Annotated in this window: 110 protein-coding genes, 2 tRNA genes and 2 pseudogenes (1 of these 114 running past the window's edge); 37 read left to right on the forward strand and 77 right to left on the reverse strand. The window is 67.8% G+C overall.

Going from position 1 to position 109553, the window contains the following annotated elements; all coding sequences use genetic code 11:
• The first annotated feature begins 153 nt into the window (after positions 1-153).
• The 3 genes from AC1RSI_RS08820 to AC1RSI_RS08830 are packed head-to-tail and all read left to right on the forward strand — an operon-like array spanning position 154 to position 2073.
• Positions 154-639: a hypothetical protein gene (locus tag AC1RSI_RS08820; RefSeq protein ID WP_035310830.1), complete on the forward strand. Its 486-nt coding sequence runs from the start codon at positions 154-156 to the stop codon at positions 637-639.
• Positions 636-1748 (forward strand): tRNA guanosine(34) transglycosylase Tgt, encoded by a 1113-nt coding sequence (gene tgt / locus AC1RSI_RS08825; protein WP_154725951.1) that lies wholly within the window; start codon positions 636-638, stop codon positions 1746-1748. Before AC1RSI_RS08820 ends, tgt begins: the two co-directional genes overlap by 4 nt.
• Before the next feature lie 16 nt (positions 1749-1764).
• Complete coding sequence (locus AC1RSI_RS08830) at positions 1765-2073, forward strand: hypothetical protein (RefSeq protein ID WP_035310825.1); 309 nt, start codon at positions 1765-1767, stop codon at positions 2071-2073.
• Positions 2074-2109: 36 nt separating this feature from the next.
• Here AC1RSI_RS08830 and AC1RSI_RS08835 read toward each other — a convergent pair whose 3' ends face one another.
• The 3 genes from AC1RSI_RS08835 to AC1RSI_RS08845 all read right to left on the reverse strand — a co-directional run bounded on the left by AC1RSI_RS08835 (position 2110) and on the right by AC1RSI_RS08845 (position 3692).
• Positions 2110-2652 carry a hypothetical protein gene (locus AC1RSI_RS08835; RefSeq protein WP_154725950.1) on the reverse strand — a complete coding sequence of 181 codons (543 nt, stop codon included), beginning with the start codon at positions 2650-2652 and terminating at the stop codon, positions 2110-2112.
• A 69-nt stretch (positions 2653-2721) separates the two neighbouring features.
• Complete coding sequence (locus AC1RSI_RS08840; protein ID WP_008262501.1) at positions 2722-3588, reverse strand: ROK family protein; 867 nt, start codon at positions 3586-3588, stop codon at positions 2722-2724.
• A gap of 27 nt (positions 3589-3615) precedes the next feature.
• A tRNA-Lys gene (locus AC1RSI_RS08845) sits at positions 3616-3692 on the reverse strand.
• Between the two features lie 89 nt (positions 3693-3781).
• On the opposite strand from AC1RSI_RS08845, the gene AC1RSI_RS08850 reads away from it, so the two are divergent.
• The 7 genes from AC1RSI_RS08850 (at position 3782) to astD (ending at position 15095) form a co-directional block, all read left to right on the forward strand.
• Positions 3782-4873 (forward strand): CaiB/BaiF CoA transferase family protein, encoded by a 1092-nt coding sequence (locus AC1RSI_RS08850; RefSeq protein WP_154725926.1) that lies wholly within the window; start codon positions 3782-3784, stop codon positions 4871-4873.
• A gap of 72 nt (positions 4874-4945) precedes the next feature.
• Positions 4946-5215: a hypothetical protein gene (locus AC1RSI_RS08855; protein WP_008258639.1), complete on the forward strand. Its 270-nt coding sequence runs from the start codon at positions 4946-4948 to the stop codon at positions 5213-5215.
• A gap of 85 nt (positions 5216-5300) precedes the next feature.
• Complete coding sequence (locus tag AC1RSI_RS08860) at positions 5301-7097, forward strand: autotransporter assembly complex protein TamA (RefSeq protein WP_154725925.1); 1797 nt, start codon at positions 5301-5303, stop codon at positions 7095-7097.
• Positions 7094-11326, forward strand: a complete 4233-nt coding sequence (locus tag AC1RSI_RS08865) for a translocation/assembly module TamB domain-containing protein (RefSeq protein ID WP_008259775.1) — start codon at positions 7094-7096, stop codon at positions 11324-11326. Before AC1RSI_RS08860 ends, AC1RSI_RS08865 begins: the two co-directional genes overlap by 4 nt.
• 67 nt (positions 11327-11393) lie before the next feature.
• Positions 11394-12647, forward strand: a complete 1254-nt coding sequence (locus AC1RSI_RS08870) for a hydrolase (RefSeq protein ID WP_008263390.1) — start codon at positions 11394-11396, stop codon at positions 12645-12647.
• Entirely contained in the window at positions 12648-13655 is a 1008-nt protein-coding gene (locus tag AC1RSI_RS08875; protein WP_154725924.1) for an arginine N-succinyltransferase, read from the forward strand. It abuts the gene before it with no gap.
• A 21-nt stretch (positions 13656-13676) separates the two neighbouring features.
• On the forward strand, positions 13677-15095 hold the full coding sequence (gene astD, locus AC1RSI_RS08880) for a succinylglutamate-semialdehyde dehydrogenase (RefSeq protein WP_154725923.1): 1419 nt from the start codon (positions 13677-13679) through the stop codon (positions 15093-15095).
• On the opposite strand, the pseudogene AC1RSI_RS08885 reads toward astD, so the two are convergent.
• Positions 15091-15180 (reverse strand): annotated as a pseudogene (locus AC1RSI_RS08885) (hypothetical protein); the annotation flags it as partial. The gene astD and the pseudogene AC1RSI_RS08885 overlap by 5 nt on opposite strands.
• A 72-nt stretch (positions 15181-15252) precedes the next feature.
• Between AC1RSI_RS08885 and astB the strand changes: the two are divergent.
• Entirely contained in the window at positions 15253-16590 is a 1338-nt protein-coding gene (gene astB / locus AC1RSI_RS08890) for an N-succinylarginine dihydrolase (protein ID WP_154725922.1), read from the forward strand.
• Here astB and phhA read toward each other — a convergent pair.
• Complete coding sequence (gene phhA, locus AC1RSI_RS08895) at positions 16587-17462, reverse strand: phenylalanine 4-monooxygenase (protein WP_154725921.1); 876 nt, start codon at positions 17460-17462, stop codon at positions 16587-16589. The two genes, astB and phhA, sit on opposite strands and share 4 nt — an antisense overlap.
• 56 nt (positions 17463-17518) lie before the next feature.
• Entirely contained in the window at positions 17519-17827 is a 309-nt protein-coding gene (gene hspQ, locus AC1RSI_RS08900) for a heat shock protein HspQ (RefSeq protein ID WP_008263584.1), read from the reverse strand.
• 147 nt (positions 17828-17974) lie between these two features.
• On the opposite strand from hspQ, the gene AC1RSI_RS08905 reads away from it, so the two are divergent.
• Complete coding sequence (locus tag AC1RSI_RS08905) at positions 17975-19075, forward strand: Ppx/GppA phosphatase family protein (RefSeq protein WP_154725920.1); 1101 nt, start codon at positions 17975-17977, stop codon at positions 19073-19075.
• 3 nt (positions 19076-19078) lie between these two features.
• On the opposite strand, the gene AC1RSI_RS08910 is transcribed toward AC1RSI_RS08905, so the two are convergent.
• The 5 genes from AC1RSI_RS08910 to gyrA form a co-directional block, all read right to left on the reverse strand.
• A complete protein-coding gene (locus AC1RSI_RS08910) occupies positions 19079-19945 on the reverse strand; it encodes a peptidylprolyl isomerase (protein ID WP_154725919.1) in 867 nt (288 codons plus the stop codon).
• Between the two features lie 28 nt (positions 19946-19973).
• Positions 19974-20855, reverse strand: a complete 882-nt coding sequence (locus tag AC1RSI_RS08915) for a peptidylprolyl isomerase (RefSeq protein ID WP_154725918.1) — start codon at positions 20853-20855, stop codon at positions 19974-19976.
• 8 nt (positions 20856-20863) lie between these two features.
• Positions 20864-21352, reverse strand: coding sequence for a pantetheine-phosphate adenylyltransferase (gene coaD, locus AC1RSI_RS08920; protein ID WP_008263176.1), 489 nt, complete (start codon positions 21350-21352; stop codon positions 20864-20866).
• 264 nt (positions 21353-21616) lie between these two features.
• A complete protein-coding gene (locus tag AC1RSI_RS08925) occupies positions 21617-22429 on the reverse strand; it encodes an aminotransferase class IV (protein ID WP_154725917.1) in 813 nt (270 codons plus the stop codon).
• Positions 22430-22632: 203 nt separating this feature from the next.
• The gene (gene gyrA, locus AC1RSI_RS08930) at positions 22633-25410 is read right to left on the reverse strand and encodes a DNA gyrase subunit A (protein WP_154725916.1); all 2778 of its coding nucleotides are present in this window, start codon (positions 25408-25410) and stop codon (positions 22633-22635) included.
• Between the two features lie 122 nt (positions 25411-25532).
• On the opposite strand from gyrA, the gene AC1RSI_RS08935 reads away from it, so the two are divergent.
• A complete protein-coding gene (locus tag AC1RSI_RS08935; RefSeq protein WP_035309653.1) occupies positions 25533-26108 on the forward strand; it encodes a superoxide dismutase family protein in 576 nt (191 codons plus the stop codon).
• Positions 26109-26112: 4 nt separating this feature from the next.
• Here the strand turns inward: AC1RSI_RS08935 and AC1RSI_RS08940 are convergent, their stop codons facing one another.
• The 22 genes and pseudogenes from AC1RSI_RS08940 to AC1RSI_RS09045 form a co-directional block, all read right to left on the reverse strand.
• Positions 26113-26643: a DUF1003 domain-containing protein gene (locus AC1RSI_RS08940; protein WP_035309651.1), complete on the reverse strand. Its 531-nt coding sequence runs from the start codon at positions 26641-26643 to the stop codon at positions 26113-26115.
• Positions 26644-26673: 30 nt separating this feature from the next.
• A complete protein-coding gene (locus AC1RSI_RS08945) occupies positions 26674-27594 on the reverse strand; it encodes a DMT family transporter (protein ID WP_287928548.1) in 921 nt (306 codons plus the stop codon).
• Between the two features lie 64 nt (positions 27595-27658).
• Positions 27659-28129 carry a DUF2269 family protein gene (locus tag AC1RSI_RS08950; RefSeq protein ID WP_154726900.1) on the reverse strand — a complete coding sequence of 157 codons (471 nt, stop codon included), beginning with the start codon at positions 28127-28129 and terminating at the stop codon, positions 27659-27661.
• Positions 28126-29427 (reverse strand): SDR family oxidoreductase, encoded by a 1302-nt coding sequence (locus AC1RSI_RS08955; protein ID WP_154726901.1) that lies wholly within the window; start codon positions 29425-29427, stop codon positions 28126-28128. Before AC1RSI_RS08955 ends, AC1RSI_RS08950 begins: the two co-directional genes overlap by 4 nt.
• The gene (locus tag AC1RSI_RS08960; protein WP_230307734.1) at positions 29424-29840 is read right to left on the reverse strand and encodes a thiol-disulfide oxidoreductase DCC family protein; all 417 of its coding nucleotides are present in this window, start codon (positions 29838-29840) and stop codon (positions 29424-29426) included. Before AC1RSI_RS08960 ends, AC1RSI_RS08955 begins: the two co-directional genes overlap by 4 nt.
• A 48-nt stretch (positions 29841-29888) precedes the next feature.
• Positions 29889-30389 (reverse strand): single-stranded DNA-binding protein, encoded by a 501-nt coding sequence (gene ssb / locus AC1RSI_RS08965; protein ID WP_154726903.1) that lies wholly within the window; start codon positions 30387-30389, stop codon positions 29889-29891.
• 183 nt (positions 30390-30572) lie between these two features.
• Positions 30573-30998: a PDC sensor domain-containing protein gene (locus AC1RSI_RS08970; RefSeq protein WP_154726904.1), complete on the reverse strand. Its 426-nt coding sequence runs from the start codon at positions 30996-30998 to the stop codon at positions 30573-30575.
• Positions 30998-31678, reverse strand: a complete 681-nt coding sequence (locus AC1RSI_RS08975) for a hypothetical protein (RefSeq protein ID WP_154726905.1) — start codon at positions 31676-31678, stop codon at positions 30998-31000. The genes AC1RSI_RS08970 and AC1RSI_RS08975 overlap by 1 nt, the downstream gene beginning before the upstream one ends.
• A gap of 79 nt (positions 31679-31757) precedes the next feature.
• Positions 31758-34463, reverse strand: a complete 2706-nt coding sequence (locus AC1RSI_RS08980) for an NHL repeat-containing protein (protein ID WP_035309491.1) — start codon at positions 34461-34463, stop codon at positions 31758-31760.
• A gap of 62 nt (positions 34464-34525) precedes the next feature.
• Complete coding sequence (locus AC1RSI_RS08985) at positions 34526-35443, reverse strand: flagellin (protein ID WP_008263660.1); 918 nt, start codon at positions 35441-35443, stop codon at positions 34526-34528.
• A gap of 134 nt (positions 35444-35577) precedes the next feature.
• Positions 35578-35874: a hypothetical protein gene (locus AC1RSI_RS08990; protein WP_008260919.1), complete on the reverse strand. Its 297-nt coding sequence runs from the start codon at positions 35872-35874 to the stop codon at positions 35578-35580.
• 87 nt (positions 35875-35961) lie between these two features.
• The gene (locus tag AC1RSI_RS08995) at positions 35962-36759 is read right to left on the reverse strand and encodes a flagellin (protein ID WP_008260604.1); all 798 of its coding nucleotides are present in this window, start codon (positions 36757-36759) and stop codon (positions 35962-35964) included.
• A gap of 113 nt (positions 36760-36872) precedes the next feature.
• Complete coding sequence (locus AC1RSI_RS09000; protein ID WP_154726906.1) at positions 36873-37610, reverse strand: flagellin; 738 nt, start codon at positions 37608-37610, stop codon at positions 36873-36875.
• Between the two features lie 113 nt (positions 37611-37723).
• Positions 37724-38467, reverse strand: coding sequence for a flagellin (locus AC1RSI_RS09005; protein WP_154726908.1), 744 nt, complete (start codon positions 38465-38467; stop codon positions 37724-37726).
• A gap of 277 nt (positions 38468-38744) precedes the next feature.
• Positions 38745-39557 carry a flagellin gene (locus AC1RSI_RS09010; protein ID WP_154726909.1) on the reverse strand — a complete coding sequence of 271 codons (813 nt, stop codon included), beginning with the start codon at positions 39555-39557 and terminating at the stop codon, positions 38745-38747.
• Positions 39558-39779: 222 nt separating this feature from the next.
• Positions 39780-39944 (reverse strand): hypothetical protein, encoded by a 165-nt coding sequence (locus AC1RSI_RS09015; RefSeq protein ID WP_008259209.1) that lies wholly within the window; start codon positions 39942-39944, stop codon positions 39780-39782.
• A complete protein-coding gene (locus AC1RSI_RS09020) occupies positions 39934-40413 on the reverse strand; it encodes a hypothetical protein (RefSeq protein WP_035309481.1) in 480 nt (159 codons plus the stop codon). The genes AC1RSI_RS09015 and AC1RSI_RS09020 overlap by 11 nt, the downstream gene beginning before the upstream one ends.
• Positions 40410-40793 carry a M15 family metallopeptidase gene (locus tag AC1RSI_RS09025; RefSeq protein ID WP_035309479.1) on the reverse strand — a complete coding sequence of 128 codons (384 nt, stop codon included), beginning with the start codon at positions 40791-40793 and terminating at the stop codon, positions 40410-40412. The genes AC1RSI_RS09020 and AC1RSI_RS09025 overlap by 4 nt, the downstream gene beginning before the upstream one ends.
• Positions 40790-41077: a hypothetical protein gene (locus AC1RSI_RS09030; protein ID WP_008258731.1), complete on the reverse strand. Its 288-nt coding sequence runs from the start codon at positions 41075-41077 to the stop codon at positions 40790-40792. Before AC1RSI_RS09030 ends, AC1RSI_RS09025 begins: the two co-directional genes overlap by 4 nt.
• Positions 41074-41229 carry a hypothetical protein gene (locus AC1RSI_RS09035; RefSeq protein ID WP_154726910.1) on the reverse strand — a complete coding sequence of 52 codons (156 nt, stop codon included), beginning with the start codon at positions 41227-41229 and terminating at the stop codon, positions 41074-41076. Before AC1RSI_RS09035 ends, AC1RSI_RS09030 begins: the two co-directional genes overlap by 4 nt.
• Before the next feature lie 1154 nt (positions 41230-42383).
• Positions 42384-42707, reverse strand: a pseudogene (locus tag AC1RSI_RS09040) (DUF2793 domain-containing protein); the annotation flags it as partial.
• 144 nt (positions 42708-42851) lie between these two features.
• A complete protein-coding gene (locus tag AC1RSI_RS09045; RefSeq protein WP_008260778.1) occupies positions 42852-43313 on the reverse strand; it encodes a DUF4112 domain-containing protein in 462 nt (153 codons plus the stop codon).
• 69 nt (positions 43314-43382) lie between these two features.
• On the opposite strand from AC1RSI_RS09045, the gene AC1RSI_RS09050 reads away from it, so the two are divergent.
• A complete protein-coding gene (locus tag AC1RSI_RS09050) occupies positions 43383-44336 on the forward strand; it encodes an endonuclease/exonuclease/phosphatase family protein (protein ID WP_154726543.1) in 954 nt (317 codons plus the stop codon).
• On the opposite strand, the gene AC1RSI_RS09055 is transcribed toward AC1RSI_RS09050, so the two are convergent.
• From AC1RSI_RS09055 to AC1RSI_RS09080, 6 genes are all read right to left on the reverse strand, one after another.
• Positions 44317-45522, reverse strand: coding sequence for a CCA tRNA nucleotidyltransferase (locus tag AC1RSI_RS09055; protein WP_035308805.1), 1206 nt, complete (start codon positions 45520-45522; stop codon positions 44317-44319). The genes AC1RSI_RS09050 and AC1RSI_RS09055 overlap by 20 nt on opposite strands.
• Positions 45519-46181: a CoA pyrophosphatase gene (locus AC1RSI_RS09060; protein WP_035308807.1), complete on the reverse strand. Its 663-nt coding sequence runs from the start codon at positions 46179-46181 to the stop codon at positions 45519-45521. Before AC1RSI_RS09060 ends, AC1RSI_RS09055 begins: the two co-directional genes overlap by 4 nt.
• Complete coding sequence (locus tag AC1RSI_RS09065; RefSeq protein WP_035308810.1) at positions 46178-46723, reverse strand: DUF1285 domain-containing protein; 546 nt, start codon at positions 46721-46723, stop codon at positions 46178-46180. The genes AC1RSI_RS09060 and AC1RSI_RS09065 overlap by 4 nt, the downstream gene beginning before the upstream one ends.
• Before the next feature lie 50 nt (positions 46724-46773).
• Positions 46774-47271, reverse strand: a complete 498-nt coding sequence (locus AC1RSI_RS09070) for a GNAT family N-acetyltransferase (protein WP_035308812.1) — start codon at positions 47269-47271, stop codon at positions 46774-46776.
• Between the two features lie 76 nt (positions 47272-47347).
• On the reverse strand, positions 47348-48121 hold the full coding sequence (locus tag AC1RSI_RS09075; protein WP_035308814.1) for an enoyl-CoA hydratase: 774 nt from the start codon (positions 48119-48121) through the stop codon (positions 47348-47350).
• Complete coding sequence (locus AC1RSI_RS09080; RefSeq protein ID WP_081836193.1) at positions 48118-49203, reverse strand: MBL fold metallo-hydrolase; 1086 nt, start codon at positions 49201-49203, stop codon at positions 48118-48120. The genes AC1RSI_RS09075 and AC1RSI_RS09080 overlap by 4 nt, the downstream gene beginning before the upstream one ends.
• Positions 49204-49326: 123 nt before the next feature.
• Between AC1RSI_RS09080 and AC1RSI_RS09085 the strand changes: the two genes are divergently transcribed.
• From AC1RSI_RS09085 to AC1RSI_RS09100, 4 genes are all read left to right on the forward strand, one after another.
• A complete protein-coding gene (locus AC1RSI_RS09085) occupies positions 49327-50259 on the forward strand; it encodes a hypothetical protein (RefSeq protein WP_035308817.1) in 933 nt (310 codons plus the stop codon).
• Positions 50260-50363: 104 nt separating this feature from the next.
• Positions 50364-51161, forward strand: coding sequence for an exodeoxyribonuclease III (gene xth / locus AC1RSI_RS09090; protein WP_154726549.1), 798 nt, complete (start codon positions 50364-50366; stop codon positions 51159-51161).
• Positions 51162-51164: 3 nt separating this feature from the next.
• On the forward strand, positions 51165-51680 hold the full coding sequence (locus tag AC1RSI_RS09095) for a hypothetical protein (RefSeq protein WP_154726545.1): 516 nt from the start codon (positions 51165-51167) through the stop codon (positions 51678-51680).
• Positions 51681-51761: 81 nt separating this feature from the next.
• On the forward strand, positions 51762-52667 hold the full coding sequence (locus tag AC1RSI_RS09100) for a cobalamin biosynthesis protein CbiG (RefSeq protein ID WP_154726546.1): 906 nt from the start codon (positions 51762-51764) through the stop codon (positions 52665-52667).
• Positions 52668-52718: 51 nt separating this feature from the next.
• Here the strand turns inward: AC1RSI_RS09100 and AC1RSI_RS09105 are convergent, their stop codons facing one another.
• From AC1RSI_RS09105 to AC1RSI_RS09125, 5 genes are all read right to left on the reverse strand, one after another.
• On the reverse strand, positions 52719-53897 hold the full coding sequence (locus tag AC1RSI_RS09105; RefSeq protein WP_230307683.1) for a carboxynorspermidine decarboxylase: 1179 nt from the start codon (positions 53895-53897) through the stop codon (positions 52719-52721).
• A gap of 10 nt (positions 53898-53907) precedes the next feature.
• Positions 53908-55113: a saccharopine dehydrogenase family protein gene (locus AC1RSI_RS09110; RefSeq protein ID WP_008259685.1), complete on the reverse strand. Its 1206-nt coding sequence runs from the start codon at positions 55111-55113 to the stop codon at positions 53908-53910.
• A gap of 258 nt (positions 55114-55371) precedes the next feature.
• Complete coding sequence (locus tag AC1RSI_RS09115; RefSeq protein WP_035308827.1) at positions 55372-55560, reverse strand: hypothetical protein; 189 nt, start codon at positions 55558-55560, stop codon at positions 55372-55374.
• A gap of 67 nt (positions 55561-55627) precedes the next feature.
• Positions 55628-56482 carry a hypothetical protein gene (locus AC1RSI_RS09120; RefSeq protein ID WP_050771597.1) on the reverse strand — a complete coding sequence of 285 codons (855 nt, stop codon included), beginning with the start codon at positions 56480-56482 and terminating at the stop codon, positions 55628-55630.
• An 11-nt stretch (positions 56483-56493) separates the two neighbouring features.
• Entirely contained in the window at positions 56494-57276 is a 783-nt protein-coding gene (locus tag AC1RSI_RS09125) for a hypothetical protein (protein WP_040349303.1), read from the reverse strand.
• 33 nt (positions 57277-57309) lie between these two features.
• Between AC1RSI_RS09125 and AC1RSI_RS09130 the strand changes: the two genes are divergently transcribed.
• Positions 57310-58224 carry a hypothetical protein gene (locus AC1RSI_RS09130; RefSeq protein ID WP_008258721.1) on the forward strand — a complete coding sequence of 305 codons (915 nt, stop codon included), beginning with the start codon at positions 57310-57312 and terminating at the stop codon, positions 58222-58224.
• Positions 58225-58270: 46 nt separating this feature from the next.
• Here AC1RSI_RS09130 and recN read toward each other — a convergent pair whose 3' ends face one another.
• From recN to AC1RSI_RS09150, 4 genes are read right to left on the reverse strand one after another with little or no spacing between them, the layout of a single operon-like run.
• Positions 58271-59968: a DNA repair protein RecN gene (recN, locus tag AC1RSI_RS09135; protein ID WP_008262611.1), complete on the reverse strand. Its 1698-nt coding sequence runs from the start codon at positions 59966-59968 to the stop codon at positions 58271-58273.
• A gap of 55 nt (positions 59969-60023) precedes the next feature.
• Entirely contained in the window at positions 60024-60314 is a 291-nt protein-coding gene (locus AC1RSI_RS09140; RefSeq protein ID WP_008262269.1) for a BrnA antitoxin family protein, read from the reverse strand.
• On the reverse strand, positions 60277-60561 hold the full coding sequence (locus tag AC1RSI_RS09145; RefSeq protein ID WP_008262224.1) for a BrnT family toxin: 285 nt from the start codon (positions 60559-60561) through the stop codon (positions 60277-60279). The genes AC1RSI_RS09140 and AC1RSI_RS09145 overlap by 38 nt, the downstream gene beginning before the upstream one ends.
• Positions 60562-60598: 37 nt before the next feature.
• Positions 60599-61453, reverse strand: coding sequence for an outer membrane protein assembly factor BamD (locus AC1RSI_RS09150; RefSeq protein ID WP_154726548.1), 855 nt, complete (start codon positions 61451-61453; stop codon positions 60599-60601).
• A gap of 191 nt (positions 61454-61644) precedes the next feature.
• Between AC1RSI_RS09150 and AC1RSI_RS09155 the strand changes: the two genes are divergently transcribed.
• Both AC1RSI_RS09155 and AC1RSI_RS09160 read left to right on the forward strand, forming a co-directional pair.
• Positions 61645-62580: a ribose-phosphate pyrophosphokinase gene (locus AC1RSI_RS09155; protein ID WP_008261436.1), complete on the forward strand. Its 936-nt coding sequence runs from the start codon at positions 61645-61647 to the stop codon at positions 62578-62580.
• Between the two features lie 84 nt (positions 62581-62664).
• Positions 62665-63765: a hypothetical protein gene (locus tag AC1RSI_RS09160; protein ID WP_291751480.1), complete on the forward strand. Its 1101-nt coding sequence runs from the start codon at positions 62665-62667 to the stop codon at positions 63763-63765.
• A gap of 67 nt (positions 63766-63832) precedes the next feature.
• Here the strand turns inward: AC1RSI_RS09160 and AC1RSI_RS09165 are convergent, their stop codons facing one another.
• Positions 63833-64042, reverse strand: a complete 210-nt coding sequence (locus AC1RSI_RS09165; protein WP_008262023.1) for a hypothetical protein — start codon at positions 64040-64042, stop codon at positions 63833-63835.
• Positions 64043-64072: 30 nt separating this feature from the next.
• Positions 64073-65353: an isocitrate lyase gene (aceA, locus tag AC1RSI_RS09170; RefSeq protein ID WP_008264350.1), complete on the reverse strand. Its 1281-nt coding sequence runs from the start codon at positions 65351-65353 to the stop codon at positions 64073-64075.
• 155 nt (positions 65354-65508) lie between these two features.
• Here aceA and AC1RSI_RS09175 point away from each other — a divergent pair, with 155 nt between their 5' ends.
• From AC1RSI_RS09175 to AC1RSI_RS09185, 3 genes are read left to right on the forward strand one after another with little or no spacing between them, the layout of a single operon-like run.
• A complete protein-coding gene (locus AC1RSI_RS09175; RefSeq protein ID WP_008264176.1) occupies positions 65509-66939 on the forward strand; it encodes a helix-turn-helix domain-containing protein in 1431 nt (476 codons plus the stop codon).
• 36 nt (positions 66940-66975) lie between these two features.
• Positions 66976-67323: a hypothetical protein gene (locus AC1RSI_RS09180; RefSeq protein WP_035307132.1), complete on the forward strand. Its 348-nt coding sequence runs from the start codon at positions 66976-66978 to the stop codon at positions 67321-67323.
• The gene (locus tag AC1RSI_RS09185) at positions 67320-67592 is read left to right on the forward strand and encodes a type II toxin-antitoxin system RelE/ParE family toxin (protein ID WP_035307130.1); all 273 of its coding nucleotides are present in this window, start codon (positions 67320-67322) and stop codon (positions 67590-67592) included. The genes AC1RSI_RS09180 and AC1RSI_RS09185 overlap by 4 nt, the downstream gene beginning before the upstream one ends.
• 4 nt (positions 67593-67596) lie before the next feature.
• On the opposite strand, the gene AC1RSI_RS09190 is transcribed toward AC1RSI_RS09185, so the two are convergent.
• From AC1RSI_RS09190 to AC1RSI_RS09200, 3 genes are all read right to left on the reverse strand, one after another.
• Positions 67597-68427: a universal stress protein gene (locus tag AC1RSI_RS09190; protein ID WP_008261966.1), complete on the reverse strand. Its 831-nt coding sequence runs from the start codon at positions 68425-68427 to the stop codon at positions 67597-67599.
• 71 nt (positions 68428-68498) lie between these two features.
• Positions 68499-69947, reverse strand: a complete 1449-nt coding sequence (locus AC1RSI_RS09195) for a YgdI/YgdR family lipoprotein (RefSeq protein WP_230307686.1) — start codon at positions 69945-69947, stop codon at positions 68499-68501.
• Between the two features lie 64 nt (positions 69948-70011).
• The gene (locus tag AC1RSI_RS09200; RefSeq protein ID WP_230307685.1) at positions 70012-71001 is read right to left on the reverse strand and encodes a helix-turn-helix transcriptional regulator; all 990 of its coding nucleotides are present in this window, start codon (positions 70999-71001) and stop codon (positions 70012-70014) included.
• A 92-nt stretch (positions 71002-71093) separates the two neighbouring features.
• Here AC1RSI_RS09200 and AC1RSI_RS09205 point away from each other — a divergent pair, with 92 nt between their 5' ends.
• The gene (locus AC1RSI_RS09205; protein ID WP_035307121.1) at positions 71094-71318 is read left to right on the forward strand and encodes a hypothetical protein; all 225 of its coding nucleotides are present in this window, start codon (positions 71094-71096) and stop codon (positions 71316-71318) included.
• A gap of 2 nt (positions 71319-71320) precedes the next feature.
• Here the strand turns inward: AC1RSI_RS09205 and AC1RSI_RS09210 are convergent, their stop codons facing one another.
• The 8 genes from AC1RSI_RS09210 to AC1RSI_RS09245 all read right to left on the reverse strand — a co-directional run bounded on the left by AC1RSI_RS09210 (position 71321) and on the right by AC1RSI_RS09245 (position 78239).
• A complete protein-coding gene (locus AC1RSI_RS09210; RefSeq protein WP_154726556.1) occupies positions 71321-72430 on the reverse strand; it encodes an acyltransferase family protein in 1110 nt (369 codons plus the stop codon).
• 172 nt (positions 72431-72602) lie between these two features.
• The gene (locus tag AC1RSI_RS09215; RefSeq protein ID WP_035307114.1) at positions 72603-74024 is read right to left on the reverse strand and encodes an NAD(P)(+) transhydrogenase (Re/Si-specific) subunit beta; all 1422 of its coding nucleotides are present in this window, start codon (positions 74022-74024) and stop codon (positions 72603-72605) included.
• A gap of 13 nt (positions 74025-74037) precedes the next feature.
• A complete protein-coding gene (locus AC1RSI_RS09220) occupies positions 74038-74304 on the reverse strand; it encodes a hypothetical protein (protein WP_035307111.1) in 267 nt (88 codons plus the stop codon).
• Positions 74301-74636, reverse strand: a complete 336-nt coding sequence (locus AC1RSI_RS09225; RefSeq protein ID WP_154726555.1) for an NAD(P) transhydrogenase subunit alpha part 2 — start codon at positions 74634-74636, stop codon at positions 74301-74303. The genes AC1RSI_RS09220 and AC1RSI_RS09225 overlap by 4 nt, the downstream gene beginning before the upstream one ends.
• A 3-nt stretch (positions 74637-74639) precedes the next feature.
• Complete coding sequence (locus AC1RSI_RS09230; RefSeq protein WP_154726554.1) at positions 74640-74870, reverse strand: hypothetical protein; 231 nt, start codon at positions 74868-74870, stop codon at positions 74640-74642.
• Positions 74867-76000 carry a Re/Si-specific NAD(P)(+) transhydrogenase subunit alpha gene (locus AC1RSI_RS09235; protein WP_154726553.1) on the reverse strand — a complete coding sequence of 378 codons (1134 nt, stop codon included), beginning with the start codon at positions 75998-76000 and terminating at the stop codon, positions 74867-74869. Before AC1RSI_RS09235 ends, AC1RSI_RS09230 begins: the two co-directional genes overlap by 4 nt.
• Positions 76001-76094: 94 nt before the next feature.
• Positions 76095-76367 carry an aa3-type cytochrome c oxidase subunit IV gene (locus AC1RSI_RS09240; RefSeq protein ID WP_035307105.1) on the reverse strand — a complete coding sequence of 91 codons (273 nt, stop codon included), beginning with the start codon at positions 76365-76367 and terminating at the stop codon, positions 76095-76097.
• A gap of 63 nt (positions 76368-76430) precedes the next feature.
• Complete coding sequence (locus tag AC1RSI_RS09245) at positions 76431-78239, reverse strand: M3 family oligoendopeptidase (protein WP_154726552.1); 1809 nt, start codon at positions 78237-78239, stop codon at positions 76431-76433.
• 103 nt (positions 78240-78342) lie between these two features.
• Between AC1RSI_RS09245 and AC1RSI_RS09250 the strand changes: the two genes are divergently transcribed.
• The 3 genes from AC1RSI_RS09250 (at position 78343) to AC1RSI_RS09260 (ending at position 82264) form a co-directional block, all read left to right on the forward strand.
• Complete coding sequence (locus AC1RSI_RS09250) at positions 78343-78828, forward strand: DUF1203 domain-containing protein (protein ID WP_196066399.1); 486 nt, start codon at positions 78343-78345, stop codon at positions 78826-78828.
• Positions 78829-79184: 356 nt separating this feature from the next.
• Complete coding sequence (locus AC1RSI_RS09255) at positions 79185-80702, forward strand: DUF4153 domain-containing protein (RefSeq protein ID WP_230307684.1); 1518 nt, start codon at positions 79185-79187, stop codon at positions 80700-80702.
• A 113-nt stretch (positions 80703-80815) separates the two neighbouring features.
• The gene (locus AC1RSI_RS09260) at positions 80816-82264 is read left to right on the forward strand and encodes a sigma-54-dependent transcriptional regulator (RefSeq protein WP_035307095.1); all 1449 of its coding nucleotides are present in this window, start codon (positions 80816-80818) and stop codon (positions 82262-82264) included.
• 89 nt (positions 82265-82353) lie between these two features.
• Here the strand turns inward: AC1RSI_RS09260 and AC1RSI_RS09265 are convergent, their stop codons facing one another.
• The 4 genes from AC1RSI_RS09265 to AC1RSI_RS09280 form a co-directional block, all read right to left on the reverse strand.
• Positions 82354-82653, reverse strand: coding sequence for a hypothetical protein (locus AC1RSI_RS09265; RefSeq protein WP_035307139.1), 300 nt, complete (start codon positions 82651-82653; stop codon positions 82354-82356).
• A 171-nt stretch (positions 82654-82824) separates the two neighbouring features.
• A complete protein-coding gene (gapR, locus tag AC1RSI_RS09270; protein WP_008263716.1) occupies positions 82825-83100 on the reverse strand; it encodes a nucleoid-associated protein GapR in 276 nt (91 codons plus the stop codon).
• A gap of 196 nt (positions 83101-83296) precedes the next feature.
• Complete coding sequence (gene ykgO, locus AC1RSI_RS09275; RefSeq protein WP_008263184.1) at positions 83297-83422, reverse strand: type B 50S ribosomal protein L36; 126 nt, start codon at positions 83420-83422, stop codon at positions 83297-83299.
• A gap of 239 nt (positions 83423-83661) precedes the next feature.
• Positions 83662-83738: transfer RNA gene (locus AC1RSI_RS09280), tRNA-Ala, on the reverse strand.
• Between the two features lie 182 nt (positions 83739-83920).
• On the opposite strand from AC1RSI_RS09280, the gene AC1RSI_RS09285 reads away from it, so the two are divergent.
• Positions 83921-85198: a lytic murein transglycosylase gene (locus AC1RSI_RS09285; protein ID WP_035307091.1), complete on the forward strand. Its 1278-nt coding sequence runs from the start codon at positions 83921-83923 to the stop codon at positions 85196-85198.
• A gap of 190 nt (positions 85199-85388) precedes the next feature.
• Here AC1RSI_RS09285 and tdh read toward each other — a convergent pair whose 3' ends face one another.
• The 7 genes from tdh to AC1RSI_RS09320 all read right to left on the reverse strand — a co-directional run bounded on the left by tdh (position 85389) and on the right by AC1RSI_RS09320 (position 94915).
• Positions 85389-86441: an L-threonine 3-dehydrogenase gene (gene tdh, locus AC1RSI_RS09290; protein ID WP_008258650.1), complete on the reverse strand. Its 1053-nt coding sequence runs from the start codon at positions 86439-86441 to the stop codon at positions 85389-85391.
• A gap of 104 nt (positions 86442-86545) precedes the next feature.
• Positions 86546-87736, reverse strand: a complete 1191-nt coding sequence (locus tag AC1RSI_RS09295) for a glycine C-acetyltransferase (RefSeq protein WP_035307088.1) — start codon at positions 87734-87736, stop codon at positions 86546-86548.
• A 42-nt stretch (positions 87737-87778) separates the two neighbouring features.
• Positions 87779-88693, reverse strand: a complete 915-nt coding sequence (locus AC1RSI_RS09300) for a DUF4232 domain-containing protein (protein ID WP_154726645.1) — start codon at positions 88691-88693, stop codon at positions 87779-87781.
• A 55-nt stretch (positions 88694-88748) separates the two neighbouring features.
• Positions 88749-89171, reverse strand: a complete 423-nt coding sequence (gene mce, locus AC1RSI_RS09305) for a methylmalonyl-CoA epimerase (RefSeq protein ID WP_154726646.1) — start codon at positions 89169-89171, stop codon at positions 88749-88751.
• Positions 89168-91327 (reverse strand): methylmalonyl-CoA mutase, encoded by a 2160-nt coding sequence (gene scpA, locus AC1RSI_RS09310; protein WP_154726647.1) that lies wholly within the window; start codon positions 91325-91327, stop codon positions 89168-89170. Before scpA ends, mce begins: the two co-directional genes overlap by 4 nt.
• Entirely contained in the window at positions 91324-92703 is a 1380-nt protein-coding gene (locus tag AC1RSI_RS09315; protein WP_154726648.1) for a methylmalonyl-CoA mutase family protein, read from the reverse strand. The genes scpA and AC1RSI_RS09315 overlap by 4 nt, the downstream gene beginning before the upstream one ends.
• 232 nt (positions 92704-92935) lie before the next feature.
• Positions 92936-94915 (reverse strand): acetyl-CoA carboxylase biotin carboxylase subunit, encoded by a 1980-nt coding sequence (locus AC1RSI_RS09320; RefSeq protein WP_154726649.1) that lies wholly within the window; start codon positions 94913-94915, stop codon positions 92936-92938.
• Positions 94916-95029: 114 nt separating this feature from the next.
• On the opposite strand from AC1RSI_RS09320, the gene AC1RSI_RS09325 reads away from it, so the two are divergent.
• Positions 95030-95530, forward strand: coding sequence for a DUF2199 domain-containing protein (locus AC1RSI_RS09325; protein ID WP_040349283.1), 501 nt, complete (start codon positions 95030-95032; stop codon positions 95528-95530).
• A 21-nt stretch (positions 95531-95551) separates the two neighbouring features.
• On the opposite strand, the gene AC1RSI_RS09330 is transcribed toward AC1RSI_RS09325, so the two are convergent.
• Entirely contained in the window at positions 95552-97087 is a 1536-nt protein-coding gene (locus tag AC1RSI_RS09330) for an acyl-CoA carboxylase subunit beta (RefSeq protein WP_154726650.1), read from the reverse strand.
• On the opposite strand from AC1RSI_RS09330, the gene AC1RSI_RS09335 reads away from it, so the two are divergent.
• The 6 genes from AC1RSI_RS09335 (at position 97086) to AC1RSI_RS09360 (ending at position 102901) form a co-directional block, all read left to right on the forward strand.
• Positions 97086-97226, forward strand: a complete 141-nt coding sequence (locus tag AC1RSI_RS09335) for a hypothetical protein (protein WP_154726651.1) — start codon at positions 97086-97088, stop codon at positions 97224-97226. The two genes, AC1RSI_RS09330 and AC1RSI_RS09335, sit on opposite strands and share 2 nt — an antisense overlap.
• Complete coding sequence (locus AC1RSI_RS09340; RefSeq protein WP_154726652.1) at positions 97219-98655, forward strand: helix-turn-helix domain-containing protein; 1437 nt, start codon at positions 97219-97221, stop codon at positions 98653-98655. Before AC1RSI_RS09335 ends, AC1RSI_RS09340 begins: the two co-directional genes overlap by 8 nt.
• Positions 98656-98662: 7 nt before the next feature.
• Complete coding sequence (locus AC1RSI_RS09345; protein ID WP_196066411.1) at positions 98663-99700, forward strand: oxidoreductase; 1038 nt, start codon at positions 98663-98665, stop codon at positions 99698-99700.
• A gap of 288 nt (positions 99701-99988) precedes the next feature.
• Positions 99989-100363, forward strand: a complete 375-nt coding sequence (locus AC1RSI_RS09350) for a BlaI/MecI/CopY family transcriptional regulator (RefSeq protein WP_154726654.1) — start codon at positions 99989-99991, stop codon at positions 100361-100363.
• Entirely contained in the window at positions 100360-101976 is a 1617-nt protein-coding gene (locus AC1RSI_RS09355) for a M56 family metallopeptidase (protein ID WP_447941581.1), read from the forward strand. Before AC1RSI_RS09350 ends, AC1RSI_RS09355 begins: the two co-directional genes overlap by 4 nt.
• A 94-nt stretch (positions 101977-102070) precedes the next feature.
• The gene (locus AC1RSI_RS09360) at positions 102071-102901 is read left to right on the forward strand and encodes a hypothetical protein (RefSeq protein WP_008260646.1); all 831 of its coding nucleotides are present in this window, start codon (positions 102071-102073) and stop codon (positions 102899-102901) included.
• Between the two features lie 63 nt (positions 102902-102964).
• Here AC1RSI_RS09360 and AC1RSI_RS09365 read toward each other — a convergent pair whose 3' ends face one another.
• The 4 genes from AC1RSI_RS09365 to AC1RSI_RS09380 form a co-directional block, all read right to left on the reverse strand.
• The gene (locus tag AC1RSI_RS09365; protein WP_196066364.1) at positions 102965-103081 is read right to left on the reverse strand and encodes a phospholipase domain-containing protein; all 117 of its coding nucleotides are present in this window, start codon (positions 103079-103081) and stop codon (positions 102965-102967) included.
• A 32-nt stretch (positions 103082-103113) separates the two neighbouring features.
• Entirely contained in the window at positions 103114-105978 is a 2865-nt protein-coding gene (locus AC1RSI_RS09370; RefSeq protein WP_230307618.1) for a TonB-dependent receptor, read from the reverse strand.
• 254 nt (positions 105979-106232) lie between these two features.
• On the reverse strand, positions 106233-106808 hold the full coding sequence (locus AC1RSI_RS09375; RefSeq protein ID WP_154726112.1) for an HD domain-containing protein: 576 nt from the start codon (positions 106806-106808) through the stop codon (positions 106233-106235).
• A 53-nt stretch (positions 106809-106861) separates the two neighbouring features.
• Positions 106862-109000 carry a phosphocholine-specific phospholipase C gene (locus AC1RSI_RS09380; protein WP_052005123.1) on the reverse strand — a complete coding sequence of 713 codons (2139 nt, stop codon included), beginning with the start codon at positions 108998-109000 and terminating at the stop codon, positions 106862-106864.
• A gap of 184 nt (positions 109001-109184) precedes the next feature.
• On the opposite strand from AC1RSI_RS09380, the gene AC1RSI_RS09385 reads away from it, so the two are divergent.
• On the forward strand, positions 109185-109553 hold the 5' portion of the coding sequence (locus AC1RSI_RS09385) for a UTRA domain-containing protein (protein WP_008264036.1). The gene runs 351 nt beyond the window's last position; the window shows 369 of its 720 coding nt (coding positions 1-369); its start codon is at positions 109185-109187; its stop codon lies off the right edge, out of view.

A 109553-nucleotide genomic window follows, 5' to 3' on the forward strand; every position in this document is an offset into this window, starting at 1 on the left:
GGTAACCAAAACACAAAACTCCGGGCGAAGGCCCGGCGCCCCGCCCAGCCCTCCATGAACTTCGCAGCGAAAGCGCGAAGATGACGCCGCATGTCTGTAGCCTTCCGCCGCCCAACCCCTTAAATGCCGCCTGCTGACGAAAACGAGCCCCCCTTGTCCCTCGACGACTTCCAAAGCGACCTTCCGCAGGATCTCCAGGACGGCCTGATCGCCGTTGGCGAGGCCGCGCGCGATCTGCGCGAGCCCTGGTGGATCTTCGGCGGGGCGGCCATGGCCCTGTACGGCCTGACCGACCTGCATGTGCCCGACATCGACGTCCTGTGCGCCCCGCGCGACGCCCGCGCCCTGCTGGCGGCGTTGGACGGCCAGGTCGTGGCCGATCCGGGCGAGGGCCTGTTCCGCTCGGCCGTCTTCGGCCGAGCCCCGGATCAGCCGATCCTGGTCGAGGTCATGGCCGATCTGGAGACCCGCGACGGCGCCGAATGGCGGCCGGTGGCCTTTACGTCGCGCCGTCCGGTCTTCATCGACGACGTCCCGCTGTTCGTGCCCGACATCCGGGACCATATCGCCCTCTACCGCCTGTTCGGCCGCCCCAAGGATCTGGCGCGGGTCGAACAGCTTGAACGACTGATCGCCTGATGCCCTTCCCTTTCGAGATTTCCGCCAAAGAGGGCCGCGCCCGCACCGGCGTGCTGAAGACCGCGCGCGGCGACATCCGCACCCCGGCCTTCATGCCGGTCGGCACGGCCGCGACGGTCAAGGCCATGACGGTGGACCAGGTCAAGGCGACCGGCGCCGACATCATCCTGGGCAATACCTATCATCTGATGCTGCGCCCCGGCCCCGAGCGGATGGAGCGTCTGGGCGGGCTCCACAAATTCATGGGCTGGGACAAGCCGATCCTGACCGACAGCGGCGGCTTCCAGGTCATGTCCCTGGCCGGCATCTCGAAGGTGAAGGAAGAGGCCGTGACCTTCTCCTCCCACATCGACGGCTCCAAACACGTTCTGACGCCCGAACGCTCGATCGAGATCCAGGCCGACCGGATCGGCGCCGACATCTCGATGCAACTGGACCAGTGCGTGGCCTATCCGGCCGAAAAGGACGCCGCCCGCAAGGCCATGGAACTGTCGATCCGCTGGGGCGCCCGCTCCAAGGCCCGGTTCGGCGAGCGGGAAAACCAGGCCCTGTTCGGCATCCAGCAGGGCTCGACCTTCGAGGACCTTCGTCGCCAGTCGTCGGACCAGCTGCGCGAGATCGGCTTCGACGGCTACGCCATAGGCGGCCTCGCCGTCGGCGAAGGCCACCAGGCCATGTGCGCGGTGCTGGACTACGCCCCCGAGATGCTGCCCGCCGACCGGCCGCGCTATCTGATGGGGGTGGGCAAGCCGATCGACCTGGTCGAGGCGGTGTATCGCGGCGTCGACATGTTCGACTGCGTCCTGCCGACCCGCGCCGGCCGCCACGGCCAGGCCTGGACCTGGGACGGCCCGCTGAACCTGAAGAACGCCCGCTTCGCCGAAGACCAGGATCCGCTCGATCCCGCCATCGACGGGCCGTCGTCGCAGTATTCCAAGGCCTATCTGCACCACCTGATCCGCGCCGACGAAATCCTCGGCAAGGTCCTGCTCAGCTGGCACAATATCGCCTTCTACCAGGCCCTGACCGCCGCCATGCGCGCCGCGATCTCCGAAGGCCGGTTCGAACAGTTCCGCCGCGACTTCCATGCGCGGCATGTGTCGAACTGACCCCCGGAACCATTTGATGCGCGTCGAAAAGTCAGGCTTCCACGCCTACAACACCTATCTGGAAGAGCCGCCCCGCGACGCGGGGAACGAGACGGCCCTGCACCGCCACGTCATCATCATCGGCGGCGACAAATATTCCTTCTTCGCCCACTGGTCCGGCAAGTTCGCGCACAAGGGCGAGCGGATCTCGTTCGACTGGGACTGGGACCGGACCGGCGAGTTCCGCAACATCGACAAATCCTCCTTCGAGGCCTTCGCCAAGGACGGCGCGGTTCAGATCAGAGGCGATCGCACCGACAAACGCCGGCCTGCCGGCAGACGTTAGATCCCGTCGGTAGGCCCGGTGTGCATAGGGTTCCCCCTACCGCTTCGGCCGGAACCAGCTCGGCGCCGCCGGCGGGGCGCAGTTCCTCTGCATGCCGATGCCTTTCAGGAAGGCGCGCCGCATCCGCCCCGACTGGATGGCCGACTGGACATGGCGGCTATGCTGATCGGCGCCGCTCAGGCGGCGGATCCAGCTTCGTCCGGGAATGAAATCGGTCGTCGTCCCGCGAATGGCGTCCAGGGCCGCCTTGGCCGCCGCATCGGCCGCCTGTTCGCTGCGGTACGAGCCGTCCTGGCGCGGCGGCTCGTCCGTATCCGGCCCCAGGGCCTCGTCCAGCCGCGCCACCTCGGCGCCGATGGTCGAGCACTGATTCAGATTGCGCAGGTCATAGGGATTGGCCTCGGCCTGCAACAGCACCGTCGGAATCAGCTGACGCCGCAGGTTGAAATCGTCCAGCGGGGCGGTGACGGCGTCGCCCAGCCCCGCCCTGACCTGTTCCGCGCCGCTCATGGCCGAACGGCCGGCGTTGCAGCCGGCGAGCAGTACGGCCGCGAGGGCCAAAGGGAGGATCGGCTTCATCCGGCTCTTAGACCACGCACAGCCGTCGCGATCAAAACCCACTCGACCTTGGGCGGCGTTTATCCGCGATCAGGCGGCCAGGTCCTGCGCCATCAGCATCGCCCCATCCAGCCCGGCGTGCTCACGCTCGGCGGCCACCAGATAGCCGCCCTCGCCCATGACCACCGCCGATCCATAGCCGTTGACCCGGCGTCGCGCCGCCGCCTCGACCTCGATGATCAGGCCCGGCGTGGACATGACGCCGCCGCCGAACACGATCCGATCCGGCGCCCAGGCGAACACCAGGCCGGCGACCAGTTGCCCCAGATAATCTGCGACCACCGCCCGCACCTCATCCGCGTCTTCCAGGCGTCGCCCCGCCAGCCGCGCCTGAACCGCCGGCCCCGCCGCCAGCCCCTCGACGCAATCGGCATGGAAGGGGCAGGCGCTGGCCTGGACGTCGCCCTCAACCCGACGCACGAACAGATGACCGATCTCCGGATGCAGCGCGCCCTTCAGCGTCTGGCCGTCCACACACAGGCCGCCGCCGATTCCGGTGCCCACAGTGACATAGGCCACGGCCCGCGCCCCACGGCCCGCGCCCAGTCGGGCCTCGGCCACGGCGGCGGCGTTGACGTCGGTATCCACGGCGAAAGGGGCGCCCAGACGGTCCGCCAGAGTCCTGGACAGATTGAACCCGGTCCAGCCCGGCTTGGGCGTGGCCAGCATCAGCCCGCGCTGGGGCGAGCTCGGATCAACCACCAGAGGCCCGAAGCTGGCGACGCCCAGCCCGGCGACCGGCCGTTCGGCCGCCGCGGCGACAAGCGCCTCGACCGCCGCCTCAGGCCGCCCGGTCGCAAACCGACCCTCGTCCAGCACGACGCCCGCCGCATCGACGATGCGCCATACGATCTTGGTCCCGCCGGTCTCGACCGCGAAGAAGACGGGCTGGCTCATCGGGGGGGGCTCCGCAAAAGGGAGAAATGGTACGTCCTCTCGGGCTCGAACCGAGGACCCTCTGATTAAAAGTCAGATGCTCTAACCAACTGAGCTAAGGACGCACCGTGCGACGTTCAGGACTGGCCCGAACCGTCGAAGGGCGCCTTCTGTTGCAATCCGCTCTTCCGGTCAAGACCGGGTCTGCTACTCAATGCGTATGAAACCGCTGAACGGACTGCGCATCCTGGAGTTCGACGGCCTGGGGCCGGTGACTTTCGCCGGCCTGATGCTGGCCGACATGGGGGCCGAGGTGCTGCGTCTGACCCGCGCGGCCTCGGCGGGCGCCCCCGTTTTCGCCGAGGTGGGCGGGGCCCTGCTGCATCGCGGACGGACCGCCGTACCCGTGGACCTGAAGTCCGACAGCGACCGCGAGCGGATCCTGCGCCTGGTCGATGGCGCGGACGCCGTGATCGAAGGCTTCCGTCCGGGGGTCATGGAACGGCTGGGCTATGGTCCCGAGGTTCTGCACGCCCGCAACCCGACCCTGGTCTTCGGTCGGGTGACAGGCTGGGGCCAGACCGGGCCGCTGGCCGACGCCGTGGGGCACGACCTGAACTATATCGGCCTGTCGGGGGTGCTGCACGCCATGGGCGAGGCGGACCGCCCGCCGCCCCCGCCGCTGAACCTGGTCGGCGATTACGGCGGCGGGGCGATGATGCTGACGACAGGGGTGCTGGCGGCCCTGCTGGAGGCCAGGACCGCCGGACGGGGCCGGATCGTGGACGCCGCCATGACCGACGGCGCGGCCCTGTTGGGCGGCCTGTTCCAGGCTCTGCGCGGGCAAGGGCTATGGAGCGAGCGCCGCGGAGCCAATCTGCTGGACGGAGGCGCGCCCTTCTATCGCTGCTACGCCTGTCGGGACGGCGGCTTCGTCGCGGTCGCGGCGCTGGAGCCGCGCTTCTACGCCGCGCTGCTGGCGGGCCTTGGGATCAATCCGTCCGAAGCGCCTCAGCATGACAGGACCGGCTGGGCCGCACTGCACGACCGGCTCGCCGCCCTGTTCGCGGCGCGGGACCGGGACGACTGGGCGACGCATTTCGCCGGGACCGAGGCCTGCGTGACGCCCGTTCTCAGCCTGGCGGAGGCGCCGGATCATCCGCACAATCGCGACCGAGCGACCTTCCGGAACGGCCTGCCCGCCCCCGCGCCCCGCTTCGACGGCGCCGAACCGCCAACGCCGACCGTCCCGCCCCTGACCGCCCTGGGTGAGGCGGCCTGGAGCAAGAGGCGGGATGACCCCTGAAGTTTTCCGCGCTATGGGAACGAGGCGGCGCCGAGGGCGTTGCAACGGACGATATCCGGGGAACTATTTCTGATGAGACGCTCGATCTTCGTTCTGACCGCGACGGCGCTGGGCGCGCTGGTGCTTGCGGGCTGCGACGACTACCAATCGAGGTCGCAGGACGACTATGCCGATGCCCCTCCGGTCGAAGAACAGGCTCCCGCCGCCGAGGATTCGGCCGAGCCGGTCGTCGCCCCTGAAGTGACCGATCCGGCGCCGGCGCCCGCGCCAGCCCCCCTTCCGCCGGAAGAGCGGACGTCCGAACAGTCGGTTCAGCCGGAAAGCGAAACCCTGTTCTACTGAGGCGCGCCGCTTCGCCGCCACATCAGGATGCAAGGGCGTACCGAGACGCCGACTTGGAGTCCGCGCCCTTGACGAAAGCTAGAGTTTGACGTTCCGGCCCACCCTGTTTCTCGCTGCCCTGGCGACCTGCAGCCTTTCCGCCCAGGCCGCCTCAGCCGATCCTCGCGCCCAGATCCGCGGCGACATGGACGCCGAACTGCGCCGCATGCTGGAACGTGCGGTCGGCGAGGTGGACGGGGCCCCGGAAAGCCGTTTCGAAGCCCGCCGCCGCGCCCAGGGCGCCCAGGGCGCGGCCGAGGCCCTGCTGCGTTCCGAGGCCTATTACCAGCCCGTGCTGGAAGACGTGGTCGAGGGCGAGGATCGGCCGTCGGCCATCGTGGACGTCCAGCCTGGCCGCCGCTTCCTGCTGACCCAGCCCACGATCACCTGGACCGATCCCGCGCCCGACGCCGAAAGCGCCTCCGACGCCCTGGAGGCCATAGGCCTGAAGGCGGGAGCCCCTGGCCGGGCCGTGGACGTCATCTCCGGCGAAGGCCGGGCGGTCGCCACCCTGGTCCGCGACGGCTACGCCGACGCCAAGGCCGATCCGCGCCGCGTCGTGGTCGATCACGCCGCCTTCACGGTCGCCCCGGAATACCGCATCGACTCGGGCCGACTCGTCCTGCTGGACGGCGTGGTCATGCCCCGGACCGGTCGCACCAACCCGGCCTGGGTCGCGGGCCTGGCCCCCTGGACCGAGGGCGATCGCTATGACCCCGACCAGGTGGCCGAACTGGAACGCCGGCTGCTGGACACGGGGGTGTATGACGGGGTCGGCGTCGCCCTGGCGCCCGTCGACCAGACGAACGCCGACGGGCATCGCCCCATCATCGTCAATCTGCAGGACCGGCCGCGCCGCGTGCTGGAGGCCGGCGCCACCTGGTCCACGGCCGAGGGCGCGGGGGTCGATCTGATCTGGACCCGCTACAACCGTTTCGGCCGCGCCGACACCCTGAGGCTGGAAACCCGGCTGGCCGATATCGACAGCCGTATCGGCGCCGACCTGTCCCTGCCCCACTGGCGCAAGCCGGGCCGGACGCTGAAGCTGAGCGCCGGCGTGGTCAAGGAAGACACCGACGCCTACGACCGCACCGCCCTGGTGCTGGCCGCCGAACTGCAGCAGCGGATCGGCAAGACCTCCTACTTCAACTATGGCGTCGGGCTGGACGCCGGCCGGTACAACGAGATCCGGTACGACTACACCTCCATCCCGCCCCGTGCGGTCAGCTTCGATCGCGATCTGGCCATCATCACCGGGCGGACCAGCGCCTATATCGACAACTCCAACGACCCGCTGAATCCGACCCAGGGCTGGCGCGTGACCGCCTCGGTCCAGCCGACCGCCGTGACCGGCCAGGACACGATCCTGTTCCTGCGCGGCGAAACCCAGGCCACGGCCTATCTGCCGCTCCAGGACGGGGCGCGCACGGTTCTGGCCGGCCGTCTCCGCATCGGTTCGATCATCGGCGGCGGCGAGCTGAGCGTGCCGTCGGACCGTCTGTTCTACTCGGGCGGCGGCGGGTCGGTGCGCGGCTACTCCTATCAGAGCGTCAATCCCAAACTGCCCGACCTGACCCCCCGCGGCGGCCTGTCGCTGTTCGAGACCTCGCTGGAGGTGCGCCGTGACATAGGCCAGAGCTTCCAGGCCGTGGCCTTCGTCGATGCGGGCGCCGTCGGCTTCCAGGAGACGCCGAACCTGACCAACATGCGGTACGGCGCGGGCCTGGGCGTCCGCTACAAGCTGCCGTTCGGTCCCGTCCGCGCCGACATCGCCGTGCCGCTGGACAAGCGCGAGGGCGATTCCGCCTTCCAGATCTACATCAGCATCGGGCAGGCGTTTTGACCGAAGCCCCGCCCGAAAACACGCCGGACGCCGCACCGCCGGAAGAATCGGCCGCCGAGGTTCGCAAGAAGCGCAGCCTGCTGCAGCTGTTGGCCCTGGTCGTCGGCGGCGTGGTCGGCGGCCTGCTGGTGCTGCTGGTCATCGCCCTGATCAGCGGGCGGATGTACATCGTCTCGGACGGCGGGCGCGACCTGGTGACCGGCTTCGTCCAGGGCCAGAAGATCAGCCGCTATGGCCGGATCAACGTCTATGGGCTGAAGGGCGACCTGTTCGACGACTTCACCCTGGACCGGGTCACGGTGACGGACCGGGACGGCGTCTGGCTGGACGCCCGCAATGTCCGGGTCGACTGGTCCTACTGGCCGTTGATCACCCGTCGGTTCCACGCCACCGACATCAGCGCCGAGGTGATCCAGCTTGTTCGTCGGCCGGTTCTGGATGCTCCCAGCGGCGAACCCGGCGGCCCCCAACCGATCGACGTCGATATCGACCGCTTCTCCGCCAGGGTCGAACTGCTGGAAGGCTTCTCCAAGGAATACGGCCGCTGGAACCTGACGGGCGACATCGCCCTGCCGCGACGCGGGGCCAAGACCGCGACCGTCAACGCCGACAGCCTGAACCGTCCCGGCGACTATCTGCGGCTGGCGGCGACCTTCGGCGGCAAGCTGGAAGAGACCCGCGTCAATCTGCGCGCCAATGAAGCCCAGGGCGGGCCGCTGGCCGGATCACTGGGCTATTCGCCCGACCTGCCCTTCTCGGCCGTGGCCTTGGTGAACGCCGACATGGTCCACGCCAAGGTCCAGACCGGACAGTTCACGCCTCTGACCGTCGATGGCCGGTTCGGCGAAGACGGCTCGCGCGTCTCGGGCTTCTTCGACTTCAGCGGATCGGACCTGTTCGAACCCTTTGTTCAGCGCGTGGGCCGCACCGCCCGGTTCGGCTTCGCCATGGTTCCGGCCAAGGACAAGGCGTTCCAGGGCGTGGGCTGGAAACTGATGTCGGACAATGTCGCGTCCGAGGCCCGCGGTCTGATCCGCATGTCGGATCGCAGTTCGCCTGATGGAATCAGGCTGGATCTCCAGACCGTCTCGCTGAGCCGTCTGGTCGGGTCCGACGTCGGCGGGCCGGCCGCCTATTCGGGCCTGTTCAAGGGCGACGCCGAGACCTGGACCCTGGAAGGTCAGGCCAGCCTGCTGAACGCCAATCTGGCCAGCTATCGCGCCACCCGCCTGGCCGGTCCGCTGAACGTCCAGGTCAAGGACGGCCGGATCGATCTGGACGGGGACATCCGCGCCGTCGGCGGCTCGAACCAAGGGCTGATCGGCGGCCTGCTGGGCGCGACGCCGCGCGTGCAGATGGAGGCCGCCCGGATGAAGGACGGCGCCCTGTTGCTGGAAAAACTTGATCTTCAAGGCCAGGGGCTGACGCTGAAGGGCTCGGGCTCGCGCAATCTGCTGGGCGGCATGGGCTTCCGCGGCGATGCGCAACTGACCGACGCCTCGCGCATCCTGCCCCACGCCAAGGGCGCCTTTGGCGGTCCGGTCCGCGCCTCGTCGGCCAAGACCGGCGCGCCCTGGGTGCTGACCTTCGACGGCCGGGGCCGCAATCTGACGGTCGGAATGGACGAGCTGAACCGGTTGCTGGGCCGCACGCCCCGCCTGCAACTGACCGGCAAGCTGAATGGGAACCGGATCGAGGTGGATCGCGGCGAACTGACCGGAGCGGCGGGCCGCGCCGGGGCCAAGGGCCTGATCGAGACCGACGGCCGGCTGCGGCTGGCGCTGGACTGGAACGCGCGCGGCCCCTTCGCCGTGGGGCCGGTCGAGATCGGCGGCGACATGAACGGGCGCGGCGCCCTGACCGGCACATTGTCCCAGCCGCGTGTCGATCTGACCGCCGGATTCGACACGGTCACGGCCGGCGCCCTGACCCTGACCCAGGCCGACCTGATCCTGAGTTTCCGCAAGGGCGCGGATGCGTCGGACGGCCGGATCACCGTGACCAGCGGTTCGAACTACGGCCCGGCCCGGGCGTCCGGGAACTTCTTCCTGGGCGGGCGGCGGATCCGGCTGAGCGATCTGGACGTCAACGCCGGCGGGGTGACCGCCCAGGGGGCGATCGCCCTGTCCAACAACGTCCCCTCCAGCGCGGACCTGACCTTCACCGCCCGCACCGGCGCCTTCCTGGCGTCGGGCGAGGCCAACGGCCGCATCCGTCTGACCGAAGGCGGCGGATCCGAAAGCGCCATCCTGGACGTCAACGGCCGCAACATCCGCCTGGCCGGCCAGAGCTGGAACATCCGCACCATCGACCTGGACGGCCGCGGCACGCTGGACAACCTGCCCTTCACCCTGGCGCTGGACGTCGGCGGCGGCGTCCCCGCCCAGTTCAACGGCACAGGCGTCTATTCGCGGCGCGGGGCCGCCCAGACCCTGACCCTGCGCGGCGGCGGCCGGGTGCGCGAGGTGGCCTTCACCACCCGCAGCGCCGCCATGATCACCCTGAACGGCCAGAGCCGGACAGCCCACCTGGACCTGGGCGTCGGCAGCGGCGTGCTGCTGGCCGATCTGCGTCAGGACGCGCGCACGGCGATCATCCAGGCCGACCTGACCAGCGTGGACCTGCAGACCCTGTCGCCCAATCTCCGCGGCCGCGCCACCGGGCGGGTCGCCCTGCGCGGCGCAGGCGACGACCTGTCGGGGGCGGCCAACGTCACCCTGGCGGATGTCCGCAGCATCGACGCCCCCAGCGGGCTTTCGGTCGACGGCCGGCTGGACGCGACCCTGATCAACAACAGCCTGACGATCAAGGCGACGGCGTCCGACGAGGGCGCGGTCCAGGCGGCGGCCGATGTCGTTCTGCCGGTCGAGGCCTCGGCCGCCCCGCTGCGTCTGGCCATCGCCCGCCAGCGGCCCATGTCCGGCAATGTTTCGATCAACGGCCAGATCCAGCCGATCTGGGACCTGTTCCTGGGCGGCGACCGCAGTCTGGCGGGTCAGGTGGCGGGCCAGGCGACCCTCGGCGGCACCCTGGCCGCGCCGCGCCTGAACGGACGGTTCGACCTGACCCAGGGCTCCTATCGCGAGAAGGCGGTCGGCCTGGTCCTGGGCGACCTGACCTTGAGAACAAGCTTCGACGACACCACGGCCCTGATCGAGACCTTCACCGCCAATGACACCGCCGGCGGCACAGTCGCCGGCCAGGGCCGGATCGGGCTGCGCGAAGGCTCGGGCTCGACGGCGCAGTTGAACCTCACGCGGTTCCGGGTCATCGACAACGATATCGGCGAGGCCCGCGCTTCAGGTCCGATCACCATTGTTCGCGGTCAGGACGGCAACATCCAGCTGTCGGGCCAGATGAATATCGACGAGGCCCGGATCGAGCCGGAAGTGCCCGGCGCCACCGGCATCGTCTCGATGGACGTGGTCGAGATCAATCGTCCCGGCGGCGATCCGGTCGAGACCGAGACCCGTCAACGCGGGCCGCAGATCGGCATGGACATCGCCCTGCGCTCGACCGGCGGCAAGGTGCGGGTCAGCGGCCGCGGCCTGAACGTCGTGCTCGACGTCAACGCCCGGGTGCGCGGCACCATCGCCCAGCCGCAACTGACCGGCACGGCCAATGTGGTGCGCGGCGATTACGAGTTCGCGGGCAAGCGGTTCATCTTCAACGACACCGGCCGCGTGACCCTGTCGACCGATCCGAAGCAGATCCGCCTGAACCTGTCGGCGACGCGCGAGGATACGGCCCTGACCGCCTCCATCGCCGTGACCGGCACGGCCGACCAGCCGAAGATCGCCCTGACGTCCACCCCCGCCCTGCCCCAGGACGAAATCCTGTCGCAGGTGCTGTTCGGCCGTTCGGCCTCGCAACTGTCGCCGTTCGAGGCGGCGCAACTGGCCGCCGGGGTCGCGGCCCTGGCGGGCGGCGGCGGCTTCGACGTGATCGGGAACCTGCGCGAGCTCGCCGGGCTTGACCGTCTGTCCTTCGGCGGCCAGGCCTCGGCCGTGACGGTCGCCGGCGGTCGCTACATCACCGACAACGTCTATCTGGAAGTCATCGGCGGCGGCGAAGGCGGGGCGGCGGTCAAGGTCGAATGGCAGCCGCGCCGCAACCTGGCCATCAGTTCGCAGTTCGGCGGTCAGGGCGACACCAGCCTGTCGATCCGCTGGCGCCGCGAAAGCCGCGAAGCCGGCCAGCGCACCGACCGCCGCCCGAACCGGAACTAAGCCTCAGCCGCCCGACGTGCCCCACGCGACCTTCACCTTTGGCCCCGCGACGGCTAGGGTCCGGCCGATGCGGATTCTGACCACGGACCAGGCCGTCCTCGACCACGTCGCCGCGCGACGCGAGGCGATTATCGGCCGCACCATCGACTGGGCGAACATCAACTCCGGCAGCCGCAACGCCGCCGGTTTGAACGCTGTGCTGGACGCGCTGGAGGCCGTAGCCAGGGCCCTGCCCGGCGCCGTCGTCGAACGGATCGCCACCCAGGGCTCCACCACCGTCGCCGACGACGGCTCGGTGCGGACCGAGGCTCACGCCGACGCGCTGAAGATCACCGCCCGTCCCGAGGCGCCGATCCAGGTCGTCCTGACCGGCCACTACGACACCGTCTTCCCTGCCGACAGCCGCTTCCAGACCGTCACGACCCGCGCGGACGGCGCCCTGAACGGCCCCGGCGTCGCCGACATGAAGGGCGGGATCAGCGTGCTTCTGGCCGCGCTGGAAGCCTTCGAGACCCACCCCGATCGGCACGGCGTCGGCTGGACCGTGCTGCTGAGCCCCGACGAGGAGATCGGCTCGCCCGCCTCGGCCCCGCTGCTGGCCGAACTGGGCGCGCGCGGCCATGTCGGCCTGACCTATGAACCGGCCTTGGCGGACGGCACCCTGGCCGGTGCGCGCAAGGGCAGCGGCAACTATCATCTGATCGTGACGGGCAAGGCCGCCCATGCCGGCCGCGCCTTCGAAGAGGGCCGCAACGCCATAGCGGGAGCGGCCATGATCGCCGCCGCCCTGCACGGGCTGAACGGCCAGCACGAGGGCGTCACCGTCAATGTGGCCAAGATTTCGGGCGGCGGGGCCCTGAACGTCGTCGCCGACAACGCCGTGGTGCGGTTCAACGTGCGTGTGCCGGACAAGGCCGCCGCCGACTGGATCGACGCCTCGGTCCGCGCCATCGCCGCCACGCCGCCGTTCGAGGGTCTGACCCTGGACCTGCACGGCGGCTTCACCCGTCCGCCCAAACCGATGGACGCGGCCCAGACCGCCCTGTTCGAGGCGGTGAAGGAAGCCGGCGCCCTGCTGGGCCAGCCCATCGCCTGGAAGCCTTCGGGCGGCGTCTGCGAGGGCAATAATCTGCACGCCGCCGGCCTGCCCAACATCGACACCCTGGGCGTCCGCGGCGGCGACATACATTCGGACCAGGAGTTCGCCTGGCCCGACAGCTTCGTCGAACGCGCCCAACTCAGCGCCCTGATCCTGTGCAAGATCGCCTCGGGCGAGATCGACGCGGCCAAACTGAAATCCCTGCGGATGGAAACCCTCTGAATGCTCGTCGTCCGTCCCGCCGGCCCCGCCGATCTCGACTATCTGCTGGAGCTGGCCATCCTGTCCGGCCCCGGCTTCACCAGCCTGCCGGAAGATCCCGACGCCCTGGCGGAACGGCTGGAGCTGAGCCAGGCCAGTTTCCGGGGCGAGGTGACGCACCAGGAGGCCTGGTACACCCTGATGCTGGAAGACGGCGACACCGGCGACATCGACGGGGTCGGATCGGTCAAGGCGACCGTGGGGCTGAAGCGGCCCTTCTTCTCATTCCGCATCGTCAACAACACGGCCTCGTCGCCGTCCCTCGGGGTCAAGCTGGATCACCAGACCCTGGTGCTGGTCAATGAATGCACCGGCTGGACCGAGGTCGGGTCGCTGTTCCTCAAGGCCGATCGGAGGAAGGGCGGGGCGGGTCGCCTGCTGAGCCAGTCGCGCTACATGCTGATCGGCGCCCAGCCCGAACTGTTCGCCGAGAACGTGCTGGCCGAGTTGCGCGGCGTCTTCTCGCCCGACGGGGCCTGTCCGTTCTGGGACCATGTGGCGCACAAATTCTTCCCGATGGAGTTTGATCACGCCGACCGGATGAGCGGATCGACCGACAAACAATTCATCCTGGACCTGGCCCCGCGCCACCCGATCTATACCGAGCTGCTGCCCGAGCCGGCGCGCGCCGTGATCGGCAAGGTCCACCCCCAGGGCGTACCGGCCATGGCCTTGCTGGAAAGCGAAGGCTTCAGGCCCAACGGTCTGGTGGACATCTTCGACGCCGGTCCGACCGTGTCGTGCGGGCGCGACAATATCCGCACCGTGCGCGACGCGCGCCGCCTGACGGTCGAGATCACCGACCGGGTCGAGGCCGAACTGCCGGCCCTGATCTCGACCGACAGCATCGCCGCCTTCCGCGCCGTCCGCGCCAAGGCGGACATCGACGGCGACACGGTTCGCATCGGCGCCGAGACCGCTGCGGCCCTGAAGGTGGGCGCCGGCGCCAGCGTGCGGGTGAAATCGTGATGAGCGGACTGGAATAGAGCCATGACCATTTTCAACTCCACCGACCCCGCCACCGAAGCCGTGAACTGGGAAGGCGAGGCCGCCAGTCCGGTTCAGGTCCAGGCCGCCGTCGACGCCGCCCGCGCCGCCTTCCCCGCCTGGGCCGACGCCCCACGCGCCGACCGCATCGACGCGGTCAAACGCTATCAGGCCGTGCTGAAGGACCGCGCGCCCCAGATCGCCGAGGCCATCGCCCGCGAGACCGGCAAGCCCCTGTGGGAGACGAAGACCGAAGCCGCCGCCATGATCGGCAAGGTGGACATCTCCATTCGCGCCTATGACGAACGCACGGGCGAACGGACCAGCGACACCGCCTTCGGCCGGGCGACGCTGCGGCATCGACCACACGGCGTCGCCGCGGTTCTGGGCCCGTTCAACTTCCCCGGCCATCTGCCCAATGGCCATATCGTCCCCGCCCTGCTGGCTGGCGACACCGTCGTGTTCAAGCCGTCTGAAGAGACGCCCCTGGTCGGTCAGGTCATGGCCGAGGCCTTCGCCGCCGCCGACCTGCCGACCGGCGTGGTCAATGTCGTCCAGGGCGGACGCGAGACGGGGGCGGCCCTCCTCGACGCCGGGATCGACGCCCTGATGTTCACCGGCTCGGGCGCGGCCGGCGCCCATTTCCGGCGCAAGTTCGCCGACGATCCCCACGTCATCCTGGCGCTGGAGCTGGGCGGCAACAATCCGCTGGTCGTCTGGGACGCCGCCGACGCTCAGGCCGTCGCGGGCATCGCGGTGCAGTCCGCCTTCATCACCACCGGCCAGCGGTGTTCCTGCGCCCGTCGCCTTATCGTTCCGGAAGGGCCTCAGGGCGACGCCATCATCGAAGCCATCGCCGCCCTGTCCGACCGCCTGGTCTTTGGCCCATGGGACAGCGATCCCGAACCCTACGCTGGGCCGCTGATCTCAGCCCGCGCGGCCGAGGCGGCATTGAAAGCGCTGCAGGAACGGATCGACGCCGGAGCCAAGGTCATCCGCGCCTCGGGTCCCGTCGCCAATCTGCCCGGCGCCTTCGTCAAACCGGCCATCATCGACGTGACCGGGATCGACGTTCCCGACGAAGAGATGTTCGCCCCCTTCCTGTCGGTGACCCGCGTCCCGACCTTCGACGCTGCGATCCAGGCCGCCAACGCCACCCGCTATGGCCTGTCCGCCGGCCTGGTCAGCGACGATCCGGCCAACTGGGACCATTTCATCCGTCGCATCCGCGCGGGCGTGGTCAACTTCAACCGCCCCACCACCGGCGCCGCCGGCGACATGCCCTTCGGCGGCCTGGGCGCCAGCGGCAACCACCGCCCCAGCGCCTATTACGCCGCCGACTACTGCGCCTATCCGGTCGCCAGCTTCGAGGCGGATGCGGTCGCGAACATCGAAGGCGAGATAAAGGGGCTGCGGTCGTGAGTCCTTCTCCCCTTGCGGGAGAAGGTGGCCCGCGCAGCGGGTCGGATGAGGGGTTTCTCCCTGCCGACCGCCTGCGTGACCCCTCACCCGCTCGCGCCAGGACGACGGCTTGCGCCGTCGTGCGCGACCTCCCTCTCCCGCAAGGGGAGAGGGCCGAATGACCCCCGCCATCGAAGCCAACGCGGACGGCCTGATCGGGCCGACCCACTCCTACGCCGGCCTGTCGCCGGGCAATCTGGCCTCCAGCCTGAACAAGGGCGAGGCGTCGAACCCGCGCGCGGCGGTGCTGCAGGGGCTCGACAAGATGAAGACCCTGGCGGACCTGGGCCTGCCCCAGTTCGTCCTGCCGCCGCATGAGCGGCCGAACATTCCCTTCCTGCGCACCCTGGGCTTCACCGGATCGGACGCTCAGGTGTTGGAGCGGGCCTGGAAGGACGCGCCATCCTTCGCCGCCGCCGCCTGTTCCGCCTCGCCCATGTGGGCCGCCAACGCCGCGACCGTGACGCCCAGCGCCGACGCCGCCGACGGCCGGGTGCATTTCACCCCGGCTAACCTGGTCACCAACCTGCACCGGTCACTGGAACACCAGCAGACAAAACGGGCGCTGGACGCCCTCTTCCCCGATGGCAACCGGTTCGCCGTCCATGACGCTCTGCCCTCCGTCGCCCATCTGGCCGATGAAGGCGCCGCCAACCATGTGCGCCTGTGCGCCGAGCATGGGGCGCCGGGTGTCAATCTGCTGGTCTGGGGGCGCGAGGCCTTCACGCCCTGGGACGGCCCCTACCCCGCCCGCCAGACGCGCGAGGCGTCGCAGGCCGTCGGTCGTCGCCACGGCGCCAGCGGCGTCGTCCTGGCCCAGCAGTCAAAGGCCGCCATCGCCGGCGGCACCTTCCACAATGACGTGGTCTGCGTCGGGGCGCGGGACACCCTATTCTTCCACGACCTCGCCTTCGAGGACACGGCCGGAACCCAGGCGGCCATCCGTCGCGCGGCCGAAGGCCTGTTCGACCCGATCTTCGTCGAGGTGTCGTCCGCCGACCTGCCCCTGGCCGACGCCATCAGCAGCTACCTGTTCAACTCGATGCTGATCCAGATTCCGGGCGAGGACCGCCTGACCCTGATCTGTCCGACCGAGACCCGCGACAACCCGCGCAGCCATGCGGTGGCGCAGGCTCTGGCCGCCTCCAACGGTCCCATAGGCCAGGTGCGTTACGTCGATGTGCGCCAGTCGATGCGCAACGGCGGCGGCCCCGCCTGCCTGCGCCTGCGGGTCGTGCTGACCGAGGCCGAGCTGGCCGCGACCAACCCGGCCATGCGCCTGACGGATGCGCTGCACGCTCGGCTCAAGACATGGGGCGAGCGCTGGTACCGCGACGAATTGCGCCCCGCCGACCTCGCCGATCCGGCCCTGCTGGACGAGAGCCGGAGCGCGCTGGATGAACTGACGGCGATTCTGGATTTGGGCGGCGGCTTCTATCCGTTCCAGCGGCCCTAGGCCGCGAACCGCCCGCCCTTGGACGCATAGGCCTGAGTCCCACGCGTGAAGACCTGATCGCTGGGCAGGACGGTCTCAATCGGCAGGTCGGCCTGCCCCTTCAAGGCGTCATAGACCGGCCCGAAGTCCTTCAGCGTCTCGTCCTTCAGCGCTTCCAGGCTGTCGATGACGAAATAGACCTGCTGGAAGTCGTCGATCCGGTACAGGGTCCGCATCACCCGCTCCAGATCGAAACCCAGCCGGTTCGGCGACGGATCTTCGAGCGCAAAGACGCTTTCGGTCGCCGACGAGACGATGCCGGCGCCGTAGATGCGCAAGGCTCCGGCCTCCTGCATCAGGCCGAACTCGACCGTGTACCAGTACAGCCGCGCCAGATTTGGCAACATGCCCAGACCGGCGGCGCGCTGTCCGCCCTTGCCGTAGGCCTCCATATAGGCGGCGAAATCGGGGTCGGTCAGCATGGGCACATGGCCGAAGACATCATGAAAGATGTCGGGTTCCTGGAGGTAATCCAACTGGTCCGGTTTGCGGATGAACTGGCCCGAGACGAAGCGGCGATTGGCCAGGTGATCGAAGAAGACCTCGTCGGGCACCAGACCGGGCACGCAGACCACGGTCCAGCCGGTCAGGGCCTGGAGCTTGGGATTGATGACCTCGAAGTCGGGAATGCCGCCTGCATTCAGGTCCAGCGCCCTCAACCCGTTCAGGAAGGCGTCACAGGCCCGGCCGGGCAGGATCTTCATCTGGCGGGCGTACAGCGTATCCCAGGTCTGGTGTTCGACCTCGGTATAGGCGGCCCAGTTCTGGGGAATGGTCCAGTCGGCGGCCGCGCCCTCGGGCGGTTGTTCGAAGACGTGTTCGAAGTCGGACATGGACGCTCCTCTTTGCCCCATCCTAACGCCCGGCGGGCGCCCCTTCCAAGTCTTCCTCAGTGAATGCCTTCATGCAGGGGGGCGTGATGGCCTTCGGCGTCGGTGGTGAACCAGCGCTGGGCGTCATCGGGCAGCAGGACCGACTGGCCGTCTTCCAGCACCCCCTCCGCCGCATAGGCGACGAAGCCGCCGTCCTCGCCCAGGGCGAAGACGCGGTAGAAGGGCTGGTCCGCCGCCACCGCGCCGGTTTCGACGGCGGGGCCGGCGTAGCCGTGGTCGACGTCCATCACCACGCCGCGAAAGGCGTTGTCGCGGTGACGAACGATCTGGCCGATGGCGAAACGGGCGGTGTGAACCTGGGTCATGAGGTCTTGTTACGCTGGCGCGGATGACCGGGACGCCCACAGGTCCGTTCATCTTCCTGACAGAATGGCTTGGCGCGGACGATCTTCGCGGGCTAGGCTGATCAGGACGGGCGCCGCTTTGGACCGCCCACATCGGAATGACGGCCCATGCCGGAGACCCACGGCGCGCCCCGACGGCGCGACGAGCGGTCCCAGCCTTCCCGCGAGCGGGATGCGTCGGGTCGGGACGCGCCCCTGTATGGCGCGCTCGATCTGGGGACCAATAATTGCCGGCTGCTGATCGCGCGGCCGTCACGCGACGGCTTTCGGGTGGTCGACAGCTTCAGCCGCATCGTGCGGCTGGGCGAAGGCCTGTCCCGGACGGGCCGGCTGGATCCCCGCGCCATGGACCGGGCCTATGACGCCCTGGCCCTGTGCGCCGACCGGATCGTCAGAAAGGGCGTCGAATCCGTTCGCCTGAGCGCCGTCGCCACCCAGGCCTGCCGCGCGGCCGAGAACGGCGCCGAATTCATCGATCGGGTTCGCAAGGGCACCGGCTTGCGGCTGCGGATCATCGATCCGGCCGAAGAGGCGCGGTTGGCGGTCGAGGGCTGCCTGAACCTGATCGATCCCAAGGCCGAGGCCGTGCTGATCATCGATGTCGGCGGCGGCTCGACCGAACTGTCCTGGCTGAAGCGGGAAGACGCCGACTGGAAGACCACCGCCTGGATGTCCGCCCCCCTGGGCGTCGTCACCCTGGCTGAGCGCCACCCGGAGCCGGAAGGCGCCGCCGAGGACTGGTACGAAGCCATGGTGAACGACATGGGCGCGGCCATTGCGGCGGGCGGGATCGAGGATGCGGCCATGATGGAGCTGTTCCTGGCGGACCGCGCCCATCTGGTCGGCACCTCGGGCGCGATCACCAGCCTGGCGGGCATTCACCTGAACCTGCCGCGCTACAATCGCGACCGGGTCGATGGGCTGTGGATGACGCGGAGCGAGTGCGAGGCGGCGGCCGAACGGCTGAAGGCCCTGGGGCCGGACGGACGGGCCAGGGAGGCCTGTATTGGACCCGATCGCGCCGATCTGGTCCTGGCCGGCGCCGCCATTCTGGAGGCCATCCAGCGGGCCTGGCCGTCGGAGCGGGTCAGGGTCGCCGACCGCGGTCTGCGCGAAGGCCTGTTGCTGCAGCAGATGCGCGAGGACAAGAAGCCGCCCAAGCGGCGCAGGCGTCGGCGGGGCCGAGGCCGGGGACCTGCGGCGACCTGAGCGTCAGCTCGCCGCCGCCAGCCGCACCGGCACGTCGATGTCGCAGACCGAAAAATCCGCCCCCTTGGCCTGACGCGCCTGATTGACCAGGGCGCGGAAGGTCGGCGAGGTGGTGTTCAGCATCTGCACCGCCGGCCGCTCGGCCGACGGCAGGTCGGACGCCAGGCGGACGCGGGTCATCCGGTCGGGATCGGTGACGACGCCGTCCGGATTGGGGCTGGCTTTCAGGGCGCGCACGACCTCAAGCCCGACGACGACGCGGCCCCAGACGGTGTAGCGCTTGTCCAGAGCCGGATAGGCCTGACGCATCAGGAAGAACTGGCTGTTGGCGGTGTCATTGCCCTCGTCGCGGGCCATGCCGGCGACGCCCGGGCAATAGAGGCCCCAGCCATGCACCTTGCGGTCGGCCGTGCCCGCCATCAGGGCGTCGGGCTGGGTCTGGACCGGGAGGGAATGGTAGAAGCCGATCAGGCCCCCGGCCGGCGCGGCGGCGGGGGTGAAGGCCATGTCCGGTCCGCGTCGGAAGGTGAACTCGGCCTTCAGGTCAGGATACCAGCTCTGGCCGTCGCCGGTCCCCAGGGGGTCGCCGGTCTGGGCCATGAACCAGTCGATGACCCGGTGCCAGGCCAGATTGTCGTAGAAGCCGCGCGAGGCCAGCAGCTTGATCCGCTCGACATGGGCGGGGGCGATCTCGGGCGTCAGTTCGACCAGAATCCGGCCCTTGGTCGTGTCGATGACCAGCAGATTGTCGGGCGCGACGGCGCGCCATTCGGTCGGCGGGGGCGGCGGCACGGCCGCTTGCTGCGCCAGAGCCGGACTGGCCAGCAGCGCCGCAAGGCCTGCCGCCATCAGCGTGTTTCGAATGGTCATCGCCCGGCCCTCCCCTGTATTTTGGCGATCAGCCGCCGACGACCTCGGCCACCGGTTGAACGTCGCAGATATTGAAGCTGCCGCCGCGCGCTGTGCGGGCCGCCGCGATCCGTTCGGCGAAGGCGGCGCTGGCCGGATTCAGCACACGGACGGTGGGCCGTTCGCCTTCCGGCAGGGCCGAGGCCATGCGGACCCGCGTCATGACGTCAGGGTTGGCGACCTTGCCGTCTTCGGCGTCCGTGCCCTTGTTCAGCTTGTTCACCACGTCCAGGCCCGAAACCACGCGGCCGAAGGCGGTGTAGACGCCGTTCAACTGGTCCCGGTCGCCCATCATCAGGAAGAACTGGCTGTTGGCGGTGTCCGGCGCGCCGGCGCGGGCCATGCCCAGGACGCCGGGGCAGAACAGGCCGTGGGCGCCGACCTTGAAGTCGGCGGTGATCATCATCTGGGCGTCGGGCTGGGTCTCGACCGGCAGAACGCCGACCAGACCGCGCACGCCCTGTCCCGCGTTCGGCACGGCGACGAAGCCGGCGTCGCGACCACGACGGAAGCTGAACTCCGCCTTCAGGTCCGGCAGTTCGCTGCCGCCCTCGCCCGTGCCCTGGGGGTCGCCGGTCTGGGCCATGAAGTCGGGGATGACGCGGTGGAACTTCAGCCCGTCATAGAAGCCCTGGTTGGCCAGGGTGCGGATGCGTTCGGCATGCGCCGGGGCGGCGACCGGCGTCAACTCGACCAGGATCCGGCCTTTCGGCGTGTCGATGACCAGCAGGTTCTCCGGGGCGACGGTGCGCCAGTCCGCAGCGGGAGCCTGAACCTGGGCTTGGGCCTGGGCTTGGGCCACGGCCGGAGCCTGGGTCGCAACCGACGCCAGAAGAGCGGCGGCGGCCGCCGCGATCACACCAAGACGCATTGACGCACTCATCCTCTGTTCTTGACCTTGTCCCGCACGCGCGCGGCGATGGCGGGGCTGACGAAACTGTCGATCGCGCCGTCCAGACGGGCGATTTCCTTGACCAGCCGCGAGGCGATGGCCTGATGCCGGGGATCGGCCATCAGGAATACCGTCTCGATGTCCTGATTGAGGCGCTGATTCATGGCCGTCATCTGGAACTCGTATTCGAAATCGGCGACCGCGCGCAAACCGCGAATGATGACATTGGCGTTCAGCTCTTCCGCGAAATGCATCAGCAGGGTCGAGAAGGGCTGGACCACGATATCGCCGCCCAGGTTCGCCACCTCGGCCTGGAGCATTTCGACCCGCTCGGCCGTGGTGAACAACGGCCCCTTGTCGTCGTTCTGGGCTACGCCGATGACCACCCGGTCCACCAGCTTCAACGCCCGTTTGATGATGTCGGTGTGACCGTTGGTCACTGGATCGAAGGTGCCCGGATAGAGTCCGATGCGCATGGCGTGTCTCCCCAGCCTGTCGCCTGCTGTTCGGCGTGACTTAGCAGGTGCGAAAGGTTCGGCCTAGCAGGCCGTTGGCGTGGAGGCGTGTCGCAAAAACCGGGTGACAAGGCGCCAAAAGCGCCAAAGCAGGCGGTGGACGGCGGGGCGGGTTTTGGCGTCACGTCGGTCATTGAGCGACCTTACACCCGCCGTAAACCCAGGCGCGCCGATAGCTGAGTTCGCTGACGGCGACGCTGAATTCATTAGGCTTTTTTTGCAGAATCAGGAGAGCTGGACCGCCAAGGGCAGCGGATCATTGGCGGCCCAGGCGGTTTCGATCGCCGTCAGCAGGGTCGGATCGACGGCGAAAACCGTGTCGTCAACTGCCGTGATGGGACATGCGGGGGTGGCGCTGTTGCACAGGAATGCGCCATCGAAGCCCGCCAGTTCGGACACATGCACCGGGCGGGTCTGCGACGATAGGCCCAGTCCAGCCAAGCCCCGCTCGATCAGGACCTGGGTCACGCCCGCCAGCATCGGCGCCTGGGGCCAGACGATGCGGTTTCCCTGGATGAAGCCGATGTTCCAGGTCACGCCCTCGGACACATGGCCCTGGTCATCGACGAACAGGGCGTCGTCGAAGCCCGCCGCCCGCACGGCCCGGCGCACGCGCGTCTGACCGAAGGTGGCGACGTGTTTCAGGTGGGGCGTCTCGCGGCCATGAGGCACAGCCGTCACCCGCATCTGGGTCGCCAGGGGCGGCGGGGGCGGCGAGACGACGGTCATCACCTTGGGTCGGCCGACGAAGGACGGATTGCGATGGCCGATCTCGGGCGAGAACAGGCTGACCCGCATCCAGGCCTTGTCACACCCCTCAACGGCGAGCGCCAACAGACGCCGGAACTCGGCCTCGCCGGGGCTTTCGCCGAACAGTTCGACGGCGGCCTGGTCGAGGCGGGCGAGATGCAGGTCGAGGCCCCGGACCGCGCCGTGCTCGACGCGGAAGGAGGTGTAGGCGCCGTAGTTGACGAGGGCTTGGTGCGCGAGGTCGTCAGGGCTGGCGGGAAGGCCGTCGATCAGGATGTCAGACGTCATGGCCGCTCCCCTCTCCTCCTTACCTTCTCCCCTTGCGGGAGAAGGTGCCCCGAAGGGCCGGATGAGGGGTCCGCCGGTGGGCCAGTTCGCACCACCGTTCCCCTCACCCTTTGGCTGCTTCGCGCCGCCCTTCGGGTCGCGCAAGACCGATCGCTATGCTCTCGGGCGCTCAAGCCCTCTCCCGGCGGGAGAGGGTCTTGGCTTTAGTCCTCGCCGCCCTCTTCATTCGCGGCGTCCGCCTCATCCGAACCGCCGCTTTCCGGCAGGCGTTCGACCGAGACGACCTTTTCGTCCTTGCCGGTGCGGAAGATGGTGACGCCCTGGCTGGAGCGGCCGACGATGCGGACCTGATCCATCCGCGTGCGGATCATCTGCCCGCCCGAGGTGACCAGCAGCAGGTCGTCCGTCTCCTCAACCGGGAAGGCCGCCGCCAGGCGCGTGCCGGCGCGACCGCCCAGGCCGTGGGCCGTCAGGCCCTGACCGCCGCGGCCGGTGCGGCGATACTCGTAGGCCGAGGACCGCTTGCCGAAGCCGGTCTCGGTGACCGTCAGGATGAACTGTTCGGCGGCGCCCAGTTCGGCGATCCGTTCGACCGTCAGAGCGGCGTCAGCGACCTCGTCTTCAGCCTCGGCCGGAGCCGCGACATCCTCTTCCGCCTCCGCGCCGGCCAGGGCCTTGCGCATGGCGTTGGCGTGTTTGACGTAGGCCGAGCGTTCCTCCGGCGTCGCATCGACGCGGCCCAGGATGGCCATGGAGATGACCTCGTCGCCGTCCTGCAGGCGCACGCCCCGGACGCCGGTCGAATCCCGGCCCTTGAACACGCGCACATCGTCGGCCTTGAACCGGATCGCCCGGCCAAGCGCCGTGGTCAGCAGCACGTCGTCGTCGGCGGTGCACAGGCCGACGCCGACCATGCGGTCGTCGCCTTCCAGCTTCATGGCGATCTTGCCGGCGCGGTTGACCGTGGCGAAGTCCGACAGCTTGTTGCGGCGCACGTCGCCCGAGCTGGTGGCGAACATGATGTCGTAGTCGCCCCAGGTCGTCTCATCCTCGGGCAGGGGCAGGACGTTCATGATGCTGTCGCCCGGCTCGATGGGCAGCAGGTTGACGAAGGCCTTGCCGCGCGACTGCGGATTGCCCAGCGGCAGGCGCCAGGTCTTCAGCTTGTAGGCCTTGCCGTTGGTGGCGAAGAACAGGACCGGGGTGTGGGTCGAGGCGCTGAACACGCCGGTGATGGCGTCCTCGTCCTTCATCGTCATGCCGGACTTGCCCTTGCCGCCGCGGTGCTGGGTCCGATAGGCGTTCAGGGCGACGCGCTTGACGTAGCCGCCGTGGGTGACGGTGACGACCATGTCCTCACGCGGGATCAGGTCCTCGTCCTCCATCTCGCCGTCGCCTTCCCCGATCAGGGTGCGACGCGGCACGGCGAACTTGTCCTTCACGTCGATCAGGTCGTCGCGAATGATGGCCAGGACGTTCTTGCGGTCCGACAGGATGGTCAGGTGGCCCTGGATGGTGTCGGCCAGGCCGTTCGCCTCGCCAAAGATGTCGTCACGACCCAGGCCGGTCAGGCGCGACAGGGTCAGGGCCAGGATGGCGCGGGCCTGTTCGTCGGTCAGTTGCAGGCTGTCGCCGTTGATGACGACACTGCGGGGGTCGGCGATCAGTTCGACCAGGGCCATCATGTCGCCGACGGGCCAGGGCTTGGCCTGCAGACGTTCGCGCGCCTCGGTCGGATCGGCCGAGGAACGGATGATGTGGATGACCTCGTCGATATTGGCGACGGCGACGGCCAGACCGACCAGGACGTGGCCGCGGTCGCGGGCCTTGTTCAGCTCGAACTTGACGCGGCGGACGACGACTTCCTCGCGGAAGTCGAGGAAGATCTGCAGCAGGTCGCGCAGACCCATCTGCTCGGGCCGGCCGTGGTTCAGCGCCAGCATGTTGACGCCGAACGAGCTTTGCATCGCCGTATAGCGCCACAGCTGGTTCAGGATGACGTCGCCGGAGGCGTCGCGCTTCAGCTCGATGACGATCCGCATGCCCTGACGGTCGGATTCGTCGCGGACGTCGGAAATGCCTTCCAGACGCTTCTCGCGCACCATTTCGGCGATGCGCTCGATCAGGGTCTGTTTGTTGACCTGATAGGGCAGCTCGGTGACGACGATGGCCTCGCGATCCTTGCGGATCTCTTCCACCGAGGCGCGCCCGCGCACGATGACCGAACCGCGACCGTCGCGCAGCGCATTGCGCGGCGCGGTGCGGCCCATGATCTCGCCGCCGGTCGGGAAGTCGGGACCGGGCACGATGTCCAGCAGGGCGTCGTCGGTGACGTTGGGATCGTCCAGCAGGGCCAGGGCCGCATCCACGACCTCGCCCAGATTATGCGGCGGGATGTTGGTCGCCATGCCGACGGCGATGCCGCCGGCGCCATTGACCAGCAAGTTCGGGATCCGGCTCGGCAGGACGACCGGCTCCAGCTCCTTCTCGTCGTAGTTGGGCTGGAAATCGACGGTGTCCTTGTCGATGTCGGCCATCAGGGCGACGGCGGCCGGGGCCATCTTGGCCTCGGTGTAACGCATCGAGGCGGGCATATCGCCGTCGACCGAGCCGAAGTTCCCTTGGCCGTCGACCAACATCAGACCCATCGAGAAGGGCTGAGCCATCCGCACCAGGGCCATATAGACCGAGGCGTCGCCGTGGGGGTGGAACCGGCCCAGCACGTCGCCGACCACGCGGGCGCATTTCGAATAGCTGCGCTCGGGCGTCATGTTCAGGTCGTGCATCGAATACAGGATGCGACGGTGAACCGGCTTGAGGCCGTCACGGGCGTCGGGAAGCGCGCGCGAGACGATCACGCTCATGGCGTAGTCGAGGTACGAACGCTTCAGTTCGTCCTCGATCGTGATCGTGGAAATGTCGGAGCCGCCGCCTCCCGGAACGATCGGAGTTGCGGCGTTTTCGTAGCTGTCGTCGGTCAAGGAAGCGTGGCTTTATGCGGCCGGAATCGGAACGTGATCCGCTGTGACGATTTCTAGCATTCCAGGGCCTCGGTGGCAAAGCGACGTCGCCGTGAAAGCCCGTCTCTGAAAGGACGTTCCACATGCGCTTCACGCCTCTCGCCGCCGCCCTCGCTCTCGCCGCCCCGCTGGCCCTCGCCGGGGCCTGCGCTTCAACCGCCGACGCGGCCCAGATGCAGGCCGAACGCGCGCCCGTCGGCGCGACCGGACAGGCCGTTCTGATCAACGCCCAGGGGGCCAATATTGGACGCGTCGATCTGCGCCAGGGACCGACCGGCCTGGTGATCAAGGTCGAGGCCTCGGGCCTGACGCCCGGCTGGCACGGCATCCATATCCATGCGACCGGCGAATGCGCCGCGCCCTTCACCTCGTCCGGCGCCCATATCAACCACGGCGAGCCCAAGGCGCCGCACGGCCTGCTGAACGCGGCGGGGCCGGACGACGGCGATCTGCCGAACGTCTACGCCGGCGCCGACGGCAAGGTGAACGCCGAACTCTTCACCACCCGCGCGCGGATTTCCTCGGAAGGGCCCGGCCAATGGCTGTGGGACGCCGACGGGTCGGCGATCATCATCCACGCCAATCCCGACGACCACTCGAGCCAGCCCATCGGCGGGGCCGGCGATCGGGTCGCCTGCGCGGCGTTGAGCGCGAGCTGACGCCCTAACGCCCCTTCTCGGCCAGCAACCGCTCGATCATTTCGGTCTGCTCCTGCTGGCGCGCCGTCAGGTGTTCGACCTTGTCCAGCAGGGCCATGATCTCGATCTCGGCCTTCAGATTGACCTGGTAGTCGTTGCCGGCGTCCAGCCGGTCCTTCGAGGCCTGACGGTTCTGGCTCATCATGATGATCGGCGCCTGGGCCGCCGCGATCATCGACAGCATCAGGTTCAGGAAGATGAAGGGATAGGGGTCGAACGCATCCCGTCTCAGAACCAGATTGAGCAACGTCCAGGTCACGAGGAACAGGCCGAAGGCGATCAGGAAGGTCCAGGATCCGCCGAACTCCGCCACCCGGTCGGCCAAACGGTCGCCGAAACTCTGGCGGTCGTCGAAGGCCTCGTTCACATCCTCCGAGATCGGGCGGCGTTCGGCGGCGCTGCGAACGACGCTGGCCTCGTTCGCGGCCAGTTCATGCGTCTCCTTGCCCAGCCAGCGGCGGGAAACATGATCGGCGTCGAGAGGGGCGTGGGGCATGACGGATTCCTGAATCGCTCAGGAAACAGATCAAGCCTTGGCGGCCCCCGCGCGCAAGCCCCGTTCGGCCAGGGCGACCAGGGCCACCCCGCCCATGGTGATGGCCGAGCCGGTCAGGATCTGGGGCGTCAGCACGTCGCCCATCAAGCCCCAGCCGATCAGCATCGACACCACGGGCGTCACCAGAAGATAGGGCGTCACCCGCCCGGCCTCGCGCCGCTGCACCAGCCAGAACAACAGGGTGGTGGCCAGGACCGAGGAGACGATCCCCGCCCACAGCAGCGAAGCCCAGACCATGGGCGTGGCGGACTTCACCGCCTCCCACTGCCCGTGCTCGAACACCGCCGAACCGAAGGCCATGACCGGAAAGGCGCCGAGCGCCAGCAGCCCCTGCATCTTCAGCGGCGGGATCGAGGTCGTGCGCCGCGCGACCACCGTCGTCACGCCCCAGGCCGCCCCGGCGGCGATGGCGACCAGGATGGCTTTCCAGTCCTGAAGCGCATGGGCGTCCAGCGTCATCCAGGCCACGCCGACAAAGGCCACCCCCATGCCGACCAGGGCGGCCCTGCTCAGTCGCTCGCCCAGGATCAGGAAGGCGAACAGGGCGGTGAAAGGAATCCACAGCTGGTTGGCCACCGTCACGGGGCTGACGTCGGTCGCCATCCAGTAGGCGGTGTAGGCCAGACCATACTGGATCGGCCCGCCGACGATGACGATCAGCAGCAGGCTCCTCCAGTCCGGGAACGGCGGACGGACGAAGACGATCAGACAGGCCGTTGCGAGACCGAAACGGATCGCCCCGACCAGCAACGGCGGCAGGGTCTCGGTCGCCAGCTTGGCCCCCGCATTGTTCACGCCCCAAACGACAATGATCGCCACGATGGCGGCGATCTCCAAACCGGTCAGGGCGTGGGGCTTGTGCGACGGCGGGGCGGGGGTGGCGGCGGTCATGATCCGGCTATCGCACGGCGCAGGCCTCGCGTCGGCTCACTTTGAATGAGCTTAGGTTTCCGGCTTAAAATTCAGGCTTGGCGACCATCAGCCAGTAGATGGCCAGGACGCCCGCAAACGCCGGCCAGCCCAGGGCGAACCACCAGCGGAACAGGCGATGATAGGCGGGCGGCAACGCCGCCCCCTGCCCTGCCGCCTGCTCGGCCAGCTTCATCATCCGATACTGGATCCAGACGACCGGCAGCCAGCAGACGCCGACGAAGACATAAAGCCCATAGGCCGCCAGCAGCCAGGGACTGGTCAGGGACCAGCCCTGCAGATGGATCAAGCCCAGGCCGCTGATGGGCTGGACCACCACGGCGCTGGCGGTGAAGACGAAATCGGCCAGGACGACGATCCGCCCGACCTCGGCCACCGTCCGGGCGTCCCGCGTCGCATGGGCGCGGAGCATGAAGAAGGCGATGCCCGCCCCCGTGCCAAACAGGACGGCGCCGGACAGGATGTGGATGATCTTCAGCGCAAAATAGAGGCTCATCGGCGGGTGTCCGTTGCAGCGACGAACAGGCACAGGGCCATCATCGGCAGGACCTTCAGCCACGGTCCCAAGGGGTCGGTCCAGTAGTGCGGCAGGCTGAGGGTGCCGGCGATCAGATAGCCGATGGTGGCCAGACACATGAAAATCGCCACCCGCGCCGTCCAGGGCCGCACGAACAGGGCAAGCCCAAGAACCACGTCCAGCAAGGCGCCCCACCAGGCCACAGGCCCGGCCCAGCCGCCGTAGCCGCCTTCGTGCAGGATGGAGACCGCGCCGCTCCAACCCGGGCCGAAACTGATCAGGCCGGTGATCAGCCAGAACAGGCCTAGGGTCAGGATCGAAATCGGGCGGACGAACCACAGGCGGGCGTGCCAGACATCCTGGACCGAGGCCGGGGTCTCGGCCAGGAAGCGGGAGAAACCGCGCGACGACACGCCCAGCCGCTGGGCCCAACCGCTGTCGTGGCCGGAGACGTCGTGGTCCATCTGGCGCATGGCCGTGGTGCGGATCGGCGAGGACCAGCCTAGACGCCCTAGCAGGTCGCCGGCCGCCAGGGCCGGAGCGGCCAGGGCGCGCGGTACGCGCACCACGGGCGCCGGCGTCAAGCCCAGCCAACCACGATACAGGCGCACCGTCTGGGCCATGGTCACCGCCTCCGGTCCCGGCATGTCCAGGGTCAGACCCGACGGGGCGCCGGGCCGCAGGGCCGCGACAATAGCGGCGGTCAGGTCGCCCAGAGGGATCGGACGGAAGGTCTGGTCGCCGCCCACCACCGGTGAAAACAGCGGGAAGGCCGCCAACGCCCGGATCAGCCCCGTGCCGCCGAAGGCCGCCCGGTCCACCACCAGCGACGGCCGCAGGATCAGCCAGTCGAGCGTGCTGTCAGCGACCAGGCGTTCGGTCTGCGCCTTGGTGCGGGCGTAGTCGGTGCCGGCCGCTTCATCGGCGCCGACGGCGGAAACATGGATTAGCCGAGCGACGCCCGCCGCCTCGCAGGCCGCGATCAGGGCGCGCGGGCCATCGACATGGGCGGCGCGGGTGCTGTCGCCGCCGCCGTCTTGCAGGACGCCGACGCAGTTCACCACGGCCGACACCCCGTCCAGCAGCGGCGCCCAGGCCTGGGCCGTCGTCAGTTTTGAAAAATCGGCCGCGACCCAGTCGAAGCTCGGGGCGCGTCGAGACGGTTCGGCGATACGCCGCGCGCCAGCTCGCACGCGCCAGCCCTCCGCGGACAGGGCCGCCGCCACATGGGAACCGATGAAGCCGTTGGCGCCCAGCACCAGCACGCGACCGCTCATCCCAGCACTCTATCCTTCAGATCGACGCCCGCCGGAGGGCGGGCGCACCAGGTCGGACCGGGAAACCGCCGACGGCGACGCGCCACGAAATCATACAGGCGGTCGCGAATGAACCGAGGCGCGATCCGCCCGATGCTCGCCCAGCGATAGGGCGCGGGCAGTTGGGCTACGATGGCCAGAACGGCGTCGGAGCGTTCGCGCGCCACGCCGTTCTGGATCAGCAGCATGGTGGAGGGGTCGTCGGGACTGACGCCATAATGCGCCAAAAGCGCCCGGCCCAAAGGCGACTCGGTCGGGGCCAGCCGGAACAGCCCGTCCCGGTCAGATGTCAGGATCTTGCGCGCCGAGCCGGAGCAAAGCGCGCAATCGCCGTCGAACAGGACCAGGGGCCGGTCGTCCGGAAAATCGGGCACGGCGGGGTCTTCGCGATAGCTGTAAGCCCCCCGCGCCACGCCGAGACCTTAGAACGGAATGTCGTCGTTCAGGTCGTAGCTTTCCTTCGGGCCGCTCGGCTTGTTGGCGCCGCCGGTGGAGAAGCCCGAGGAGTAGTCGTCGTCCCCGCGACCACCGCCGCCGCCGCCGTAACCGCCGCCTTGCGAGCCGCCTTCCGAACGGCCGCCCAGCATGGTCAGCTCACCCTTGAAGCGGCTGACCACGATCTCGGTCGAATATTTCTCGACGCCCTGCTGATCGGTCCATTTGCGAGTCTGGAGCGCGCCCTCGATATAGACGGTCGAGCCCTTCTTCACATAGTTCTCGACCACCTTGACGATGTTGTCGTTGAAGATGACGACCCGGTGCCACTCGGTCTTTTCCTTGCGCTCGCCCGAGGACTTGTCGCGCCAGGTTTCCGAGGTGGCGATCGACAGGTTGGCGATGCGGTCGCCGTTCGGCATCGACCGGATTTCGGGATCGCGGCCCAGATTGCCGACCAGAATGACCTTGTTGACGCTGCCCGCCATGGAAACTTCCTTCTCGTAGGGAGCGGCGAGTCCCTCGCCCGCTCCGTAATTCAGCCGGATGTCTTAGAGCCGCCGCCGTTCACCGCCAGCCGCTTTCGACATCAGACCCGCCAAACCGGTGGATTAACGAAATGTTCCACCTTTGTTCACGTCACGCAAGTCTCTTCTACGACAGCCCGGGCCCTACTTGGTCTCGGGCGGCGGCGCGGCGATCGCGATCGGGCGCCCCGTCTCGTCGCGCTGGATGGCGCCGGGAATGGCCAGACGGCCGTCGCCGGTGCGGGCCATGGCGAAGAAACGGCTGCCCGTCAGGGTCTTGCCGAACTTCACGCCCTCGCGGTCCACGAAGATGAAGCGGCCCTGATAGGCCCCCGCGACCTCCTGATTCGAGCCGCCCATGCGCAGGAAGCGCAGACGCATTTCTTCCAGCTGGCCGGCGCACAGTTCGATCTGGGCGACGTTCTCGCCCATCTTCTGCAGGCGCGGCGGCTGACCGTCCGGGGTGGCGACGAAATAGCAGACGCCGGGCTCGAACTCGAACTTCGGCTGGTTGCTGCACGCCGCCAGGACGGCGGCGGCGGCGATGATGGAAAGGGCGAGCACGCGCATCAGTTCAGACCCGGGAATTGGCAGTTGCGGTCCTGCTCCGCCAGAGTGCGGAAACGGCTGTTGTCGCCCGACTGTTCCACCCGGCGCGGGACGAGGCGAAGGGTCGTGTCGCCCCAGCGGCCGTACTGGGCGTCGCCCGGACGCACGCAGATGCCGGCGTACAGGGCCTGGACGCAGGCGTTCAGGCTCATGCCGCTGGACAGGACGCGCCAGTCCGAACCGGAATGACGCAGGCACTGGGCGCCGACGGACGGCGCGGGCGCCGGATTGCTGGGCGCGGCGGCGCCCGGAGCCGGACTCGGCAGGGGATCGGCCTGGGCCATCTCGACCGGCGGCAGTTCCGGCGGCGGGGCGAAGGCGGCGGTGGGGGCGGCCGCCAGGGCGCCCGTCTCGTCGATGCCGACATCCAGGGCGTCGGTCGCCAGGCCGTTGCGTTGGGCGCAGACGGCCAGTGTCGCCATGCCCACGAACTGGCCGTCCACGAAGCAGCGCAACTCGCGTGTCGGCTCCAGCGTCGGGGCGTCGGCCAGGTCGACGGTCAGACCGCCCCTCGCGGCCGGCGGAGCTTCCGGCGTCTTGTCGCCGCCGCCGGTGAAGATGAGCGCCAGCACCACGGCGGCGATGATCACCAGACCGGCGCCGATGGCGATGATGACGCGATTGTCGTTCGGAAGGGCCATGAGGGGCTTTCGCAACTGAAGCGCCCAATAACCCGGAACGCACGCCGGGCGTCAACCGCCTAGGCGCGCATGACGCCGATCAGACCGACAGGCGGCTCAGCGCGGCCTGGAAGTTGGCGAGTTGGGTCTGGTAGTAGGCGGTCGATGAACCTTTTCCGGTCTGGGTGTTGGTGATCGTCCCGGTCGAGGGCGCCAGCGACTTGTAGGCGGACCGGACGGCCGTCATCGCCTGGGCGATGCCCTCGTTCGCCGCCTTGATCGAGGCCGGATCGTTCAGGTTCAACAGGGTCGACAGATTCAGACCGAAGGTCTTTGGCGCATCCTTGTCCGGCTTGACGGGGCTGACGAAGCCGGGGGTCAGACCCAGGGCCGCCAGGGCGTCCTTGCCGACGGCGCCCGACGAAATGATAGCCCCTTCCCGGTTCGCCGCCGTGGATATCTGCAGCCGCTGGGTGACGGGTACGGCCTTCAGGTCCGTCACCACCTTGGCGTCCAGCTGGCGGCCCGAGGCGTTCACGATCTTCTTGGCCAGGGTCTCCAGCGTGTCCTTGGCCTCGATTGTCACGGTGACGGCCCGCCCGCCGCCTGCCGGCGAAATGCTGAACTGATCCCCGACCCGCGCGGCGGTGCCGACGGTCAGCAGCTTGGAGTCCGCCTGCATGATCTCGCCCTGCGGCAGCCCCAGCCGGTCCAGCACGCTGGAACCGCCTGCGGCGAAGCTCAGACTGGTCGGCTTGGCCTGGTCGTCAGCGGCGCGCCAGGTCTTGTTCTGCTCCACCGCGCCTGTCGCCAGGTCGATACGCGCCAGATAGCCCTGGGTCGGACTGTCCTTGGTCGCGCCCTCGGCCCGGTTCGTGCCGGTGATCCAGACCTTGCCGTTCTTGATTTCGACATCGGCGGCGGTGTCGTCGCCCGCCCCGCCGAAATAGGTCAGCCGGTCGCTGCCCGAAGCCTGAAGATCGGCCGACAGGGTGGCGACGAACACGTCCTTGCCGCCGGCGTGGGCGTTGGTCACCGTGCCGATGTCCAGCGCGGCGTTATTGGTATGGCCGGTCACGACGACCTTGCCGTTTTCCACCGATACGCCCGCGATTTCACCGCTGGCGTAGCCTAGGTCGCGGGTCGAGGCCAAGGTCGGCACACCCCCTGCATCGAGGGTGAAGCGCCGCACGATGGCCTTCCCGTTCTCGACCCCGGCCGTATAGAGGTCTGAACCGGACACGGTCATCGCCTGGACGGAATCGTCGCCGGCGCTGCCGAACTGCAAGGTGGAGGCGTTCACCCCGGTGATCGGCCCGGTCACGGTCAGGGGCTTTTCCTGGAAGGTCTGCAGATAGGAATCCCATCCGCCCAGGGCCACAGTCCCCGACATGGCCGATTTGGACCGTCCCGCCACATACACCACGCCGTCCGCGCCGAAACTGACCTCCGTCGCCTCGTCGGCGGCCTTGGCGCCTCGGCGCTGGGTCCACAGTTCCTTGCCGGAGTCATCGAAAAGCGTGACGAAACTGTCGGCGGTCGTGGGGCTGTCGCCGCTCTTGCCCGGCACCAGCGCCCCTGTGACCGAACCGGCCAGGGCCACGCGTCCATCGTCGTCGATGGCGATGGAGAAGCCGTTCGCGCTGGACGCCGCCCCCAACAGCTTGGTCTGCATCAGATTGCCGGCGGAATCATACTTCATCAGGGCGACGTCGCGCGTGCCCTTGATCGGCTGGGCTGCGTCGCCGGCCTTCAGATCGGCCACGACCCAGACCGAACCGTCCGGAGCCACGGCGCTGGCTCGCACCGCCTCGACGCCCTCGGGCATCTCGGTATGCCCGACCCGGCCCTCGACCCAGAAGGGATCGTTTACGCCCTGCTGCGCGGCGGGCGCAGCGCCGCCGTCGGCCTGGAACTTCAATATCTGTCCCGCGCCGGCCTTGCCGACGCCCTGGGTCACATAGACGGCGTCGGACGTATCGACCGCCGCAAAACTGACCTTCTCGCCCGCGCCGCTCGTGACCTTCAGAGCCCATTGGTCCGGCCCGGCCGGCAGGGTGATGGTCTTGTCGCCGGACTTGATCGTCTTGGGCTCCGCGGGGATGTATTGCGTCCCGACCCGCGTCGCGACGCCGGCCGCCTCCAGCTTGCCGTTCATATAGTTGACGACATTGACCATCGACCGTTCGGTGGAGCCCATCTCGGACAGGTCCATGGCGACGGTCTGGCTTCCGGTCTCGGTCTTGGCCGTCATCGAGAACTTGACGTCGCCTTCGAACGCGGCGACCGGGCTTGTGGCGACGCCCTGGTGAAGCGGTGCGGTCGTGAAGGTCGTCGGCGCCCGCTCCAGCGCATAGCTGGTCTTGACCTTGGTCTGCGACACGCCCTGCACCAGGCGGACGTCCTCGAAGTCGGCGGTCTTGAGATAGGCCGACATCTCGGCCAATCCCTCGCTGAAGCGTTTCGACACCTGTGCGGCTTCCGCAGCCGTCAATCCCTTGACGCTCGCCCGATCCGCCAGGGCGCTGAGGCTGTTCAGTCCCTGATAAAGGGCGAACATCTTGCGATAGTCGCTGGACGCGCCCGACAGGTCCAGTTCGACCGAACCTTCGTTTATGATGTTTCGTCCCGCCAGGGCCGCCCGCACCAGCTCGCTGGCCTTGGGCGCAGTCGCCGACGCGGTCGAAGCCCAGGGCGCCGTGGGCTGGGTCTTCTTTGGCTTGGCTGCAGGCGTGTTTGAGCCGATCAGCGACCCGGTGTCCGTCGTGATCCCGTAGAGACCCAGCAGATAGCTGTTGTTGATCATCTCACATGGCTCCGGCGATTACAGTGCGGCCGAGCCCGATAACGAAGTCTTAAGCCGCGACGTCAGTTCTTGAACAGCGACAGGATCATCTGCGGCGCCTGGTTGGCGATCGACAGGGCCTGGACGCCGAGCTGTTGCTGCACCTGCAGGGCCTGGAGACGGGCGCTTTCCTTGGCCAGGTCGGCGTCGACCAGATTGCCGATGCCGGCTTCCAGCGAGTCCGAAAGCTTGCCGACATAGGTGGTGTGGCGTTCGATCTGCTTGGCCTGCGCCCCCAGTTCGGACAGTCGTGAACTGGCCACGGTGATGGCGTCGTCGATCCGCTGCAGCGCGAACTTGGCTTTTTCCTGGGTGAGCAGATCAGGGGCGGCGTTCAGCAGGGTCTCGTCTTCTGGCGTGCCGGCATTGTCGGTCCAGGCGTCGATCGCCGCAGTCGCCTTGTTCGAGTCATACGAGTTGGCCGCCAGGCCCAGGCCGACAAGCGTCAGATTCTGACGCTTCATCGCAATGGTTTCATTGCCGTCCGCACTCGCCAGGAACGTCATGTCGGTCGTGGCGGCGCCGTCGAGAATATTGGCCCCGTCGAAAATCGCGTTGTCGGCGAAGGACTGCACCGACTTCAACAGCGCCTGGAATTCCTGGTCATAGGAGGCGCGCGTCGCGGCGCTCTGGCTAGGATCGGCTGCAGCGGTCGCCTTCTGCTTCATTTCCAGCAGAATGTCCGAGATCTGTTCGCCCGCGGCCAGGGAGACATCGGCGATCGAGGTCGCCCGGTTCAGGCTGGTCGTGACGGCTTCCAGAGACCCCTTGTCCGCGCGCTGTCCCTGGGCGACAGCCCAGACGGCGGCGTTATCCTTGGCGCCCTGGACCTTCAGGCCCGTATTCACCCGGCTCTGCGTCGACGCCAGCTGGTCGCTGGTGCGGTTCAGATTCTGCAGGGCGATCATCGCCGAGGTATTGGTGTGGATGCTGGTGGTCATGGCTTCAAGCCCCGGACGTTCTGTTCCCTGCAGGATTAACCATGAGTCGTGAGCGTATGGTTAACGGCGGAGAAAGCATGTTTGCGCCGCCCGGCGAGCCGGCGACGTTGGGTCCGCTTGACTGAAAGACCTCGCTAGATGGAGGTCTTCAGCAGATTTCCGCCCTTGTAGTCCGGGTCCTTGGCCAGATCCTGAACCACCTCTCGCGGCAGTTTCAGCACCACCTGGCCCGTAACCGGGTCGCTGATCGTATAGATGTAACGGCCGTTCTCAGCCGTCTCGATGGTCAGGCGGTAGTTGCTGGACTCGCCCTTTTCCTCGACTGCGGTCTTTGGCGACTGCGGCTTGGTTGGAGGCGAATAGGCTGCGAGGTCGGTGTTTTCGGAAGCAAAGATCTTTACCGGCGGTACGCTCGCGACATTGTCTACCATGGCTCCTCGCGCGGATGGACCGCGCCCTTCTAGGTTTGAACGAGAGCGAAGGGTCGGGACGGCGAGCGCCGTCCCGACCGATCATTCTTAGCGGAAGAGGCTCAGCAGCGTCTGACTGGCCGAGTTGGCGATCGACAGCGCCTGCACGCCCAGCTGTTGCTTGGTTTGCAGGGCGGTCAGCTTGGCGCTTTCCTTGGCCAGGTCGGCGTCCACCAGGTTGCCCACGCCGGCTTCAAGAGCGTCCTGAAGCTTGTTGACGAAGGTGATGCTGCGTCCCAGCGACTTCGACTTGGTGCCGAAATCGGACAGGACGCTGGTGAAGGCGGTGATGGCCGAGTCGACCGTGGCCACGATAGTGGCCGCGTCGCCGGCCACGGCCGCCGTCGTGGTCGCCACGGCGGTGTCCGCCCCCGCGATGGCCTTCAGCGTGTAGGAGGTCGAAGCACCCGTCTGCACGGTGATGGCGGCTGCGTTCGCCTTGTACAGATTGACGCCGTCGAAGGTGGCGCCCGCCAGCGCGCTGGCGATTTCCGTGCCGATGGCGTTGTATTCCGCCAGATATGAAGTCTGGGCGGCGCCGGTGGATCCGGCGATGCTGACCGCCAGGCCCTTCTGTTCTTCCAGCGCGCTCGTGATCGTATCGCCGGCGGCCAGGGCCACGTCAACGATGGATTGACCACGCTGGATCGAGCTGCGGACCGCGTCCTGGGACGCGGCGGCGGCGCGTTGCGACGTGGCGATCGAGAAGATCGCCCCGCTGTCCTTGGCCGAAGAGACCTTCATGCCGGTGTTGATGCGGTTTTGCGTCCGCTCCAGCTCCGAGCTGGTCTTGTTCAGGTTTTGCAGCGCGATGGCTGCGCCGTAGTTCGTATTGATGCTCGCCATTTTGGCGTTCCTTCTTCACTTCGTGATGGCCGTCGTCATTTTGGCGACGGGAGCGTTTTGCTCGGGGTTCAAGACCTATGGCCCGGCCGTCGAGACGACCGGGCCTCCGGGCCTTAGCGGAAGAGGCTCAGCAGCGTCTGGCTGGCCGAGTTGGCGATCGACAGCGCCTGCACGCCCAGCTGTTGCTTGGTTTGCAGGGCGGTCAGCTTGGCGCTTTCCTTGGCCAGGTCAGCGTCAACCAGGTTGCCCACGCCGGCTTCAAGAGCGTCCTGAAGCTTGTTGACGAAGGTGATCTGGCGGCCCAGCGACTTGGACTGGGTGCCCAGAGTCGACAGAGCCGTCGTCGTCGCCGTAATTGCGGCATCGACGTTTGCGGTCGTGGCGTTGGCGGCGGTGATGCTGCCGGTATTCACGGCCGTGATCGCCGCATCGGCGCCCAGAGTGGTCAGGCTGTTGACGCCGTCGAACGACGCGCCCGTGATGGCCGAAGCGATTTCGGTTCCCAGGGCGTTGTATTCGGCCAGGTACGAGGTCTGCGCATTACCGGTGGATCCGGCGATGCTGACCGCAAGGCCCTTCATCTCTTCCAGAGCGGAAGTGATGGTGTCGCCGGCGGCCAGGGCCACGTCGGTGATCGACTGGGTGCGTTGCAGACCCGAGCGGACCGCGTCCTGGGACGCGGCGGCGGCGCGTTGCGACGTGGCGATCGAGAAGATCGCCCCGCTGTCCTTGGCCGAAGAGACCTTCATGCCGGTGTTGATGCGGTTTTGCGTCCGCTCCAGCTCCGAGTTGGTCTTGTTCAGGTTTTGCAGCGCGATAGACGCGCCGTAGTTCGTATTGATGCTCGCCATTTTGGCGTTCCTTCTTCACTTCGTGATGGCCATCGCCGTTTTGGCGACGGGAGCGTTTTGCTCGGGGTTCAAGACCTATGGCCCGGCCGTCGAGACGACCGGGCCTCCGGGCCTTAGCGGAAGAGGCTCAGAAGCGTCTGGCTGGCCGAGTTGGCGATCGACAGCGCCTGCACGCCCAGCTGTTGCTTGGTTTGCAGGGCGGTCAGCTTGGCGCTTTCCTTGGCCAGGTCAGCGTCAACCAGGTTGCCCACGCCGGCTTCAAGCGCGTCCTGATACTTGTTCACGAAGGTGATCTGGCGACCCAGCGACTTGGACTGGGTGCCCAGCGTCGATAGAGCGCCGGTGACGGTGGAGATGGCGGTATCGATCTTGGCGGTTGTGGCGTCTGCGCGAGCCTTGCTACCGCCGCTGACGTCAGTCACGCCGGCGACGCCCAGAGGCGTCGTCAGGCTGTTGACGCCGTCGAACGAGGCGCCGGAGATCGCTGAGGTGATTTCCAGGCTCAGAGCGTTGTATTCCGCCAGATAAGAGGTCTCGGCGTTGGAACCGGCTGTCGAGGCCTGGATGCTGACCGCCAGACCCTTCATCTCTTCCAACGCGGTCGTGATCGTGTCGCCGGCGGCCAGCGCCACGTCGGTGATCGACTGGGAGCGTTGCAGACCCGAGCGGACCGCATCCTGGGACGCAGCAGTGGCGCGTTGAGCCGTGGCGATCGAGAAGATCGCGCCGCTGTCCTTGGCCGAAGAGACCTTCATGCCGGTGTTGATGCGGTTTTGCGTCCGCTCCAGCTCCGAGTTGGTCTTGTTCAGGTTTTGCAGCGCGATAGACGCGCCGTAGTTCGTATTGATGCTCGCCATTTTGGCGTTCCTTTCACTTCGTGAGATCCGACGCCATTTTGGCGAAGGGAGCTTTTTGCTCGGTGGGTAAGAAGCAATTGCCGGGCCAGAGGCGACGGCGAAGTATCATCGTAACCTATTGAAAAGTCGCGTTTACTATTGATTTACCCTCCCTGGATGCCCGGCAATATTTGCCCACTACAGCCCGCGCTTCGGCAAATTTTGCCGAGCAGAGCCTAAAGAGGTGGAGCGGACGGCGACCGACCGCGCCCCGAAAGAGGCGCGCCTGAAGGCCGCCTTAGTTCCGGAAGAGGCTCAGCAGCGTCTGGCTGGCCGAGTTGGCGATCGACAGCGCCTGTACGCCCAGCTGTTGCTTGGTTTGCAGGGCGGTCAGCTTGGCGCTTTCCTTGGCCAGGTCAGCGTCAACCAGGTTGCCGATGCCGTTCTCGGTAGCGTCCTGCAGCTTGTTGACGAAGGTGACCTGACGGCCGACCGACTTGGACTGGGTGCCCAGCGTCGACAGGGCGCCCGTGATTTTGGTGATGGCCGCATCGACGGCCGCCGTCGTCGCGGCTGCTGCGGTGATGGTCTGGCTGGTGATGGTGGTGATGTCGGTGTCCGCCGCCATGCCGCCGGCGACCGTGAAGCCGATGGCGGTGGTGCCGCCGCTGACGTCCTTGATCAGGTTCGTCGCCGTCGCGCCGGTCCACAGATTGACGCCATCGAAGGTCGCGCCGGCCAGGGACGAGGTGATTTCAGCGCCCAGCGCGCGGAATTCGGTCAGGTAGGAGTTCTGGGCCGCGCCGGTGGAAGCGGCCAGGCTGACGGCCAAACCCTTCATCTCTTCCAGGGCGGCGGTCACGGTGTCGCCCGAGGCCAGGGCCACGTCGACGATGGATTGGCCGCGTTGCAGCGATGCACGCACGGATTCCATGGCGCCCATGTTGGCGCGTTGGCCGGTCGCGATGGAGTAGATCGCGCCGCTGTCCTTGGCGGAGGAGACCTTCATGCCGGTGTTGACGCGATTTTGCGTCATTTCCAGCTGAGCGTTGGTCTTGTTCAGGTTCTGGAGCGCAATTGCTGCGCCGTAATTCGTATTGATGCTCGCCATTTTGGCTGCCCTCTTCACTTCTGTGCATGTACGACGCCGTTTTGGCGTCGGGAGCATTTTGCTCCGCCCTCCTAAGAGCAAAGGCGGGGCCAGGCTGGCACGGCGAGAAAACCGAGATGAACTGCTGATTTTGTTGAATTTTTCAAAGTCAGCCGCACGCTGACCCGGCATTTTCCGTCGCATGGCGGCAGAAGTTGCCGAGTCGTTTTTGCCGCTTTGCGGTCAGGGTCGCTCTTTCGCCGCCTCCGAGATCCGGGCGTCCTGCATGGCCCGCTCCGCCAGCAGGGTCTCTACCGCCAACCGCCTCGCCCCGTCGCAGGCCAGGATCTGGGCGCCGCGCTGCACATAGGCGGCGTCCAGGTCCGCGGCTGTGGGTTCAGCCGGCAAAACCGCCAGGGCGCACGGCCGCGTCGCCGCCTCGGGCAGGCTGAGCCGCACCGGCGCAACCGTCGAGGTCGGTAGCGAGCCCGCACAGCTCGCGGTCATGAGCGCGCAGACGGTCGGCGCGGCGGCTTTCCAGAGGGATTTCGGCGTCATCGGCGTTCCTGGCCTGTGCGACGGCGGTCGCGGTCGCGCGCGCCGCCGCCGTCTGCTGCTGTTGAAAATCATCGAGACGACGCAACTGTGCGTCCGCCCCCTCGCTCTCAAGACGACGCGCCGCCGCCTGGGCCCGGGCGTCACGTTCCCCGGACGCGGCCCGCGCCTCGGCCGCCGCCAACCGGCGCTGCTGCAGGCCCAGCGGGTCCCAGCGGAAACCGAGACCACCCAGAAGCGCCGCCGCCAACCCCGCCACGACACCCGCGACGGCGAGCCAGCCGAGCGGCGTCAGCGCCTTCAGGATGGACACGACCCTCATGGGAAGCTCCTTCGGTCCAGTTCGAAATGCGGGCCGTCGCGCAGGCTCTTCCAGTCGCCGCCCCAGACGATGGGGGTCTTCAGCTCCACAGCCGCCGCCTTGAAGGCCGAGGCGATGCGTCCATACAGCGGCCAGTCCCAACGGACCTGTCCGTCGACCAGGGCCGCCACATCGACGGCGTGGCCGCTCAGATGGCGAGACCTCAAGGTCCGGCTGGCTCCGGCCTGGACCAGAGCCGCCTGCCGTTCAGGCGATCGCAGCCCCTCCGTGATCATGAAATCAACGGGGCTGCGTGCGACCGCCGCCTCGACCACAGCCACCAGGGCGGGATGCACCCCCTTCAATCGCGCCCTTGAGCGAACGGACAACGGGCCGCTCATGGCCGGCCTCCCGTCAACCGCACCCGCGCATTGGCGATGAGCGCCACCAGTTGCTCAGCCGTGGGCGCAACCAGATACAGAACCAGGATCAAGGCCAGCAGCCCCATCAGCCCATCGGTCATCTTGGGCAGCATCTCGGCCGGCATCCGCGCCACCGTCCGCATCAACAGCAGCCACAGGCCGACGCTGACGGCGAAGGCGTACAGCCTGCGCCACAGCCAGCGTCCCTCGGCCAGGGTTCCGTTCTGGGGCCGGATCGGATCCGGCGTCGTCGATCTCGTCATTCCTCATCCTCCTTGTCGAAGATTTCGGTCGCGCACCGGCCGTCAAAGCCGGTCTGGGCGCGCCAGGCCGTGTCATTCAGTCTGTCGGGTGCGTCCCAGACCTCGGGCTCCAGCACCTCCACAGGCTCAGGTCGGTTCAGCCGCCGGCTCATCCGACAGCCGTGAGTCGAACCACGCCTCCCCCGCCTGCGCCGCCGGCGCCGGACAGGGTCAGGCCCGCCCCCCCGCCTCCGCCGCCCGCACCGAACAGGCCGCCCGCGCCACCCGCTGTTCCCGCACCGACGGCGGAAGCGCCGCCCCCGCCGCCCCCGCCGCCGGCCCAGGCCAGGTTTGGCGCCGACGACGCCTGCCCCGCCGCACCGGCCGCCCCGCCCGGCGCCTGACGGACCGCCCAGCCGCCTGCGCCGCCCGGGCCGCCAGACCGCGCTGTATTGGCTGTGCTCAACCCGCCGCCGCCACCTCCCCCGCCAGGACCGTCGGGACAGGCGGTCTCGCCGCCGACGAAGGCCGTCGTCGTGATCGAACCGCCGCCACCGGCGTTTCCCGTCCGCAGGCCCTGACCGCCGGCGCCCCCCGCGCCTGCCGAAGCCGTTCCGCCGAGGCCGCCCGCCCCGCCTCCGGCCCGTAGCAACAGGGTTCCGCCCAGGCTCACCGCGCTCTGCCCGCCCGCGCCGCCCAAGGCGCCCGCGCCTGAGCCGGCCGTCCCCGCCGCACCGCCGGCTCCGACCCCGACAACCAGGGTTTCGTTCAAGTCGGCGGCCGCCCAACAGGCCTCGCTCAGTCCGCCCGCGCCGCCGCCGCCGCCGCCGAAGCGCGCGGTTCCCGACGCCCCCGCCATGCCCGATCCGCCGCCGCCGCCGCCGCCGACGCAGACCGCCTCGATCCACCGCGCCCAGGACGGCGGTTCATAGGCGCCGTCGCCGGTGAAGACCGTCGTCTCCCGTCGCGTCGCGCCCTTGTCGAATGCGATCCGCCCTGTTGCGCGATCCACCCCGAAGGCCCGGAGCCAGGTCGATCCGTCGGGACTCACCTTCAGGCTCAGGTTCTCGTCGCCTGCCAGGCCCAGTTCCGCCCGGCCGCCGTAGCCGCTCTGGAACAGCAGCGACAGGACATCCCCCGCCGCCTCCTTGTTCAGGGTCAGACGCAGGTCTCCGTCGCCGCCCTCGGCCGCGCCGCGTGCGGTGAACAGGGCGGTGTTGGTCTTGACCGCCAGCGGATTGGCGGCGTCCGCCGTCGTGCCGAGGCCCAACCGCGACAGCCCCTGCATTTCGCCCAGCCGATGTCCCAACGGGCTCCAGCCCTCTTCGCCGCGCACCACCAGGACGGCCGTATCCAGCACCAGGGCGATCGTCCCCACCGGCGCGGCCACGACGCTCCAGCCGCCGCTCTCGAACCGCATCAGGGCGCCGGCGGGCCGGCCGCTCCACGCCGTCCCTGCGGCGCCGTGCGGCAGGATGTAGAGATCGCCGTCGAACGGCGCGGCCGGCTGGGTCGTCAGGGTCCGGCTGACCACCGCCGTCTGCAACAGGGCGTCCAGCCGCGTCAGGGCGGCATTCAGGGTCACATGCTTCTGCATCTGACCGGCTGCGAGATAAGGCAGGGCTAGCCGCGCGGTGAAATCGTCGCTCATCAGGATCTCCGTTGTTGTCGGAGATCAGTCTGAAGGCGCCGCCAGATCAGGCGGGTTGAACGGCGAATTCGTCATTCAACCCACGGTATGAGTTGAAGAAAATCGCCAGAATTAGGTGATCAGGGCGCGGCTTGCGCCCGTAATTCAGTCGTGCAGATAGACGATGCGGCGCAGCTTCTTGTCGTTTCGGACCGTCTCCAAATGACGTTCGTGGTCGCCGCTGGCCCTGGCGTTGGCTTCGGAATCCTCGACCCAGTGGCTGGTCTCGATATCCTTCTGCAGCGCCTTGGCCGCCAACAACTGACCGGGGAAGAAGGTGTCGACCACGTCGCCGGCGATCGGCACCGTGCCTGTCGCCGTATCCACCGCCATATAGGCCGCCATCCGCGCCAGGGTCGCCGGCGACGCCTTGGCGCGTACCGCCTGCATCACCAGCCAGGCCCCGGTTCCGACCGTATAGACCGTACCCACCACCGGGACCCAGGTCAGCAGTCCGTCCATGCCGATGCCGAACGGTCCTATGCCGATCACCCGGTCGGACAGCTTCTTGATCCCCTCGACATTGGACCAGATCTTCTCGATATCCGTGATGGACCGTCTGGCCATGTCGCGCCTCTCCAAGCGTCGCCCTAACGCGGTATAGCCCACACCGTTCACCAAGAAAGGCAATAAGCCATGTCCCTGCTGAAGCCGGCGATCAATGCGGCGGCCAGCCTCGTTCTGATCGGGCTGTCGGGCTTCGGCGTGGCTGGTCTCAGCGGGATCGGCCATCGATGGGTGGACATCCTGGCCCAGTTCACCGCCCCCGTGCTGCTGGCTGCGACGGTGCTGACCCTGGCCTGCCTGGTCCTGCGTCTGTGGCCGGCCTTCGTCGTAGGCGTGCTGGCCGGCCTTGTCCTGCTGGCCGCTGTCTGGCCCCAGTGGATGACGCCCCTTGGCCGTCCTCAACCCGACCAGCCGATAATCCGCCTGTACTCAGCCAATCTCTGGGTGGACAACACCGACGTCGCCGCGATCCGACGATCCATCGTCGACGCCGACGCCGACATCGTCGTTCTGGTCGAGGTCGGAGATGCGCCGGCGGACCGGCTCGACGAGGTTCTGGCCGGCTATCCCAATCGGGCGGTCATGGGCCGCATCGAAGACCCCAGCGGCCGGGCCCTGTCGATCGTCGCCTCGCGCTATCCGATCCAGGGCAAGCTGCCGTCGTTTCGCGACGATCTGGCGGCGATAGGCGCCGTCGTCGAAACGCCGATTGGGGCCGTCAATGTCTTCGGCGTCCACCTGACCCGCCCGTGGCCGTATCAGTATCAATGGGGCCAGATAAACCAGGTCATGGCCCTGACCGCACGACGGGAAAAGGCGGCGCCTCATCCGACCATCGTCGCCGGCGATTTCAACAGCGTGTCCAGCGCCCGGATCGGCCGTCAGATCCAGTCCGACATGAACCTGTCGCCCGCGCCCGGCTTCCCCGGCACCTGGCCCAGCCGCCTGCCCGCCTTCGCCGGCATCACCATCGATCAGGTCTATCGTTCGCCGGACCTGGCCCTGATCAGCCGCCGCATCGGCGAACCGACCGGGTCGGACCACTATCCCGTCGTCACCGAATTCACGCGGGCGAAGCCATAGCGGCCCTCAGCCGCCCCTCATGCCCGTCCGACGGAAAATCATCGGCGATCCAGCCCGCCTCGAAGGCTTTCAGAACGCGGCCCGTCTCCGGCCCGGGCTTCAGCCCCAGCCGCACCAGCTCCCGCCCGCCGACCGGCATTTTCGGCGGCGTCCACTCGGCCGCCAGCCGTCGCAAGGCCGCGCCGTCGCCGCCCGCCGCCTCGGCCCGTGTCAGCCGATCCTCGAAAGCGCCGCGTCCCAGTCGATAGATGGCCGCCCGCGCCTCGGCCTCGGTCATGTCGGGCGCCACGACCGGCCCCTCCGCAACAGCCGCCGCCAGCCGGTCCCGCATCCCGTTCGACAGCCGCAGGCTCCCCGCGATCCTCACGACTGCGCCCTCATCCGCCGGCAACAGGGCTGACAGACGCAGCACCGGATCGCCGGTCAATCCGCACATCGCCTCGAACAGGTTCAACGGCTGCGCGTCGGGCAAGACCTGACCCAGAACGCCCGTCTCGGCCATCGCCCGCACCGTGGATCGCGGATCGCGCGCCGCCAGCAGTTTCAGCAATTCCTTGGACACCCGTTCGGCCGACAGTTGCGCCATCCCGGCCTTCAGCGCCGCGCAGGCCGCTAGCCCGGTCGCATCGGGCTGGCCCCGCCCGTACCAGGCCTGGAACCGGAAGAACCGCAGGATGCGCAGATAGTCCTCGCGGATCCGCGTCTCGGCCTCGCCGACAAAGACGATCCGCCCCTCCGCCGCGTCCGCCAGGCCGCCGCCGGTCGGGTCGAACACCATGCCGGCCGCATCGGCGTACAGGGCGTTCAGGCGGAAGTCCCGCCGCGCCGCGTCCTCGGCCCAGTCCTCGGTGAAGGCCACCACCGCGCGCCGCCCGTCTGTCTCAACGTCCCGGCGCAGGGTGGTGATCTCATAGGGTTTGCGCTCGGACACCCCCGTGACCGTGCCATGCTCCAGTCCGGTCGGCACGACCTTCAGCCCCGCGGCCTGCAAGGCCGCCATCGTCTCTTCGGGCCTCAATCGGGTGGCGATGTCGATGTCGTCCACCGGCTGGCCCAGCAGACTGTTCCGGACGCAGCCGCCGACGAACCGGGCGCAGTCGGGGCCGCCGGCCGCCTGCAAGGCCGCCATGACCGCCCGTGTGGCCTTGGCCTCAAGCCAGGGCTGGCCCCGCATGGACACGGTCATGCCGCATCTTCCTCGGCGGCGACCTCGGGCGCCGGCTCGTCGCCGTACAGTCGGACATGCAGCGCCTTCAGGATCCCGGCCGTCACGCCCCAGATATAGCGTTCCCCCCACGGCATGGCCCAGAACCAGCGCCGCAGTCCCTCGTCCATGTCATAGAAGTCCTGGCGGTGGTTGGCCGCATCCATCAGGAAGTCCCACGGCGTCTCAAACACCTCGGCCACTTCGGCCGGCGCCGGCGTCGTGACCGGCGCCTCGTGCAGCCAGCCGATCACGGGCGTGACCAGAAACCCGGTGCCGGTCTCATAGGCGTCGGACAGGCCCAGCACCTCGACCTTCGCCGGGTTCAGGGCCACCTCCTCGTCCGCCTCGCGCAGCGCCGCCTGGACCGCGTTTTCGCCGGGATCCAGCCGTCCGCCTGGAAAAGCGATCTGCCCCGTATGCCGCACCAGGGTGTCCGCCCGCCGCGTCAGCAGCACCGTCGCGCCCTCGGGCCGCGCCACCACCGGGATCAGCACCGCCGCCGGCCGCAACTCCCGCATCGGCCGCGCCGCCTTGGGGTTCAGGTCGAAGTCGGACCGCGCCGCCAGCCCTTCCGGACGCCAGGCTTCGACCGGGTCCAGCCGCTGGACCAGCCGGTTCCTCAAGGTCGCCAGGGTCACGCCACAGCCCCCAGGGAAAACGCTCGCCCGCCGGACCGCACGACCAGCCGCCCGTCGACCTCCTCGGCCATCTCGACCAGTTCATAAAACACGGAGCGCGTGATCCGCGCCCACAGGTCGCGCCGCACATGCACGCGCGGCGCCGGCTCGCCCGTCTCCGGATCGGTCTCCACCACAATCGCGTCGGCCTCGCCCGCCCGCACCTCGTCGCCGACGTCGGTGGTCAAGATCAGGTCGTCGCCGTCCCGCCGCACCGCCACGGCCCGAAACGGCAGATCCTCGACCGCGATCTTCAACTTCTCGACCGGCGTCACCAGATGATAGCCGTCCGGGTCCTTGCGCAAGACGGTCGAGAACAGCCGCACCAGCGCCTCGCGGCCGATAGGCGATCCCTCGTGCATCCAGACGCCGTCGCGTCGGATGACGATGTCGATCTCGCCGCAGTGTTCGGGGTTCCACAGGTGGACCGGCGGCAGGCCCCGCCCGGGCGCCTGTTTCGCCGCCTCGACGATCGCTTTCAGTCCCGGCTTCTGGTCATCCATGTGCGTCATATCGGACCATGACTTAGGCCCCGCCAAGGCCCCGCGAAAGATCAGCCGATGCGAACAGGCCCGGAGACGGTCTCGACGCCCGTCGCCAGCCACAGCACTCGACGACGATCCACCGGCCCCGGCATCTCGGCTTCGGGCGCGCCGACGAAGCCGAAACGTTCGAAATAGGCCCGGTCGCCGACCAGCAGCACCCCGCCGACCGCCAGGGTCCGCGCTTGGTCTAAACAGGCCTGCACTAGTTCGGCGCCCAGGCCGTCGCTGCGACTGGCGGCGTCCACGGCGATGGGTCCCAGGAACAGACCCGGCGTCTGACCGATCAGGACCGGCCACAGCCGTACCGAACCGACGATGCGGCCGTCCCGGCGCGCGACGAATCCGGCCGCTGGGCGCGAACCCTCGCGCAGTCGCTCCGCCGTCTTGGCGAAACGACCCGGCCCGAAGGCGGCCAGAATCAGGGCCTCCACGCCGTCGGCGTCGGCCGGGATCTCGGCGTCGATACGGCCGGCGACAGCGGCCGTCTGGGCAAGGGCGTGCGACATGGGCGCTCCAGAAAGAGGCGCGCGCACCTAGAACCAAAGCTGCGCCAAATCAAGGCGCAGTCTTGTGACGCTGGCGTCAGCCCAGCTTGGAAAAGTCCGGCGCCCGCTTCTGGGTGAAGGCCATGAAGGCCTCCATGGCTTCAGGACTCTTCATCTGCGAACCGAAGGCCTCGCCCTCGCGTTGCATCAGCGCCCACAGACCCTCGGCGTCGCGCATCAGCCGCTTGGTCTTGCGCAGGGAGTTGGGCGCGCGGGCCGCGACGCGGGCCGCAAGGTCCGCCGCCGTCGCCTCGACCTGATCGGCCGGAACCGCCCGGTTCGCCAGGCCCCAGGCCACGGCCGTCTTGCCGTCCAGCGGCTCGCCCAGGGCGAACATCTCGAACGCCCGCTGATGACCGATCACGGCCGGCAGCAACAGGCTGGACGCCGCCTCGGGCGCCAGGGCCAGGTTGACGAAGGGCACGGACAGCAGGGCGTCCTCGGCCAACACCACCAGGTCGCAGTGCAGCAGCATGGTCAGGCCGATGCCGACCGCCCGGCCCTTCACCGCCGCCACCAGCGGCTTGTCGAGATCGGCCAGCGCCTTCAGGAAGCGGAACACCGACATGTCGAACGGCTTTTCGGTCTGCGACCCGATGGCGATGAAATCGCCGATGTCGTTGCCGGCCGAGAAGCTGTCGCCCTCGGCGCGCAGCAGCAGCACCCGCACCGTATCGTCGGTCCGCGCCTGTTCGACGGCTTCGGACAGGGCCGAATACATGGCCTGGGTGATGGCGTTCTTCTTGTCGGCCCGGTCCAGCGTCAGGGTCAGGACGCCGTCGGCCAGTTGGGTGCGGATATGTTCGCTCACGTCGTTTCCTCGTCCCATTTGACGGCTGTCCACCAGTCGACGCCGTTCTCGTCGCGCGTCCGCTCGGCGCGGCCGCGCTTTTCCAGATAGTTCAGGTGCGCCTGGGCCTCGCCCGTGGCCATGCCCAGCACCCCGTCTCCGACCGCCCGACCGAACACGGCCGGGAAGCCGTCGATCACCCTAGACGGTTGACGCAACGTCCGCTCAAGCCGTTTCAGCGCGACTTCATGCCCGCGTTTCAGCGCGTCCAGCCTGGCGTGAACGCCGTGGAAGGGTTCGCCGTGCGCCGGCAGAACGAATGCGCCCTCGGGCAACAGGTCCCGCAGCTTCGCCAAGGAGTCCATCCAGTCGCCCAAAGGATCGGCTTCAGGCTCGGTCGGCCAGACCGACACGTTCGACGAAATCCGGGGCAGCACCTGGTCTCCGGCGAGGAAGACGTCGTCCGACCGTCGCCACAGGCAGACGTGTTCGGGGCTGTGGCCCGACCCGACCACCACGGTCCAGTCGTCGCCGTCGATCCGGATCACATCCTCGTCCGACAGCCGCAGATAGCTGCGCGGCATCGGCGACACCCCCTTGGCGAAACCGCCGTAGTCCGCACGCCAACGATCGATCTGAGCCTCGCTCCAGCCCGCAGCGCGGAAATAGCGTTCGCCGTCCTCGGGCGCGTCGCCGGCCTCTTCGGCCATCAGCATGCGGGCGGTGACATATTCCAGACGTGACATCAGAAGCGGGGCCCCGCTGCGTTCGCACAACCAGCCCGCCAGGCCGATGTGGTCGGGGTGCATGTGGGTGCAGATCAGCCGGTGGATCGAGCGCGCTTCCAAAGGTCCGGCCAGCGCCGCCTCCCACGCCGCCACGGCGTCCGGCGTTCGCAGTCCCGTATCGACGACCGTCCAGCCGTCGCCGTCACGCAGGACATAGACGTTCACATGGTTCAGTTGAAACGGCAGGGCGAACCGCAACCAGAACACCCCGCGCGCGACCTCGACCGCCACGCCGGGCACGGGCGCATCGGGCATGGGATAGGTCAGGCCTCGTGCCTCCATCCCCTGGTTCAGGGCCGCTGCATCGTCCGCCAAGTGCGTCTCCAATAAAAACGATCAAACCTTAGTCAGGTCTTGCCCATGCCGTCCACAGCCGCCTTGACCCCGCCCGATTAGACCGCCACGAAGCCTTCAGCCGTTCCCAACCGAAGGTGTTCCATGAAAGCCCGCATCGCCGCCGCCCTCGCGGCGCTCCTGTTCAGCGCCATATCGGTCGCTCCTGCCTTCGCGCAACAGCAGCGCGGCCCCGACAACCAGCCTGCCACCGTTGAAGGTTCCTCGCGGGCCTCGGCCTCCCGTCAACGCCGCGAACGCCGACCCGCCGCCCCTACGGCGGAGCAGATCATGGCTTCCGCGCAGGAACAGGCCACACTGGCCAACACCAACTGTCAGGTGACGGAAGCCAAGCTGTTGGGTGAAACGGCGGCAAAGACGTCGGTCTATGAAGTCGCCTGCGCCGTCGGTCCGGGCTTTATGATCGAGTCCAAGACCCCGCCCGAAGCGTCCAACTGCGTTCTCCTGGCCTATTCGGCCGCCGCCCTGCGCGCCCGCGACCCGGCCGCCGACACCGGCCCGCAATGCACCATTCCCGCCAACACCGACACGCAGAAATTCCTTCGCGAATACGCCGTCCAGGCAGGCGTTGCCTGCACGGTCGACGAGGTCAAGGTGCTGGGCAAGGCGAACGACGGCGGCGTCATGTACGAAGCCGGTTGCTCCGACGGGGCCGGCTTCTGGATCAAGCAACTGAACAATACCTGGACCAAGACCCCCTGCATCCAGGTGCTGGCCGAAAACGGAACCTGCGCCTTCACCACCTCGGCCGAGAACGCCGCCCTTGTGAAATCCTATTTCGCGGGTTCGGACGCCGCCTCCTGCGACGTGACCGAAGCCCGTCTGATGGGCCGCAACGCCAACGGCGTCTTCTATGAAGCCAAATGCGCGGCCGGCGACGGCCTCATCGCCCGCTTGAACACCGAGAACGTCGTGCAGCAGGTCTATCCCTGCGCCACCGCTCAGCAGATCGGCGGCGGATGCAAGCTGACGACGGCTCCGGCCGCCGCCCCGGCGCCCGCCGGCGGCCGTCCCTAAGCGACCATCGCAGAACCTACAAAGGGCCGTCGGAGCGATCCGGCGGCCCTTTTGTTTTGCGTCGCCTCTTTTCCGAAACCGTGACGCGCCCTACCGTCGCCGTCATGCGCATCGCCACCTGGAACGTGAACTCGGTCAACGCCCGCCTGCCCACCGTGCTGGCCTGGCTGGAGCAGGCCGCCCCTGACGTCGCCTGCTTCCAGGAAATCAAATGCGTGGACGAGAAATTCCCGCGCGAGGCCTTCGAGAGCCTGGGCTACAACGTCGAGACCCACGGCCAGAAGAGCTATAACGGCGTGGCCATGCTGTCGAAATACCCGCTGTCGGACATCCGACGCGGCCTGCCCGGCGACGAGACCGACGAACAGGCCCGCTATCTGGAAGCCGTTATCGAGGCGCCCCGGCCGCTCCGGGTGGCGTCCATCTATCTGCCCAACGGCAATCCGATCGGGACCGAGAAGTTCGACTACAAGCTGGCCTGGTTCGAGCGGCTGAACCGCCACGCCCGCGACCTCCTGGCCTTCGAAGAGCCCCTGGCCCTGTGCGGCGACTATAACGTCATTCCCGAGCCGGAAGACGCCAAGAACCCGGCCGCCTGGACCGACGACGCCCTGTTCCAGCCCCAGAGCCGCCAGGCCTTCCGCGCCCTGAAGAACCTGGGCCTGGCCGACGCGCACGAGGTCGGCGGAGAGCCGGCCGGGACCTACAGCTTCTGGGACTATCAGGCCGGCGCCTGGCAGAGGAACCACGGCATCCGCATCGACTTCGCCCTGCTGTCGCCCCAGGCGGCGGATCGGTTGCGCGGGATCGAGACCCATCGCGACGCCCGCGACATGGACAAGCCCAGCGACCATGTGCCGGTGGTGGTCGATATCGACCTGTCGGCCGGGACGGAGGTCTGAGCCATGGCCGAGGTCGTGCGGGTGATCCTGCTGATCGCCTTGGCGGCGGCCCTGCTGACGACCCTAGCCCTGGCCCTGTCCTGGTGGATGGAGCCCCCGCGCCGCATCCGCCGCGCCCTTCTGAAGGCCCTGGGCGTCCCGCCCGAGGTCGAGGCCGTTTCGCCGCGCGAGGGGCGGGCCTGCGCCCTGAACTTCGATATCGAACAGGTTGTCGTGCTGTGGGCCAACGGCGCCCACGGCCTGGCCTACGCCTTCGAGGAGGTCGAGGGCGGCGAGATCATCGTCGACGGCCATGTGGTCGCCCGCATCCGGCGCGGCGAGGCGCGCAAGTCGCTGGACGTGCTGGCGCCTGACGCCGAACAGGTGGTGCTGCGGCTGATGTTCGCAGACGCCCGCCATCCGGAGTTCGAACTGGCCCTGTGGGACGCCGCCTTGGCAGGCGAGACCGGCTCGCCTGGCGAGGCGCTGCGGCTGGGCCGACGGTGGCTGTCGCACCTGGAAGCCCTGTTGAAGAGCTGACCGCCCCCCTTCCGATTGGGCGGCGAGAGGTCTAGAACCCCCGCTCATTCCTATCGACACGCCTTTTTACGGGAGGCCGCCTTGGCCCGCCTATTCGACGCCTATGTCGTCGCCGACTGGACCGCCGCCGAAACCAAGAAACTCGGCGACACCTCGCTGTGGATCGGGGTGGCGAAGCGCGACGTGCGGTTCCGCCTCTATACCGAGACGCACAATGTCGCGACCCGGGCCGAGGGCGAGGCCCTGCTGGCCTCGATCCTGGCGGATCACAGGAAGCGCGGCGACCGGGTTCTGGTCGGACTGGACTTCAACTTCGGTTATCCGGCCGGCACGGCCGCGCGGCTGAAGCTGGACGGAACCCCCTGGCAGGCCATGTGGAAGTTCATCGCCGCCAATGTGGTGGACAAGGCCGACAACACGAACAACCGCTACCAGGTGGCGGCCAAGATGAACCGGCTGATGACCGACGAGGCCTGGCCGCTGTGGGGCGCCCCGGCGAAACAGGCGCAGCGCTGGCTGACGACGACCAAGCCGCCCGCAGGCGCGGGCGCCGACATTCCCGAGTTCCGGGCGACCGAGAATGCGGCGCGCAAAGGCAAGCTGCAGCCCAAGAGCGTCTGGCAGATGCACGGCGCCGGCGCCGTGGGCGGCCAGACCCTGGTGGGTATTCCGGCCGTGCGCCGCCTGCTGGAAAGCCTCGGCCCCGCAGGCGCCGTCTGGCCGTTCGGCACGGGCTGGTGCGCCCTGACGCCCGACGACGTCGAGCCCCTGTCGGCGCTGGTGGTCGAGGTCTGGCCGTCGATGTTCGACGGCAAGCCCAACGAGGGCGAGTTCAAGGATCAGGCCCAGGTCCGCTCCACCGCCGAGGCCCTGGCGCAGATGGACGAGGCCGGCGACCTGGCCCAGGCCTTTGGTCCGCCCAAGGACGCCACGCCCGAGCTGATCGCCCAGGTGGAGCAGGAAGAAGGCTGGATTCTGGGGGTCTGAACCTGGAGAAAACCTCGACAAATTCTGGAGAATTTGTCGAGGTTCTATCGGTCAGGACAGGCGGTCGCGGAACTCGGAATAGTCGAATTCGCGGACCAGTTTCAGCGCGTCGGTGTCGCTGTTCCACAGGGCGATGGCCGGCAGCGGCACCCCGTTGAAGGTGTTGGTCTTCACCATCGAATAGTGGGCCTGGTCCAGGAAGGCGATGCGGGTTCCGGCGGTCGGCGCAGTGGTGAAGCCATAGTCGCCGATGATGTCGCCGGCCAGGCAGGAGGGGCCGCCCAGCCGATAGGTCACGCCCGCCTCGGCCTCGTTCAGCATGGCCGGACGGTAGGGCGCCTCAATCACATCCGGCATGTGGCAGGTGGCCGAGATGTCGGTGATGGCGATGTCCATGCCGTTGTGGAAGGTGTCCAGCACCTCGCCCACCAATATGCCGGCGTCCAGCGCAATGGCCTCGCCCGGCTCGATATAGACCTGAAGCCCGTAACGCTCGCCCAGGTCCTTCAGGAAGGCGACCAGACTGTCGATCCGGTAGTCGGCGCGCGTCACATGGTGGCCGCCGCCCAGATTGATCCACTTCAGGTCCGGCAGCAGGGGCGTCAGCTTAGGCTCCACGGCGGCCCAGATCCGCTTCAGCGGCTCGAACCCCTGTTCGCACAGTGCGTGGATGTGCAGGCCGTCGACGCCCTGCAGATGCTCGGGCGTCAGCTGCGACACCGGGAAGCCGAGGCGCGAACCCAGCTGGCAGGGGTCGTATTTGGCGACCTGCCCCTCCGAGTGCTCCGGGTTCAGACGCAGGCCGATGTCGAACGTCTCACCCCCGGCGCGGGCGGCGGCGATCAGGTCGGCGAAACGGGCGATCTGGTCCGGGGCGTTGAAGATGACCGTGTCCGACAGACGCAGGATCTCGGGCAGGTCGGCGGGCTTGTAGGCGGGGGAATAGGTGGTCAGGTGGCCGTGATAGAACTCCCGCGCCAGCCGCGCCTCCCACAGGCCCGAGGCGCAGACGCCGTCGAGGTATTCCCCGACGACGTCGGCCAGCGACCACATGGAGAAGGCCTTCAGGGCCAGCAGGACCCGGGCGTTGCCGCGCGTCCCGACGTCCTGAAGGACCGACAGGTTGCGGCGCACCGCGACCTCGTCGACCACGAAGGCGGGCGACGGGACGCGGTTAAGATCGAACCGGGCGAAGCCGCCCGGTCCGCCGGCCTGGGTCTGCATGACCATGGGCGTATCCTCAGAAGTCCAGCGGAGCGGACAGTTCCTCGACCGTCCACGGCAGGCCGTGCTTGTTCAGCATGTCCATGAAGGGATCGGGATCCAGTTGCTCCATGTTGAACACCCCCTCGCCCTTCCACTGGCCGGTCAGCATCAGGGCCGCGCCGATCATGGCGGGGACGCCGGTGGTGTAGCTGACGGCCTGGTTGCCGGTCTCGGCATAGGCTTCCTGGTGGTCGCAGATGTTCTTGACGTAGACCGTCTTGGCCGCGCCGTCCTTCTGGCCGGTGGCGATCGTGCCGATATTGGTCTTGCCCTTGGTGATCGGGCCCAGCGACGAGGGTTCGGGCAGCAGGGCTTTCAGGAACTCGATCGGGATGATCTCGCGGCCCTGGAACATCATCGGCTCGATCGAGGTCATGCCGATGTTCTCCAGCACTTCCAGGTGCTTGAGATAGGAGTCGCCGAAGGTCATCCAGAAGCGGATGCGCTTGATTTCCGGATAGAATTTGGCCAGCGACTCCAGTTCCTCATGATACATGAGGTACATGTTCTTGGGCCCCACGCCCTCGAAGTCGAAGGTCTGCTTGTGCGACAGGGCCGGACCCTCGACCCACTGGCCGTCGGCCCAGTGACGCGACGGGGCGGTCACTTCGCGCAGATTGATCTCGGGGTTGAAATTGGTCGCGAACGGCAGGCCGGTGTCGCCGCCGTTGCAGTCCAGGATGTCGAGCGTCTCGATCGAATCCAGCAGGTGCTTCTTGGTGTAGGTGGTGAAGACCGAGGTCACGCCGGGGTCGAAGCCCGAGCCCAGCAGGGCCATCAGACCGGCGGCCTTGAAGCGGTCCTGATAGGCCCACTGCCACTTGTATTCGAACTTGGCCTCGTCGCGCGGCTCGTAGTTGGCTGTGTCGAGATAGTTGACCCCGGCGGCCAGGCAGGCGTCCATGATGGCCAGGTCCTGGTACGGCAGGGCCAGGTTGACGACCAGGGCGGGCTTGACCGCCTGGATCAGGGCCGTAGTCGCCGCCACGTCGTCGGCGTCGATCGCCGCCGTGTCGATGGTCACGCCGAAGCGCGACTTGACGGATTCGGCGATGGCGTCGCATTTCGACTTCGTCCGGCTCGCCAGGGTGATGTGCGAGAAAATGTCCGCGTTCATCGCCATCTTGTGGACGGCGACCGAACTGACGCCGCCGGCGCCAATGACCAGCACCCTGCTCATGTGTGCTTCTCCTGAAGACTGAAATGCTCTGGCGACATCGCCGCCCGTATAAAGGGCGGGGCTCTTAGCACGATGATGACAGGACCGCTAATGCGGGGAGATTCATGCCGGATTCGACGTGTTTCTTATATCGTCGCCGTGCTCTTTCTTCGGCATCCTTGGGAGCACCGACGGACAACTGGATAAGGCCGGGGATCGGCAACCATCGGCCCTCGCCAGGCGGTCTGGCGTAACCGTCACGTAAGGCGACGGTCGCCGTTATTTAGTCGCCACCACCTGCTTTCGCGATCTTACAGGCTTGCGGGGGGCAGACTTAGGCTTCGGGCTCTGCACGGGCTCGGTACGGAAGTTGAACGTCGCGCCCACGTGCGGCGAGCGGGCGAGTACCGTCTCCATTTCCCGACGCAGCTTGTCGGAGCGGATGTCGTATTGAACGGTCGTGTTCATCTGGGCTCCTCTCACAAATACCTGCTTAGCAGCAAAACGCTTAACATAATATGGGGATGCGTAGTCGTCACGCCGAGACTTCTAAGTCGGGAAAATCGTCAAACCTCTGCAGCTTGACGCCTTGGACACCGGACAATCTCAGGCGAGCACCGCCAGCCTGATCCGCCCGCCTGTCAAGAGTCTGACGGGGATCAGGAGCGAGGGTCAGGGCAAGCAGTAGCCCGTGATGGTTGGCCGGTAGTGTGAGTGATTCCGCCGCAGCTCCCGGTTCCTTCCAGAGCGCGATCTCACACGGCGGCGACTTGCCCGGCGGCGTCGAACGTCGGATCATACCGAGCGAGGTCACAGTAAGAACCGAGCATCCGGGATCCTCGGCGAGTACGGTGGCATAGCGCCCAGGCCAGCGGCTCTCCCACTGAGGTCCATCCATCAGAAGGCCGACCAACAACGTGGGTCCGACCGCGTTGATGACGGGCATGACCGGGTCGAACCGCGCCAGATCTTCACAGACGAGGGTAGCGATGGTGGCGCCAGGACGGATGACGCTAAAGGCGCAGCTGCGGTTGGAGACGTCGATACATTCCCACCAGTCCCGCTCGGGATTGAGGGCGTAACCGAAGCTATACCGCTTGATCTGGTTCTGCTCGAGCTTCCAGCGATGGTGTTTGGGCTGACGCCAGCGATGGGCCATTTCTCCGCCAAAATAGCGCACGGTGTAGGCGCAGTTGCGCTCCCTGCCGTCGGCGTCATGGTCGAGGATGCCAGCGATGAACAGTTCAAGCTCGACATGTCGCGCTCCGAGCGCAGCCGCCACTTGTTCGATCGTCTCGCCGGCGAGCGCCAACTCGGGAAGCACGACAGCGTGCACCGTTCCGCTTTCGCGCTCAGCCTCAACGATCATCGCCGACAGAAACGCGACCACCGTGTCCGCGTCTAGTCCGCTGCGGACCAGCCAAGGCTGGGCAGTGCTGAAGAAACTGTTCTTCGGATCGTGGGGGTTCTCGACGGGATGGAAGTCGCCACCCTCGAGTCGTATGGAAACGGGATCAGCAGGGTGTTGAGGTGGGGCGTCGCCGTATCGGCGGGCGCGGCATAGAGCCAACTTGTCGCCACTAGACTGGAGGGCGGGAGCACCGCTAGGTGATTACTTGCCGAGCGCAAGGTGCAACCGACGCTTGGCGTGTTGGTCTTGGGCTGGACGCACAGCACCGAGGGCGGAACTTGCCAGCAAAGACTGCCCGGTAGGTGCGGCAGCCCAGGGTCGATCCCCTGCTGCTTTTCCGCTAGGGCCTGAAAGACGATGTGGGAATAGGCACCGAGGCCGCCGGCCGGGGGCTGGAAGCCGACGCCCGAACAGGCTTCGTCAGCAACGGCGAGCATCAGCATGATATCCTGACGCCAGTCCCGACGATACTCGCGGGCGTTCATCACCCGGTTCCACGCTTCATGGATGGGCTCCGGCGTGAATAGATTGGAATTCCAGAGCTCTGCAAGCCGGGTCACCTCGGCGAGGTGCGCGTTGTCGAAGACGTAGCCTTCGGTGTCCCAGCCCGCGTTGAATGCGTACTCGGCATAGACGCCAAGCTCCTCGGCGCACAGAGCGGCGAATGCGAATAGGTCCGGCGGCCACTCCGGTGCCGTCGTGGAGCCCAGCCCATCCGTGCCTTCCGGGAAGAGGCGCTTCCTAAGGCGCTTAAAGTCAGGTTTGCTTGCCATGGGCCTAACCTACACGCGATTCGGAGTACAATCATGCAACGCCAGAAGGCCGTCCGGTCCTCCGAAATCACACTCATGATGCTGGGGCCTCATCCCGAGGAACACTCTCCGGTTTTTGATGCGGCGGAGATAGTCTGGGTCCACAGCTATGCGGCTACCAACGCGAAGGGCGAATATCATGTCGCCTTTGGTATAGGGGACGGGATGATGCTGACAGAGGTCGCAAACGCGGCGCTCGAGCGGGCATCCCTTTTCGCTACTGATCGAACCAAGCTCTTCGTCCAGCTTGTTGATCGACGCGATACAGCCGCCAGACGCGTCACCCACACTTTGCGTGACGCCGAGCCCGGATCGCTCGTCTTCATCGGCTTCCGCGATTCCATGCTGGTGGACGCCGGAATGGCGGCCCTGCACGCCGATCCCGCTATAACCGTCATAGCTCCAGACGGGACGGCGATGCGCAAGCTAACGGCCGCAGATCGGATAGGCATCCGAAAGGCAGCAGCTGTGATCCAGGGAGGCATGCCCGCGCCGCGTCGAACGCCGGTACTTCGCCAGCAGGTGTTCAGGGCGCGTCTCGGTGATCAAGAACGACTGGTTGGTGCTGCCTTAACCTTAGGACCGGTGACCGCGAGGCACCTCGAGCAGATCGCGGAGCGTATCGGCGGTGGCCGCGTATTACTAGTGGAGGTGCTCAGTCCGACCAATGGATCGGAGGGGCGAAGTTCTATCTCGCTCAGCGAAATACTGGCCGAGGACCAGGCCGAAGGAGTGTTTTCAATGATTCACGCCGCAGCTGATCTAGCAACCTATCAGTCAATCATTGCTGAGTTCAAAGCGGCTGGTTGGCCCACGGTACGCGCAGTCGGCGTCGGCGCGCCGATGGAGGTCAATATCATGCGTGCGAACTGGACAGTTACAAAAGAGCCTTCCGAACCACCGTATTGATTTGACGCCGCCAACAGACATTTCCGCAAAGCTCCTACCTAGCCCTCTACCCGATCAACGCCCGCGCCGCCGCCCGCGCCTCATCGGTGATCTCCGCCCCCGACAGCATCCGCGCGATCTCTTCCTGACGCCGCGCGTCGTCCAGGGCCACGACGGTGGTGGTCGTCATCCCCTCGTGGTCGGCTTTCATCACCTTCCAGTGGGCGTGGCCGCGGGCGGCGACCTGGGGGCTGTGGGTGACGACCAGGACCTGGGCGCCGGTGGACAGGCGTTTCAGGCGCGAGCCGACGGCCTCGGCCACGGCGCCGCCGACGCCCTGGTCCACCTCGTCGAAGATCATCACCGGCTGGCGCATGTCCTCGCGGCTGGCCAGGGCGGCCTTCATGGCCAGGGCGAACCGGGCCAGTTCGCCGCCCGAGGCGATGGCGTCCAGCGGCCCGAAATCGGTTCCGGCGTTGGTGGCGATCTGGAAGCGGACGGTCTCGACCCCGTCGGGGCCGCGCCGGCCCTCGATCGGCTCCAGGGCGACGCGGAACCGGGCGCGCTCCAGCTTCAGCGGGCCCAGTTCGCCCATGACGGCGGCGGTCAGACGGTCGGCCGCCGCCTCGCGCGCCGAGGTCAGGAAGGTGGCGGCGAGGTCATAGGATTCGGCGGCCTCGGCGGCCTCGCGGCCCGCATTGGCCAGGGCCTCCTCTCCGTCCTCGATCAGGCGCAGCTGCTCGCGCAGGCGGATGCGCAGCGACGGCAGGGCGTCGACCGTGGTGTTCAGCTTGCGGGCGGCGGCGCGCAGGGCGAACAGCCGTTCCTCGGCCTTGTCCAGACGGCCCGGCTCATAGTCGAAGGCGTCGGCGGCGGCGTCCACGGCGGCGACCGCCTCGGCCGCCTCGACCATGGTGCGGTCGATGGCCTCGACGGCGGCGGACAGTTTGACGATGACCGGGTGGTCGCCCTCGGCCCCCGCCTGGCCGGCGCGCTGGCGGGCGTGTTCGACGGCGCGAAGGGCCGCGCCCAGTTTCTGGCTCAGCTTGTCGCCGCCCAGCTGGGTGCGGGCGTCGGCCAGGTCGGCGATGGCTTTTTCGGCGGCGCCGAGCAGGGCGCGTTCGCCGGCCAGTTCCGTCTCCTCGTCGGCGCGAGGGTCCAGGGCGTCCAGTTCGGACAGGTTGAGCGTGATCTCCTCGACGCGGGCGGCGGCGTCGGCGGCCTGGGCCTTCAGCTCCGCCAGCTTGGCCTCGGCGGCCTTCAGCTTGGTCGAGGCGGCGGCGACGGCCTGGAGCTGGGGCTGGAGACCGCCATAGGCGTCCAGCGAGCCCCGGTGGGTGCGCCAGTCCAGCAGGCCGACGGTCTCATGCTGGCCGTGAACCTCGACCAGGGCGGCGCCGATCTCGCGCAGGGCCGTGACCCCGGCGGGCTGGTCGTTGACATAGGCCCGGCTGCGGCCGTCGGCGTTCAGCACGCGGCGCAGGATCAGGTCCTCGCCCGGCTGGACCTCGAATCCCTTTTCGGCGATCAGGGCCAGCAGGTCGGGATCGTCCGGGGCGCTGAAGATGGCGGTGGCCACGGCCTGTTTGGCGCCATGACGCACCAGGCCGGCGTCGCCGCGCCCGCCCAGGGCCAGACCCAGGGCGTCCAGAATGATCGACTTGCCCGCCCCCGTCTCGCCCGTCAGCACGGTCAGGCCGGTCTCGACGTCGAGATCCAGCACGTCGACCAGGACGACGTCGCGGATGGAAAGGGCGGTCAGCATGGGCGCACGCGATTCGGCATGGGGCGCAGTCTAGCGCGCGGCGGCGTGAAAGGAATCAGAGACCGGAGGCCCGGCGCAGGGCGGCGTTGATGCCCGATTGCCAGCCCGGCCCCTGGGCGCGCCAATGCTCCAGCAGATCGGCATCCAGACGCAGGGTGACCTGTTGTTTGGGCGCGTCGGCCTTGGGGCGGCCGGGGGCGCGTTTGAACTGGTTGAGGATGTAGTCGGGCAAGACTTCACGTGCGGGGCGGAGTTTGGCCGCGCGCTCTGCGGTCAGCTCCGGCGTATCGTCGTCGTCGAGAAAGGGCTCAGTCGCCGCTTCCGACACCCCTTTGTTCTCGGACATATCTCCGCTCCCGGTCATTGGCCTTGCGCAGACTGATGGCCCGCACCCTTGCGTCTCGAACCGTGAAGGCCAGAACGTGCAGCCGCCCGTCCAGTTCGCCATAGGCGATCCATCTGGGTTCGCCGTAATCGAAGCGATCATCCACCTCGATCAAGGCTTCGTCCATCTGGATTTCGTCGGCTCGCAACAGCGAGACGCCGTGCTTGACGATATTGACTGCATCCTTCGCCGGGTCGAAGACGATCATTTATGTAACTACATAAATTCGACCGTCAAGGGGACGATCAGCCGGGGATGATCCGCTGCAGCCAGGATTCGCGCTTGGCCTCGGGGGCTTTTTCCGGAGTCTGGCCGTTTTCGGTCAGCAGGGCGTAGGCCTCGGCGTACCAGGGGCTGCCCGGGAAGTTGTAGCCCAGGACGGCGCCGTTGCGGGTCGCCTCTTCCTTCAGGCCCAGCTGCAGATTGACCTCGACCAGGCGGTACAGGGCCTCGGGCGTGTGGGAGGTGCGCTGGAACTCGGGGTTGGCGATGACGGCCTTGTAGCGGTTCAGGGCCGCCAGCGGCTGGTTGGCGCGCTGGTAATAGCGGCCGATGTTCATTTCCTTGCCGGCCAGCTGGTCGTTGACCATGTCGATCTTGACGGCGGCGTCGCTGGCGTAGGGCGTGCCCGGATAGCGGCGGGCGACGTCCTTCAGACCGGCCAGGGCGGCGTTGGCGTAGCCCTGGTCGCGGCCCACGTCGGTGATCTGTTCGAAGTTGCAGACCGCCTTCATGTAGAAGGCGTAGGCCGCCGAGGGATTGCCCGGGAACAGGGAGATGAACCGGTCCGAAGCCGCGATGGCGTCCGCGTAATTATTGTTCTGATAGAAGGCGTAGATCTGCATCAGGATCGAGCGACGCGCCCAGTCCGAATAGGGATGCTGGCGTTCCACCTCCTGGAAATAGTCGACGGCGTCGGCCCAGCGGCGCTGTTCCAGGCGCTGGTAGCCGGTGTTGTACAGGGCCTCGACCGGCCGTTCCTCATAGGCGAGCTTGGGTCGTGCGTTGCCGGCGCAGCCCGCGATTGTCATTGCGGCGGCGGCCGCAGCCATCAGCACCAGGCCGGAACGGATCTTGGAAACGGACAAGGATGACCCCATGACGAGCAAAGACAGACCCTCGGCCTGGCTTCGGAAACGAACGCGGCGTTCTCTAGCACCCACGACCGGACCGCGCCATGCCGACGAAAACTCTCCGCACACGACTTGCCCTGCCCGGCACCGCTGGTAAAGAGCGCGCCAACCGACCGCCGTTCATGGGGGTCGGATGACGGCGAAAGGATGACCAGCCGATGAAGCTGCTCTCAGGCAACTCCAACCGCGGCCTCTCTCAGGCCATCGCCGACCATCTGGACGCCCCCTTGACCAAGGCCCAGGTCAAGCGGTTCGCCGACAATGAGGTCTTCGCCGTCATCGAGGAGAACGTCCGCGGCGAGGACGTCTTCATCCTTCAGTCGACCAGCTATCCGGCCAACGACAATCTGATGGAGCTGCTGATCATCACGGATGCGCTGGTGCGCGCCTCCGCCCGTCGGATCACGGCCGTCATGCCCTATTTCGGCTATGCGCGTCAGGACCGTAAGACCGGCGGGCGCACGCCCATCTCGGCCAAGCTGGTCGCCAATCTGATCACCCGCGCCGGCGCCGACCGGGTGCTGACCATGGATCTGCACGCCGGCCAGATCCAGGGCTTCTTCGACATTCCGACCGACAATCTGGTCGCCACGCCGGTCCTGGCCCAGGACATCCGCGAGAATTATGCGCGCGGCGACGACCTGATGATCGTCTCGCCCGACGTCGGGGGCGTGGTGCGCGCCCGATCGCTGGCCAGCCGCCTGAACGCCGACCTCGCCATCGTCGACAAGCGTCGCCCCAAGGCGGGCGAAAGCGAGGTCATGAACATCATCGGCGACGTCGAGGGCCGAAGCTGCATCCTGTTCGACGACATCGTCGATTCGGGCGGCACCCTGGTGAACGCGGCCAAGGCGTTGATTGATCAGGGCGCCACCGAGGTCTCGGCCTATATCAGCCACGGCGTTCTGTCCGGCCCCGCCGTGCAGCGCATCACCGACGGGCCGCTGAAGGAACTGGTGATCACCGACTCCATCGAACAACCCGATGAAGTCCTGAAGTGCCCGAAAATCCGCAGGGTTTCCGTGGCTCCGCTTATCGGTGAAGCTATCCGGCGGATCGCCAACGAAGAATCCGTGTCGAAGTTGTTCGATTAATCTTCGGCAAACCACTTTCCTCACGTTATAAGCGGCTTCAAGTACACGCCCCGTCCGGGGCCATAGTTCTGTGGACGCGCCCCTATGCCCAAGGCCTTCATGACCCGCGGCCTGTCGATCGCCGCCCTGGCAGCCGCTGTTTTCCTGGCGAGTTGCACCACCAAGGAGCCAGAGGCGCCCCCGCCTCCCCCGCCGCCTCCGCCGCCGGTTTCGCTGAACGAGGGCGTGGCCCAGGCGGCCTCGATCTATGTCGCCTTCCTGCGGGAGGCCGAGACCATCCAGCCGGGCGGCTTCCCGGACGCCGAATCCATCCAGGCCGCCATCCGCAAGGGCGCCTCGTATGAGCCGGCCCAGTTGTCGCGCGGCCTGATCGCCTACGGCTCGATCATCGCGCTTCAGTCGCCCGAGTTCGTGGCCGGGGTGCGCCAGTTCGCCGCCGATCCCGTCCAGCGCCAGCAGATGATCGCCCAGATCGTCGCCGATCCGGCCTATGCCGCCACCCTGCCCGGCGCCGACGCTGCGGCGGGCCTGATCACCGCCACCATCGGCAAGGACGCCGTCGCGATGCGCGCCATCGCCGAGGCCGTTGAGGCCGACGCCTATACGGTTCAGGAACGCAACGATCCGCGCCGTCGCTGGGCCGTCACCCACGTGCCCAACCGCGAAGTTCGGCTGGAGGGCGCCAAGACCCTGTCGGCGGCGACCATGCTGCCTTCCGGCGATGAATCGAGCCGTCTGTTCACGGCCGCCAACACCGGCCAGGGCCTGTCGGTCGAGGCGTCGCGCAAGGCGCCGCCCTATACGCCGGCCCTGACGCGGTCGCTGGCCATCGCCGCCCTGGCCGCTCTCGGGGCCGCCGGCGACGAGGCCCGGGCCAATACCGACGCCCTGGTGGTCGAGACGAACAGCGAATTCTGCCTGAACATGTCCAAACTGATGCTGTTCCAGTGCCTGGCCGCCTCGCGCCCCGCCTATGAGGACATGTTCTGCCTGGGCCGTCACGTCGCACGCGACCTGGCCACCTGCACCACCCAGGCGGTGCTCACGACCTCGATCACGGTCGGCGATCCCGAAGAAACCAGCACGCCCCCCGCCGCGGTTTCGCCGGTTTCGGTCACCCTGACGCAGACGCCCGCGCCGTCGCCGACGGCCTCGCTGAACACCTCGCCGTCTTCGTCGCGCTAAACCCGTTCAGACGGACGAAGGCCCGCCCCGAGCGATCGGAGCGGGCCTTTTCCTTGCGCGGGACGGCCTATTCGTAGCCGTGCGCGGCCTCGTTGATCACCTGGGACGGCATGGACGAGAAGTCCACGGCGATCGGCTTGGCGACCTTGGCCTGATAGGTTCGAAGCACATGGGTCATGCGACGGCGCACCTCGCGTTCGGCCTCGGTGCCTGTGTCGAGCGCCAGGGGCGCCAGGCAGAAGTCGATAATGGCTTCGGTTCGGGTCAGCGGTTCCATGGAGGTTCCTTTCCTTGAGCTGAGGGGGCCTTAAGCCGCGTGGGTGAACTGGGCCGTCTCGGTCGAGTCCTTCAGCGCCGTCGTCGAGGACGTGCCGTTGGAGATGACCGTGGCGACCTGATCGAAATAGCCGGTGCCGACTTCGCGCTGGTGACGCGTGGCGGTGTAGCCGGCGGCCTCGTTGGCGAACTCGCGCTGCTGCAGTTCGGAATAGGCCGCCATGCCGCGATCGCGATAGCCGTCCGCCAGCTCGAACATCGAGTTGTTCAAGGCGTGGAAGCCGGCCAGGGTCACGAACTGGAACTTGTAGCCCATGGCCCCCAGCTCGCGCTGGAACTTGGCGATGGTGGCGTCGTCCAGCTTGGCCTTCCAGTTGAAGGAGGGCGAGCAGTTGTAGGCCATCAGCTTGCCCGGATGCTTCTTCTGGATCGCCTCGGCGAACTTCTTGGCGTCGTCCAGATCCGGGTGGGAGGTCTCCCACCACAGCAGGTCGGCGATGTTCGCGTACGACAGGCCGCGCGCGATGCAATGATCCAGGCCCGTGCCCTCCTTCAGGCGGAAGAAGCCCTCGGGGGTGCGGTTTTCGCGGTCGATGAAGGGCTGATCGCGCTCGTCGATGTCCGAGGTGATCAACTGGGCGCTTTCGGCGTCGGTGCGGGCGACCGTGATGGTCGGCGTGCCCATGACGTCGGCGGCCAGACGGGCGGCGACCAGATTGCGTTCATGCGCCTGGGTCGGGATCAGGACCTTGCCGCCCAGGTGGCCGCACTTCTTCTCGGACGCCAGCTGATCCTCGAAGTGGACGCCGGCGGCGCCCGCCTCGATGAAGGCCTTCATGATCTCGAAGCTGTTCAGCGGGCCGCCGAAGCCGGCTTCCGCATCGGCGACGATCGGGGCGAACCAGTCGCGCTTGGCGCCGCCCTCGGCGTGCTCGATCTGGTCGGCGCGCTGCAGGGTGCGGTTGATGCGGCGGCACAGTTCCGGCGCGGCGTTGGCCGGGTACAGCGACTGGTCCGGATACATGGCCGAAGCGGTGTTGGCGTCGGCCGCGACCTGCCAGCCTGACAGATAGATGGCCTTCAGACCGGCGCGGACCATCTGCATGGCCTGGTTGCCGGTGACGGCGCCCAAGGCGTTGATGAAGGGCTCGTCGTGCAGCAACTGCCACAGACGGTTGGCGCCGCGCTCGGCCAGGGTGTGGGTGATCGGCACGGAGCCGCGCAGGCGCAGAACGTCCTCAGGGGTATAGGGACGCTCGATGCCGTCGAAACGGCCGGCGGGCGAAGGAACCAGGTCGGCGAAGGTGGTCATGGTCGAACTCGGTCTCTGAATGGCGCGGCCGCAGCCGCCGTCTCGGAGACAAGAACACGCTGAAGTCACGAATGACACAGTGTCTAAGCCCGTATTGATGTCAGTTTGTCATATCATGACTTTGCATATCAGTCATAATGTGACATTCTCCGACCATGGAAATCGCCGCCGATCGCAAGCTTTTCCTCGGCGCCCGGCTGAAGCGGCTGCGGCGCGACCTGGCTCTGACTCAGACGGCCATGGCGGCCGACCTGGGCGTTTCGCCCAGCTATCTCAACCACATAGAACGCAATCAGCGGCCCGTTTCGGCCCAACTGCTGCTGCGATTGGCTGAGACCTATGACGTCGATTTGCGCAGCCTGAACCAGGGCGGGGCGGCGGACGAGGCACGGCTGGGCGAGGTTCTGGCCGACCCTCTGTTCGCGGGCCTGTCCCTGCCCCGTCACGAACTGGTGCAGTTGCTGGAAGAGGCGCCCGGCGTCGCGGACGCCATGCTGCGCCTGTACCAGGCCTTTGACGACGGCCGCGCCCGGGCCCGCGCCGCCGCCGAGAACGGCGAAGGCCTGGTGGACACCAGCCCGGCCGAATGGGTTCGCGAATATATCCAGTCGCGCGGCAACCACTTCCCCGAACTGGACCAGATGGGCGAGGCCCTGGCCGAGGCCCTGGCGGCCGAGGCGCCGGCCCACGCCGACGGTTTCGAACCCGCCGCGCGCCAGCGGCTGGCGGCGAAACACGATCTGGGCGTCCGCACCCTGCCGGCCGAGGTCATGGTGGAATGGACCCGCCGCTACGATCTGCACCGCCGCCGCCTGCTGCTGTCCGAGGCCCTGGGCCCGTCGTCGCGCGCCTTCGCCATCGCCTATCAACTGGCCCTGGCCGAGCAGGGCCCGGCCCTGAACGCCATGGTCCAGGCTGCGAACGCCCCGGACGGCCCGACGCGATCCCTGCTGAAGGTGGCCCTGACCAATACCCTCGCCGCCGCGATCCTGATGCCCTATGCCGCCTTCCAGCGCACGGCGGAAGAGACCGGATATGATCTGGCGCGGCTCCAGGCCCGGTTCGGGGTCAGCTATGAACAGGCGGCGCATCGGTTGACCACCCTGTCGCGGCCGACGGCGCGGGGCGTGCCCTTCTTCCTGATGCGGGTCGATCAGGCGGGCAATATCTCCAAACGCTATGCCGCCGGCGCCTTTCCCTTCTCCCGCTTCGGCGGCGCCTGCCCGCGCTGGCGGCTGCACTCGGCCTTCCGTACGCCGGGCCGGATCATCACCCAGATCATCGAGACGCCGGATGGCGGGCGCTGGTTCACCTTCGCCCGCACGGTCGAACGCCAGGGCCAGGACGGCTATGGCGACGCCCACGACCTGGCCGTCGGCCTGGGCTGCGAACTGCGCCACGCCCCCCGTCTGGCCTACGCCCACGGCCTGGATCTGGAACGGCCCGAGGTCACGCCCATCGGTCCGGCCTGCCGCCTGTGCCACCGCCATCCCTGCGCCGAACGCGCTGCGGCGCCCATCGACCGGCCGCTGGCCGTGGACGACTGGTCCAAATCGGTCAGCCCGTACCCGTTCGCGGCGATGTGAGTTCACAACCACTCATAGTTGTGACATGGTTGAGTCATGGCCGATCACGTCCTGACCCTGCCCCTGACCGACGCGGCGCTTGAACGGCTCAAGGCCGCTGCGCGCGCGGCGGGGATAACGCCCGAGGCCTATGCCCTCGCTGTCCTGGACAAGGCGCTCGCGAGCGGGCGTGACGCCCCCTCCGGCGACTTCGAAGTTCGAGAGAAAGATGCTGCCTTCGTCGTGGACAGCCCAGAGCCTTGGCCTCCGGCCACGCCTTACGACACCACCGAGGCCAAACGTCGGCTGACTGAGTACGACCGCACCGGCAAGTTCATCGAGTTCGAGGACTGGGCGGCGGATTTCGAGGCTGAGATCGAGGCCATGTTGAAGGCCAAGGCTTGAAGATACGGCTTTCGCTTGATGCGATTCAGGATCGCCGACGGGTCATCGGCTTTCTGCGGGGCGTCAATCCAAACGCCGCCCGACGAGCAGGCCATACCATCACCCGGTCCATAGGCCAGCTGGCGGAGACCCCGATGATCGGGATCGAACTGGACGGTCTACGCCACCTCTACATCCCCTTCGGCGCCAGCGGCTACGTCGTCCAATACCGGGTCGATGCGGACCTGATTGTCGTCGCCCGCATCTTCCACGCCCTCGAAGCGCGCTGAAGCCTCAGTGGCTCAGCAGCAGCCAGGACTGGCTGCGGTTCAGCAGGGCCTGGGTGACGCCGCCCAGCACCCACTCCCGCATTCGGGAATGGCCCCAGGCGCCGGCGACGATCAGATTGGCGCCGGTCTGTTCGACAAGGGCCAGGATGCGGTCGCCGGCGGGGCGTTCGTCGCGCACCTTGGCCTCGCTTTCGGCGACGACGCCGTGGCGGCGCAGCCAGGCGGCGACGTCGGCGACCCGTGCGGCGGCGGCGGCCGCGTCGGCCGAGGCGCAGATCTCGACCACCTTGACCTCGCGCGCCTGTTTCATCAGCGGCAAGGCGGCGGCGACGGCGCGCTGAGCCTCGCGCCCTTCCTTCCACGCCACCAGGACGACCCCGTCGACCGGCGCGGCCGAGGCCCGGGGCGGCGCGACCAGGACAGGCCGGCCGATGTTCATGATCAGGTCGCCCGCGTCCGGCGCACGATAGGGCAGACGCCCGGCGTCACGCCCCACCAGGATCAGGTCGGCCGCCCGCGCATGGCGTGCGACACAGGAGGCGGGATAGCCGGTCTCCGCCCGCCATTCGTGATCTATGCCGGTGTCCTTCATGGCTTCGAGGAAACGGGCCTTGGCGGCGGACAGTTCGCCGTCGGCCTGGTCCCGGCGCAGGGCCAGGATTTCACCGGCCATTCCCCCGGCGACATAGGCGTCGACCAACGGCGGCTCGGGCTCGCTGACGGAGATCCCGATCAGGGTCGCGTCGTGAATGGCGGCGAGATCGCGCGCGAAACCGATCCGCGCGACATTGTCGGCCTCGTCATCCACATAGACCATCAGGCTCGCATAGGTCATGGCGGTGCTCCTTGTTGCCGGAGTCTGGATGCGCCCTTCGGCCCCGTCCCGCCTTGATCCGCGTCAAACCGTCAGATCAGGATCACCCGGCCGTTGTCGAGGCGGAAGGCGACGCCGGTGCGCTGGAACAGGCGGGCGATGACGGCGGAAGGGTTGGCGACGCCCTGGTCCAGCATGGTCGAGATGTCGTTGGCCAGGGTGGGGTCGCGCGACAGGCGGGTCAGGGCGCCCAGCCATTCGTCGCGGCTCAGCACCCCGTCGTCATTGTCGCGGCGCTGAAAATCGGCGACCACGTCGAAGAAGTCGCCGCCGCCCGCGCGTCGTTCCGCCGCTTCGATGACCAGGCCCCAGACGGCGCCGCAGGCGTAATAGGCGCGGTTGTCGCCCCGGTCGCCGGCCGAGGCCACGGGCTTGCCCGCCGCCAGGGTGATGCAGTCGTCCACCTCGCGCTGCAGTTCCGCCCGGTCGTCATAGGCGGGGTTGATGGCTTTCAAAGCGCGCACCGCCATCAGGTCGGCCCCGCCCTCGGTGATCCAGGCCTCGCGGGCGTACTGGTATTTCAGCCCCTGAGAGCCCAGCCAGAAATGCGCCGCTTCGTGGCCGATGAACCAGTGGGCCCGGGCGAGGGCCTGGGCGTCGGGGGCCAGCACCCCCTCCCCTTCGAAATTCATCGAGATCAGACCCGGCAGAACGCTGCCGCCCATGCTGGACAGGGATCTGGTCGGGCCGGTCCAGCTGACCATCAGGGTCGGCGCCTCGCCCTGAGCCCGACCCAGGCGCTGGGCGTAATAGGCCATGACGCGGGGTGTGAAGCCGGCCAGTTCATCGCCCAGCCAGCGCGGCAGACCGGGATCGATGACGGTGGTGATCCCTTCGCCCCGGCGGGTCGTGGCGTCGCCGAACAGGACATAGGTCTGGGCGTCAACGGCCGTGACCTGGGGCGCGCGCTCGCCCTTGAACAGCACCGGGCCGGCGCGGTCACGCCAGGTCACGCTGGCCGGACCGCCGGGCACATCGACGCCGTTCAGGTCCCGCGGCAGGGCGCGGGCGGCGGCGGCGGACTCCAGCGGGATGACGTCGAACTGACCTGAGAACAGCGCCACCGTCCCGTCCGAGAACACCAGGGCCGGATCATACTCCGCCTCCAGATCGCCGGGGCGCGGCGTCATGGCGATGCGGACATTGCGCGGCACAGGGCCGCCGTCGGTCGAGCGCAGCACGTCGTAATCGCCGATCCGCTCCAGCACGACGCCCGGTGTCTCCACCCGCCACCAGGCCGGACGCCAGGGCTGGCGGCTCTCGCGCAGCAGGGCCGACCGGAAGAAGGCCCAGGCCGGGGCGTCACGATCCAGCACATACTCCGCCGTCCAGCGATCACCGTTGCGTTCGACCGACACGTCGACGCGGCCGTCTCCGGCCATGCTCGGGTCTTGCGACGCGACGACGGCGGGCGAAGCGCAGGCCGCAACGGTCGAAAAGCCGACAAGGGCGGCGCATATGAGGGCCGTCTTCAGACGCATGAAGTTCTCCAACAGGTCAGGCCTGCGATAGCGAGGCCGGCGACAGCGTCACCTTAAGCCTTCGTCATCCGCGAGCCGCGTCCAGAGCGCGCCCGGCCGCCGCCAGTTCCCCGGCCATGACGGCCTTAAGCCGCTCGGGCGCCAGGATCATGGCCTGTTCGCCCCAGGTGAACAGGTGCCAAGCCAGTTCGCGCATGCCCGAGGCGCGGAACCGCACGATGACGGCGCCGTCCGCCTGATCCTCGAACGACTGGGTCGGGTGCCAGCGCCAGCTCTTCGCCTCGGCCGCACCCTCGGGGGCGATGCGCAGCACCACATCCTCGATCTCGTCCTGATAGATGCCGAAGGACTGGCTGGCGAAGACGCCCAGGTCGAAATCGGCGGGCGGGACCGCCACCCCGTCCTGCGGGGCGACATGGGTCATCCGGTCCAGGCGGAAGGTCTGGATGCGGCCCGTCTCGCGGTCGGCGGCGACCAGATAGTTGGCCCGGCCGAACATCACGCCGCACGGGGCGACGGTCCGCCTGCGCGGCTCGGCGCCCGGCCGGGAATAGGTGAAGCCCAGCGGCTGTTGCGCCAGCACCGCCCCGCGAATGGCGGTCAGCAGGCCTTCGTCCGCCGAGGGACGCGGTCCGGCCTGGACGGCGATGGTCTCGGCCCGGACCAGGGCCTCCAGGTCCGGGGCCATCCGGTTCAGGGTGGTGGAGCGCATCGCCGCCTTCAGCTTGCGCTCCAGCGCCTCCAGCGCCGCCGCGCGGGCCGGTTCGCCGGCGGCGCGCAGGGCCGAGGCGGCCTTGGCCAGTTCCAGCATCTCGGTCGCGGTCGGCGCCTGTTCGAAGGCGGACAGGCCGCCGCGGATGCGCCAGCGTTTCGACGGCGGATCCGACACCTCCTCCACCTGGGGGAACAGCATGAGGACGGCGTCACGCATCCGTTCGGCGGTGCGGCGGCCGACGCGCATGTCGCGCGCCATCTCGTCGATGGTCAGGCCTTCGGCGCTGGCGGCCATGCGCCGCGCCAGGTCGATCACCATGGCCGCCTTGTCGTGTCTCACCGCCGCTCCTGAAATGATACGTCCGTTTCTGACGCAACAGTGCGCCATAACACCATCATCGACAAGAGGCCGACCGCTTCAGGAGACATCAAATGGCTCGCTTCCAACCGAACACCGCCGTCAACGCCAACCGCTATCTGATCGTGCCGTGCGAGGCCGACGGATCGTCGGACCTGGCCGTCATCTGGGATCGGCTGGAGGAACAGGTGGTGGACGTCATCTCCGCCGCCGCCATCGCCCGCTATTCGGACGAAGACGCCCTGTGGGACGAGGCGCGGTCGGACCCGGCGGAAACGCCCTGGCTGATGGCGGCCTGAATTCAGGCGGCCTTGGGCTTGGTCCAGCGGTCGATCAGGCGCTGGGCCGGGCGTTCGACCCGATTGTGCGCCACGACCGCGATCACGACGATGAAGCCGAACAGGCCCAGCGCGAACAGGTCGTTCAGCCAGACCGAGCCGAAATCGACGCGCCGTCCGCCCGGCATCCAGTCCAGCTTGCGCGCGATGATCAGCATCACGGTCAGGATGAACATGTGGACCATGTAGATGGAGAAGGACCAGCGCCCCAGGGTCACGAGCGCCGGATGGTCCAGCAGCCGCGACACCCGCCCCTCCTCGCCCGCGAACACCCAGACCAGGATGACGAAGACCAGGGTGACGGCCACCGTCACCGGCCCCTCGGCCCAGGCCACAAAGAGGCATACGGCGACGACGGCCGCGATCTCCAGCCCCGTGGCCGCCAGGCCCTTAAGGCGCGGGATGTTCATCCATAGGCCCTGTAACAGGCAGCCCAGGAAGAAGCCGTAGACCGCGCGCGGCACGGCGAAGTCATAGGTTGTGTTCATCCAGCGCCGGGCGTAGCTGACCACCAGAACGCCGCCGATGATCGCGAGCACCAGGCCGATCCAGCGAAACCGCTTGGGCGCCACCAGCACCAGGCCGGCGAAGATCAGATAACAGGCCCATTCGGCGCTCAGGGTCCAGGACGGGCCGTTCCAGGTCAGATGCGGATGGACATGCCAGGCCTGGATCAGGGCCAGATTGGTGAAGATGGCCCACACCGACCGGTCCCCGGTAAACGGCGGCGCACTATCGAAATGGAAGGCCAGCCGCGCCAGCTCCAGGCCGACATAGGCCGCCAGCATCAGCACGTGCATCGGCCAGATCCGCCCGAACCGCCGCACCATGAACCGCCCGGCGTCCGCCCCAGTCTTCAGCCGCTCGGCATAGGCATGGGCGATGACGAAGCCCGACAGGACGAAGAAATAATCGACGAACAGATAGGCGTGCTGGATGAAGTCCCAGGTCCGCCAGTGGCTGGCGACCGGCATGTGGAACATGACGACCAGGATGGCGCACACCCCGCGCAGGGAATCGAGCGCCTCGAAACGGCGATGGGCGACGGGAGCGGGTTTGGACAGCGCGTTCACGGACGCGTGATAGCGCCGGTCAAGCTCGGGCGATAGGGGTTTCGGCGGTTGGTGAGAGGATGAGCAGCGCGCCCTTTGCTTCATCTGCCCTGCTTCACCGGATGGCGGACATGAAGCTGTGCTCTCAACCCGTCATCCTGGGCCTCTTACCCAGGATGACGACAGTGGAGCCTCACAGCGCCTTCACGATCCCCTCGACCATCTTCTTGGCGTCGGCGAACAGCATCATGGTGTTGTCGCGGAAGAACAGCTCGTTCTCGACGCCCGCATAGCCCGAGCCCATGCCGCGCTTGATGAACAGCACGGTCCCGGCCTTTTCCACGTCCAGGATCGGCATGCCGTAGATCGGCGACTGGGGGTCGGTCTTGGCGGCGGGGTTGGTGACGTCGTTGGCGCCGATGACGAAGGCGACGTCGGCGGTGGCGAACTCGGCGTTGATGTCCTCCAGCTCGAACACCTCGTCATAGGGGACGTTGGCCTCGGCCAGCAGGACGTTCATATGGCCCGGCATGCGGCCGGCGACGGGGTGGATGGCGTATTTCACCTCGACCCCCTCCTCCTTCAGCTTGTCGGCCATTTCACGCAGCGCATGCTGGGCCTGGGCCACGGCCATGCCGTAGCCGGGCACGATGATGACCTTGGACGCGTTCTTCATGATGAAGGCGGCGTCCTCGGCCGAGCCCTGTTTGACGGGCCGGGTCTCCTTGGCGCCGGCCGGACCGGCCGCCGCGTCCGCGCCGCCGAAGCCGCCCAGGATGACGCTGATGAAGCTGCGGTTCATGCCCTTGCACATGATGTAGCTCAGGATCGCGCCGGAACTGCCGACCAGGGCGCCGGTGATGATCAGGGCGATGTTCTCCAGCGTGAAGCCCAAGGCCGCCGCCGCCCAGCCGGAATAGGAGTTCAGCATCGACACCACCACCGGCATGTCGGCGCCGCCGATGGGGACGATCAGGGTCGCGCCCAGCACCAGGGCGATCAGGAAAACGCCCCAGAAGGCCCAGGTCGCCGCCCCGCCGGTGCCGATCAGAATGCCGATCAGGAAGACCAGGCCCAGACCCAGGCCGACATTGATCAGGTGCCGCGCCGGCAGGATGATGGGCGCTCCGCTCATGTTGCCGTTCAGCTTGGCGAAGGCGATGACCGAGCCGGTGAAGGTGATGGCCCCGATGGCGACGCCCAGGCTCAGTTCGATGATCGACAGGGTTTTGATACCCGTGCCGTCCTCGGACAGAATTCCGAAGGCCTCGGGCGCATAGACGGCGCCGATGGCGACCAGGCAGGCGGCCATGCCGACCAGACTGTGGAAGGCGGCGACCAACTGGGGCATGTCGGTCATGGCGACGCGCCGCGCGATCAGGGCGCCGGTCCCGCCGCCAACGATGACCCCGCCCGCGATCAGGGCCAGGGTGACGGCGTCCAGCGCCCCGGTGGTTCCCAGGGTCAGCAGGGTCACGCCGATGGCCAGGGCCATGCCGATCATGCCGAAGGTGTTGCCCTGGCGGCTGGTCTCGGGGCTGGACAGGCCGCGCAGCGACAGGATGAACAGGACGCCGGAAACCAGATAGGCCAGTGCGGCCAACGATGCGTTCATCACGCCCCTCCCCTCAAGACGTGCGCGCCAGCCGCCACAGGGCGGCGGCGATGAACAACGGGCCGATGAAGAACAGGGCCCATTCAAAAACACCCAGCGGCCGCTCCTGGCTCACGACCCGGACCAGTATGGCCGAGAAGACCAGGGCGATGCCGCAGTCGTGCAGCCGCTGACGCTTCAGCGGCAGTTTCGTCCCGAACCAGCCGTACAGCCACAGGCCGAAGCCGACGCCGGTGGCGATCCAGGAGCCGGTTATGGCGATCTGCGCGGGATCGATCATGCTGCGCCCTTGGGAGCCGGCCGCTCCTTCTTCTTGTACATGACCAGCATCCGCCGGGTGACCATGAAGCCGCCGAAGATGTTGACGCTCGCCAGGGTCACGGCCGCCACGCCTGCGCCCTTGGCGATCCAGGCGCTGGGGCCGGTCGCATCGCCCGACACGGCCGCCGCCGCGATCAGGCCGCCGACGATGATAACGCTGGACACCGCATTGGTCACGGCCATCAGCGGCGTGTGCAGGGCCGGCGTCACGCTCCAGACGACGTAATAGCCGACGAAGATGGCCAGGACGAAGATGGCCAGGCGGAAGACGGTGGGATCGACATGTTCCATAACCTATGTCCTGCTCTCGGCTCGCTCAAGCTCGCCAACACGTTGCCGGCCCTCCAGCGCCTCAATCCGCTTGGCGAGTTGTAAGTTGGACCGCGCCAACGCCGCGAGGATGACGAACGGCACCACGATCAGCGCCATTTGTACATCTGCGTCGGGGCGCCAAATCGTTAGACCGGCCAGGATCACGGTCATCCCGACGCAAAGACCAAGATAGACTTTGAGTTCGGTAATCATCCCCCCACCCCTTCATGCACCACGGCCCCGCCGTGCGTCACGACAGCCGCCTTCAGGATCTCGTCCTCCAGATCCACGGCCAGAACCCCGTCCTTGATCATCAGCCCGACGAAGGCCGACAGGTTGCGGGCGTACAGGGCGCTGGCGTCGGCGGCGATGCGGCCGGGCAGGTTGGACCAGCCGACGATGGTCACGCCGTTCGGGGTGGTCACCACCTCGTTCAGCTTCGAACCCTCGACATTGCCGCCCGCCTCGACCGCCAGATCGACGATGACCGAGCCCGGCTTCATCGAGGCCACATGGGCCGCCGTCAGCAGCACCGGGGCGGCGCGGCCGGGGATCAGGGCGGTGGTGATGACGATGTCCTGCTTGACCACATGGCTGGCGGTCAGTTCGGCCTGTTTGGCCTGATATTCGGGCGACATGGGCTTGGCGTAGCCGCCGGCGGTCTGGGCGTTCTTGAACTCCTCGTCCTCGACGGCCAGGAATTTGGCGCCCAGGCTCTCGACCTGTTCCTTGGTGGCGGGGCGGACGTCGGTGGCGGTGACGACGGCGCCCAGCCGCCGCGCCGTGGCGATGGCCTGGAGGCCCGCCACGCCCACGCCCATGACGAAACATTTGGCGGCGGCGACCGTGCCGGCCGCCGTCATCATCATCGGGAAACCCTTGCCATAGGCGTAGGCCGCCTCGATCACCGCGCGATAGCCGGCCAGATTGGCCTGGGACGACAGCACGTCCATGACCTGGGCGCGGGTGATGCGGGGCACGAATTCCATGGCGAAGGCGGTGGCGTTGGCGCCGGTCAGGGCCTCGACCGTGGCCTTGTCTCGCCAGGCGTCCAGCATGGCGATGACGATGGCGCCGGGCTTGAGCGCGCTGGTCTCCTGGGCCGTCGGGCCGCGCACCTTCAGCACGATGTCGGCGCCGTCCAGCACCGCGCGGGTGTCGGGCTTCACCGCCGCGCCGGCGGCGGCGTAGTCGGCGTCGGGAATGGAGGAGCCCAGGCCGGTCCCGGCCTCGACCGTGACGGTCGCGCCCAGGGCGATCAGCTTCTTGACCGTCTCGGGCGTGACGGCGCAGCGCGTCTCGCCTTCGCGACGTTCACGGGTGGCGGCGATAGCGACGGCCAAGCGAATCCCCTTGTTCCTGTATGGGACGCGAGACTAGGCCGGTTCCGAAGACGCCGTCAAAGCGCGTCGTTATTGCATCGTTGCGGACGGGGGCTCAGTGGCCCGCGTCGGCCTTGGGCTTCAGGGCGAAGAAGCCGACGCCCCCCAGCACCACTGCGCCGGCCAGGGCCGCCATCAGGTTGCCGCCCGGATGGAACCACAGGGTCAGGAACAGCAGCAGGCAGGCCACGGCCAACGAGCCCCATTTGGCCAGATCCATGAACAGCTTGAAGGTCGCCGCCTGTTCATTGATCTGCATCCCGCCCCGGACATAGGCGGTCGCGTCGGCGTCTGCCTCGGCGGTGGCGGGATTGTGAGCGTCGGCCATGAGAACTCCCTCGGTCTTGTCGTTGAGGCGACTATAGCGCGGGTTCAGCCGGGCGCCAGCCTCTCACCCCAGCGCTTCGAACTGATCCACCAGACGTTCCAGCCGCTTGCAGCCCACGCTCCAGAAGGCCGGATCGCGCGGATTGAGGCCGAAGGGCTTCAGCGCCTCGACATAGGTCTTGGCCCCGCCCCCGGCCAGCAGGTCGCGGTACAGGGGGGTGAAGCCCGTCGGATCGGCCCGCCGCGCCTCCATCAACGCCGCCACCAGCAGGTCGCCGAAGGCGTAGGCGTAGACGTAGAAGGGCGAGTGAACGAAGTGGCTGACATAGGCCCACCAGTGCTCATAGCCGGGGTTTAGCGTCACCGCCGGCCCCAGCGAGGCGCCCATCTCGGTCAGCCACAGCTCATTGATCCGCTGCTGCGAGACCTCGCCCTTCTGCCGCTCGTCGTGGAAGCGGGTCTCGAACCGGTGGAAGGCGATCTGGCGCACCACCGTGTTCAGCCCGTCCTCGATCCGCCCGGCCAGCAGGCCGCGCTGCTCGCGTTTCGGCGCTGTCGCCAGCAGACGATCGAAGGTCAGACCCTCGGCGAAGATGGAGGCGGTCTCGGCCAGGGTCAGGGGAGTGTCGGCCAACAGGGTGCCCTGGTCCGCCGCCAGGGTCTGGTGCACCCCGTGGCCCAGTTCGTGGGCCAGGGTCAGGACGTCGCGCCGCTCGCCCATCCAGTTGAGGAAGACATAGGGGTGGCGGTCGGCGGTGACCGGGTGGGCGTAGGCGCCCGACTGTTTGCCCGGCCGGGCGCGGCCGTCGATCCACGGCTTGTCGAAGAAGCCGGCGGCCCGTTCCGCAAACTCGCCGCCCAGGTCCGAGAAACTGTCCAGAACGATCTCGCGCCCCTGGCTCCAGGTGAAGGCGCGCGGGGCGGTGGTCTCGATCGGGGCGTTGCGGTCCCAGTGGTCCAGCCGCGCCTTGCCCATGGCCTTGGCCTTCAGCGCATAATAGCGGTGCGACAGCTGCGGATAGGCGGCGGCGACGGCCTCGGCCATGGCGTCCACCGCCTCGCCGTCGACCTCATTGGCGAGGTGGCGGCTGTCGGCGGGGCGTTTGAAGCCGCGCCAGCGATCCTCCATCGCCTTGTCGGCGGCGACCGTGTTCAGCACCAGGGCCAGGGTCGGGGCGCGAGCGGCCAAGGCCTCCGACAGGCCCTCGGCGGCCGCCTTGCGCCGCGCGGGCTTGGCGTCCGACAGCCGGTTCAGGGCCTCGGCCAGGGTCAGGCTTTCATTGCCCGCCTTCGCCCGGAGCGCCGCCAGCTGTTCGTCGAACAGGCGCGGCCACTGGGCCGTGATCGGGCCGCGTTCGGCGATGAAGGTCTCCAGCTCGCTGGACAGTTCGTGCGGCTTCATCGCCCGCACCCGCCGCAGCCACGGCCGCCAGCGCGATGCGCCTGCGTGGGCCTGAAGCGCGGCCTCCAGCGCGGCGTCGTCGATCTGGTTGATCTCCAGCGTCAGCCAGACGGTCGGGGTGGCGATGGCGGTGATCTTCTCGCGCACATCGGCCTCGAACCCCTGAGCGCCCGCATCGTCGCGCGCCGTCGAGGCCGCCAGGAAGGCGTAGGCGCCCAGGGCGCCCAGCACGTCCGACGCCTGTTCATACAGGCTGATCGCCCGATCCAGCGCCGCGTCCAACGAAGCCGGATCGCCGCCCTGCCCCGCCAGCCGGCCTTGCAGGCCGTTCATCTCGTCCACCAGGGCGCGCGCCCGATCCAGGTCGGCGGCGATCCGGGCGTCGTCGCGCGAACCATAGAGGTCGGTCAGGTCCCACAGAGGGGCTTCCGCAGGGTCGGACTGGGAGAGGGCTTTGAAGGGGGCGTTCATGCCCGCCTTTGTGGGGGCGGCGCGGGCGCGATGCAACGGCCGCAAGCCGCCAGACGGCGAGAACCGAACGTCGCAAGGAAAGACCTCAATCTGGAGATTCACCATGACCTATCGCATCGAAGCCCTGCCCCTGGCGCCCTTCGCGCCCTATTTCGCCATGTCCGATAAAGACTTAGCCGCGGTCGGCGCGCGCCGGTGGGTCGCCGACGCCCCCGGCCGCGCGCCCTGCCGGGTCAGCCTGCGCGACGCCGACGCCGGCGAGGCGCTGGTGCTGGTCAATCACGCCCATCTGACCGACCCGACCTCGCCCTATCGCGCCTCGGGACCGATTTTCGTGCGCGAGTCGGCGGTGGAACAGGCGCCGATCACCGGCCCGGCGCCGGAGATGCTGACCAAGCGGCCGCTGTCGCTGCGCCTCTATGACCATCGCAACATGATGATCGAGGGGCTGGTGATCGACGGCGCCGATCTGGACGCACGCCTGGCCGAGGCGTTCGACCATCCGGCCCTGGACCAGATCCACATCCATTTCGCCCCGCGCGGCTGTTATCTGGCGCGGGCCTGTCGGATCGAGGCGCCGCTTCCCTGAACACCCCCTCTCCGGTTAGATGGCGCGCCCAGGTCGGTCGCCCACTCGGGCGCCGAGCCGGGCAAAAGGGCGCGTCATGACCACCGAAGCGGCGAATATTCTCGGCACGGGCTGGGGCGGGACCACGCCGGACGGCGACCGCCGCCGGATCGCCATCGTGCGGCTGACGGTCGGTCTGTTGCAGGGGATCGTCCTGTACCTGCTGCTGCGCGCCACCGAGGGCGACAGCGCCAGCTGGTCGCAGCGCCAGCTGGTCGCAGCGCCATCCCGACCTGTTCGCGCCGGCCCTGCTGACCGCCCTGTTCCTGCCCGCCGTCCTGCTGTCCGGCGTCGGCAAGCTGAGGCTGTGGGTCTATGTGGTCTGGAGCCTGATCGCGGGCGCGGTGCTGGCCCTGCTGGCCTGGCACGACATCGCCCGTCAGGCCGACGGCGCGCGCGAGGCGACCTTCCCCCTGTTCGTCTTCGCGGCGGCGGCCCTGTTCATCGCCCACCATCTGATCGTGCCGGCGGACCGGGAGCGCCGGCTGGCGGCCTCCTATCCGGCCTATTTCGACGCCGCCTGGATGGCGGGGGTGCAGGGGGTGCTGTCGGTCGGCTTCGCCGGCGCCTTCTGGCTGCTGCTTCTGCTCGGGGCCAGCCTGTTCAAGATCATCGGGCTCAGCTTCCTCAGCGACCTGCTGCAAGAGAGCTGGTTCTCCCTGCCGCTGACCAGCCTGGCCTTCGCCACGGCGGTGCATCTGACCGATGTGCGCGACGGTCTGATCCGGGGCGTGCGGACCGTGGCCCTGATGCTGTTGTCCTGGCTGCTGCTGGTCATCACGGTGCTGGTCGGCGGCTTCCTGCTGGCCCTGCCCTTCACCGGCCTGGACGGCCTGTGGCAGACGGGCAGCGCGACGGCCCTGGTGCTGTCTGCGGCAGCGGCCCTGATCGTGCTGATCAACACCGCCTATCAGGACGGACGCCCCGACCATCGCCCCCCGGTGGTGCTGCGCTACGGCGTCCGGGTCGCCTCGGCTCTGATCGCGCCCCTGGTTGGCCTGGCCTTCTGGGGCCTGGCCCTGCGCATCGGCCAGCACGGGCTGACGCCGGATCGGATCATCGCCACGGCCTGCGCTGTGATCGGCGCGGTCTATGGCCTGGGTTATCTGTTCGCCGCCGTGCGCCCCGGCCCCTGGATGAAGCCGCTGGAACGCACAAATGTCGCCGCCGCCGTCCTGTCGGTCGCGGTCATCCTGGCCCTGTTCAGCCCCCTGGCCGACCCGGCGCGACTGTCGGCGAAGGACCAGGTCGCGCGGCTGGAGCGCGGGGCCGTGGCGGCCAAGGATTTCGACTATGACTTCCTGCGCTTCGACAGCGGCAAGGCGGGGCTGGCTGCGCTTGATCGGTTGATACAGTCGCCGGACGCGGAGATCGCCGAGCTGGCGCGGGCGGCCCGCGTGCGCGTAGATCGCGAGGCCTATTCTATCCAGGACCGGAACGAACGGCTGGCGGGCATCCGGATCCAGCCGGTCGACGGCCAGACGACCCCGCCCAGCTTCACCGCCCAGCTGGGTCGCCAGGACGCCCTGATGTACACCTGCAACAGCGAGGCGCCCTGCCGCCTGCGCACCCTGGACCTGGACGGCGACGGCCGGGTCGAGGTTCTGCTGGCGGCGCCGGGGTCCATCATGGCTTTCGCCCAGGACGCCGGGGGGCAATGGTCGCAAACCGGATCCTACAGCGTCATGTGCGGGAAGGTATCGCCGAACGACCTGCCCAAGGCCTTCGCAGAGGCTGTGACCGTCGCCCCCGCCAGCCTGCCGGACCTGGTCGTGGGCGATCAGACGCTGAAGGCCCAGCCGCAGATTCGGTGCGCGACGGCGTCACCCGGTTAACGTCCCGGTCACCACGCCCTCTCACCCGATTTTCACCTCGTCCCCCTAGAAATCGTCCCGAAACGGGCCAGTCCGCACCACGGGCGGCCTATCGGTGATGACAAGGGGCTCCCATGGCCAAGACCGTTCTGGTGGTCGACGACGATCCGACCCAGCGCCGCCTGCTGCAGGCCGTGCTCGAACGCGACGGCTACGCCGTGGTCCATGCGGCCGGGGGCGGCGAAGCCATTGACCGCATGCTCCGGGGCGGCGGCGCAGACATGCTGTTGCTGGACATGGTGATGCCCGAGATGTCGGGTCTGGAATGCCTGGCCGAGTTGCGCAGCGCGGGCGTGACCACCCCGGTCATCGTCCTGACGGCCAACGGCGGCATCGACACCGTGGTCAAGGCCATGCAGGCCGGCGCCCAGGACTTCTTCGTCAAGCCGGTCGGCCCTGAGCGTCTGCTGGTCGGGGTGCGCAACGCCCTGAAGATGACCCAGCTGACGGCCGAAGTCGGCCGGCTGACCAAGCGCGCGCAAGGCCGCGCCAGCTTCGACGACATCATCGGCGACAGCGCCCCCATGCGAATGGTCAAGGCTCTTGGAACGCGGGCCGCCAAGTCGTCCATTCCGGTGCTGATCACAGGCGAAAGCGGCGTCGGCAAGGAAGTCATCGCCCGCGCCCTGCACGGCGCCAGCGACCGGGCCGGCAAGCCCTTCGTCGCCGTCAACTGCGGCGCCCTGCCGGCCAATCTGGCGGAATCCATCCTGTTCGGCCACGAGAAGGGCGCCTTCACCGGGGCGGTCGACAAGACCCTGGGCAAGTTCCGCGAGGCCGACGGCGGCACCCTGTTCCTGGACGAGATCGGCGAACTGCCGCTGGACCTTCAGGTCAAGCTGCTGCGCGCCCTGCAGGAGAGCGAGATCGACCCGGTCGGCGGAAAACGCCCGGTCAAGATCGACGTCCGCATCGTCTCGGCCACCAATCGCGACCCCGCGCAACAGGTCAAGGACGGCGCCTTCCGCGAGGATTTGTTCTACCGCCTCAACGTTTTCCCGATCGAGGCCCCGTCCCTGCGCGAGCGGCGCGAGGACATCCCGGCCCTGGTCGATCACTTCATCGCCCGGTTCAACGCCGAGGAAGGCAAGCGGATCGTCGCCTGCGCGCCCGAGACCCAGGCCATGCTCCAGGCCTTCGACTGGCCCGGCAATGTGCGCCAGCTCGAGAACGCGGTGTTCCGCGCCATCGTCCTGGCCGACTCGCCCTTCCTTCAGCCCTATGATTTCCCGTCCATCTCGGGCGTGGTGGCGCCCATGCCGGAAGCGACGACGACTCTGGCCCAGACCGCCCCTTCCTACGCCGACCTGCCGCCCCTGCCGGAACAGCCGATCCGCATCCTGGACGACCGCGGCCATCTGCGGACGCTGGAAGACATCGAACGCGACCTGATCCAGCACGCCATCGAGGTCTACGCCGGCCATATGAGCGAAATCGCCCGCCGCCTCGGCATCGGCCGCTCCACCCTGTACCGCAAGGTCCGCGAACAGGGGCTGGAAGGACAGCTGAAGGAGGCGGGGTGAGCGTCAGCCTCCTGATTCCAGCCGTTTCAGAAACGCCTTCACACTCCCCTCACCGTCATCCTCGGGCTTGACCCGAGGATGACGATCCATTAGAGATCCTTTGATTTTTTACCCCACCGCCGCTTAGGCTCCTCGCCCTTGGCCTTGGCGGTGATTTCTTTCAGTTTGCGGCCTTGCATGGCCGACAGGGCCTGACCAGGCGCGCCCTTTTCAGGGTCGGCGAAGGCGCGGCCGTGGGTCTTGACCCGCTCGCCGACTGAATCGAGGAACTCGCCCTCCCATTCCGACAGAGAAACGCCCGCCTTCTCTGCCGAGCGGCGGGCGCGTTTCAATGCGTTCAAGGCCGCGCGCTTGGCGGCCTCACGCTGGATTTCGAACGGGCTAGGCAGCGGCTTCTTGGGCGCGCTATCGCCCTTCGGGCTGCTTGAGCGCGTCTTCGGTGCGCTATCGCCCTTCGGGCTGCTTGAGCGCGTCTTGAATCCGCTACCGCCCTTCGGCCCGCCTGAGCGCGAAAGGCCGCCGCAGGGCTTGAAGGGGGTGCGCTTCAAGCCGGGTCAGTCTCAGATCTCGCCGAGGGCCGACAGATAGAGGTCCAGGATGGCGTCCTCTTCCTGGCGCTTGGCCTTGTCCTGCTTGCGGATGCGGATGACCTTGCGCAGGATCTTGACGTCATAGCCCTCGCCCTTGGCCTCGGCGAAGACTTCCTTCATGTCCGTCATCACGGCCTGCTTGTCTTCCTCAAGGCGTTCAAGACGCTCGATGATGGAGCGCAGCCGGCCCTGGGCCGTCGCGGTCAGAACATCGGACGAGGCGTCGAAGGCGGCGTCATCGGCCATGGGGAATACTCCAGAAATCAAGCGCGGACGCTAACCACGCCCAGCGGCGCGGCTCAACCGCCGAACACGAAAAAGGCCGCGGACAAAGCCCGCAGCCTGTGGATCGTCAGAGCTTTTGTCGCGCTATCGCCCTTCGGGCGACCTAAGCGCGGCCCTGCGTGCGCACGCCGCCAGAGCGGCGCGCCGCGAACGCAGCTTAGCCCTGCTTCGCCTTGAAGCGCGGGTCGGTCTTGTTGATGACGAAGACCACGCCCTTGCGACGCACGACCTTGCAGTCGCGGTGACGGGTCTTCAGGGACTTGAGCGAGCTGCGGACCTTCATGGTCGGACGTCCTGAGAGAAGCCAATAAGAAAGCCGCTGATCCGGTCGGATCGCGGCGGAGGCGGTCGTATAGAGAGCGGTCCGGAGAAGGTCAACCCGCTACAGGCCAAAACCCTATAAAAGCCAGTCCCAGCCTGCCCGAACCACCTTCCCCACCCCGTGCTCAAGCAGCGCGAAGCGCGGTAGCACCCAAAACATGTGCTCAAGCAGCCCGAAGGGCGATAGCACCCAAAAAAAGATGGAGGCCTGACCTCCGAGTCGAACGGAGGGTTTCCGGGGTTGCACGCCCGTCGCGTCGCCACTCCGCCATCAGGCCGTCAGAGGACCCTGCGCCAATACGCCGCAGTTCGTTAGCGCGTCGATGAAATTGAGGGTTAACGACGTCAATAGGGGAGTCTCCCGGCGGCGCTTTCGCGCCACAGGCGCTTTGTGGCGCGTGAAAGTCATTCGCGCGGATGTCATTTCACCTATTACCTCGGGGGCTGTAGTCTGAATCTCATGCGCTTTTCCTATCGCCTACTCCTCATCTGCTGTGTCGCCGCCTGCGCGCCGATGCTGCCCGAGCCGCCCGTCAATTTGCCGACGCCGACGCCTGACCCGGGCGCGCCCGTAGCGGCCCCGCCCCCCGCGCCCCAGACGCCGCCCCTGGCCGCCTATGACCAGCAGGGTTTCGAAGGCTGGAAACAGGGATTCCTGGCACGCAAGGGCGGGGGCCGTCGCGCCGACTACGAACGCGAACTGGCCGGGCTGACGCCCGACGCCTCGGTCGTGCGGCTGGACCGCAATCAGCCCGAATTCTCCAAGCCCGCCGGCGCCTATATCCAGAATGCGGTGACGCCGGTGCGAATCGCCCAGGCCAAGCAGCGGATCGACCGCGTGCCGTGGCCGGTGGTCCAGCGCTTCGGCGTGCCGTCCGAGATCCTGGTCGGGGTCTGGGCTCAGGAGAGCGCCTTCGGTCAGGTCCAGGGCGACTATGACGTCATCCGCTCGCTGGCGACCCTGGCCTATGACGGCCGTCGCCGGGACTGGGCCGAGGCCCAGCTGAAGGACGCGCTGGACATCGTCGTCGACGGCCGCCGCGAACGCGCGGGCCTGAAGGGCAGCTGGGCCGGGGCCATGGGCCAGACTCAGTTCATGCCCGACAACTATCTGCGCCTGGGCGTCGATCAGGACGGCGACGGCAAGGTCGACATCTGGGGTGACGACGCGGACGCCCTGGCCTCCGCCGCCAATCTGCTGGCCCAGGCCGGCTGGAAGCGCGGCCAGGGCTGGGGCTACGAAGTCGTCCTGCCGGCAGGCTTCAACTACGCCGAGGCCGAAGGGCCGAAACACAACTGGGCCCACTGGGCGGCCAGGGGCGTGCGCCTGGCCCAGGGCGGCACGCCGAACGGCGCCGAGGCGCTGGAAGAGGCGACCATCCTGTTGCCCCAGGGCGCCAATGGCCCGGCCTTCCTGGCCCTGCCGAACCATTATGTGATCCGGCGCTACAACAACTCGGTCTCCTACGCCCTGGCCATCGGCCTGACGGCGGACGGGATCATGGGCAAGCCCGGCCTGACCAAGGCCTGGCCCAACGACGCCTCCATGTCGCGCGAACAGCGGATCGGCGCCCAGGCCGCCCTGACGCGGCTGGGCTATGACACTCAAGGGGTCGACGGGGTCATCGGAACCAACACGCGCACGGCCCTGCGCCGCTGGCAACAGGCCAACGGCCGCATCGCCGACGGCTATCTGACCGCCGCCCTGGCCGACGAACTGATCCGCAAGGCGAACTGAGGGGCGACTTCACCTCTCCGCGCGCGAAGGCGCGCGGGGAGGACAGGCGATCGCGTCAGCGAGCGCCAGGAGGGGGCGACTCGGTTTCTGAAGCTGGATCGGTCATCACCACTGTCGGAGTCGCCCCCGCCTGGTCGCTGCGCGACCGGTCCTCCCCGTCGGCCTTCGCCGACAGGGAGGTGAAATCCGCTCAGGCCGCCTTGTCCCAGTTCAACACCACCTTGCCCGACTGGCCCGACTTCATCGCCTCGAAACCTTCGCGGTAGTCGGCATAGTCCAGCCGGTGGGTGATCAGCGGGCTCAGGTCCAGGCCGGCCTTCAGCAGGCCCAGCATCTTGCGCCAGGTGGTGAACATCTCGCGGCCATAGACGCCCTTGATGGTCAGGGCCTTCAGGATGATCGCGCCCCAGTCGGTCTCCATGGGTTTGCCGGGGATGCCCAGCATGGCCATGCCGCCGCCCATGATCAGGGTGTCGACGCACTGTCTGAAGGCGATCGGCGAGCCGGACATCTCCAGCGCCACGTCGAAGCCGACCTTCAGGCCCAGCTCCTTCATGACGTCGTGGATGTCTTCCTTGGTCGTGTTCACGGTGCGCACGCCCGGCGCCACCTTCTGCGCCAGTTCCAGCCGGAAGTCGTTGATGTCGGTCAGGACCACGGTGCGCGCGCCGGCGTGGCGGGCCACGGCGGCGGCCATCATGCCGATGGGGCCGGCGCCGGTGACCAGGACGTCCTCACCCAGCAGGTCGAACTGCTGCGCCGTGTGCACGGCGTTCCCGAACGGATCCAGGATCGAGCCGATCTCATAGGGCACGTCGTCCGGCAGTTCGATCACATTGAAGGCCGGCGCCACCACGAACTCGGCGAAGGCGCCCTGGCGGTTGACGCCGATCCCGCGCGTCTTGGGGTCCAGGTGGAAATGACCGGCGCGGGCCGCTTCGGAGTTCAGGTCGATGACGTGCCCCTCGGCCGAGACGCGCTGGCCGATCTTCAGCGGGCGATCCACGTCCTTGCCGACGGCGACGATCTCGCCGGCGAACTCGTGGCCAGTGATCATCGGGGTCGGGACGTTCTTCTGGGACCACTCGTCCCAGTTCCAGATATGGATGTCGGTGCCGCAGACGGCGGTGCGATGGACGCGGATCAGCACATCCTCCGGTCCCGCCTCGGGGATCGGCGCGTCGATCAGTTCCAGGCCGACGCCCGGGGCGGTCTTGGCCAGGGCTTTCATCGTGTCGGTCATAGTCTCAACTCCCTGAAATCATGGCCTCGGCTTGTTCCGAAGCCCGCGGCTGAGGCCCCACGCCTCCTCACCGCTTGTTCTTCGTCGATGGCGCGCGAAGAGGGCTAAATGACGCCCAGTTCTCGTCCCGCCTGCGTAAACGCCGCCACCGTCCGGTCAATCTGGTCGAAGCTATGCGCCGCCGACATCTGGGTGCGGATGCGGGCCTGGCCGCGCGGCACGACGGGGAAGGAAAAGCCGATCACATAGACGCCCAGCTCCAACGCGCGCGCTGCGAAATCCTGGGCCAGTTTGGCGTCGCCCAGCATGACAGGGATGATCGGATGTTCGCCGTTCAGCAGGTCGAAGCCCGCATCGGTCATGGCCATGCGATAGCGGTGGGCGTTGGCCGACAGACGGGTGCGCAGGGCGTCGCCCTCCGCCCCTTGAGCGATACGGATGGCCTCCAGGCTGGAGCCGCACACGGCCGGCGCCAGGGCGTTGGAGAACAGATAGGGCCGCGCCCGCTGCTTCAGCAGTTCGACCACCGACTTCTTCGCGCAGATGAAGCCGCCCATGGCGCCGCCCAGGGCCTTGCCGAAGGTGCCGGTGACGAAATCCACCTCGACCGCGTGATGGGCGAAGGAGCCCTTGCCTTGCGGACCCAGGAAGCCGGTGGCGTGACAGTCGTCCACCATGATCAGGGCGTCGTACTTGTCGGCCAGCGCCCGGATCTCGTCCAGTTTGGCGATATAGCCGTCCATCGAGAAGGCGCCGTCGGTGGCGATGATGATGTCGCGAGCGCCGGCCTCGCGCGCCTCCTTCAGGCGGCTTTCCAGCTCATCCATGTCCGAGTTGGCGAAGCGATAGCGTTTGGCCTTGCACAGCCGCACCCCGTCGATGATCGAGGCGTGGTTCAGGCTGTCCGAGACGATGGCGTCGTTCTCGCCCAGCAGGGGCTCGAACAGGCCGCCGTTGGCGTCGAAGGCGGCGGCGAACAGGATGGCGTCCTCGAAGCCCAGATAGCCGGCGATGGCGGCTTCCAGCTCCTTGTGGATCTCCAGCGTGCCGCAGATGAAGCGGACCGAGGCCGTGCCTGCGCCCCACTTCTGCTGAGCGGCGATCCCGGCCTGGACGACACGCTCGTCGCCCGCCAGGCCCAGATAGTTGTTGGCGCAGAAGTTCAGCACGTCGCGGCCGGCGACCTGGATCACCGGCCCCTGACGCGAGGCGATGATGCGTTCGGGCTTGGTCAGGCCCTGGGCGTCGATCTCGGTCAGTTCGCCGGCGACGCGGTCATAGAAGCTCTGGGTCATGGGCCGCGACCTACGCCGATTTCGACCGGGATTCCACCCGTCTTAGGTCGCCATCTCGGGGTCCGCCTCGGCCCGGATCGGGCTGACGCGGATCTTGCCGCCGCACGGCTGGAACTCGAAGGGCAGGCTGACGGCCGCCGTGTCGCCCGGCGCTGTGGCGCGCAGGGTGGCGACGCTGGGGCAGGTCTTCTGCATCGTCTCGTCCGGCACGACGCTCCACGCCATTTCGAAATAGGCCTTGGCCCGGGGCGCCAGCTCCACCGGCGTCGGCGCCTGGCCCTGGCGGAAATAGCTGCCGGGGCTCTGGTCGGCGCGGATCGAGGTCAGGGGCCGCCCCTGCCCGTCCAGCAGGGTCACGCCTGGATAACCGGTCAGGCTGCACGCCTGGGCGCCGAGGTTCTGGAGGCTGAAGTTGCGCACCCGGTTGCCCGCCCCGGCGTCGCCGCCCTCGGCCGCCAGCTTCAGCTGCGGTCCCTTGCAGGGCGTGGACGCAGGCAGCACCCCGCCCGGCGCGGGCGTGGTCGTCTGGCCCGGCAGGGCTTGCGGAGCCGGGGCGGCGGTCGCCGCCGTCGCCACCGGCCGCGCGCACTGCTCCAGCACCGCCACCCCGACCTCCTCGTTGGGACCAAGCCGGCTCAGGGTCGCCTTCTCCTGGCCGTCGCGGGGGGCGGTCCACCATTCGACGCCCGAGCCGACATAGCGGGCGCCGCTCGCCGCCTCGACCGACCGCAGATCATAGGTCCGCCCCTTGTAGGCCAGTTGCGCCGTGGCCGTGTCGGGATACCGCGCCTCGACCATCGCCCCGCTCTCGCAGGCGTAGCCGACAGCCGGAACGGCCGACGCGGGCGCCGGCTGGGGCTCGACCGGGGCGGTCGGCTGCTCCGGCTCCGCCTGCTGACAGGCGGAGACCCCGGTCAGGGCGGCGAGGACGACGAAGGCGGTCAGGCGGCGCATCATGGTCAGGTCTTCCGTTGGCAAACTTAACGGCGAAGCTGGCGAAAAGCTCCAGCGATCAGTGCACGCCTTTCGGCGTCTCCATCAGCTCGATCAGCACCCCGCCCATGTCGCGCGGGTGCAGGAAGACGACCGGCGCCCCGTGCGCCCCGATACGCGGCTCGCCCGTGCCCAGGATGGTCACCCCCTTGGCCCGCATCTCGGCGACGGCGGCGTGGATGTCGGCGACCTCGAAACAGATGTGGTGCTGGCCGCCCTTGGGGTTCTTGGCCAGGAAGCCGACGATGGGGCTGGTCTCGTCATAGGGCTCGATCAGCTCGATCTGGGCCGTCGGGGTGTCGATGAAACAGACCTTCACCCCCTGCGCCGGCAGGTCGAAGGGCTCGCCGATCTTCGTCGCTCCCAGCACGTCCCGATACAGTTTGATCGAGTCCGCGATGGAGGGCGTGGCGACCCCGACATGGTTCAAGGCGCCGATCATGGCTTGTCCTTTGCGGGGGCGGGCTGGGCGTAACCCAGGCGCTGGTTCAGTTTCTCGATCAGGTCCACCGCCGTGTCGGCGATGGCCGAACCGGGCAGATAGACGGCGGCGGCCCCCATATCGAGCAGGGGCTGGACGTCGGACGGCGGGATCACCCCCCCGACCACGATCATGATGTCCGGCCGGCCCAGCTTCTCCAGCTCAGCCTTCAGTTCCGGCACCAGCGTCAAATGCCCCGCCGCCAAAGATGAAGCGCCCACCGCATGGACCCCCTTCTCGACCGCGTCCTTCGCCGCCTCTGACGGGGTCTGGAACAGGGCGCCGGCGGTGACGTCGAAGCCCAGGTCGCCATAGCCGGTGGCCACCACCTTCTGGCCCCGGTCGTGCCCGTCCTGCCCAAGCTTGGCGATCAGGATGCGCGGCGGTCCGCCGTCGTTCTCGACGAAGGTCGCCACCATCTCGCGGGCGCGGGCGAAGCGGGGATCGGCGCCCGCCTCCTTGGCATAGACGCCCGACACGGTCTGGACCGTCGCCACATGTCGGCCGAAGGCGGCCTCCAGCGCGTCGGAGATTTCACCCACCGTCGCCTTGGCCCGCGCCGCCTGCACCGCCAGCTCCAACAGATTGGCGTTCCCCCGCGCGCCCTCGGTCAGAGCCTCCAGCGCCGCATCGGTCGCCGCCTGGTCCCGTTCGGCCCTCAGCCGTTTCAGCTTGTCGATCTGGGCCGCCAGCACCGCCGCATTATCGACCTTCAGCATCGGAATATCGTCGACGACGGGGTTCAGATATTTGTTCACCCCCACCACCGTCTGCTGGCCGGTGTCGATCCGGGCCTGGGTCTTGGCGGCGGATTCCTCGATCCTCAGCTTGGGAATGCCCGCCTCGATGGCCTTGGCCATTCCGCCCAGGGCCTCGACCTCGGCCATATGGACGCGCGCCCGTTCGGCCAGTTCGTGCGTCAGCCGCTCGACATAGAAGCTGCCGCCCCAGGGGTCGATGACCTTGGTCAGCCCCGTCTCCGACTGCAACAGGATCTGGGTGTTGCGGGCGATCCGGGCCGAGAAGTCGGTCGGCAGGGCCAGGGCTTCGTCCAGGGCATTGGTGTGCAGGCTCTGCGTCTGCCCGCCCGCCGCCGCCATGGCCTCGACCATGGTGCGCGGCACATTGTTGAACACGTCCTGCGCCGCCAGGCTCCAGCCGGATGTCTGACAGTGAGCGCGCAGGCTCAACGACTTGGGATCGACCCCGCCCTCTTTCCGCACCGCCTCGGCCCACAGCAGGCGGCCGGCCCGCATCTTGGCCACCTCCATGAAATAGTTCATGCCGATGGCCCAGAAGAAGCTCAGGCGCGGCGCGAACCGGTCGATCGGCATCCCCGCCGCGACGCCCGCCCGCAGATATTCGATCCCGTCCGCCAGCGTATAGGCCAGCTCGATATCCGCCGAGGCCCCCGCCTCCTGCATGTGATAGCCGCTGATCGAGATCGAGTTAAACTTCGGCGTCTCCTGCGCCGTCCAGGCGAAGATGTCGGCGATGATCCGCATCGAGGGCTCGGGCGGATAGATGTAGGTGTTGCGAACCATGAACTCCTTCAGAATATCGTTCTGAATGGTCCCGGTCAGGGCCGCGTGCGGCACGCCCTGTTCTTCCGCTGCGACGACATAGAGGGCCAGGATCGGCAGCACCGCCCCGTTCATCGTCATCGACACCGACATCTGGTCCAGCGGGATCCCGTCGAACAGGGTCCGCATGTCATAGATGCTGTCGATGGCCACGCCGGCCATTCCGACATCGCCCTTCACCCGCGGGTGGTCGCTGTCATAGCCCCGGTGCGTCGCCAGATCGAAGGCGATGCTCAGCCCCTTCTGACCCGCCGCCAGATTGCGGCGATAGAAGGCGTTCGACTCCTCTGCGGTCGAGAAACCGGCGTACTGGCGGATCGTCCAGGGATTGCCCGCATACATGGTCGGATAGGGACCACGCACAAAGGGCGCGAACCCCGGCAAACCGTCCTGGTGATCCAACCCCTCCAGCGCCTCGGCGCCGTATGCGGTCGCCACGGTCAGACCCTCGGGCGTCAGCCACGGCTCGCGCGCCGGCCCCTGCCCGGTCGCGTCGAGGTTCAGGGCGATCTTGCTGAAATCGGGGAATGTCATTGGCCCGCCTCCTCAAAGGCCGCCGCAAATCGGATCGGCGTCAGGGGTTCGCACACCCGCTCCACCGCCGCAGCCGCCTCATCGCCCGCCTCGACCGGCGCAGGCCGCACGTCCTCATCCACATATTTGGTCACCCCGATGATCTGGGCCGCGCCGTTCTTCAGGGCCGCCTCCTTCAGGGCGCGGGCGCGAGCGATGCGAGGCTGGATCACCGAGCCCTTCAGGGCCTCGACCAGACCGCCCTCGGCCTCGATCATCTGGAACTCGGCCCAGCCGGCCTCGGCCAGATCCCGCGTCCGCGCATCCAAATACCAGCTTCCCGCCGCCGGATCGTCGACCCGGCCCAGGTTGGCCTCCTCCATCAGCACCAGCTGTGTGTTCCTCGCCTGCCGCCTGGCAAAGGCGTCGGACCGGCCCGAGGCGCGGGTGAAGCCGTCCAGCACCACCACGTCCGCCCCGCCGACCGCGCCCGCAAACCCCGCCGCCGTCAGCCGCAGCAGATTGGGCCAGGGGTCGCGCGCCGCCAACATCCGCCGCGACGACCGCGCCTCGATCACGGCCGGCGCTTCAACGCCAAACCCTCGCGTCAACGCCGCCCAGATCAGCCGCATGGCCCGCACCTTGGCCAGGCTGTCGAAATATTCCGCATCGACCGACAGGCCGACCACCGTCCCGCGCAAAGCCGCCTCGACCGACATCCCGGCGTCCACGGCCGCCTTCGCATGAGCCACCACGCTGGCGGCCGCAAAGGCCAGCTCCTGCGCCGCCGGCCCGCCCGCCTCGTGCGCCACGCGCCCGCTGGCCATGAAGAAGCTCGCGTCGGGATAGGCCCCCGCATGCCGCGCCGCCGTATTGGCCGCCAGGCTCAAATGCGCTTCCACCGAACGCGGCGCCCCGCCCGCCTCGGCGAAGGCCGAGACCACGTCCATGTGGAACCTCAGCTTGGCGCGCGGCGAGCCCTTGGCCACGACGGCCAGGGCGTTGGCCGCATCCGGCCCGTCGATCCCGGCCTCCAGCGCGACCGGCGCCAGCTCCAGAGCGACGCCTTCCAGCGCTCGACCCAGCGGCGCGGAATCCGCCAGCACCTTCCCCCTCAGCACCACCGAGGCCGCGCCGTTCTCCAGATCGGTCAGGACGACTTCATTGACAGCCTCGGGATCATCCCCCTCCACCAGGGTCCGCAGATCCCAGGCCCGGCCTTCGGAATCGGACGGACGCGGGGCGAAGATCGGCTGAACGCCCGTCGCCCCGGCGTACAGCGGCCGCGTGACCAGCTGGTCCGCGTCGAGGGACATCAACGCCTCAATCGGCCGATCCTTCAACGCCTTCTGGGCCGCCTCGCGCCATTCGAGGGGGGTGGGGATGGGGAAGCTCATGCGCCCGCCCCCCCTTCTTCTTTCGTCATCCTCCGGCAAGCCGCGCAGCGGCGCAGACCGGGGGACCCAGCGGCGCGCGAAAGCGCGAACCTGCCGCACACGCCGGCCTGCCCGTCGAGGCGCTGACGCGCCGCCCTGCGGGCTTTCGCCTTCGCTTCGCTACGGCGCCGCTGGGTCCCCCGGTCGCTCCTGCGGAGCGCCGGAGGATGACGAAAGAGGAGAAGGGCAGGCATCACCCGAACTCCACCAGCACGTCATCCGCCGCCACCGGATCCCCGTCCTTGGCCCCCACGGCCTTCACCACCCCGTCGCGCTCGGCCTTCAGGATGTTCTGCATCTTCATGGCCTCGATGATCGCCACCGTCTCGCCGGTCTTGACCTCCTGCCCCACTACGACGGGGATCGACACCACCAGCCCCGGCATCGGCGACAGCACCAGCTTCGACGTATCCGCCACCGCCTTCTCCGGCAGGCGCGCATACAGTTCGGCGACGTGCGGCCTCAACACCCGCACCCGCGCCCGCACCGCCCGGTGGCGGATATCGAAGCCGTCGGCCACGCGCTTGACCTCGGCGGTGAAGGCCTCGCCGTCCAGCTCGGCCTTGAACTGGGCCAGGCCGGGCCGCCAGTCGATGTCCGACAGGCGGATGTCGCCCCCGCCCGTCAGGGTCAGGATCATCTCCTCGTCCTCGTCATAGGACAGGCCCACCCCGTGCGGGGTCTTGTCGATCATCACGATCCAGTCGGTGCGGTCCGACGGGTCGCCGTCCTGTTCGGCGATGACCTCGTGCATGGCCAGGGCCGAGGCGATCAGGATCCGCTCCTGCTCCACCGTCGGGCGCAGGCCGTGGAAGCCGTCCGGGAATTCGTCCTTGATATAGCTGGTCGACAGGTTCCCCGACTTGAACCGCTCCTGGTCCATCACCGCCGCCAGGAAGGGCACATTATGCCCCAGGCCCGACAGGTGGGTGTCCTCCAGCGCCCGAGCCATGCCCGTCACCGCGTCCTTGCGCGTCTCGCCCCAGGCGCACAGTTTGGCGATCATCGGGTCGTAGAACATGCTGATCTCGTCGCCCTCGCGGACGCCGGAATCGTTCCTGACAGTATAATCCCCCTGATCGCCCTCTTCCGGCTGTTCATAGCGGACGAGGCGCCCGATGGAGGGCAGGAAGCCGCGATACGGGTCCTCGGCATAGATGCGGCTCTCGATGGCCCAGCCGTTGATCGACAGGTCCTTCTGCTCGAAGGCCAGGGCCTCGCCCCAGGCCGAACGGATCATCTGTTCGACCAGATCGACCCCGGTGATCAGCTCCGTCACCGGATGCTCGACCTGCAGCCGGGTGTTCATCTCCAGGAAGAAGAAGCTCTTGTCCTGACCGGCCACGAACTCGACCGTGCCGGCGCTGTCATAGTTGACCGCCTGGGCCAGGGCGACGGCCTGCGCCCCCATGGCGGCGCGGGTGGCCTCGTCCAGCAGGGGCGAGGGCGCCTCCTCGATGACCTTCTGGTTGCGGCGCTGGATCGAACATTCGCGCTCGAACAGGTGGACCACATGGCCGTGCTTGTCGCCCAGCACCTGGATCTCGATGTGGCGCGGATCGATGATGAACTTCTCAAGAAAGACCCGGTCGTCGCCAAAGGCGTTCAGCGCCTCGGCCTTCACCGCCGCGAACCCCTCGGCCATGTCGGCGTCCGAATGGGCCACGCGGATGCCCTTGCCGCCGCCGCCGGCCGAGGCCTTGATCATGATCGGATAGCCGATCTGGTTGGCGATCTTGACCGCCTCCTCCGGCGTCTCGATCAGCCCCATATGCCCCGGCACGGTCGAGACCCCCGCCTCGGCCGCCAGCTTCTTGGAGCTGATCTTGTCGCCCATGGCCTCGATGGCCTCGGGGTTCGGCCCGATGAAGGCGATCCCCTCGTCCCTCAGCCGCCGCGCGAACCCGGCGTTCTCGCTCAGGAAGCCAAAGCCCGGATGCACGGCCTGCGCCCCCGTCTGGCGCACCGCCTCGACGATCTTGTCCGCCAGCAGATACGACTGCGCCGCCGGCGCCGGCCCGATCAGCACCGCCTCATCGGCCATCTCGACCGCCAACGACCCGGCGTCGGCCTCCGAATAGACCTGCACGGTCTTGATGCCCATGCGGCGGCAGGTCTTGATGATCCGAACCGCGATCTCGCCCCGGTTGGCGATGAGGATTTTAGAGAACATTCAGGCGGTCCTTGAGGGCAGCGAGGGCGTCGGACGGAAACGGGAGGCGACAAGACCGGCATTACGCCAGTAAGTTTGGCGGGCTGTAGTTTGGCGGCGGGTCGGGTCAGCGAAATGGCGTCTTTTATTTGTGCGACGTGCGGGAAGGTCCACAACGGTCTTGCCGCTCTCACTTTCCATGCGCCCGCGCCTTATGACTGGGCGACACCCGAGGAACGCGCGGGAGACTGGGTTCTTCAGAGTGACTTCTGTCGGTTTAAAGACGTGGATTTCTACGTTCGCTGCGTTCTTGTTCTGCCCATAATCGGCAGCGATCAAACTTTGGAGTTTGGCGCCTGGTCCACGCTCAGCAAAACCAATATCGACCGCTATTGGGACACCTTCGAGGATGCCGACCAGTCGAAGCTTGGAGTCATGTTCGGCTATTTCGCGAACGCGATACCGGGCTACCCGCAAACGACTGCACTGATGTGCGATGTCGTTCCGCAAGATGATCGGCAGCGCCCACTCATTAAACTGCACGAGGCCGACCATCCGCTGGTTCATCACCAACGAAACGGCATCAGCTTCGATGAAGCGATGGCCTACTATCACGCACATATGGCTCAGCACTGAAACGGCTCCGGGTTTCATCACCTAAAGCGGAATATTGTCGTGCTTCTTCCAGGGGTTCTCCTGGACCTTGTTCTTCAGCGTCCGCAGCGCCTTCACCAGCCGCCGCCGCGTCCCGTGCGGCATGATGACGTCGTCGATGTATCCCAGCCCCGCCGCCACGAACGGATTGGCGAACCGGTCCTTGTACTCCGCCTCGCGCGCGGCCAGGGCCGCCGGATCGCCGGCCTCCTTGCGGAAGATGATTTCGACCGCCCCCTTGGCGCCCATGACCGCGATCTCGGCGGTGGGCCAAGCGTAGTTGACGTCGCCGCGCAGGTGTTTCGAACTCATCACATCATAGGCGCCGCCATAGGCCTTGCGCGTGATCAGGGTCAGTTTCGGCACGGTCGCCTCGGCATAGGCGAACAGCAGCTTGGCCCCGTGTTTGATCAGGGCGCCATACTCCTGCTTGGTCCCCGGCATGAAGCCCGGCACGTCCACCAGGGTCACCAGCGCAATGTCGAAGGCGTCGCAGAAGCGCACGAACCGCGCGGCCTTGCGGCTTGAATCGATGTCCAGCACCCCGGCCAGCACCTGGGGCTGGTTGGCGACGATCCCGACCGTCTGGCCGTCCAGCCGGCCGAAGCCGCAGATGATGTTCTTGGCGAAGTCGGCCCCGATCTCGAAGAAGTCGGCCTCGTCGACCACCTTCAGGATCAGCTCCTTCATGTCATAGGGCTGGTTCGGATTGGCCGGGATCAGGGTGTCTAGCGACGGCTCGTCCCGCTCGGGCTCGTCATAGCTCTCGCGCACCGGCGGCTTTTCGCGGTTCGACAGCGGCAGGAAGCCGATCAGGCGGCGCACCTCCGACAGGGCCTCCAGATCGTTCTCGAAGGCGCCGTCCGCCACGCCCGACTTGCCGGCATGGACCCGCGCCCCGCCGAGGTCTTCGTGGCTGACGACCTCGTTGGTGACGGTCTTCACCACATCGGGGCCGGTCACGTACATGTAGCTCGTGTCCTTCACCATGAAGATGAAGTCGGTGATGGCCGGCGAATAGACGTCGCCCCCCGCGCACGGCCCCATGATCACGCTGATCTGGGGAATGACGCCGCTGGCCAGGGTGTTTTGCAGGAAGATGTCGGCGTAGCCGGCCAGGCTCTCGACCCCCTCCTGGATCCGCGCGCCCCCGGCGTCGAACAGGCCGATGATCGGCGCGCCGGTGGTCAGGGCCATCTTCTGCAACTTGACGATCTTGGCCGCATGGGCGCCCGACAGGCTCCCGCCGAAGACGGTGAAGTCCTTGGAGAAGACATAGACCAGCCGCCCGCCGATGGTCCCCCGCCCCGTCACCACCCCGTCGCCGGGGATGCGCTGGTCCTGCATGCCGAAGTCGTGGCTGCGGTGCTCCACGAACATGTCGGTCTCCTCGAAGGAGCCCTCGTCCAGCAGAACGTCGATGCGTTCGCGCGCCGTCAGCTTGCCCTTGGCGTGCTGGGCGGCGATACGCTTTTCCCCGCCGCCCAGTTTGGCGGCGGCGCGACGGCGCTCCAGTTCTTCAAGGATGGCTTGAGTCATGATCGGTTTCGGCCTTGTGTTCGAACGGCAAGGAGTGGCGGCTTCATCGCAAAATGGCAAACGCAACTTTGCAAAAGGTGCGGAACTGCGCGGACTTGCAAAGGCGGCGACGATGAACTGCAAACTTGCGAATGGCTGAGAAGCTTTTCCTGGGCGCCAAGCTGCGCAAGCTGCGCGAGGCGCGCGGCTGGACGCTGGAGGCCTGCGCCGAGCGGCTGGGCCTGTCGCCCTCCTATCTGTCGCAGATCGAGACCAATCAGCGCCCGGCCACCGCCCGCGTCCTGATCGCCCTGACCCGCGCCTTCCACATCGACGCCAGCCTGTTCGACCTGGAGGGCGACGCCCGCCTGATCGCCGACCTGCGCGAGGCCACCACCGACATCGCCGGCCCGGTCAGCGGCGGGGCCGAGCCCCCGACGGCGGCCGAGCTGAAACAGGCCGTCGCCAACACCCCGCGCCTGGCCCACCAGTTCCTGGCCCTGCACCAGGCCTTCCGTCAGCTGGACGAGCGGGTGAAGGCGCTGGACGACACCCTGGGCCGCGACGAACTGGGCGCCCGCGTCGCCCTGCTGCCCTATGAGGAGGTCCGCGACTTCTTCCATTACCGCGACAACTACGTCGACAGCCTGGACACGGCGGCCGAGGCCCTGGCCGCGGCGGTCCCCCAGGACGGCCCGATCGAACGGGCGCTGGAGACCGTGCTGGCAGACCGGCACGGGGTCCGCACCGTCTATGTCGCGGGTCAGGAGGCCCTGCGCCGCTATGATCCGGCCAACCGGGTGCTGACCCTGGACGCCTGGCGGCCCGGCGCGACCCGGTCGTTCCAGCTGGCCCACCAGCTGGCCCTGTTGTCCTTCCGCGACCTGATCGAGACCGAACTGGACCAGGCCGCCTTCCGCACCCAGGCCGCGCGCGACGTGGCCCGCGTCGGCCTGGCCAACTACGCCGCCGGCGCGCTGCTTCTGCCCTACCGCGCCTTCCTCGAGGCGGCGCGGGCCGAGAAACACGACATCGACCGGCTGCGCACCCGCTTCCAGGTCAGTTTCGAACAGGTCTGCCACCGGCTCTCGACCCTGCAACGGCCCGGCTGGCGCGGCGTCCCCTTCTATTTCGCCCGCGTCGACATGGCCGGCAACATCACCAAGCGGCACAGCGCCACCCGCTTCCAGTTCGCCCGCTTCGGCGGCGCCTGCCCCCTGTGGAACGTGCACGAAGCCTTCGCCACGCCCGACCGGATCGGGGTGCAGTTGGCCGAAATGCCCGACGGCTCGCGCTACATCTCCATCGCCCGCAGCGTGTCCAAGCCCAGCGGCTCCTACCTGGCCAACGACCGCCGCTACGCCCTGTCCCTGGGCTGCGAGGTCGAGCACGCCGGGTCCCTGGTCTATGCCGCCGGTCTGGACCTGAACGGCCCGGCCGCCCGGATCGGCGTCAGCTGCCGCATCTGCGAACGCACCGACTGCACCCAGCGCGCCTTCCCGCCCCTGGACCGCGCCCTTCACGTCCCCGAGAACGAGCGCGGCGTGGTGCCCTATGTGCTGGATGGCCCCCGCCCGGACCGCTATTGATCGAGGCATGACCTCACACGCACCCATCGGCGTCGCCGTCGTCGGCTACGGCCTGGCGGGCCAGACCTTCCACGCCCCCCTGATCGAGGCGACCCCCGGCCTGACCCTGACCGCCGTCGTCTCGTCGCGGCCGGATGCGGTCCACGCCGACCTGCCGGAGGTCGCGGTCCTGCCCGATCTGGACGCCGCCCTGGCCCACGACGACATCGGCCTGATCGTCGTCGCCACCCCCGACGCCCTGCACGCCGAACAGTCGATCGCCGCGCTTCAGGCCGGCAAGTCGGTGGTGGTGGACAAGCCCTTCGCCGCCACCCTGGCCGACGCGCAAGCCGTCGCCGCCGTGGCGGCCGCGTCGCCCGGCGTCTTCAGCGTCTTCCAGAACCGTCGCTGGGACGCCGACTTCCTGACCCTGCGCCGCCTGATCGCGGATGGGGAACTGGGCGACATCGCCGTGTTCGAAAGCCACTACGACCGCTTCCGCCCGACCGTCACCGACCGCTGGAAGGACCAGCGCTACGGCGGCGTCTGGGCCGACCTGGGCCCGCACCTGATCGACCAGGCGGTGCAACTGTTCGGTCCGCCCCTCGCCGTCTACGCCGACCTCCAGGCCCAGCGTCAGGGCGCCACGGCCATCGACTACGCCCACGTCCTGCTGCGCTACGACCGGCTGCGGGTCATCCTGAACATGAGCCACCTCGCCGCCGAGGCTTCGCTCCGCTACGTCGTCCACGGCACAGGCGGCAGCTTCATCAAGCACGGCCTCGACGCCCAGGAGAGCCAGTCCAAAGCCGGCCTGCGCCCCGGCCACCCCGACTGGGGCCTCGACCCCACGCCCGGCGTCCTGACGCAACAGATCGACGGCCAAACCCTCCGCACCACCCCGACGCCCGAACGCGGCGACTACCCCGCCTTCTACGCCGCCGTCCGCGACGCCATCCAGGGCAAGGGCCCGCCGCCCGTCCCCGCCGACCAGGCCCTGACCGTCATGCGCATCCTCGACGCGGGTCTCCGCAGCGCCGCCGAGGCCCGCGAGGTTTCGCTCTAGCTTTTCTTTCGTCATTCCGGGCGAAGGGCCGCTTGGCCCGAAGACCCGGAACCCAGCGGCGCCGAAGGCGAAATGGGTCCGCCGCTCGATGTTCGAAGGTCAGAGCCCGCGACAGGTTCGCGCTCTCGCGCGCCGCTGGGTTCCGGGTCTCCGCTGCGCTCCGCCCGGAATGACGAAAGCGTGGACGCCCCACCCTACCGCGAGTTCATCCACCCGCCTCATTCCCGCCCCAATCCGCTACGCATGTAGCGCTACAGGTGTAGCGTCAACAGTCCCGGGAACAGCCTCATGATCGAATCCCTGCCCCGCCGCGAACGCGAGGTCTTCGAGACCCTGTGTCGGCTCGAGAAGGGCGCCGCCGCCGCCGTCCGCAACGCCCTGTCCGACCCGATCAGCGACTCCGCCGTCCGCACCCTGCTGTCGCGGCTGGAGGCCAAGGGTCTGATCGAACGCGCCCCTGGCCCCGACGGCTATGTCTACAGCCCGGTCCAGCGCACCGAGGCCGTCGCCGCCGGCGCCCTGCAGCGGATGATCGACACCTTCTTCGCCGGCTCGGCCGCCAGCGCCGCCACCGCCCTGCTGGGCCTGGGCCAGAAGCTGACGCCGCAAGAGGCCGCCGCCCTCGAACGCATCATCGACGAATCCGTGGAGCGCAAGTCGTGACCTGGGCCCTTCTGCTGTCCCTTTTGGTCAAGTCCAGCCTGATCGCCGGCGCCGGCCTGGCCTGTTCGCGGCTTCTGGCCCAACGGCCGGTCGACCGGGTCGACATCCTGCGCGGCGTGACCTGTCTTCTGCTGGCCCTGCCGGTGATCATGGCGGTCCTGCCGTCGCTGAAACTGGCGCTGCTGCCCGCCGCAGAACCCCTCGTGACGCCCCAGAACCTACCCATGTGGCAGGGCGAGGTCGGCCCCGTCGCCGGGGTCGAAATCTCCGGCGCCCTGCCATGGCCCACGCCCGCGCTCATCGTCGGCCTGATCTGGCTGATCGGTGTGGCGGCGGTCGCCGGGCGGCTGCTCTTGGGCCTGCAAACCCTGGAGCGCTGGACCCACGAAGGCCGCCCCGTCAAATGCCCCGCCTGGCGCACCGCCCTGGACACCCAGACCACCGGCCGACCGCCGCGCCTGATCGCCAACGACCGCCTGTCGGGTCCGCTCAGCTGGGGCGCCGCGCCCGGCGTCATCCTGGTCGATCCGACCAGCCTGGCCGAACGCGAGGCCGCCCCCGCCATCCTCGCTCACGAACTGGCCCATCTGCGGCGCAAGGACTGGGTCTTCCTGGTTCTGTCGCGGCTCAGCCTGGCCCTGTTCTGGTTCAATCCCCTGGTCTGGGCCCTGCACCTCGACCTGGTCGCCCGCTCCGAAGAGGCCGCCGACGCCGACGCCCTGACCACCGTGGACCGTCAGGTCTACGCCCGCGCCCTGGTCCGCCTGGCCGCGCATCCCGTCCCCCGCTCCATTCCCTGCGCCGCCAGCCCCATGGCCGCCGACGCCCGCACCCTGAAGACAAGGATCGCCTGCATCATGTCGAACACAAACGCCCGCCGTCGCCCGCTGACCGTCGCCCTGACCGTCGCCGCCCTCGCCGCCGTCGCCACGCCGCTCGCCGCGCTCGAGCTGAGCCGCCAGGACTACGCCAGTCCGCCCGAAGCGCCCGTGCCCCCGGCCCCGCCTGCGCCGCCCGCCCCGCCGTCGATGGTCGTCCCGCCGGCCCCGCCCGCGCCTCCGGCTCCGCCGGCGCCCCCCGCTCCCCCGGCGCCGTCCGTCTTCCGTTCAAGCTACACCTACAGCTACGGCGGCGTCCCCTCTCCGGAAGCGGAACGCGCCGCAGCCGACGCCCGCGCCGAGGCCGAAGAAGCCCGCGCCCACGCCGCAGAGGCCCGTCGCAACGCCGCCGAAAGCCGCCGCCAAGCCGAAGAAAGCCGCGCCCAGGCCGAAATCGCCCGCCTCGACGGCGACCAGGCCCGCGTCGAAGGCGAAAAGGCGCGACGCATGGGTGAACAGGCGCGGCTCCAGGCGGCGAGCGCCCGCGTGGACGCCCGCCGCCAGATGGCCCAGGGCGCCGAACAGATGCGCAAGAGCGCCCAGGACCTGCGGTCGGAGGCCGTCCGCCTTCGCGACCCTGCCTATCGCGCCCGCCAGATCGCCGAGAACCGCACGCGCGGCAACCGCGTCACCGACGCCGAACTCCTCGCCGTCGCCGCCAGCCTACCCGCCAAGGCGGACGAGATGGACCGTGACGCGGCCCGCTTGGCGCGCGACGCGCTCCGTCAGGATTGATCCGGACACGACCCTATCGCGAACTTTCACGACCTAAGATTGACTTCGCTGCCCAGATGCGACACTTTAAGGTTGCACACAGGGAGCAAACACTATGTCAGTCATCGTTACGCTTCACATCTTCTCTGGTCGTCCGGACCCGGTTTGGGAATTGGCGGAAGACCAGGTGCTTCAACTCACGGAACGGCTCCGATCCACGCAGGAGCGGTCACTTCTTCGCCCCCCCGGCATCGCCGGCGCCCTGGGCTATCGGGGCTTCAGCATCCTCAGCACGGGCGAGAAGGCGCTGGATTCGCACATCTTCGTCCACCAGGGCCTGGCCGAGATCGGCGGCCTCAATATTTCGCTCAACCTCGGATCGCCCGAAACCGAACTGTTCCTGCTCGAAACCGGCCGGGCGGCGCTTCCGGACGATCTCTACGACTATGTCTCGGAGGAAATCGGCGGCGAGGGTTTTAAGGCGGAGGCCGCGCCCACGGTGTTCGCCGCGCCGCCCTATGATCCCGGGAAGTGGAACAACAACCCCTACATCATGGCGAACAACAACTGTTACAACTACGCCAACGACAAGATCACCAACAGTTTCGCACAGCCCGGGCGCGGGTCCGGTCAGATGTACACGACGTTCAGCTGCGACAACGTCGGCGCCGCCTCGCAGCGCGACGGCCAGATCCTGATCCCCAATCCCAACGTCACCCCGGCGGCGGGGCAGATCATCTGCCTGGTCATCTGGCCCGGAAATGACTTCCACTGGTACCGAAGGGACAGCAACGGCCTGTGGTCTCACAAACCCGGCAGCACGCCGGCCAAGAACACGGACAACTCCGGAAACCTGATCCAGAGCCCGGCCACCTGCAATCGCGGCCCGTATGTGAACCTCTGCAGCTATTTCAACAGCATTCCCGCCCAAACCCAGATCTGGTGAAGAGGGCGTGGCGCCTGGACGGCTCGGGCCTTCGTCCCGTGCCGTCCAGGCCTCAGCCTTGGGTCAGCCGACGAAATGACCGACCCGCCCTGACGGTCCAAGAACCCAGAGGTCGTATCGTCCTCCATCGGGCGCCAGCGCCCATACGCCCGTCAGGCTCTCGCCCGCCCTCGATCGCAAGATCGGGAGCGGGCCGGCGCTTCGTCTTCAGATCAGTAGGAGTAGGCCAGGCGGACCAGGAAGTTCCGACCGGGCTCCATATAGTCCTTCTGGTACGAGGGGCTCTCGCCCTTGGTGGTGTAGTAGCGATGGCCGTCCAGGATGTTCTGGACGTCGAAGTCCATCGTCAGACCAGGGCGGAAGTTGTAGCGCGAGTGGAAGTCCAGGCTCTTGTTCGGCTGGACCCATTTATCGACGGCGTTGTCGCGCAGGTCTTCGATATAGGCGCCCTGGTACTGATACGACAGGCGGGCTTCGAAGCCGTACTTCTGATAGGTCAGAGAGGCGTTGTAGATCAGATCCGGCGCCTGGATGAAGGAGATCGACCGGCCCTTGCGATAGTCCAGGCCGGTCTCCGCCTCGCTGACCTGACGGGTCAGGTTGGCCTCGACGCCGAAGCCGTCGAAGGGCGCGCCCATGCCCTCGAACGACTTGATCAGGTTCAGTTCGACGCCCGTGATCTTGGCCGTCTCGCCGTTCTTGGGTTGGCTGATGGTGATTGTGCCTTCCTGGGTGTCGGCGTCGACCGCGCTGCCGTTGGTGAAGATGAAATGGTCGATCTTCTTGTGGAAGACGCCGATGGAGACCAGGCTGGAACGGTCCGGGTAATATTCAGCCGAAACGTCCAGGTTCAGGGCCTCGGCCGGTTTCAGGTCGGGATTGCCCCGGCTGATCGAGACGATGTCGCCCAGGGTCTGGCCCGGACGCGGCGCCGCCCGGCTGACGCTGACGCCCCGCGAGATATTGCTGAACTCGGGCCGGGAGAAGCTGGTCCAGATCGCGCCGCGATAGACGAAGTTGTCCGACGGGCGATAGACCGCCGTCACGCTGGGCAGGACGTTCGTGTAGTTGCTGTCGGTGTCGCCGAAGCCGGTCTGGGCCTCGTCCTCGATCCAGTTGGTGTTGCTGACCTCGGTGTGCTCGACCCGCACCCCGGCGACCACGTCCAGATCGTTGAACTGGAAGCTGGCCAGACCGTAGCCGGCGTAGATGGTCTCTTCGCCGCGCTTGTCGCTCGAATTCAGATCGGCGTAGGAATAGTCGACCGGATTGGCCTTCTGGGCGGCCTCAATGGCGGCCGTCACCCGATCGCGGTTCAGGATGGCGCCATAGTAGTAGCGGCCGTTCAGAACGGAGCCGACCTCGCGGTCGATCAGACCCGACTGACCCAGGCTCTTGCCCTCCAGGGGCGTGTTGTCGAACGAACCGCCCCAGATCGGGGTGGCGTCGTATTCGCGCTCGGACCGCAGGACCTTCACGCCCGCCTTCAGATGACGAACCACGCCTTCCATCTCATAGACGGCGTCGAACTTGAACGCCGTGCGCGCGTCGGTCTGTTTGTCGCGGCTGCGCCCGCCCCCGTCATAGGGCAGCAGATTGGGGTCGTTCTGCGCGTTCTGGGCGAAGGCCGGCAGCTGCGGCATGGGGAAGCGGGGGTCGTAGGACGACCACAACAGACCCGTCTGATTGAACGGCGCCGAACAGGCGTCGCAGTTGTAGCCGATCGAGAAGCTGTCCGGTCCGCCCTTCTCACCCGCGCTGTAGCTGAGGTCGTAGTCCAGGGTCAGGCGGTTCAGACGGCTCTGGCCGCCCAGATTGATCGTGCCCAGGGTCGAGACCTGGTCCAGGGTCTGGAAGGTCCGCGCGAACTGGAAGGTCTCGGGGCTCCACACGCCCGAGCGTCCGAACAGCGACCAGTAGGACGAACTGCTCTTGCGGTCAGCGTCGGTGATCACGCCGTCGGCGTCGAAGTCCTTCATCTGGGCGACGGTGTAACTGTAGATACGGCCCTTGGCGCCGAAGCCGACGACGGCGTTGTCGGGCTGGATCAGGCTCGCGTTTTCCAGATCAACCTGCTGCAGGCGCTTGGTCTTGCGGCTGCGGAAGTCGGTGTAGTCGTTGGTGCCCGTCCGTTCCAGACGGCTGTACTGGCCGCGAAGATAGAAGTCGTTCGCCTGACCTTGATAATCCAGCGAGAAGTTGCCGCCGAAACGCTCCTGTTCGATACGGCGGTAGTCGAGGTCGATCCCCGGCAGATACATCGAGCGTTCGTCGATCGCCTCTTCGCTGTCCTTGCGCCAGCGATAGGGCTCCCACTCGCCGTCGTTTTCGGTTTCTTCGTTCAGGCTGTTGCTCTTGCCGTAGTTGAACGAGACGAAGGCGCCGAAACGGCTGTCGGACGACAGGCGGCTGGCGAAGTCCATTTGGATTTGGCCCGAACCGTCTTCTTCGCCCTGTTCCTGGGCGCGGTCATTGACGCCGTAGCTGAGGAAGGCGCGCGCAACCGGCTTGGTGAAGTCGAAGGCCGTCGGGGTCTGGAAGTTGACCGAGCCGCCGATAGCGTCCCCGTCCATGTCCGGCGTCAGGGTCTTGGAGACGGTGATGCTCTTCAGGCCGTTGGGCGGCAGGACCGTCATCGACATCTTGCGGCTGTCGGGATCGGTCAGGGCGACGCGGACGCCGTTGATCGAATAGGCGTTGAAGGTGCCGGCCAGCCCCCGGACCGAGACATATTCGCCCTCGCCCGTTTCCTGGTTCACCACCACATTGATGCCGGGCGCGCGCGCCAGGGCGTCGGCGACGTTGGCGTCGGGCAGTTTGCCCAGGTCGTCAGACGAGATCACGCTCGAGACCACGCCCGACCGGCGTTGGGCCTCGATGGCGTTGGCGGTGCTGAGACGCTGACCCGTGACGACGACCTCGTCCACCTCGGCCGCTGCCGGGGCCTGAACTGTCTGGGCGTGGGCGGACGAGGCCGCCAGAACGGCGGAACCCGCCAGAAGGACCGTGCGCAGATCGGCGCCGGCGAAGATTTGACGATGAACGGCCCGCGCACGGGCGATGACATGACGCGACATGACTGTCTCCATTGATCCTGATGTGATTTCGGTTCGACCGATCAGGGTCGGCGCAAGGCAGCCGTCAGCGATCAGCGACGCGCGTGCGCGCCCTGTCGGTGTCGATCACCCTGTTGGCCCCCCGGCCGATCGTGTTCGGCTGTAACGACGCCGCTTCAGGCGACGTCGGTCATTCTCTCGCTGGTCCGCCTATCCGGACCGGCGACGATTGAAACGCTCACTCATTCAACAACCCCCATGCGTTGAAATGAAAACTAGGCTTCCGCCCTGCGGTTGATCAGGTCGCAGAGAAGCTCGCGATAGGCCTCGAAGCCGTCGACCTCGACGCCCTGGGCCTTGCCCAGTTCGTCGTAGCGCCGCAGCCGCAGCGCGGCCTCGGCCGCCGGCAGGGCCATGAATTCGTCCACCTCGGCCGGGCTCATCGGCCCGCCCTGCAAGGCCAGGCTCTGAAGCGAGGCCGCGCTGAGCCGATCGACATAGCCGGGCGCGGTGGCGGCCAGACAGCGTTTGGCCGCGACGTGCAGCCGGACCGGCTCGGACACCTCCGGGCCAAAGGCGCGCGACAGGTAGCCGGCGCTGATATGTTCGTGGCGGGTGTCGATGCCGCGGTCGGCGGCGTCCTCGCCCGCCTTCTGCATCATATGGCCGACGTCGTGCAGCAGGGCCGCCGCCACCAGGGCCGGCGGCGCCCCATCGACGCGCGCGTGATGCGCGGTCTGCAGCGCATGCTCCAGTTGGCTGACGTCTTCGCCGTAATGCAGTGCACCCAGTCGGCTGAACAGGTCCGACAGTTCGGTGAAGAAGGCGTCGGCATCCACGGGAGAAGTCATCGAAAGTCCGTCTGTAAGCTGGGTCGAAATCGGATGGGCGGGCGTGGCGTCGGTCACAGGCGCATGCGTCCGATGGCCGGGTCGGTGCGGCTGGGACGACCGGTCTCCACATGGCCGGCCAGGCGCTGGATGAAGGTCGGATCGTCCGCCAAGGTCACGGTCAGATCGTACCAATGGTCGCTGCCGCGCAGATCCCAGACCGAATGCGCCGCCGTTCCGGGACGAAGGGTCAAGCGGCGGCGCGCCTCCCCTTCGGACAGGGGATAGGCGGCGTCCATGTCCAGCACCGCCTGCGCCGTCCCCTCCTGCGCACCGGTCAACTCGACGGTCAGAAGACCCTTGGCGTCGGTGGAGATCGTCACCTGGGGTTGGGGCAGCGTGGCGTCGCCGGCGAACCGACGATAGAAGCCGTTGGGACCGTGAACCGTCAGATCATAGACGCCGGGCCGGCCGTCGTTCCAATGTCCGGCCGCATAGGTCTCCCCGGATCCCAGGGTGAAGCGCCACGGCCCCGCGCGGTCGGTGTTGTCGAACACCTGGAAGACCGCGCCCGTCCGCCCGCTGTTGACCAGATCGATCAGGACCGCCCCATCCGCGACGCGGGCCGCGGCGGCCAGGTCATAGGGCAAGGGACGTGCGCCGCGCTGGGGTCCGTCCTGGAAGGCCGGCGTCTGGCGCTCCGGAATCCGCAGACTGGGCGCGGCCTTGGAACGGGCGACGCGCTGCATGTAGTCGGCCGTGGCCGGCAGGGACAGGGCCGACCAGTCCTGGTTCGGGCGCGCGAAGTCGAAGGCCGAGGTCAAGTCGCCGCAGACGGTCCGACGCCAGTCGCTGATGTTCTCTTCCCTGACGCCGAAGCGTTTTTCCAGGAACTGAAGCGTGGAGGTGTGATCGAACACCTCCGAACAGACAAAGCCGCCACGGCTCCAGGGCGAAACCACGATGGCCGGCACCCGGATGCCGAGGCCCAGCGGATGGGCGCCGTGGTGGGGCCGTTCCGCATCCTGCCCATAGTCCTTGGCCTCGCCGGCGACGGACACGGTGCTGTACCCCTGGTCGGGCGTCAGCGGCGGCATGGGCGGCTGGACATGGTCGTAGAAGCCGCCGGCCTCGTCGTAGTTGACGATGAAGACCGTCTTGGAAAACACCTCGGGATGATCGACCAGGGCCTCGATCAACTTGGCGCAGACATGCTCGCCCTTTGACGGCTCGGCCGATGGATGTTCGGACAGATCCGCCGCCGTGACGATCCACGACACCTGGGGCAACCGCCCGCCGGCGATGTCCGCGCGGAAGGCCTCCACCAGTTGTTCGCCGTCCGAGCGGGTGCGATCCGCGCCGGTCTTGTCTTCCGACACCCAGGCGCGGCCGCGCTGATACAGGGGCGAGTCCTTCGGGCAGGGTCGGAACGGCTTGAACACCGACAGGATGTTGTCGCCGAAATTGTCGTATTCCTGATAGACCTTCCAACTGACGCCCGCCGCCTGGAGCCGTTCAGCGTAGGTGGTCCATTCGTGCGGACCGCGGGCCATCGGCCTGTCCTCGGCCATGTCGGCGCTGGGCGTCTCGTCCTCGCCGTAGTTGCTCATCTCCGGATCGCCGCCGACCTTTCCGCCGCCGTTGCAGCCGGTCCAGAGGTGCAGGCGGTTTGGATAGGTCTGGGTCAGGGTCGAGCAGTGGTAGGCGTCGCAGACGGTGAAGGCGCCGGCCAGGGCGTAGTAGAAGGGCAGGTCGGAGGCCTTGTAATAGGCCATCCGCTTGTGCAGCTCGCGCGAATGGCCCCACTGGTCATAGCGGCCGCCGTTGACGATGGTGATCGCCGCCGTATGGCCCTGATCCGCGCCATCGACCGTATAGGCGTTGGTGGTGCGGGAATCGCCGTGGAAGGGGGCGACGAAGCCGTCCGGATGCTCGACGCTGGGCTGACGCCAGACAGAGGCTCCGCCCGGCAGGCGCTGCGGCCGGGGATCGCCGAAGCCGCGCACCCCGTTCAGGGCCCCGAGATAATGATCGAAGGCGCGGTTCTCCTGCATGAAGATGACCACATGCTCGACATCCATGATCGTGCCCGTGGCGTTGTTGGCGGGAATGGCCATCGCCTTGCGCACCGTCGCCGGCAACAGGTTCAACGCCGCTCCAGCCGCCACGCCGCCCAGAGCGCCCCGCAGGAAAGACCGCCGATCATTTGACATGGATCAAATCCCCCTCTTCAATTTTGGTATAGACCAGATGAAGGGAGATCTTCGGCGAAGTTTTCGTGAAGCTTGAGCGGCGAATGTCTGAACCGTCAGGGGGCTGATCCGGTTCACTTGACCCCACAGACACGACTTCTCATCCTTCGGTGGGGCGGGAATCGACCGTCGATCGAGCGATCCCATGACTCAGCCGGACAGCCTTCACTATCTCGGAGTGCGCGACGCCATCGCCACACGGATCGCGGGAGGAGAGTTGAAGCCCGGCGAACGCCTGCCCTCCGAACGTCAGTTGCAAGTGGGCGGCGGCGTGGCGCGCGGCACGATCCGGGAGGCCCTGTTCCAGCTGGAGGCCGAGGGGATCATCTATCGCAAGGACCGCAGCGGCTGGTACGTCTCGCCCCCGCCGGTGGTCTATGATCCGACCCGGTGGGAAGGCTTCATGTCCTATGTCGAGGCCCAGGGCCGCCGCCCGGAGACCGAGACCCTCAGCAAGACGGAAATCGCCTGCACCCCCGCCCTGGCCCCCATCTTCGGCCGCCCGGTCGGCGCG

This window comes from Brevundimonas sp. GW821-FHT10E09, from assembly GCF_058809375.1.

Excerpts from the sequence above, each read along its gene's own strand:
- AC1RSI_RS09245 (WP_154726552.1), bottom strand. The coding sequence starts at position 78,239 with ATGAACGCCCCCTTCAAAGCCCTCTCCCAGTCCGACCCTGCGGAAGCC.
- AC1RSI_RS09010 (WP_154726909.1), bottom strand. The coding sequence starts at position 39,557 with ATGGCGAGCATCAATACGAATTACGGCGCAGCAATTGCGCTCCAGAAC.
- xth (WP_154726549.1), top strand. The coding sequence starts at position 50,364 with ATGCGCATCGCCACCTGGAACGTGAACTCGGTCAACGCCCGCCTGCCC.
- ykgO (WP_008263184.1), bottom strand. The coding sequence starts at position 83,422 with ATGAAGGTCCGCAGCTCGCTCAAGTCCCTGAAGACCCGTCACCGCGAC.
- AC1RSI_RS09325 (WP_040349283.1), top strand. The coding sequence starts at position 95,030 with ATGGCGTCTTTTATTTGTGCGACGTGCGGGAAGGTCCACAACGGTCTT.
- ssb (WP_154726903.1), bottom strand. The coding sequence starts at position 30,389 with ATGGCGGGCAGCGTCAACAAGGTCATTCTGGTCGGCAATCTGGGCCGC.
- AC1RSI_RS09095 (WP_154726545.1), top strand. The coding sequence starts at position 51,165 with ATGGCCGAGGTCGTGCGGGTGATCCTGCTGATCGCCTTGGCGGCGGCC.
- coaD (WP_008263176.1), bottom strand. The coding sequence starts at position 21,352 with ATGCGCATCGGACTCTATCCGGGCACCTTCGATCCAGTGACCAACGGT.
- AC1RSI_RS09165 (WP_008262023.1), bottom strand. The coding sequence starts at position 64,042 with ATGGAACCGCTGACCCGAACCGAAGCCATTATCGACTTCTGCCTGGCG.
- AC1RSI_RS09240 (WP_035307105.1), bottom strand. The coding sequence starts at position 76,367 with ATGGCCGACGCTCACAATCCCGCCACCGCCGAGGCAGACGCCGACGCG.
- AC1RSI_RS08935 (WP_035309653.1), top strand. The coding sequence starts at position 25,533 with ATGCGCTTCACGCCTCTCGCCGCCGCCCTCGCTCTCGCCGCCCCGCTG.
- AC1RSI_RS09020 (WP_035309481.1), bottom strand. The coding sequence starts at position 40,413 with ATGAGGGTCGTGTCCATCCTGAAGGCGCTGACGCCGCTCGGCTGGCTC.
- recN (WP_008262611.1), bottom strand. The coding sequence starts at position 59,968 with ATGCTGACCGCCCTTTCCATCCGCGACGTCGTCCTGGTCGACGTGCTG.
- AC1RSI_RS09045 (WP_008260778.1), bottom strand. The coding sequence starts at position 43,313 with ATGGCCAGACGGTCCATCACGGATATCGAGAAGATCTGGTCCAATGTC.
- AC1RSI_RS09145 (WP_008262224.1), bottom strand. The coding sequence starts at position 60,561 with ATGATCGTCTTCGACCCGGCGAAGGATGCAGTCAATATCGTCAAGCAC.
- AC1RSI_RS09360 (WP_008260646.1), top strand. The coding sequence starts at position 102,071 with ATGTCAGTCATCGTTACGCTTCACATCTTCTCTGGTCGTCCGGACCCG.
- AC1RSI_RS09125 (WP_040349303.1), bottom strand. The coding sequence starts at position 57,276 with ATGGCAAGCAAACCTGACTTTAAGCGCCTTAGGAAGCGCCTCTTCCCG.
- AC1RSI_RS09285 (WP_035307091.1), top strand. The coding sequence starts at position 83,921 with ATGCGCTTTTCCTATCGCCTACTCCTCATCTGCTGTGTCGCCGCCTGC.
- AC1RSI_RS08925 (WP_154725917.1), bottom strand. The coding sequence starts at position 22,429 with ATGACGTCTGACATCCTGATCGACGGCCTTCCCGCCAGCCCTGACGAC.
- AC1RSI_RS09195 (WP_230307686.1), bottom strand. The coding sequence starts at position 69,947 with ATGCGTCTGAAGACGGCCCTCATATGCGCCGCCCTTGTCGGCTTTTCG.
- AC1RSI_RS09030 (WP_008258731.1), bottom strand. The coding sequence starts at position 41,077 with ATGACGAGATCGACGACGCCGGATCCGATCCGGCCCCAGAACGGAACC.
- AC1RSI_RS09345 (WP_196066411.1), top strand. The coding sequence starts at position 98,663 with ATGACCTCACACGCACCCATCGGCGTCGCCGTCGTCGGCTACGGCCTG.
- AC1RSI_RS09175 (WP_008264176.1), top strand. The coding sequence starts at position 65,509 with ATGGAAATCGCCGCCGATCGCAAGCTTTTCCTCGGCGCCCGGCTGAAG.
- AC1RSI_RS08955 (WP_154726901.1), bottom strand. The coding sequence starts at position 29,427 with ATGAGCGGTCGCGTGCTGGTGCTGGGCGCCAACGGCTTCATCGGTTCC.
- AC1RSI_RS09000 (WP_154726906.1), bottom strand. The coding sequence starts at position 37,610 with ATGGCGAGCATCAATACGAACTACGGCGCGTCTATCGCGCTGCAAAAC.
- AC1RSI_RS09315 (WP_154726648.1), bottom strand. The coding sequence starts at position 92,703 with ATGAGCTTCCCCATCCCCACCCCCCTCGAATGGCGCGAGGCGGCCCAG.
- AC1RSI_RS09150 (WP_154726548.1), bottom strand. The coding sequence starts at position 61,453 with ATGGGGTCATCCTTGTCCGTTTCCAAGATCCGTTCCGGCCTGGTGCTG.
- AC1RSI_RS08970 (WP_154726904.1), bottom strand. The coding sequence starts at position 30,998 with ATGCGCGTGCTCGCCCTTTCCATCATCGCCGCCGCCGCCGTCCTGGCG.
- AC1RSI_RS09180 (WP_035307132.1), top strand. The coding sequence starts at position 66,976 with ATGGCCGATCACGTCCTGACCCTGCCCCTGACCGACGCGGCGCTTGAA.
- aceA (WP_008264350.1), bottom strand. The coding sequence starts at position 65,353 with ATGACCACCTTCGCCGACCTGGTTCCTTCGCCCGCCGGCCGTTTCGAC.
- AC1RSI_RS09155 (WP_008261436.1), top strand. The coding sequence starts at position 61,645 with ATGAAGCTGCTCTCAGGCAACTCCAACCGCGGCCTCTCTCAGGCCATC.
- AC1RSI_RS09225 (WP_154726555.1), bottom strand. The coding sequence starts at position 74,636 with ATGGAACATGTCGATCCCACCGTCTTCCGCCTGGCCATCTTCGTCCTG.
- AC1RSI_RS08985 (WP_008263660.1), bottom strand. The coding sequence starts at position 35,443 with ATGACCACCAGCATCCACACCAATACCTCGGCGATGATCGCCCTGCAG.
- AC1RSI_RS08995 (WP_008260604.1), bottom strand. The coding sequence starts at position 36,759 with ATGGCGAGCATCAATACGAACTACGGCGCAGCCATCGCGCTGCAAAAC.
- AC1RSI_RS09380 (WP_052005123.1), bottom strand. The coding sequence starts at position 109,000 with ATGTCAAATGATCGGCGGTCTTTCCTGCGGGGCGCTCTGGGCGGCGTG.
- AC1RSI_RS09070 (WP_035308812.1), bottom strand. The coding sequence starts at position 47,271 with ATGTCGCACGCCCTTGCCCAGACGGCCGCTGTCGCCGGCCGTATCGAC.
- hspQ (WP_008263584.1), bottom strand. The coding sequence starts at position 17,827 with ATGACCCAGGTTCACACCGCCCGTTTCGCCATCGGCCAGATCGTTCGT.
- scpA (WP_154726647.1), bottom strand. The coding sequence starts at position 91,327 with ATGACATTCCCCGATTTCAGCAAGATCGCCCTGAACCTCGACGCGACC.
- AC1RSI_RS09110 (WP_008259685.1), bottom strand. The coding sequence starts at position 55,113 with ATGAGCAGGGTGCTGGTCATTGGCGCCGGCGGCGTCAGTTCGGTCGCC.
- AC1RSI_RS09340 (WP_154726652.1), top strand. The coding sequence starts at position 97,219 with ATGGCTGAGAAGCTTTTCCTGGGCGCCAAGCTGCGCAAGCTGCGCGAG.
- AC1RSI_RS08905 (WP_154725920.1), top strand. The coding sequence starts at position 17,975 with ATGCCGGAGACCCACGGCGCGCCCCGACGGCGCGACGAGCGGTCCCAG.
- AC1RSI_RS08980 (WP_035309491.1), bottom strand. The coding sequence starts at position 34,463 with ATGATCAACAACAGCTATCTGCTGGGTCTCTACGGGATCACGACGGAC.
- AC1RSI_RS08940 (WP_035309651.1), bottom strand. The coding sequence starts at position 26,643 with ATGCCCCACGCCCCTCTCGACGCCGATCATGTTTCCCGCCGCTGGCTG.
- mce (WP_154726646.1), bottom strand. The coding sequence starts at position 89,171 with ATGATCGGCGCCTTGAACCATGTCGGGGTCGCCACGCCCTCCATCGCG.
- tdh (WP_008258650.1), bottom strand. The coding sequence starts at position 86,441 with ATGACCGACACGATGAAAGCCCTGGCCAAGACCGCCCCGGGCGTCGGC.
- AC1RSI_RS08840 (WP_008262501.1), bottom strand. The coding sequence starts at position 3,588 with ATGAGCCAGCCCGTCTTCTTCGCGGTCGAGACCGGCGGGACCAAGATC.
- AC1RSI_RS09220 (WP_035307111.1), bottom strand. The coding sequence starts at position 74,304 with ATGATCGATCCCGCGCAGATCGCCATAACCGGCTCCTGGATCGCCACC.
- AC1RSI_RS08855 (WP_008258639.1), top strand. The coding sequence starts at position 4,946 with ATGAGACGCTCGATCTTCGTTCTGACCGCGACGGCGCTGGGCGCGCTG.
- AC1RSI_RS09260 (WP_035307095.1), top strand. The coding sequence starts at position 80,816 with ATGGCCAAGACCGTTCTGGTGGTCGACGACGATCCGACCCAGCGCCGC.
- AC1RSI_RS09005 (WP_154726908.1), bottom strand. The coding sequence starts at position 38,467 with ATGGCGAGCATCAATACGAACTACGGCGCGTCTATCGCGCTGCAAAAC.
- AC1RSI_RS09300 (WP_154726645.1), bottom strand. The coding sequence starts at position 88,693 with ATGATGCGCCGCCTGACCGCCTTCGTCGTCCTCGCCGCCCTGACCGGG.
- AC1RSI_RS09025 (WP_035309479.1), bottom strand. The coding sequence starts at position 40,793 with ATGAGCGGCCCGTTGTCCGTTCGCTCAAGGGCGCGATTGAAGGGGGTG.
- AC1RSI_RS09250 (WP_196066399.1), top strand. The coding sequence starts at position 78,343 with ATGACCTATCGCATCGAAGCCCTGCCCCTGGCGCCCTTCGCGCCCTAT.
- AC1RSI_RS08915 (WP_154725918.1), bottom strand. The coding sequence starts at position 20,855 with ATGCGTCTTGGTGTGATCGCGGCGGCCGCCGCCGCTCTTCTGGCGTCG.
- AC1RSI_RS09035 (WP_154726910.1), bottom strand. The coding sequence starts at position 41,229 with ATGAGCCGGCGGCTGAACCGACCTGAGCCTGTGGAGGTGCTGGAGCCC.
- AC1RSI_RS09320 (WP_154726649.1), bottom strand. The coding sequence starts at position 94,915 with ATGTTCTCTAAAATCCTCATCGCCAACCGGGGCGAGATCGCGGTTCGG.
- AC1RSI_RS09115 (WP_035308827.1), bottom strand. The coding sequence starts at position 55,560 with ATGAACACGACCGTTCAATACGACATCCGCTCCGACAAGCTGCGTCGG.
- AC1RSI_RS09055 (WP_035308805.1), bottom strand. The coding sequence starts at position 45,522 with ATGACCGTGTCCATGCGGGGCCAGCCCTGGCTTGAGGCCAAGGCCACA.
- AC1RSI_RS09050 (WP_154726543.1), top strand. The coding sequence starts at position 43,383 with ATGTCCCTGCTGAAGCCGGCGATCAATGCGGCGGCCAGCCTCGTTCTG.
- AC1RSI_RS09190 (WP_008261966.1), bottom strand. The coding sequence starts at position 68,427 with ATGACCTATGCGAGCCTGATGGTCTATGTGGATGACGAGGCCGACAAT.
- AC1RSI_RS09230 (WP_154726554.1), bottom strand. The coding sequence starts at position 74,870 with ATGATTACCGAACTCAAAGTCTATCTTGGTCTTTGCGTCGGGATGACC.
- gapR (WP_008263716.1), bottom strand. The coding sequence starts at position 83,100 with ATGGCCGATGACGCCGCCTTCGACGCCTCGTCCGATGTTCTGACCGCG.
- AC1RSI_RS09205 (WP_035307121.1), top strand. The coding sequence starts at position 71,094 with ATGGCTCGCTTCCAACCGAACACCGCCGTCAACGCCAACCGCTATCTG.
- AC1RSI_RS08835 (WP_154725950.1), bottom strand. The coding sequence starts at position 2,652 with ATGAAGCCGATCCTCCCTTTGGCCCTCGCGGCCGTACTGCTCGCCGGC.
- AC1RSI_RS09065 (WP_035308810.1), bottom strand. The coding sequence starts at position 46,723 with ATGGATGACCAGAAGCCGGGACTGAAAGCGATCGTCGAGGCGGCGAAA.
- AC1RSI_RS09085 (WP_035308817.1), top strand. The coding sequence starts at position 49,327 with ATGAAAGCCCGCATCGCCGCCGCCCTCGCGGCGCTCCTGTTCAGCGCC.
- AC1RSI_RS09105 (WP_230307683.1), bottom strand. The coding sequence starts at position 53,897 with ATGGTCATGCAGACCCAGGCCGGCGGACCGGGCGGCTTCGCCCGGTTC.
- AC1RSI_RS09350 (WP_154726654.1), top strand. The coding sequence starts at position 99,989 with ATGATCGAATCCCTGCCCCGCCGCGAACGCGAGGTCTTCGAGACCCTG.
- AC1RSI_RS08875 (WP_154725924.1), top strand. The coding sequence starts at position 12,648 with ATGCTCGTCGTCCGTCCCGCCGGCCCCGCCGATCTCGACTATCTGCTG.
- phhA (WP_154725921.1), bottom strand. The coding sequence starts at position 17,462 with ATGTCCGACTTCGAACACGTCTTCGAACAACCGCCCGAGGGCGCGGCC.
- AC1RSI_RS09140 (WP_008262269.1), bottom strand. The coding sequence starts at position 60,314 with ATGTCCGAGAACAAAGGGGTGTCGGAAGCGGCGACTGAGCCCTTTCTC.
- AC1RSI_RS08975 (WP_154726905.1), bottom strand. The coding sequence starts at position 31,678 with ATGGCCCTTCCGAACGACAATCGCGTCATCATCGCCATCGGCGCCGGT.
- AC1RSI_RS09215 (WP_035307114.1), bottom strand. The coding sequence starts at position 74,024 with ATGAACGCATCGTTGGCCGCACTGGCCTATCTGGTTTCCGGCGTCCTG.
- AC1RSI_RS09295 (WP_035307088.1), bottom strand. The coding sequence starts at position 87,736 with ATGACCCAGAGCTTCTATGACCGCGTCGCCGGCGAACTGACCGAGATC.
- astD (WP_154725923.1), top strand. The coding sequence starts at position 13,677 with ATGACCATTTTCAACTCCACCGACCCCGCCACCGAAGCCGTGAACTGG.
- AC1RSI_RS09160 (WP_291751480.1), top strand. The coding sequence starts at position 62,665 with ATGCCCAAGGCCTTCATGACCCGCGGCCTGTCGATCGCCGCCCTGGCA.
- astB (WP_154725922.1), top strand. The coding sequence starts at position 15,253 with ATGACCCCCGCCATCGAAGCCAACGCGGACGGCCTGATCGGGCCGACC.
- AC1RSI_RS08850 (WP_154725926.1), top strand. The coding sequence starts at position 3,782 with ATGCGTATGAAACCGCTGAACGGACTGCGCATCCTGGAGTTCGACGGC.
- AC1RSI_RS09130 (WP_008258721.1), top strand. The coding sequence starts at position 57,310 with ATGCAACGCCAGAAGGCCGTCCGGTCCTCCGAAATCACACTCATGATG.
- AC1RSI_RS09370 (WP_230307618.1), bottom strand. The coding sequence starts at position 105,978 with ATGTCGCGTCATGTCATCGCCCGTGCGCGGGCCGTTCATCGTCAAATC.
- AC1RSI_RS09375 (WP_154726112.1), bottom strand. The coding sequence starts at position 106,808 with ATGACTTCTCCCGTGGATGCCGACGCCTTCTTCACCGAACTGTCGGAC.
- AC1RSI_RS08990 (WP_008260919.1), bottom strand. The coding sequence starts at position 35,874 with ATGGTAGACAATGTCGCGAGCGTACCGCCGGTAAAGATCTTTGCTTCC.
- AC1RSI_RS09335 (WP_154726651.1), top strand. The coding sequence starts at position 97,086 with ATGATCGGTTTCGGCCTTGTGTTCGAACGGCAAGGAGTGGCGGCTTCA.
- AC1RSI_RS08950 (WP_154726900.1), bottom strand. The coding sequence starts at position 28,129 with ATGAGCCTCTATTTTGCGCTGAAGATCATCCACATCCTGTCCGGCGCC.
- AC1RSI_RS08830 (WP_035310825.1), top strand. The coding sequence starts at position 1,765 with ATGCGCGTCGAAAAGTCAGGCTTCCACGCCTACAACACCTATCTGGAA.
- AC1RSI_RS08910 (WP_154725919.1), bottom strand. The coding sequence starts at position 19,945 with ATGACCATTCGAAACACGCTGATGGCGGCAGGCCTTGCGGCGCTGCTG.
- AC1RSI_RS08945 (WP_287928548.1), bottom strand. The coding sequence starts at position 27,594 with ATGACCGCCGCCACCCCCGCCCCGCCGTCGCACAAGCCCCACGCCCTG.
- AC1RSI_RS08870 (WP_008263390.1), top strand. The coding sequence starts at position 11,394 with ATGCGGATTCTGACCACGGACCAGGCCGTCCTCGACCACGTCGCCGCG.
- AC1RSI_RS09330 (WP_154726650.1), bottom strand. The coding sequence starts at position 97,087 with ATGACTCAAGCCATCCTTGAAGAACTGGAGCGCCGTCGCGCCGCCGCC.